The 112448-nt window shown below is 72.4% G+C and carries 109 protein-coding genes, 5 pseudogenes and 1 riboswitch (1 of these 115 running past the window's edge); of the genes and pseudogenes, 50 read left to right on the top strand and 64 right to left on the bottom strand.

The window, feature by feature from the left end; translation table 11 throughout:
• A protein-coding gene (locus tag IF00_RS0126385; RefSeq protein ID WP_078944856.1) for a DUF3027 domain-containing protein crosses the window boundary here: on the bottom strand, window positions 1-649 show its 5' portion. It extends 281 nt beyond the left edge of the window; only the first 649 of its 930 coding nucleotides appear in the window; it begins with the start codon at window positions 647-649; its stop codon lies off the left edge, out of view.
• A gap of 437 nt (window positions 650-1086) precedes the next feature.
• Here IF00_RS0126385 and IF00_RS0126380 point away from each other — a divergent pair, with 437 nt between their 5' ends.
• The 4 genes from IF00_RS0126380 to IF00_RS0126365 all read left to right on the top strand — a co-directional run bounded on the left by IF00_RS0126380 (window position 1087) and on the right by IF00_RS0126365 (window position 4657).
• On the top strand, window positions 1087-2466 hold the full coding sequence (locus tag IF00_RS0126380) for an MFS transporter (RefSeq protein WP_030322128.1): 1380 nt from the start codon (window positions 1087-1089) through the stop codon (window positions 2464-2466).
• 97 nt (window positions 2467-2563) lie between these two features.
• The gene (locus IF00_RS0126375; protein ID WP_030322126.1) at window positions 2564-3043 is read left to right on the top strand and encodes a hypothetical protein; all 480 of its coding nucleotides are present in this window, start codon (window positions 2564-2566) and stop codon (window positions 3041-3043) included.
• Between the two features lie 7 nt (window positions 3044-3050).
• Window positions 3051-3806, top strand: a complete 756-nt coding sequence (locus IF00_RS0126370) for a futalosine hydrolase (protein WP_030322125.1) — start codon at window positions 3051-3053, stop codon at window positions 3804-3806.
• Window positions 3803-4657, top strand: coding sequence for a 1,4-dihydroxy-6-naphtoate synthase (locus IF00_RS0126365; protein ID WP_030322123.1), 855 nt, complete (start codon window positions 3803-3805; stop codon window positions 4655-4657). The genes IF00_RS0126370 and IF00_RS0126365 overlap by 4 nt, the downstream gene beginning before the upstream one ends.
• A 13-nt stretch (window positions 4658-4670) precedes the next feature.
• On the opposite strand, the gene IF00_RS47690 is transcribed toward IF00_RS0126365, so the two are convergent.
• Window positions 4671-5054 carry a cold-shock protein gene (locus IF00_RS47690; RefSeq protein ID WP_030322122.1) on the bottom strand — a complete coding sequence of 128 codons (384 nt, stop codon included), beginning with the start codon at window positions 5052-5054 and terminating at the stop codon, window positions 4671-4673.
• Between the two features lie 138 nt (window positions 5055-5192).
• Between IF00_RS47690 and IF00_RS0126355 the strand changes: the two genes are divergently transcribed.
• A complete protein-coding gene (locus IF00_RS0126355) occupies window positions 5193-5471 on the top strand; it encodes a hypothetical protein (RefSeq protein WP_030322120.1) in 279 nt (92 codons plus the stop codon).
• Between the two features lie 9 nt (window positions 5472-5480).
• Here the strand turns inward: IF00_RS0126355 and IF00_RS0126350 are convergent, their stop codons facing one another.
• Window positions 5481-6131 (bottom strand): HAD family hydrolase, encoded by a 651-nt coding sequence (locus IF00_RS0126350; RefSeq protein WP_030322118.1) that lies wholly within the window; start codon window positions 6129-6131, stop codon window positions 5481-5483.
• 127 nt (window positions 6132-6258) lie between these two features.
• Between IF00_RS0126350 and IF00_RS0126345 the strand changes: the two genes are divergently transcribed.
• Genes IF00_RS0126345 through IF00_RS0126335 form a run of 3 tightly spaced genes read left to right on the top strand, consistent with a single transcriptional unit; the run spans window position 6259 to window position 9166 of the window.
• Window positions 6259-7263: a FecCD family ABC transporter permease gene (locus IF00_RS0126345; RefSeq protein ID WP_030322116.1), complete on the top strand. Its 1005-nt coding sequence runs from the start codon at window positions 6259-6261 to the stop codon at window positions 7261-7263.
• Entirely contained in the window at window positions 7260-8348 is a 1089-nt protein-coding gene (locus IF00_RS0126340) for a FecCD family ABC transporter permease (RefSeq protein WP_030322114.1), read from the top strand. Before IF00_RS0126345 ends, IF00_RS0126340 begins: the two co-directional genes overlap by 4 nt.
• A complete protein-coding gene (locus tag IF00_RS0126335; protein ID WP_030322113.1) occupies window positions 8345-9166 on the top strand; it encodes an ABC transporter ATP-binding protein in 822 nt (273 codons plus the stop codon). The genes IF00_RS0126340 and IF00_RS0126335 overlap by 4 nt, the downstream gene beginning before the upstream one ends.
• A gap of 15 nt (window positions 9167-9181) precedes the next feature.
• Here the strand turns inward: IF00_RS0126335 and IF00_RS0126330 are convergent, their stop codons facing one another.
• Complete coding sequence (locus IF00_RS0126330; protein ID WP_030322111.1) at window positions 9182-10264, bottom strand: hypothetical protein; 1083 nt, start codon at window positions 10262-10264, stop codon at window positions 9182-9184.
• 72 nt (window positions 10265-10336) lie between these two features.
• Here IF00_RS0126330 and IF00_RS0126325 point away from each other — a divergent pair, with 72 nt between their 5' ends.
• The gene (locus tag IF00_RS0126325; protein WP_051820627.1) at window positions 10337-12862 is read left to right on the top strand and encodes a helicase C-terminal domain-containing protein; all 2526 of its coding nucleotides are present in this window, start codon (window positions 10337-10339) and stop codon (window positions 12860-12862) included.
• A gap of 83 nt (window positions 12863-12945) precedes the next feature.
• Window positions 12946-14586 (top strand): DNA repair helicase XPB, encoded by a 1641-nt coding sequence (locus tag IF00_RS0126320; protein WP_030322109.1) that lies wholly within the window; start codon window positions 12946-12948, stop codon window positions 14584-14586.
• Window positions 14587-14593: 7 nt separating this feature from the next.
• On the opposite strand, the gene IF00_RS0126315 is transcribed toward IF00_RS0126320, so the two are convergent.
• A complete protein-coding gene (locus tag IF00_RS0126315; protein ID WP_030322107.1) occupies window positions 14594-14893 on the bottom strand; it encodes a hypothetical protein in 300 nt (99 codons plus the stop codon).
• 48 nt (window positions 14894-14941) lie between these two features.
• The gene (locus IF00_RS0126310; RefSeq protein WP_030322105.1) at window positions 14942-15130 is read right to left on the bottom strand and encodes a hypothetical protein; all 189 of its coding nucleotides are present in this window, start codon (window positions 15128-15130) and stop codon (window positions 14942-14944) included.
• A 249-nt stretch (window positions 15131-15379) separates the two neighbouring features.
• On the opposite strand from IF00_RS0126310, the gene IF00_RS0126305 reads away from it, so the two are divergent.
• The 3 genes from IF00_RS0126305 (at window position 15380) to IF00_RS0126295 (ending at window position 18497) form a co-directional block, all read left to right on the top strand.
• A complete protein-coding gene (locus IF00_RS0126305) occupies window positions 15380-17407 on the top strand; it encodes a HelD family protein (protein WP_030322103.1) in 2028 nt (675 codons plus the stop codon).
• On the top strand, window positions 17404-17835 hold the full coding sequence (locus tag IF00_RS0126300; RefSeq protein WP_030322102.1) for a VOC family protein: 432 nt from the start codon (window positions 17404-17406) through the stop codon (window positions 17833-17835). Before IF00_RS0126305 ends, IF00_RS0126300 begins: the two co-directional genes overlap by 4 nt.
• Before the next feature lie 89 nt (window positions 17836-17924).
• Window positions 17925-18497 carry a dihydrofolate reductase family protein gene (locus tag IF00_RS0126295; protein WP_030322100.1) on the top strand — a complete coding sequence of 191 codons (573 nt, stop codon included), beginning with the start codon at window positions 17925-17927 and terminating at the stop codon, window positions 18495-18497.
• On the opposite strand, the gene IF00_RS0126290 is transcribed toward IF00_RS0126295, so the two are convergent.
• From IF00_RS0126290 to IF00_RS0126280, 3 genes are all read right to left on the bottom strand, one after another.
• Window positions 18494-19408: an aminoglycoside phosphotransferase family protein gene (locus IF00_RS0126290; protein WP_030322098.1), complete on the bottom strand. Its 915-nt coding sequence runs from the start codon at window positions 19406-19408 to the stop codon at window positions 18494-18496. The two genes, IF00_RS0126295 and IF00_RS0126290, sit on opposite strands and share 4 nt — an antisense overlap.
• A gap of 146 nt (window positions 19409-19554) precedes the next feature.
• A complete protein-coding gene (locus tag IF00_RS0126285) occupies window positions 19555-20253 on the bottom strand; it encodes a copper homeostasis protein CutC (RefSeq protein WP_030322096.1) in 699 nt (232 codons plus the stop codon).
• 52 nt (window positions 20254-20305) lie between these two features.
• On the bottom strand, window positions 20306-21316 hold the full coding sequence (locus IF00_RS0126280) for a hypothetical protein (RefSeq protein ID WP_030322094.1): 1011 nt from the start codon (window positions 21314-21316) through the stop codon (window positions 20306-20308).
• A gap of 188 nt (window positions 21317-21504) precedes the next feature.
• Here IF00_RS0126280 and IF00_RS0126275 point away from each other — a divergent pair, with 188 nt between their 5' ends.
• From IF00_RS0126275 to IF00_RS0126265, 3 genes are all read left to right on the top strand, one after another.
• Window positions 21505-21789, top strand: a complete 285-nt coding sequence (locus IF00_RS0126275; protein WP_030322092.1) for a heavy-metal-associated domain-containing protein — start codon at window positions 21505-21507, stop codon at window positions 21787-21789.
• Between the two features lie 88 nt (window positions 21790-21877).
• Window positions 21878-24145, top strand: a complete 2268-nt coding sequence (locus IF00_RS0126270; RefSeq protein ID WP_030322090.1) for a heavy metal translocating P-type ATPase — start codon at window positions 21878-21880, stop codon at window positions 24143-24145.
• A 10-nt stretch (window positions 24146-24155) separates the two neighbouring features.
• On the top strand, window positions 24156-24509 hold the full coding sequence (locus IF00_RS0126265; protein WP_449336563.1) for a metal-sensitive transcriptional regulator: 354 nt from the start codon (window positions 24156-24158) through the stop codon (window positions 24507-24509).
• Between the two features lie 18 nt (window positions 24510-24527).
• Here IF00_RS0126265 and IF00_RS45775 read toward each other — a convergent pair whose 3' ends face one another.
• Window positions 24528-24683 carry a hypothetical protein gene (locus IF00_RS45775; protein WP_158710525.1) on the bottom strand — a complete coding sequence of 52 codons (156 nt, stop codon included), beginning with the start codon at window positions 24681-24683 and terminating at the stop codon, window positions 24528-24530.
• A gap of 83 nt (window positions 24684-24766) precedes the next feature.
• Between IF00_RS45775 and IF00_RS0126255 the strand changes: the two genes are divergently transcribed.
• The 7 genes from IF00_RS0126255 (at window position 24767) to IF00_RS0126225 (ending at window position 30731) form a co-directional block, all read left to right on the top strand.
• Entirely contained in the window at window positions 24767-25159 is a 393-nt protein-coding gene (locus tag IF00_RS0126255; RefSeq protein WP_037639131.1) for a BlaI/MecI/CopY family transcriptional regulator, read from the top strand.
• Window positions 25156-26073: a M56 family metallopeptidase gene (locus IF00_RS0126250; RefSeq protein WP_245234641.1), complete on the top strand. Its 918-nt coding sequence runs from the start codon at window positions 25156-25158 to the stop codon at window positions 26071-26073. The genes IF00_RS0126255 and IF00_RS0126250 overlap by 4 nt, the downstream gene beginning before the upstream one ends.
• A 271-nt stretch (window positions 26074-26344) precedes the next feature.
• Window positions 26345-26713 (top strand): GNAT family N-acetyltransferase, encoded by a 369-nt coding sequence (locus IF00_RS0126245; protein WP_245234640.1) that lies wholly within the window; start codon window positions 26345-26347, stop codon window positions 26711-26713.
• 203 nt (window positions 26714-26916) lie between these two features.
• Window positions 26917-27777 carry an SAM-dependent methyltransferase gene (locus IF00_RS42840; protein ID WP_158710524.1) on the top strand — a complete coding sequence of 287 codons (861 nt, stop codon included), beginning with the start codon at window positions 26917-26919 and terminating at the stop codon, window positions 27775-27777.
• Between the two features lie 132 nt (window positions 27778-27909).
• A complete protein-coding gene (locus tag IF00_RS0126235; RefSeq protein ID WP_030322080.1) occupies window positions 27910-28341 on the top strand; it encodes a Fur family transcriptional regulator in 432 nt (143 codons plus the stop codon).
• A gap of 185 nt (window positions 28342-28526) precedes the next feature.
• A complete protein-coding gene (locus tag IF00_RS0126230; RefSeq protein WP_030322078.1) occupies window positions 28527-29552 on the top strand; it encodes a helix-turn-helix domain-containing protein in 1026 nt (341 codons plus the stop codon).
• A gap of 126 nt (window positions 29553-29678) precedes the next feature.
• Window positions 29679-30731 carry a helix-turn-helix transcriptional regulator gene (locus IF00_RS0126225; RefSeq protein WP_030322076.1) on the top strand — a complete coding sequence of 351 codons (1053 nt, stop codon included), beginning with the start codon at window positions 29679-29681 and terminating at the stop codon, window positions 30729-30731.
• A 166-nt stretch (window positions 30732-30897) separates the two neighbouring features.
• Here the strand turns inward: IF00_RS0126225 and IF00_RS0126220 are convergent, their stop codons facing one another.
• The 6 genes from IF00_RS0126220 to asnB form a co-directional block, all read right to left on the bottom strand.
• Window positions 30898-31101, bottom strand: a complete 204-nt coding sequence (locus IF00_RS0126220; RefSeq protein ID WP_030322074.1) for a hypothetical protein — start codon at window positions 31099-31101, stop codon at window positions 30898-30900.
• A 217-nt stretch (window positions 31102-31318) separates the two neighbouring features.
• Window positions 31319-32632, bottom strand: coding sequence for a D-inositol-3-phosphate glycosyltransferase (gene mshA, locus IF00_RS0126215; protein ID WP_051820633.1), 1314 nt, complete (start codon window positions 32630-32632; stop codon window positions 31319-31321).
• Between the two features lie 198 nt (window positions 32633-32830).
• Window positions 32831-34396, bottom strand: coding sequence for a class I tRNA ligase family protein (locus tag IF00_RS0126210; RefSeq protein ID WP_030322071.1), 1566 nt, complete (start codon window positions 34394-34396; stop codon window positions 32831-32833).
• A 106-nt stretch (window positions 34397-34502) separates the two neighbouring features.
• Window positions 34503-35246, bottom strand: coding sequence for an SDR family oxidoreductase (locus IF00_RS0126205; RefSeq protein WP_030322069.1), 744 nt, complete (start codon window positions 35244-35246; stop codon window positions 34503-34505).
• Window positions 35247-35337: 91 nt separating this feature from the next.
• A complete protein-coding gene (locus IF00_RS42835; RefSeq protein ID WP_051820625.1) occupies window positions 35338-36198 on the bottom strand; it encodes a 2-methylaconitate cis-trans isomerase PrpF family protein in 861 nt (286 codons plus the stop codon).
• Between the two features lie 124 nt (window positions 36199-36322).
• Window positions 36323-38149: an asparagine synthase (glutamine-hydrolyzing) gene (gene asnB / locus IF00_RS0126195; RefSeq protein ID WP_245234639.1), complete on the bottom strand. Its 1827-nt coding sequence runs from the start codon at window positions 38147-38149 to the stop codon at window positions 36323-36325.
• A gap of 137 nt (window positions 38150-38286) precedes the next feature.
• On the opposite strand from asnB, the gene IF00_RS0126190 reads away from it, so the two are divergent.
• From IF00_RS0126190 to IF00_RS0126180, 3 genes are all read left to right on the top strand, one after another.
• Window positions 38287-39030, top strand: a complete 744-nt coding sequence (locus tag IF00_RS0126190) for a PIG-L deacetylase family protein (RefSeq protein ID WP_245234638.1) — start codon at window positions 38287-38289, stop codon at window positions 39028-39030.
• A 121-nt stretch (window positions 39031-39151) separates the two neighbouring features.
• Window positions 39152-40159: a hypothetical protein gene (locus IF00_RS0126185; protein ID WP_030322061.1), complete on the top strand. Its 1008-nt coding sequence runs from the start codon at window positions 39152-39154 to the stop codon at window positions 40157-40159.
• Window positions 40160-40180: 21 nt separating this feature from the next.
• Window positions 40181-40459, top strand: a complete 279-nt coding sequence (locus tag IF00_RS0126180; RefSeq protein ID WP_158710523.1) for a hypothetical protein — start codon at window positions 40181-40183, stop codon at window positions 40457-40459.
• Here IF00_RS0126180 and IF00_RS48080 read toward each other — a convergent pair.
• The 8 genes and pseudogenes from IF00_RS48080 to IF00_RS0126145 all read right to left on the bottom strand — a co-directional run bounded on the left by IF00_RS48080 (window position 40443) and on the right by IF00_RS0126145 (window position 44039).
• Window positions 40443-40721: a hypothetical protein gene (locus tag IF00_RS48080; RefSeq protein WP_030322057.1), complete on the bottom strand. Its 279-nt coding sequence runs from the start codon at window positions 40719-40721 to the stop codon at window positions 40443-40445. The genes IF00_RS0126180 and IF00_RS48080 overlap by 17 nt on opposite strands.
• Before the next feature lie 137 nt (window positions 40722-40858).
• Window positions 40859-41142, bottom strand: a pseudogene (locus IF00_RS44025) (amino acid transporter); the annotation flags it as partial.
• Window positions 41143-41171: 29 nt separating this feature from the next.
• On the bottom strand, window positions 41172-41468 hold the full coding sequence (locus IF00_RS0126165) for an ArsR/SmtB family transcription factor (RefSeq protein ID WP_030322054.1): 297 nt from the start codon (window positions 41466-41468) through the stop codon (window positions 41172-41174).
• 140 nt (window positions 41469-41608) lie between these two features.
• Window positions 41609-42058: an SRPBCC domain-containing protein gene (locus IF00_RS0126160; RefSeq protein WP_030322052.1), complete on the bottom strand. Its 450-nt coding sequence runs from the start codon at window positions 42056-42058 to the stop codon at window positions 41609-41611.
• Between the two features lie 131 nt (window positions 42059-42189).
• Window positions 42190-42471 carry a hypothetical protein gene (locus IF00_RS47125; protein ID WP_245234649.1) on the bottom strand — a complete coding sequence of 94 codons (282 nt, stop codon included), beginning with the start codon at window positions 42469-42471 and terminating at the stop codon, window positions 42190-42192.
• A gap of 349 nt (window positions 42472-42820) precedes the next feature.
• Window positions 42821-42928 (bottom strand): annotated as a pseudogene (locus IF00_RS47120) (MerR family transcriptional regulator); the annotation flags it as partial.
• A gap of 149 nt (window positions 42929-43077) precedes the next feature.
• Window positions 43078-43707: a LysE family transporter gene (locus IF00_RS0126150; RefSeq protein WP_030322051.1), complete on the bottom strand. Its 630-nt coding sequence runs from the start codon at window positions 43705-43707 to the stop codon at window positions 43078-43080.
• Window positions 43704-44039: a DUF2087 domain-containing protein gene (locus IF00_RS0126145; protein WP_030322049.1), complete on the bottom strand. Its 336-nt coding sequence runs from the start codon at window positions 44037-44039 to the stop codon at window positions 43704-43706. The genes IF00_RS0126150 and IF00_RS0126145 overlap by 4 nt, the downstream gene beginning before the upstream one ends.
• A gap of 196 nt (window positions 44040-44235) precedes the next feature.
• On the opposite strand from IF00_RS0126145, the gene IF00_RS42830 reads away from it, so the two are divergent.
• Window positions 44236-45765: an endonuclease/exonuclease/phosphatase family protein gene (locus IF00_RS42830; protein WP_158710522.1), complete on the top strand. Its 1530-nt coding sequence runs from the start codon at window positions 44236-44238 to the stop codon at window positions 45763-45765.
• Between the two features lie 173 nt (window positions 45766-45938).
• Here IF00_RS42830 and IF00_RS0126135 read toward each other — a convergent pair whose 3' ends face one another.
• Window positions 45939-46697, bottom strand: coding sequence for a DeoR/GlpR family DNA-binding transcription regulator (locus IF00_RS0126135; RefSeq protein ID WP_030322043.1), 759 nt, complete (start codon window positions 46695-46697; stop codon window positions 45939-45941).
• A 49-nt stretch (window positions 46698-46746) separates the two neighbouring features.
• Here IF00_RS0126135 and IF00_RS0126130 point away from each other — a divergent pair, with 49 nt between their 5' ends.
• Window positions 46747-47445 carry an NUDIX domain-containing protein gene (locus tag IF00_RS0126130; RefSeq protein ID WP_245234637.1) on the top strand — a complete coding sequence of 233 codons (699 nt, stop codon included), beginning with the start codon at window positions 46747-46749 and terminating at the stop codon, window positions 47443-47445.
• An 84-nt stretch (window positions 47446-47529) separates the two neighbouring features.
• Here IF00_RS0126130 and IF00_RS0126125 read toward each other — a convergent pair whose 3' ends face one another.
• Window positions 47530-49035: a carboxylesterase/lipase family protein gene (locus IF00_RS0126125; RefSeq protein ID WP_030322039.1), complete on the bottom strand. Its 1506-nt coding sequence runs from the start codon at window positions 49033-49035 to the stop codon at window positions 47530-47532.
• 231 nt (window positions 49036-49266) lie between these two features.
• Between IF00_RS0126125 and IF00_RS0126120 the strand changes: the two genes are divergently transcribed.
• Together IF00_RS0126120 and IF00_RS0126115 are read left to right on the top strand one after the other, a co-directional pair.
• On the top strand, window positions 49267-50586 hold the full coding sequence (locus tag IF00_RS0126120) for an NAD(P)/FAD-dependent oxidoreductase (protein WP_078944853.1): 1320 nt from the start codon (window positions 49267-49269) through the stop codon (window positions 50584-50586).
• A 10-nt stretch (window positions 50587-50596) separates the two neighbouring features.
• Complete coding sequence (locus IF00_RS0126115; protein WP_030322035.1) at window positions 50597-51538, top strand: sigma-70 family RNA polymerase sigma factor; 942 nt, start codon at window positions 50597-50599, stop codon at window positions 51536-51538.
• A gap of 144 nt (window positions 51539-51682) precedes the next feature.
• On the opposite strand, the gene IF00_RS0126110 is transcribed toward IF00_RS0126115, so the two are convergent.
• Window positions 51683-52237 carry a GNAT family N-acetyltransferase gene (locus tag IF00_RS0126110; protein ID WP_030322033.1) on the bottom strand — a complete coding sequence of 185 codons (555 nt, stop codon included), beginning with the start codon at window positions 52235-52237 and terminating at the stop codon, window positions 51683-51685.
• Between the two features lie 186 nt (window positions 52238-52423).
• On the opposite strand from IF00_RS0126110, the gene IF00_RS0126105 reads away from it, so the two are divergent.
• Window positions 52424-53179: a dienelactone hydrolase family protein gene (locus tag IF00_RS0126105; RefSeq protein WP_030322031.1), complete on the top strand. Its 756-nt coding sequence runs from the start codon at window positions 52424-52426 to the stop codon at window positions 53177-53179.
• Between the two features lie 90 nt (window positions 53180-53269).
• On the opposite strand, the gene IF00_RS0126100 is transcribed toward IF00_RS0126105, so the two are convergent.
• From IF00_RS0126100 to IF00_RS0126015, 18 genes and pseudogenes are all read right to left on the bottom strand, one after another.
• Window positions 53270-54004, bottom strand: coding sequence for a DUF4232 domain-containing protein (locus tag IF00_RS0126100; protein ID WP_030322029.1), 735 nt, complete (start codon window positions 54002-54004; stop codon window positions 53270-53272).
• Window positions 54005-54200: 196 nt separating this feature from the next.
• The gene (locus IF00_RS47855) at window positions 54201-54395 is read right to left on the bottom strand and encodes a hypothetical protein (RefSeq protein WP_245234636.1); all 195 of its coding nucleotides are present in this window, start codon (window positions 54393-54395) and stop codon (window positions 54201-54203) included.
• A gap of 20 nt (window positions 54396-54415) precedes the next feature.
• Window positions 54416-54841: a thioesterase domain-containing protein gene (locus IF00_RS47850; protein WP_030322025.1), complete on the bottom strand. Its 426-nt coding sequence runs from the start codon at window positions 54839-54841 to the stop codon at window positions 54416-54418.
• Window positions 54842-55413: 572 nt separating this feature from the next.
• The gene (locus IF00_RS0126085) at window positions 55414-56085 is read right to left on the bottom strand and encodes a maleylpyruvate isomerase family mycothiol-dependent enzyme (RefSeq protein ID WP_030322023.1); all 672 of its coding nucleotides are present in this window, start codon (window positions 56083-56085) and stop codon (window positions 55414-55416) included.
• On the bottom strand, window positions 56085-57362 hold the full coding sequence (locus IF00_RS0126080; protein WP_030322019.1) for an adenosylhomocysteinase: 1278 nt from the start codon (window positions 57360-57362) through the stop codon (window positions 56085-56087). Before IF00_RS0126080 ends, IF00_RS0126085 begins: the two co-directional genes overlap by 1 nt.
• Window positions 57355-58200: pseudogene (gene metF / locus IF00_RS0126075) on the bottom strand (methylenetetrahydrofolate reductase [NAD(P)H]); the annotation flags it as partial. The gene IF00_RS0126080 and the pseudogene metF, both read right to left, overlap by 8 nt.
• An 11-nt stretch (window positions 58201-58211) precedes the next feature.
• A pseudogene (locus IF00_RS41580) lies at window positions 58212-61467 on the bottom strand (methionine synthase).
• A 62-nt stretch (window positions 61468-61529) separates the two neighbouring features.
• On the bottom strand, window positions 61530-62513 hold the full coding sequence (locus IF00_RS0126065; RefSeq protein WP_030322014.1) for a carbohydrate kinase family protein: 984 nt from the start codon (window positions 62511-62513) through the stop codon (window positions 61530-61532).
• 5 nt (window positions 62514-62518) lie between these two features.
• Window positions 62519-63739, bottom strand: a complete 1221-nt coding sequence (gene metK / locus IF00_RS0126060; RefSeq protein WP_030322010.1) for a methionine adenosyltransferase — start codon at window positions 63737-63739, stop codon at window positions 62519-62521.
• Entirely contained in the window at window positions 63736-63987 is a 252-nt protein-coding gene (locus IF00_RS0126055) for a phosphopantetheine-binding protein (RefSeq protein ID WP_030322008.1), read from the bottom strand. The genes metK and IF00_RS0126055 overlap by 4 nt, the downstream gene beginning before the upstream one ends.
• A 19-nt stretch (window positions 63988-64006) precedes the next feature.
• Complete coding sequence (gene acpS, locus IF00_RS0126050; RefSeq protein ID WP_051820623.1) at window positions 64007-64444, bottom strand: holo-ACP synthase; 438 nt, start codon at window positions 64442-64444, stop codon at window positions 64007-64009.
• A gap of 1 nt (window position 64445) precedes the next feature.
• A complete protein-coding gene (locus IF00_RS0126045; protein WP_030322004.1) occupies window positions 64446-65345 on the bottom strand; it encodes a class-II aminoacyl-tRNA synthetase family protein in 900 nt (299 codons plus the stop codon).
• 35 nt (window positions 65346-65380) lie between these two features.
• Window positions 65381-66274, bottom strand: a complete 894-nt coding sequence (locus IF00_RS0126040; RefSeq protein WP_030322003.1) for a diiron oxygenase — start codon at window positions 66272-66274, stop codon at window positions 65381-65383.
• Window positions 66275-66299: 25 nt separating this feature from the next.
• Window positions 66300-67343: a class I SAM-dependent methyltransferase gene (locus tag IF00_RS0126035; protein ID WP_030322001.1), complete on the bottom strand. Its 1044-nt coding sequence runs from the start codon at window positions 67341-67343 to the stop codon at window positions 66300-66302.
• Entirely contained in the window at window positions 67340-68188 is an 849-nt protein-coding gene (locus IF00_RS0126030) for a class I SAM-dependent methyltransferase (RefSeq protein WP_030322000.1), read from the bottom strand. Before IF00_RS0126030 ends, IF00_RS0126035 begins: the two co-directional genes overlap by 4 nt.
• Window positions 68189-68336: 148 nt before the next feature.
• Window positions 68337-68876 carry a MaoC family dehydratase gene (locus IF00_RS0126025; RefSeq protein WP_030321999.1) on the bottom strand — a complete coding sequence of 180 codons (540 nt, stop codon included), beginning with the start codon at window positions 68874-68876 and terminating at the stop codon, window positions 68337-68339.
• A 64-nt stretch (window positions 68877-68940) separates the two neighbouring features.
• A complete protein-coding gene (locus IF00_RS0126020) occupies window positions 68941-70146 on the bottom strand; it encodes a trans-sulfuration enzyme family protein (RefSeq protein ID WP_051820622.1) in 1206 nt (401 codons plus the stop codon).
• A gap of 78 nt (window positions 70147-70224) precedes the next feature.
• Window positions 70225-71661, bottom strand: coding sequence for an MFS transporter (locus IF00_RS0126015; protein ID WP_030321997.1), 1437 nt, complete (start codon window positions 71659-71661; stop codon window positions 70225-70227).
• A 186-nt stretch (window positions 71662-71847) separates the two neighbouring features.
• On the opposite strand from IF00_RS0126015, the gene IF00_RS0126010 reads away from it, so the two are divergent.
• The 3 genes from IF00_RS0126010 (at window position 71848) to cpt (ending at window position 74588) form a co-directional block, all read left to right on the top strand.
• Window positions 71848-72540 carry an HD domain-containing protein gene (locus tag IF00_RS0126010; protein WP_051820621.1) on the top strand — a complete coding sequence of 231 codons (693 nt, stop codon included), beginning with the start codon at window positions 71848-71850 and terminating at the stop codon, window positions 72538-72540.
• A 210-nt stretch (window positions 72541-72750) separates the two neighbouring features.
• A complete protein-coding gene (locus IF00_RS0126005) occupies window positions 72751-73959 on the top strand; it encodes a Cmx/CmrA family chloramphenicol efflux MFS transporter (protein WP_078944858.1) in 1209 nt (402 codons plus the stop codon).
• Window positions 73960-74066: 107 nt separating this feature from the next.
• Window positions 74067-74588, top strand: a complete 522-nt coding sequence (gene cpt / locus IF00_RS0126000; RefSeq protein ID WP_051820632.1) for a chloramphenicol phosphotransferase CPT — start codon at window positions 74067-74069, stop codon at window positions 74586-74588.
• A gap of 68 nt (window positions 74589-74656) precedes the next feature.
• On the opposite strand, the gene IF00_RS0125995 is transcribed toward cpt, so the two are convergent.
• Window positions 74657-74926, bottom strand: a complete 270-nt coding sequence (locus tag IF00_RS0125995) for a DUF4031 domain-containing protein (RefSeq protein ID WP_030321989.1) — start codon at window positions 74924-74926, stop codon at window positions 74657-74659.
• 13 nt (window positions 74927-74939) lie between these two features.
• Entirely contained in the window at window positions 74940-75296 is a 357-nt protein-coding gene (locus tag IF00_RS0125990) for a hypothetical protein (RefSeq protein WP_030321988.1), read from the bottom strand.
• A 111-nt stretch (window positions 75297-75407) separates the two neighbouring features.
• Here IF00_RS0125990 and IF00_RS0125985 point away from each other — a divergent pair, with 111 nt between their 5' ends.
• Genes IF00_RS0125985 through IF00_RS0125975 form a run of 3 tightly spaced genes read left to right on the top strand, consistent with a single transcriptional unit; the run spans window position 75408 to window position 78826 of the window.
• Window positions 75408-76325 carry a MurR/RpiR family transcriptional regulator gene (locus tag IF00_RS0125985; protein ID WP_030321987.1) on the top strand — a complete coding sequence of 306 codons (918 nt, stop codon included), beginning with the start codon at window positions 75408-75410 and terminating at the stop codon, window positions 76323-76325.
• Window positions 76326-76351: 26 nt separating this feature from the next.
• Window positions 76352-77287, top strand: coding sequence for an N-acetylmuramic acid 6-phosphate etherase (gene murQ / locus IF00_RS0125980; protein WP_030321986.1), 936 nt, complete (start codon window positions 76352-76354; stop codon window positions 77285-77287).
• Window positions 77288-77335: 48 nt separating this feature from the next.
• Complete coding sequence (locus tag IF00_RS0125975; protein ID WP_030321985.1) at window positions 77336-78826, top strand: PTS transporter subunit EIIC; 1491 nt, start codon at window positions 77336-77338, stop codon at window positions 78824-78826.
• A gap of 65 nt (window positions 78827-78891) precedes the next feature.
• Here IF00_RS0125975 and IF00_RS0125970 read toward each other — a convergent pair whose 3' ends face one another.
• A complete protein-coding gene (locus IF00_RS0125970) occupies window positions 78892-80433 on the bottom strand; it encodes an alpha/beta hydrolase (RefSeq protein WP_030321983.1) in 1542 nt (513 codons plus the stop codon).
• Between the two features lie 178 nt (window positions 80434-80611).
• Between IF00_RS0125970 and IF00_RS0125965 the strand changes: the two genes are divergently transcribed.
• Window positions 80612-81556 (top strand): aldo/keto reductase, encoded by a 945-nt coding sequence (locus IF00_RS0125965; RefSeq protein WP_030321981.1) that lies wholly within the window; start codon window positions 80612-80614, stop codon window positions 81554-81556.
• 11 nt (window positions 81557-81567) lie between these two features.
• Window positions 81568-82296, top strand: a complete 729-nt coding sequence (locus IF00_RS0125960) for a transporter substrate-binding domain-containing protein (protein ID WP_030321979.1) — start codon at window positions 81568-81570, stop codon at window positions 82294-82296.
• Window positions 82297-82320: 24 nt separating this feature from the next.
• On the opposite strand, the gene IF00_RS0125955 is transcribed toward IF00_RS0125960, so the two are convergent.
• Together IF00_RS0125955 and IF00_RS0125950 are read right to left on the bottom strand one after the other, a co-directional pair.
• A complete protein-coding gene (locus IF00_RS0125955; protein ID WP_030321977.1) occupies window positions 82321-83598 on the bottom strand; it encodes a lysine 2,3-aminomutase in 1278 nt (425 codons plus the stop codon).
• A gap of 396 nt (window positions 83599-83994) precedes the next feature.
• Window positions 83995-87195, bottom strand: a complete 3201-nt coding sequence (locus tag IF00_RS0125950; RefSeq protein WP_030321975.1) for an FG-GAP-like repeat-containing protein — start codon at window positions 87193-87195, stop codon at window positions 83995-83997.
• A 379-nt stretch (window positions 87196-87574) separates the two neighbouring features.
• Here IF00_RS0125950 and IF00_RS0125945 point away from each other — a divergent pair, with 379 nt between their 5' ends.
• The gene (locus IF00_RS0125945; protein WP_030321973.1) at window positions 87575-88342 is read left to right on the top strand and encodes a class I SAM-dependent methyltransferase; all 768 of its coding nucleotides are present in this window, start codon (window positions 87575-87577) and stop codon (window positions 88340-88342) included.
• Window positions 88343-88370: 28 nt separating this feature from the next.
• On the opposite strand, the gene IF00_RS0125940 is transcribed toward IF00_RS0125945, so the two are convergent.
• The 5 genes from IF00_RS0125940 to thrC all read right to left on the bottom strand — a co-directional run bounded on the left by IF00_RS0125940 (window position 88371) and on the right by thrC (window position 93231).
• Window positions 88371-88841: an SRPBCC domain-containing protein gene (locus tag IF00_RS0125940; RefSeq protein WP_030321971.1), complete on the bottom strand. Its 471-nt coding sequence runs from the start codon at window positions 88839-88841 to the stop codon at window positions 88371-88373.
• A 192-nt stretch (window positions 88842-89033) separates the two neighbouring features.
• A complete protein-coding gene (gene groL / locus IF00_RS0125935; RefSeq protein WP_030321969.1) occupies window positions 89034-90662 on the bottom strand; it encodes a chaperonin GroEL in 1629 nt (542 codons plus the stop codon).
• A 354-nt stretch (window positions 90663-91016) separates the two neighbouring features.
• Complete coding sequence (locus IF00_RS0125930) at window positions 91017-91220, bottom strand: cold-shock protein (RefSeq protein WP_015035246.1); 204 nt, start codon at window positions 91218-91220, stop codon at window positions 91017-91019.
• Between the two features lie 407 nt (window positions 91221-91627).
• Window positions 91628-91906: a MoaD/ThiS family protein gene (locus tag IF00_RS0125925; RefSeq protein ID WP_030321967.1), complete on the bottom strand. Its 279-nt coding sequence runs from the start codon at window positions 91904-91906 to the stop codon at window positions 91628-91630.
• Between the two features lie 14 nt (window positions 91907-91920).
• On the bottom strand, window positions 91921-93231 hold the full coding sequence (gene thrC / locus IF00_RS0125920; protein WP_078944852.1) for a threonine synthase: 1311 nt from the start codon (window positions 93229-93231) through the stop codon (window positions 91921-91923).
• A riboswitch (SAM riboswitch) is annotated at window positions 93225-93369 on the bottom strand. (Overlaps the previous gene by 7 nt.)
• A gap of 149 nt (window positions 93370-93518) precedes the next feature.
• Here thrC and IF00_RS0125915 point away from each other — a divergent pair.
• The 3 genes from IF00_RS0125915 (at window position 93519) to IF00_RS0125905 (ending at window position 97882) form a co-directional block, all read left to right on the top strand.
• A complete protein-coding gene (locus tag IF00_RS0125915; RefSeq protein WP_030321964.1) occupies window positions 93519-94460 on the top strand; it encodes a glucosyl-3-phosphoglycerate synthase in 942 nt (313 codons plus the stop codon).
• 64 nt (window positions 94461-94524) lie between these two features.
• The gene (locus IF00_RS0125910) at window positions 94525-96339 is read left to right on the top strand and encodes a DUF7927 domain-containing protein (RefSeq protein ID WP_030321962.1); all 1815 of its coding nucleotides are present in this window, start codon (window positions 94525-94527) and stop codon (window positions 96337-96339) included.
• A gap of 94 nt (window positions 96340-96433) precedes the next feature.
• On the top strand, window positions 96434-97882 hold the full coding sequence (locus tag IF00_RS0125905) for an alpha,alpha-trehalose-phosphate synthase (UDP-forming) (protein WP_030321959.1): 1449 nt from the start codon (window positions 96434-96436) through the stop codon (window positions 97880-97882).
• Here the strand turns inward: IF00_RS0125905 and IF00_RS0125900 are convergent.
• Window positions 97879-98217, bottom strand: coding sequence for a winged helix-turn-helix transcriptional regulator (locus IF00_RS0125900; RefSeq protein WP_030321957.1), 339 nt, complete (start codon window positions 98215-98217; stop codon window positions 97879-97881). The two genes, IF00_RS0125905 and IF00_RS0125900, sit on opposite strands and share 4 nt — an antisense overlap.
• Window positions 98218-98315: 98 nt before the next feature.
• Here IF00_RS0125900 and IF00_RS0125895 point away from each other — a divergent pair, with 98 nt between their 5' ends.
• Window positions 98316-99206: an NAD(P)-dependent oxidoreductase gene (locus tag IF00_RS0125895; protein WP_030321950.1), complete on the top strand. Its 891-nt coding sequence runs from the start codon at window positions 98316-98318 to the stop codon at window positions 99204-99206.
• Window positions 99207-99222: 16 nt separating this feature from the next.
• Here the strand turns inward: IF00_RS0125895 and otsB are convergent, their stop codons facing one another.
• The 3 genes from otsB to IF00_RS0125880 all read right to left on the bottom strand — a co-directional run bounded on the left by otsB (window position 99223) and on the right by IF00_RS0125880 (window position 101834).
• Window positions 99223-100062 carry a trehalose-phosphatase gene (gene otsB, locus IF00_RS0125890; RefSeq protein ID WP_030321948.1) on the bottom strand — a complete coding sequence of 280 codons (840 nt, stop codon included), beginning with the start codon at window positions 100060-100062 and terminating at the stop codon, window positions 99223-99225.
• Between the two features lie 165 nt (window positions 100063-100227).
• Complete coding sequence (locus tag IF00_RS0125885; RefSeq protein WP_030321945.1) at window positions 100228-100491, bottom strand: DUF3263 domain-containing protein; 264 nt, start codon at window positions 100489-100491, stop codon at window positions 100228-100230.
• A 59-nt stretch (window positions 100492-100550) separates the two neighbouring features.
• Window positions 100551-101834: an ABC transporter substrate-binding protein gene (locus IF00_RS0125880; protein ID WP_030321943.1), complete on the bottom strand. Its 1284-nt coding sequence runs from the start codon at window positions 101832-101834 to the stop codon at window positions 100551-100553.
• 220 nt (window positions 101835-102054) lie between these two features.
• On the opposite strand from IF00_RS0125880, the gene IF00_RS0125875 reads away from it, so the two are divergent.
• The 3 genes from IF00_RS0125875 to IF00_RS0125865 all read left to right on the top strand — a co-directional run bounded on the left by IF00_RS0125875 (window position 102055) and on the right by IF00_RS0125865 (window position 105220).
• Complete coding sequence (locus tag IF00_RS0125875; protein ID WP_037639086.1) at window positions 102055-103014, top strand: ROK family protein; 960 nt, start codon at window positions 102055-102057, stop codon at window positions 103012-103014.
• On the top strand, window positions 103014-104156 hold the full coding sequence (nagA, locus tag IF00_RS0125870) for an N-acetylglucosamine-6-phosphate deacetylase (RefSeq protein ID WP_030321938.1): 1143 nt from the start codon (window positions 103014-103016) through the stop codon (window positions 104154-104156). The genes IF00_RS0125875 and nagA overlap by 1 nt, the downstream gene beginning before the upstream one ends.
• A gap of 137 nt (window positions 104157-104293) precedes the next feature.
• Entirely contained in the window at window positions 104294-105220 is a 927-nt protein-coding gene (locus IF00_RS0125865; protein WP_030321936.1) for a 1-phosphofructokinase family hexose kinase, read from the top strand.
• A 22-nt stretch (window positions 105221-105242) separates the two neighbouring features.
• Here the strand turns inward: IF00_RS0125865 and IF00_RS0125860 are convergent, their stop codons facing one another.
• On the bottom strand, window positions 105243-106220 hold the full coding sequence (locus IF00_RS0125860) for a CBM35 domain-containing protein (protein ID WP_030321935.1): 978 nt from the start codon (window positions 106218-106220) through the stop codon (window positions 105243-105245).
• A 95-nt stretch (window positions 106221-106315) separates the two neighbouring features.
• Complete coding sequence (gene cdgB, locus IF00_RS0125855; RefSeq protein WP_030321934.1) at window positions 106316-108124, bottom strand: diguanylate cyclase CdgB; 1809 nt, start codon at window positions 108122-108124, stop codon at window positions 106316-106318.
• Window positions 108125-108423: 299 nt separating this feature from the next.
• On the opposite strand from cdgB, the gene IF00_RS0125850 reads away from it, so the two are divergent.
• Window positions 108424-108987: a flavin reductase family protein gene (locus tag IF00_RS0125850; RefSeq protein WP_030321932.1), complete on the top strand. Its 564-nt coding sequence runs from the start codon at window positions 108424-108426 to the stop codon at window positions 108985-108987.
• Between the two features lie 34 nt (window positions 108988-109021).
• On the opposite strand, the gene arfB is transcribed toward IF00_RS0125850, so the two are convergent.
• Window positions 109022-109459 (bottom strand): alternative ribosome rescue aminoacyl-tRNA hydrolase ArfB, encoded by a 438-nt coding sequence (gene arfB, locus IF00_RS0125845; RefSeq protein ID WP_078944851.1) that lies wholly within the window; start codon window positions 109457-109459, stop codon window positions 109022-109024.
• A 115-nt stretch (window positions 109460-109574) separates the two neighbouring features.
• On the opposite strand from arfB, the gene IF00_RS0125840 reads away from it, so the two are divergent.
• The gene (locus IF00_RS0125840) at window positions 109575-110150 is read left to right on the top strand and encodes a TerD family protein (protein ID WP_030321928.1); all 576 of its coding nucleotides are present in this window, start codon (window positions 109575-109577) and stop codon (window positions 110148-110150) included.
• Between the two features lie 66 nt (window positions 110151-110216).
• On the top strand, window positions 110217-110741 hold the full coding sequence (locus tag IF00_RS0125835; RefSeq protein WP_030321926.1) for a GNAT family N-acetyltransferase: 525 nt from the start codon (window positions 110217-110219) through the stop codon (window positions 110739-110741).
• A gap of 87 nt (window positions 110742-110828) precedes the next feature.
• Here IF00_RS0125835 and IF00_RS0125830 read toward each other — a convergent pair whose 3' ends face one another.
• Both IF00_RS0125830 and IF00_RS45770 read right to left on the bottom strand, forming a co-directional pair.
• Window positions 110829-112259, bottom strand: a complete 1431-nt coding sequence (locus tag IF00_RS0125830; RefSeq protein ID WP_030321925.1) for a M1 family metallopeptidase — start codon at window positions 112257-112259, stop codon at window positions 110829-110831.
• Between the two features lie 92 nt (window positions 112260-112351).
• Window positions 112352-112448: pseudogene (locus IF00_RS45770) on the bottom strand (heme-binding protein); the annotation flags it as partial.

The following is a 112448-nucleotide window of genomic DNA, read 5'->3' as shown; positions in this document are numbered from 1 at the left end:
CCGGAGCCGCCTGTGCCATCGGGGTGCGTGCGCCGAAGGACTCCTCCCAGCGATCCGCGGCCAGGTGCAGCCCGTACCGGGAGAGGACCCTGGCCCGGCGCATGCCGAGCTCCTCGGCGACCGCGGCGATCGCGCCCCGCGAAGGGGTACGGGCGACGATCTCGGCGTCCTCGACGTCGAGGTGGTCCGCCAGCTCCTCCGACACCACGGAATTCGGCGGCGGCGCGTCCTCGCCCGAGTAGCCGGGCTCCAGGCGCAGGTCGTCCGCCTCGGTCGGCAGCAGGTCGCCGGGGCCCATGTCGCCGGGGCGGAGCCGCTCGCTCCACGGCACCCACTCGGGGGCGAGGAGCGCGTCGGAGCCGGGCAGCAGGACGGTTTCGTCAAGCGTGACGTTCTTGGCGCGGGAGGCGCGGGTGACGGTCACCGCCCAGCGCCAGCCGCGGTAGCCGGGTTCCTTGGACTCGAAGTAGTGGGTGACGACCCGGTCGCCCTCGGCGATCACTTCGACGTGGGCGCCGACGATTCCGGGGAAGGCCGCCTCCTCGGCGGCCTCCCGCGCAAGGTCTACGGCCTCGGCGCACAGGCGGTCGGGGATACGCGTGGCTCGCGGGGTACGCGGGGTACCGCTTCGCGTCGTCGCAGCACTCACAGGTCTCGCTTCTCTCCTACGCCGTCTCACGGGTGCGCCGGCCGAGGGGCGGGAGCGAAGCCACGGGCGGCGGGCGGAGCGGACCTGTGGGCCGCATCGACGTCCGCGCACCCGACCTGTCTCGCGTGTCTCGGGCACACCTATCGCCATCCATTCTGCGGGATGCCGAAGAGGCGCGCGGCCGAGAGCTTCCGCCGGTGACGCGCTACGCACGCTACCCCGTTCGCGGGCGTCAGCCCACCTGCCCGCCCCAAGTGGCCCGGATCGCGGACGCTCGGGGGGCGGTCGGAGCGCTGTCCCAGGGACGAACGGAAGGGTTCGAAAGCGGCCCACGCACCCCTCCGGCCCCCTGCGATGCGGCCGATGACATCGCCCGAAGTCACCCTCCCCCGCCGCGCCACGGTTCGTCCGGCGCGCCGGTGGGGCACTATGACGGAGTGGCAGCCGCACGGTCCCCCGCACGATCCGAAGATCATGCCGGACCGCTCCGCAGAGCGGGCCGGAAGGTCGGCCGCGCCCTGCACCTGCCGTTCACGGGGACCGCGAAGGGCATCCGCAAGGCCACCCACGCCCATGGCGCGGGCGAGTCGGGGCTCGGGAAGCTGATCGAGCTGCACGCGGTGAACGGCGCCGGTGACGTCATGATCACCGTCGCCCTCGCCTCCACCGTCTTCTTCTCGGTCCCCACCGACGAGGCCCGCGGCCGCGTGGCCCTCTACCTCGCGGTCACCATGGCCCCCTTCACCCTGCTCGCCCCGGTGATCGGTCCGCTCCTCGACCGCATCCCGCACGGACGGCGGGCGGCGATGGCCGGCGCGATGCTGACCCGGGCGGTCCTCGCGATCATGATGTCGGCGGCGGTCGCCACCGGCGGCATCGAGCTGTACCCGGCGGCGCTCGGGGTCCTGGTGGCCTCGAAGGCGTACGGGGTGGTGCGCAGCGCCGTCGTGCCCCGGCTCCTGCCACCGAACTTCTCCCTGGTGAAGGCGAACTCCCGGGTCACCCTGGCCGGGCTGCTCGCGACCGGCATCGCCGCGCCCATCGGCGCGGGGCTCCAGGTGCTCGGGCCCCGCTATCCGCTGTACGGCGCGTGCGCGCTGTTCCTGCTCGGGGCGTTCTGGGCGCTGCGGATGCCACCCAAGGTGGACTCGGCGAAGGGTGAGCGGCGGGCGCATCTGCTGACGCACGGCGAGCGGAAGCCGAGCCTGCGGACGGTGGGGCCGTCGGTCCTGCACGGCCTGGAGGCGAACGCGGCGCAGCGGATGCTGTCGGGTTTCCTGATCTTCTTCCTGGCGTTCCTGCTGCGCGACCATCCGTTGTCGGGGCAGAGCGCCGCCGTGTCGCTGGGGATCGTGGGTGTGGCGGCCGGGGTGGGCAACGCCTGCGGTACGGCGATGGGCTCGCTCCTGCGGGACCGGGGGCACGGGCCCGAGGTGATCATCGCCACGATGATCAGCGTGGTCTGCGCCACGGCGATCTGTACGGCGATCTTCTTCGGCGGGCTGATGGTGGCCGTCCTGGGCGCGGTCGCGGGCCTCACCCAGGCCCTGTCGAAGCTGTCCCTGGACGCGCTGATCCAGCGGGACGTGCCGGAGGTCGTACGGACCTCGGCGTTCGCGCGTTCCGAGACGGCGCTGCAGATGGCGTGGGTGGTGGGCGGCGGGATCGGCATCGCCCTGCCGCTGAACGGGACCCTGGGCATGGCCGTCGCGGCCGGAATCCTGGCCACGGGCGCGCTCCTCTCCGTACGGGGCCTGCTCACGGCGGCCCGGCGGCGACCGGGACCGAAGGGGCGGTCGAAGGCGCGGGTGGCGTAGGAATCCCGCTCACCTGCCGCCCCTCGTTCCGGTACCGGACAGCGGCACGCCGTACCCCCGCGTGGCGCGGACGCGGCGGCCCGATAGCCTTCGGCTCATGACCGTTGCGTTCTTCTCCGGCTCGCGCCGCCGGGCCGCCGTCGCCCTCGGGGCCGTCTCCGCCGGGCTCCTCGTTCTCTCCGCCTGCGACAAGCCGACTCCGATCGCGACCGTGACGGTCGGGACCGACTCGATCCACTCCGAGGCCGCCTGTTACAACGACGGCGAAGCCATCAAGGAGTCGCAGATCCAGCAGTGCCTCAACAAGAAGGCCGAGAAGTCCATCACCGTGGCGATGGACGACAAGATCCGCTTCGGGGTCGACCCCGAGATCGCGGACAACGGCTGGACCATCTTCCTCGGCGGCCAGCAGGCCGAGCCCGAGCCGTACAAGAAGACGTACCGGACCATTCCGGCCAGCGCCTTCTTCTCCAGCCAGACCGGCGAGGCCACCGACAAGACCCAGGTGACCATCGTCGAGAACACCGGCAAGAAGCTGACCGGCATCTGGCACTTCGAGCTGAAGAAGGAATCCTGATCCTCCGGTGGTCCACCGGATCCTGATCGTGACGGCCGTCGCGGCGGAGGCGGACTCCGTCTCCGCCGGCCTCGGCCTCGGCGCCCCCGAGCTGCTCCCGCTGCCGGGGGGCCTCGTCCTGCGCCGGCACACGGAATCGCCGGGTGCTCGCGTACTGATCGACGTCCTCGTCGGCGGGGTCGGCCCCGCCGCCGTCGCCGCCTCGACCGGGACCGCGCTGGCGTACGCGGCGCTCACCGGCACCGAGAACCCCTACGGTCTCGTCGTCTCCGCCGGGATCGCCGGCGGGTTCCAGCCCCTCGCGCCCCTCGGGTCCGTCGTCGTCTCGTCGGCCGTCGTCGCCGCCGACCTCGGCGCACAGACCCCCGACGGGTACCTCACCGTCGACGAGCTCGGTTTCGGGCGGTCCGCCCATCCCGTGCCGAAGGCCCTGACCGACCGGATCGCCGCCGCCCTGACCGCCGCCGGCCTGCCGCACACCGTCGCGCCCGTGCTCACCGTCTCCACCGTCACCGGCACCGCCGGCCGCGCCGCCGAGCTGGCCGGGCGCCATCCCGGAGCCGCCGCGGAGGCCATGGAGGGCTTCGGTGTCGCCGAGGCCGCCGCCGCGTACGGCGTGCCCGTGGTCGAGATCCGGGCCGTGTCGAACGCCGTCGGCCCCCGCGACCGCGCCGCCTGGCGCATCGGCGAGGCCCTGCACGCGCTCCGGCACACTTCCGAGCTGCTCAGCAAGACCGTCTTCATGGAGCTGGAGCCGTCGTGACCAAGCTGAAGATCGCCTACTCGCCCTGCCCGAACGACACCTTCGTCTTCGACGCCTGGGCCCACGGCCGCGTTCCGGACGCCCCGCGGCTCGACGTCACCTTCGCCGACATCGACATCACCAACGGCTGGGCCGAGAGCGGCACCGACGGCCACGACGTCCTCAAGGTGTCGTACGCCGTGCTGCCCTGGATCCTCGACGAGTACGCGCTGCTGCCCTGCGGCGGCGCCCTCGGCCGCGGCTGCGGGCCGCTCGTCCTCACCCGGGAGGAGGCGACCGGCGCCGACCTCGCCGGGAAGACGGTCGCGGTGCCGAGCGAGCGCTCCACCGCGTATCTGCTGTTCCGGCTCTGGGCGGCCGAGAAGGTGCCGGGCGGGGTCGGGAACGTCGTCGTGATGCCGTTCCACGAGATCATGCCCGCGGTGCGCGACGGCAAGGTCGACGCCGGGCTCGTCATCCACGAGGCCCGCTTCACGTACAGGAACTACGGGCTGCACTGCCTCGCCGACATGGGCGAGCACTGGGAGTCCACGACGGGTCTGCCGATCCCGCTCGGCGCGATCGTCGCCCGCCGCTCCCTCGGTGCGGAGACCCTGGGGCGGCTCGCCGCCTCGGCCCGTACGTCGGTGCGGATGGCCTGGGACGACCCGGCGGCCTCCCGCCCGTACGTCATGGAGCACGCGCAGGAGATGGACCCGAAGGTCGCCGACCAGCACATCGGGCTCTACGTCAACGAGTTCACGGCCGACCTCGGCGAGCACGGGTACGCGGCGGTCCGCGGGCTGCTCACCCGCGCCGCGGCCGAGGGACTCGTACCGCCCCTCGGCCCGGACGCGCTCGCTTTCCCGTAGCCGGCCGGAAGAGTCAGACGTCCAGCTGGTCCGCGACCGCGCGCAGCAGTCCCGCGATCTTGGCGCCCTGCGTCTTGTCGGGGTAGCGGCCGCGCTCCAGCATCGGCGTGATGTTCTCCAGGAGCGTCGTCAGGTCCTGCACGATGGACGCCAGTTCGTCGGGCTTACGGCGCTGCGCCGCGGCGACGGACGGTGTCGGGTCGAGGATCGTGACGGACAGCGCCTGGTCGCCGCGCTGGCCTGCGACGACTCCGAACTCGACCCGCTGCCCCGGCTTCAGTGCGTCGACTCCGGCAGGGAGCACCGACGAGTGGACGAAGACGTCGCCGCCGTCGTCGCGGGAGAGAAAGCCGAAGCCCTTCTCGCTGTTGAACCATTTGACCTTGCCGGTAGGCACGTCTGTCCTCGTCCTCGTCCTCGTCGGGGGATAGCAAACAGCGGGTCGACCGACCCGCCGGCACCAGGCTAATGGTCCGGAGGCCGGTGACAAGACGTCGCCGATGTGTTCCTTCGGCCTGGGAACTACCCTGGCCGGATGCGTAGTGAAACCCCTGCCGCACAGGCGAACGACAGCGCTCCGGGTGACGGCCTCGTCAAGGCCGGTGTCATCCTCTTCGCCATCGGCGCGGTGGCGACGCTGGTCACCGTGGCTCCGCTGTTCCTGGGAACGGACCCGTTCCCGACGGTCGCGTACACCGTCTCCATGCTCATGGGTGTCGGATTCGCCGTCGCCGCCGCCGGGGTGCTGCGCTCGATCGCGGCTCAGCGGCGGCAGGCGCGGGAGGGCGCGACCGCGCCGGTTCAGGCCGGGTAGCGCCGCCGTTCAGGCCAGGTACCCCTCCCACCAGGCGCGGAAGTCCGTCAGGTCGGTGAGGACGACGTGGGCGCCTGCCTCCGCCAGTTCCTCGGGGGCGCAGGGGCCGGTGGCGACGGCCACCGAGAGGGCGCCCGCGGTGGCGGCGCCGCGGACGTCGCCGATGTGGTCGCCGACGTACACCTGGGCGCCGTGGGCGCGCAGGGCCTCGGCCTTGCCCTCGGCCCACAGGCCGCCGACGAGCGCGTCCGGCTCGATGCCGAGGTGCGCGAGGTGCAGCTCGGCGTGCGGGCCGTTCTTCGCGGTGACGACGACGGTGCGGCCGCCCGCTTCGCGTACGGCCCGCATCGCGTCCCTCGCGCCCGGCATCGGCGGCGAGGGCTCGATCGCGTACGCCGGGTAGAGCGCACGGTAGCGGGCCACCATCTCGGTGACCTGGTCCGCGGGGACCCAGTGGGCCATCTCGTGCTCCAGGGGCGGGCCGAGGCGGTTGACCACGACGTCCGCGTCGACGGGGACGCCGGATTCGGCCGAGAACGCCTCCCAGGCGGCCTTGATGCCTGGGCGGGTGTCGACGAGCGTCAGGTCGAGGTCGAAGCCGACGGTGAGCGGGGGCGTCGGCTTCGTGGCCGGCGGGGGCGTGGCGGCGGAGGGCGTCATACCGCCATTCTCGGGGACCCTTCCGGGGGACCTACGGCCCGGGTGTTCGAATATGGCTGCTGCTTACACTGAGCCAAGCCTTACCGAACCCGCGCCGCCCGATCCCCGCACCACCCGATGGGTCCTGATGCCAGCCGCTTTCCGTTCCAGACGGGTCCTCGCGACCTCGGCGGCTCTCGTCGCCCTGCTCCTCGCCGTGCTCCTGAGCCTCGCCGTCGGCGCCCGGGCCATCGCCCCGTCCACGGTGTTCGACGCCCTGCTGCACGGCGGTACGAGCCCCGACGCCGAGGTCGTACGACAGCTCCGGGTGCCCAGGACCCTCATCGGACTGATGGTCGGCGCGGCGCTCGCGCTCGCCGGTACCGCCCTCCAGGGCATCACCCGCAACCCGATCGCCGACCCCGGCATCCTCGGCATCAGCCAGGGCTCCTCGGTCGGCGTCGTCCTCGCGATCGCCTTCTTCGGAGTGCACTCGCTGACCGGGTACGTGTGGTTCGCCTTCGTCGGGGCCGCGGTCGCCGCGGTCGCCGTCCACGCCATCGCGTCCAGCGGGCGCGGCGGGGCGACGCCGGTGAAGCTGGCGCTCGGCGGGGCCGCGATCAACGCGCTGCTGCTCTCCGTCACCACCGGCATCCTCACCACCAAGGCCTCCGCGCTCGACGAGTTCCGGTTCTGGCAGATCGGCTCCCTCGACGGGCGCGACGCCCAGATCGTCGGCCAGATCTGGCCCTTCCTGCTGCTCGGCGCGCTTCTCGTCGTCTCCGTCGCGCGGGGGCTCGACGCGCTCGCGCTCGGCGAGGACGTCGCCAAGGGGCTGGGGCAGCGGGTCGCGACGGTGCGGATCGTCGGCGGGATCGGCGCGACCGTCCTGACCGGCGCGGCCGTGGCCGCCGCCGGGCCCGTCGCCTTCGTCGGCCTCGCCGTCCCGCACATCGCGCGGGCCGTCGTCGGCTCCGACCACCGGTGGGTGCTGCCGATGGCCGCGGTCATCGGACCGGTGATGCTCCTCGTGGCGGACGTCGCCGGGCGGATCGTGTTCCCGCCGGGCGAGGTGCCGGCCGGGGTGATGACGGCGCTGATCGGGGTGCCGTTCCTGGTGACGCTCGTACGGCGGAAGGCGGTGGCGGCGTGAGCGCCCTCTCCCCCGTCCGGCCCGCGAAGGGCACGCTGCGGCCCGCGGGGTACGGGCTCGTGCGCGCCGGCGGCGCCTCGTTCCTGGTTCACCGGCGGTCCGCGTTCGTCACCGTGGGCCTGCTGCTGCTCCTGGCCGTTTCCTCCGTCGCGTACCTCTGCGTCGGCGAGCGGTTCGTCGACCCCTCCGAGGTCGTACGCGTCCTCCTCGGGCAGCCGTCGCCGTCGACGTTCGTCGTGGCGGAGCTGCGGGAGCCGCGGCTTGTCGTCGCCCTCGCCGTCGGCGCCGCGTTCGGGGTCGCGGGCGCGCTGATCCAGACCGTGGCCCGCAACCCGCTGGCCAGCCCCGACATCATCGGCATCAGCCAGGGAGCGGGGGCGGTCACCGTCGCCGCGATGACCTTCGGGCTCACCTCGTACACCGTGCTGCCGTACCTCTCGATCGCCGGCGGTGTCGTCGCCGCGGCGCTCGTGTACGTGTTCGCGTGGCGCGGAGGGCTGCACGCGACGCGGTTCGTCCTCATCGGCATCGGGTTCGCGATCGCGCTGCGGTCGCTCACCACGCTCTTCATGACCAAGGGCGACTTCCTCGTCGCCCAGCAGGCCCAGATCTGGATGACCGGCTCGCTCAACGGGCGCGGCTGGGACGAGTCCGCGCCGATCCGCTGGACGCTGCTGCTCATGCTGCCCGCCGTGCTGTGGGCAGCGCGGGCTCAGCGGACCGTCTCCCTCGACGACGACACGGCGACGGCGCTCGGCGTACGGCTGGGGCGGGTCCGGCTCGGGCTCGTGGCGGTAGGGGTCGTGCTCGCGTCCGTCGCGACGGGCGTCGCGGGCCCGGTCGACTTCGTGGCGCTGCTCGCGCCGCAGATCGCCCGCCGGATGACCCGTACCGCGCAGATCCCGCTGCTCGCCTCGGCGCTGACCGGCGCCGCGGTCGTCGTCCTCGCCGACCTGCTCGGCCGGCGGCTCCTGTCGCCCGTCGAACTTCCGGTGGGCGTCCTCACGGCGGCCGTCGGCGCCCCGTACCTGATCTGGCTCATCGTCCGGAGCCGTACCGCAGCATCCGCAGGAGGCAAGGCGTGAGCAGGCTGACCGCGCGCGAGCTGACGCTCGCCTACGAGGACCGCACCGTCGTCCACGAGCTGGACCTGGCGATCCCCGACGGCAAGGTGACCGTGATCGTCGGCCCCAACGCCTGCGGCAAGTCGACCACCCTCCGGGCGCTCGGCCGGCTCCTCAGGCCGGCGGGCGGCGCGGTCCTCCTCGACGGGGAGGAGCTGGCGAAGCTCCCGACGAAGCGGATCGCCCGCTCGATCGGGCTGCTTCCGCAGACGCCGGTCGCTCCGGAGGCGATCACCGTCGCCGACCTGGTCTCGCGCGGCCGCCAGCCGCACCAGGCCTGGTGGAAGCAGTGGTCGGAGGAGGACGAGCGGGCGGTCGTCGAGGCGATGGACCGCACGGACGTGACCGCGCTCGCCGACCGCTCCGTGGACGAGCTGTCGGGCGGGCAGCGGCAGCGGGTGTGGATCGCGATGGCCCTCGCCCAGGAGACGGACCTGCTGCTGCTCGACGAGCCCACCACCTACCTGGACATCTCCCACCAGGTGGAGGTCCTCGACCTGGTCCGCCGCCTCAACCGGCTGCGCGGCCGCACGGTCGTCCTCGTCCTCCACGACCTGAACCAGGCGGCCCGGTACGCCGACCACCTGATCGCCATGAAGGCGGGACGGGTGGTGGCGGAGGGGCCGCCGGGGGAGATCGTGACGGAGGAGCTCGTACGGGACGTCTTCGGGCTGGCGTCGGTCGTGGTGCCGGACCCGGTGACGGGGTCGCCGCTGGTGGTGCCGGGGGCGCCGTGGCATGCGGATCTGGAGGACGCCGCCGAGGTTCCCGCGGGCTGATCCCGGCCCACCCGGTCAGTGCCTCCGGGCCCTCCACAGCAGGAACAGGGCCGACGCGACGGCCGCGCCCCGGAGGACCCAGGGCCAGGTCTCCGAGATCGCCGCGCCCATCGCCTCGCCGCCCGCGGCCACCGGCTCGCCCCAGCGGCCCTCCACACGGCCCCACAGCCAGGCGATGCCGGACGCGGCGGCGAGGCCCGGGATCACCAGGACGGCGCCCTTGACCTCGCCGGGAGTCAGCCGGCGGGAGGCGTACGCGATGAGCCATCCCGCGGCCAGGGCGACGAGCGAGCCGAAGAGCGCGCCGCCGAGCAGGAGGAGCGCGGCGAGCAGGACGAAGGGCCCGGCGACGCGGAGACGGGAGACCGGGGCCGCCACGGGCTCCGTGTCCTCGTCGGCGTCCGGCTCGGCCTCGGGGGCCGTCCGCTCGCGGCGGAGGAGGACACGGGCGAGGCGGCGGCGCTTCCCGGGGGGCGCGTCCGGTGCGTCGTCGGCGCCTTCCCGGTGCGCGTCCTCGTGCGCGTCCTCGTCGTGTTCCGGGACGGGTTCCCTGAAGAGGTCCGGTCGTTCGACGCCGCCCACGAAGCCGGGGAGGCCGTCGGCGGCGTCGACCTGCCACCAGTCCGTGTCGGCACCGGCGTCGGCACCGGCTCCCGCGAGGGCCATGTCGGTGGTCTCTGCGGCCCCGGCGTCCGGGGCCGGCGGCGCCTTCGGCGCCGGAGCCGGAGTCGCTCCCTCCCGGAGCCGGCGGCTGCCCGGCACCCACCCGAGGCGCTTCCCCTCCCGTTGTCCCGTCCGCTGCCCGGCGCGGGGCTTCGGCACGGGCTTCTTCGCCGCGGTCGGTGCCGGCGTCGACGGTGGCGCCGCGCCCGGGCCCTCCGCCCGGTCCACGACCTCGTCCGGTGTTCCCAGCGCGCCGAGGATGCCCCGTATCGCCGCCGGGCTCTCCTCGCCGTGCGTGGCGCGGCGGCGGTCGATCTCGTTGCGGAGGGTGGACACCAGCCGCATCCGGTCGCTCGCCGGCAGCTGCCGCTGCTGAGCCAGATCGCCGACCCGGCTCAGATAGTCGTAGACCAACTGGTCGCTCTCGATCCCCACGGTGCCCCTCCACGGCCGGTTCGCCCGGTACGGCCCGACGTTAGCGCCTGCGCAGCGGCTAACGTGGTCCGGATGGGGATCGGTGAGCTCGACCGGGAGGCGCACGTGCCCGAGGTAACTGGCGCCGCCACGGCGCCCCGCACACTCGCTGAGGCGCTGCGCGCGCGGGGCGACGAGGGGCTCGCCGCGCTGTTGCGGGCCCGGCCCGATCTGTTGAGTCCGGTGCCGAACGATCTGACGCAGCTGGCGACCCGCGCCGGGACGCGGGGTTCGGTGGTGCGGGCCCTTGAGCGGCTCGACCGGTTCGCCCTCCAGACGGCCGAAGCGCTCGCGGTGGCGCAGGACCCGGCGCCGTACCCCGTGCTCCTGGGGCTGCTCACCGGAGACGAGGGTGACGCGGAGATCGAGGCGGCGCTGCCGGCCGCGGTGGAGCTGCTGCGCGAGCAGGCGCTGGTGTGGGGCGAGGACGACCGGCTGCGGCTGGTGCGGACGGCACGGGAGCTGCTCGCGCCGTCGGCGCAGCATCCGTCGCCGACGGGGCTCGGGCCGACGGTGGCCGAGGCGACGTCGGGGATGTCGCCGGGCCGGGTGCAGGAGATCATCGCGGCGGCGGGGCTGCCGACCACGCATGATCCGGTGTCGGCGGTGGCGGCGCTGACGGCGCTGTTCACGGACCGGGACCGGATGGGCTCGCTGCTCGACACGGCGTCGCCGGACGCGTTGTCCGTGCTCGACCGGCTGGTGTGGGGTCCGCCGTACGGCGAGGTGACGGCGAAGCCGGCGGCACCGGTGCAGTGGCTGCGCGACCATGGCCTGCTGCTTCCGGTGTCGCCGCGGACGATGGTGCTGCCGCGCGAGGTGGCGCTGCATCTGCGGGGTGGGCGGGCGCACCGGGCGCCGGAGCCGGTGGCGCCGGTGCCTGGGGTGTTGCGGGAGTACCGCCCCCAGGTGGTGGACAGTGCGGCGGCCGGGCAGGCGCAGCTGGCGCTCGCGACCGTCGAGGAGCTGCTGAAGTCCTGGGACCGGGGCGGGCCGCAGGTGCTGAGGGCGGGCGGGATGTCCGTACGGGATCTCAAGCGGACGGCGTCGGCGCTCGACGTCTCCGAGGAGACGGCGGCGTTCTGGCTGGAGCTCTGTTACGGGGCGGGGCTGCTCGCCTCGGACGGTGAGGCGGACGAGCGGTACGCGCCGACGCCTGCGTACGACGACTGGCTCGATCTCCCGCCGGCGGAACGCTGGGCCCTGCTCGTCACGCCCTGGCTGACGGCGACCCGTACGCCGGGTCTGGTCGGCGGTCAGGACGCGAAGGGCCGGACGCTGTCGGTGCTCGGCCCTGATCTGGACCGGTCGCCCGCGCCGGAGGTGCGGCACCGGGTGCTCGGGCTGCTCGCGACGCTGCCGCCGGGTTCGTCGGCGGAGCCGGAGTCGCTGTTCGCCCGGCTGCGGTGGGAGCGGCCGCTGCGGGGTGCGTCCGCCGCGGAGGAGGGCGGCGACCTGAGGTCGCGGCTGGCCCGCTGGGCGCTGGCGGAGGCGGAACTCCTGGGGCTCACGGGGCGGGGTGCCCTGTCGGGGCCGGCCCGCGCGCTGCTGAACCTTCCGCTGGCGGAGGCGGCGTCCGCCGGGGCGCTGGGCGGGGGCGTGGAACCGTCGGTGGCGGCGGGGCGGGCGGCGACGCTCCTGGCCCCGCTCCTGCCGGAGGCCGTCGACCACGTACTTCTCCAGGCGGACCTGACGGCGGTGGCACCGGGGCCGCTGCGGCGGCCGCTCGCGGACGCGCTCGCGGTGCTCGCGGACGTGGAATCGAAGGGTGGCGCGACGGTCTACCGGTTCACGCCCGGGTCCGTACGGCGCGCGCTCGACTCCGGGCAGACCGCCACCGACCTGCACGCGTTCCTCAAGGCGCACGCGCGGACGCCGGTTCCGCAGCCGCTCGCGTACCTGATCGACGACGTGGCGAGACGCCACGGCCATCTGCGGGTGGGGGCTGCGTCGGCGTACGTGCGCTGCGATGACGACACGGTGCTCGACGAGATCCTGGCGGACCGCCGCTCGTCGTCCCTCGGCCTGCGGCGGCTCGCGCCGACGGTGCTCGCGGCGCAGACGGACCCGTCGGGGCTGCTCGACGGGCTGCGGTCGATGGGGTACGCGCCGGCGGCCGAGTCGACGACGGGCGACGTCCTGATCACGCGGGCGGACGCGTACCGCACGGGCGCGCGTACGGCCCCGGTGCCGGTACCGGACGGCCCGCCGGCCCCCGACACGACGCTGCTCGGCGCGGCGGTCAGGGCCATCCGCGCGGGCGACCGGGCGGCGACCGCGGTCCGCAAGGAACCGGCGGCTGCCCCGACGGCGGCGGGCGCCCTGCCGCGCACGTCGGCGGCGGAGACCCTGGCGACGGTCCAGGCGGCGGCGATGACGGGCTCGGCGGTCTGGATCGGCTACGTGAACGCGGAGGGCGGCGCGAGCCAGCGGGTGATCGCCCCGGTGCGGGTGGAGGGCGGCTTCGTGACGGCCTACGACCACACCGCGGACGAGGTCCGCACCTACCCGCTGCACCGGATCACGGGCGTGGCGGAACTGGCGGACGACCAGGTGTAGCCGACTGCAGCATTCCCCCCGGTCAGGCACACTGGAGGATTGGCCGTTACGGGAACGGCACGGTGTCGGAAGGACCTGATCACGTGAATGGACCTCTTATCGTCCAGAGTGACAAGACGCTGCTCCTGGAGGTCGACCACGAGCTCGCCGACGCCTGTCGGCGAGCCATCGCGCCGTTCGCCGAGCTGGAGCGGGCGCCCGAGCACATTCACACGTACCGGCTGACGCCCCTCGGACTGTGGAACGCGCGGGCCGCCGGCCACGACGCCGAGCAGGTCGTCGACGCGCTCGTCGAGTACTCGCGCTATCCCGTGCCGCACGCGCTGCTCGTCGACATCGCCGAGACCATGGCCCGCTACGGGCGCCTCACGCTGTCCAAGCACCCGACGCACGGGCTCGTGCTGACCAGCACCGACCGGCCCGTGCTGGAGGAGATCCTGCGGTCGCGGAAGGTGCAGCCGCTCGTCGGGGAGCGGATCGACCCCGACACCGTCGTCGTGCACCCCTCCGAGCGCGGGCAGATCAAGCAGACGCTGCTGAAGCTGGGGTGGCCCGCCGAGGACCTCGCCGGGTACGTCGACGGCGAGGCCCACCGGATCGATCTCGCCGAGGACGGATGGGCCCTTCGGCCGTATCAGAAGCAGGCCGTCGAGGGCTTCTGGCACGGTGGGTCCGGCGTCGTCGTCCTGCCCTGCGGCGCCGGAAAGACGCTGGTCGGGGCCGGTGCCATGGCGCAGGCCAAGGCGACCACGCTGATTCTCGTCACCAACACCGTCTCCGCCCGTCAGTGGAAGCACGAGCTGGTCAAGCGGACCTCGCTCACCGAGGACGAGATCGGCGAGTACAGCGGTACGAAGAAGGAGATCCGGCCGGTCACCATCGCCACGTACCAGGTGCTCACCACCAAGCGGAAGGGGATCTACCCCCACCTGGAGCTGTTCGACTCCCGCGACTGGGGGCTCATCGTCTACGACGAGGTGCACCTGCTGCCCGCGCCCGTGTTCAAGTTCACCGCCGATCTGCAGGCCCGGCGCCGTCTCGGGCTCACCGCCACCCTCGTGCGTGAGGACGGCCGCGAGTCCGACGTCTTCTCGCTCATCGGGCCCAAGCGGTTCGACGCGCCCTGGAAGGAGATCGAGGCGCAGGGCTACATCGCGCCCGCCGACTGCGTCGAGGTCCGTGTGAACCTGACCGACTCCGAGCGGCTCGCCTACGCCACCGCCGAGGCCGAGGAGAAGTACCGCTTCTGCGCCACCACCGCGACGAAGCGGAAGGTGACCGAGGCCCTGGTGAAGAAGTTCGAGGGGCAGCAGATCCTCGTCATCGGCCAGTACATCGACCAGCTCGACGAGCTCGGCGAGCACCTGGACGCGCCCGTCATCAAGGGCGAGACCCCGAACGCCCAGCGCGAGAAGCTCTTCGACGCCTTCCGGACCGGCGAGATCAGCGTGCTCGTCGTGTCGAAGGTCGCGAACTTCTCCATCGACCTGCCCGAGGCGACCGTCGCCATCCAGGTGTCCGGCACCTTCGGCTCCCGTCAGGAGGAGGCGCAGCGCCTCGGCCGGGTGCTCCGGCCGAAGTCCGACGGCCACCAGGCGCACTTCTACTCGGTGGTCGCCCGCGACACCATCGACCAGGACTTCGCCGCCCACCGGCAGCGGTTCCTGGCCGAGCAGGGGTACGCGTACCGGATCGTCGACGCGGACGAGCTGCTCGCGCCGTAGGGGTCCTCTAGCCCATCAGCACCAGCAGCGGGGCGGTGGTCGCCAGGGCGTATTCGGCGATCACCGCACCCCTGCGGGGGGCGATCAGGGTGACCACCCCCATGAGGGCTCCGAGGCCCAGGGTCCAGAAGGCCGCGGTGACGAACCCCCCGGCGACGTCGTCCCCTCCGAAGGCACTTACGAGCACCACCACGACGGTGGCCACGAAGCACGCCGCCAGGAAGAGGAAACCGCAACCGGCGATGACCCGCAGGGAGCGGGAACTCGGGGCGTTGCGGTCGGGGAGGGCCGTGGGCGTCGTCGTCATGGGTCGATCACATCAAGGCCGGTCCCACGGCGGCAGACGCTCTCGTACTCAGTCGGGGCCGGGCGCGTACTCAGGGCGGGGGTGCCTGACGCCGGCCTCCGGCGGACCGTAGTCGCCGAGGAGGGCGACGCCGGCCGCGGCGCCGCCGAAGGCGCGTATCGCGCGCAGGGCGGTGTTCAGCGGGTGGACGCGGGGGCGGGTCACGGTGGTCACGAGGGTGAAGGTCGTCGCGGTCATGCATCCATCATGGAATCCGGACATTCCGAACACATCGCTCTCGGGGGTGAACCGGGGGCGCGCCCGGGTCCGACGTGAGACGGACCCCGTCCCCTACGGGGTGGACACCGGGGGAATCCGCTCGCCCCCGCGTCCGCTCAGGAGTTACACTCGCCAGCTTCCCCGCCTCCCTCCGTGGAGAGCCGCCGCCCGGTCGGTAACCGGCGGCCACCTCGACGTGTCCGTGTACTTCTCCCCGGAGGCTCCGCCGTGCCCGTGTCCGACGACCCCCTCGCGCGCGAGCGCGCCCATCTGACCTCCTCCCGCGCCGCCCTGCGCGCGATGCGCGAGGACGTGGAGGCGCTCGACATCAAGGACGTCACCGCGAACTGGGTCAACGCGGTGGTGCTGGGCCGGCAGATCGAGGACCGGATCAAGGCGCTCGCCGACCTGTCCCACACCCCGCTGTTCTTCGGGCGGCTCGACTACCTGCACACCACGCAGGAGGGGCAGCGCTTCTACATCGGGCGGCGGCACGTGCACGACGCCGACGGCGACCCGATGGTGATCGACTGGCGTGCGCCGGTCTCGCAGCCGTACTACCAGGCGTCGAGGAAGGACCCGCAGGACGTCGGGCTGCGCCGGCGCTTCGGCTACACGGGCGGCGAGCTCACCGCGTACGAGGACGAGCACCTCTCCGACCCCGAGGAGCTCGAACGGACCAGCCGGCTCCTCCAGGCCGAGATCGAGCGGCCCCGCGTCGGCCCCATGCGGGACATCGTCGCCACGATCCAGCCCGAGCAGGACGGAATCGTCCGGTCCGACCTCTCCGGGACCGTGTGCGTGCAGGGAGGGCCCGGGACCGGCAAGACCGCCGTCGGTCTGCACCGTGTCGCCTATCTGCTGTACGCGCACCGGGAGCGGCTGGCCCGGACCGGGACGCTGGTCATCGGGCCCAACCGGTCCTTCCTGCACTACATCGAACAAGTCCTACCCGCGCTCGGCGAGCTGGAGGTCAAGCAGGCCACCGTCGACGATCTCGTCGGCGGGCAGGTCGAGGTGCGGGGCACGGACGAGGCCGCCACCGCCGTCGTCAAGGGCGATGCCCGGATGGCGGAGCTGCTGCGGCGGGCGGTGCGTTCGCACGTGACGCTGCCCACGGAGTCCCTCATGGTGGTGCGCGGATCGCGCCGCTGGCGGGTGCCCGCGTACGAACTGGAGGAGATCGTCCAGGAGTTGCTGGACCGCGACATCCGGTACGGGGCCGCCCGCGAGGCGCTGCCGCAGCGCATCGCGCACTCGGTCCTCGTGCGGATGGAGGAGGCCGGGGAGGCGCCCGACGACCGGGTGCAGAACGCCGTCGCGCGCAACACGGCCGTGAAGGCCGTCGTGAAGGAGTGCTGGCCGCTGGTGGAGCCCGCGAAGCTGGTGCTCCGGCTGCTCGGCGACGCGGAGTTCCTGGCGGAGCACGCCGAAGGGCTGTTCACCGAGGACGAGCAGAAGCTGTTGCTCTGGGCGAAGCCCGCCCGGAGCGCGAAGACGGCGAAGTGGTCGGCGGCGGACGCGGTCCTCGTCGACGAGGCGCGGGACCTGGTGGAGCGGACGCACTCGCTCGGCCACGTCGTCCTCGACGAGGCGCAGGACCTGTCCCCGATGCAGTACCGGGCGGTGGGCCGGCGCTGCACGACCGGCTCGGCGACCGTCCTCGGCGACCTCGCGCAGGGTACGACGCCGTGGGCGACGGCGAGCTGGGCCGAGGCGCTCGGACACCTGGGCAAGCCGGAGGCGGTGGTGGAGGAGCTGACCGCCGGCTTCCGTGTGCCGCGCGAGGTCATCGCGTACGCCTCGCGGCTCCTTCCGCACATGTCACCGGGGCTCGCGGCCGTGGAGTCGGTGCGGGAGAACCCGGGCTCCCTGGACGTACGGCACACGGACACGCTCGACCAGGACGTCGTCGCGGCCTGTGTCGAGGCGCTGGCCCACGACGGCTCCATCGGGCTGATCGCCGCCGACGCGCGGATCGCCCCGCTCGCGGAGGCGCTGACGGCCGCAGGCCTCGCGTATCTCGCCCCCGGCGAGGAGACCACGGCCGAGTCCCGGCTGACGCTGGTCCCGGCCTCGCTCGCGAAGGGCCTGGAGTACGACTACGTGGTCCTGGACGAGCCCGCGGCCGTCGTCGACGGCGAGCCGGACGAGCGGACCGGTCTGCGCCGGCTGTACGTGGCGCTGACCCGTGCCGTGTCCGGCCTGACCGTCCTTCACTCCGCCCCGATCCCTTCGCAGTTGGCGCAGGCGTGAGTCGACCCGGTGCGCCGCATCACGTCGAGGTGTGGGTGGGGGATCTCGCGGTGGCCGAAGCCAGTTTCGGCTGGCTCCTCGGCGCCCTCGGGTACGAGCCCTTCCAGCGCTGGGAGGGCGGTCGCAGCTGGGCGCTCGGCTCCTTCCACCTCGTCGTCGAGGAGTCCCCGGCCCGCACGTCGGACCGGCACGACCGGCTCAGGCCCGGCCTGAACCACCTCGCGTTCCACGCCGGCGACCGGGCCGCCGTCGACGCGCTCGTCGGCGCCGCGCCGTCGCACGGCTGGCGGCTGCTGTTCGCCGACCGCCATCCGTACGCGGGCGGCGAAGGCGTCTACGCGGCCTATCTGGAGAACGTCGACGGGTTCGAGGTGGAGCTCGTCGCCGGGCCGGAGAGCGACGCGAACGCATCGGCCGGCGACCGATGAGTTACTTCGGGCGCGCCGGTCTATAGGTTCGTATCCGCTGCTGAGCGCCAGGGCTGAGCAGTCGTCACGAATCCTGCGGGAGAACCCAGATGCGCACTCTGATCAGCTCCGTCTTCGTCTCGCTCGACGGTGTCGTGGAGGCTCCGGGCGGCGAGCCCGGCTACCGGAACTCGGGCTGGACCTTCAAGGAGGTGGAGTTCGTTCCGGAGGCGTACGCGCTCAAGGGCCAGGAGCAGGAGGAGGCCGGCGCGATGCTGCTCGGCCGGGCCAGCTACGAGGCGTTCAGCGCCGTGTGGCCGGACATGGAGGACTTCGCCCGCTACAAGACGCTGCCGAAGTACGTGGTGTCCACGACCCTCACCGAGGACGAGCTGGTCGACAACTGGGGCGAGACCACGATCCTGCGCTCGCTCGACGAGGTCGCCGCGCTGAAGGAGACCGAGGGCGGCCCGATCATCATGCACGGCAGCGCCACGCTGGGCCGTGCGCTGTCGGACGCCGGGCTGATCGACCGGTACCACCTGCTCGTCTTCCCGCTGCTGCTCGGCGCGGGCAAGCGGCTCTTCAGCCAGACGGACAAGGACGCGCAGAAGCTGGAGCTCGTCGAGCACGAGGTGTACTCCAACGGCATCCAGAAGAACGTCTTCGACGTCGTCCGCTAGGGGGTGACCGACGCCGCGTACTCCGCGAGTGCCTCGGTGCGGGTGCGGCGGGCGACCGCCGCGAGCACCGGGTTCGTCTCCCGGTAGTAGTGCTCGGTCACCAGGCCCCAGGCCAGGGCCCAGCCGCGTCCCCGCGCCCAGGTCGCGTCGTCGACGCGGGCCGCCTCGCGGAAGAGCGGGCGGGTGGTGGCGGTGAACAGGGTCCAGGCGGGCATCGTGTCGCAGGCGGGGTCGCCCGTACCGACGCCGCCGAAGTCGATGACGGCGCTGAGGCGGCCCGCGCGGCCGAGCAGGTTGCCCGGCAGCAGGTCGCCGTGGACCCAGACGGGCGGGCCGTCCCACTGCGGGAGCCGCAGGACGGTCTCCCAGGCGGCCGTGGCGAGGTCCGCGTCGATCAGGCCCTCGGCGCCGAAGTCGAGGATCACGCCCGGCAGGTGGCCTTCCTCCCAGTCGGTGACGTGGCCGCCCCGGAAGGACGTGGGCCCGCCGCTCGCGTCGACGGCGCGCAGGGCGGCGCCGAAGCGGCCCAGTGCGACGGCCGCGTGCGCGAGGTCGGTGAGCGGGGTGTCGTACGTGTCGTCGCCGTCGAGCCAGCGGTAGACCGACCAGGGCAGCGGGAACTCGGCGCTCGCCCCGGCCCGCCCCACCGGGACCGGGACGTCGAGCGGCAGGTGCGGGGCGAGCAGGGGCAACCAGCGCTGTTCCTTCTCGACGTGGCGCGCGGCGTACGGGACGCGGGGCAGCCGTACGACGAGGTCGTCGCCGAGGCGGAACATCGCGTTGTCCGTCCCGGCCGAGGTCACGCGCCGTACCGGAAGGCCGGCCCACTCCGGGAACCGCCCGGCGACGAGCCGCGCGACGAGTGACGTGTCGATGTCGAGTTCGCCGGGTTGCATCGGGGTGGCTGCCATACCGGGGAGGCTAACGAGCGTTCGCCGCCACGGGCGAGGCGTTTTCGTGCCCGCCCCGCCCCGCGCCGGTCCCGAGTTCCGAGCCGGACCCGCGCCGGACCCGAGTCCCGAGCCGGACCCGGGCGCCCGCCCCGCCGTCGGAACCCCTACGCGTCCAGGGCCTCGCGCCATGTGCGTACCGCGTTCGCCGAGACCGGGGCCGCCCAGCCCTGGGGGCGGGCCGCGCCGCCGATGTGGAAGGCGTCGAGGCCCGCCGCGCGCAGTTCGGGGAGGTGGTCGAGGCGGAGGCCGCCGCCGACGAGGATCCGGGCCTCGTAGCCGGGCTCGCCCGCGCGGGCGGCCTCGGCCTTGAGGGTCGCCAGGCCGTCGTCGACCCCGGTGGCGGCGCCGGCCGTCAGGTAGGTGTCGAGGCCGGGCAGGTCGGCGAGTCGCTTGCGCAGTCCGTCGCGGTCGGCGGTGCGGTCGATCGCCCGGTGGAAGGTCCAGCGGCAGCCGTCGAGGACGGCGATGAGGCGCTCGACGGCCACGAGGTCGGGTTCGCCGTCGGCGGTGAGGAAGCCGAGGACGAACTCGTCGGCGCCCGCCTCGCGCAGGTCCAGGGCCCGGGTCACCAGGGCGTCGATGCCCTCGGGTCCGCCGGCCGCGAAGCCGTCGGTGAGGCGGAGCATCACGCGCAGCGGGATGTCGACGGCGGCGCGGATGGCGGCGAAGCCGGTCCGGGACGGGGTGAGTCCGTCCGCCGCCATGTCGGTGACGAGTTCGAGCCTGTCGGCTCCACCGGTCTGGGCAGCGACCGCGTCTTCCTCGTCGAGGGCGATCACCTCAAGGACTGCACGGTTGCTCATCGAGCCCATTCCTCCATGAATGCGTCTCTACAGGTCTAGTCCAATGACCAGCCTAGCCGTGTGAGTGGCCTCCCGCATCGTGCGTGGCCTCACCGGCTGCGGGGACGGGCACCTTGTCGCCGGCCGCGGATCCGGTCCCGGCCCCGCCCGCCGTCACCGTGAAGGCCGCCGTCCGCACCTTGCCCTCGTGCTGGAAGTCGAGGAACAGGCGGTACGTGCCCGCGCTGGGCGCCGTCGCCGTGAAGGAGACGTCCGGGCCGGGGCCGCCCTCGTTCGGGTGCACGTGGAGGTAGGCGAGGTCGCCGTCGCGCAGGGCGACGAGATGTCCGTACGCCCCGAGGTACGGCTCCAGGTCGGTGACCGGCTTTCCGGCCTTGGTGACGGTGAGCCGGAGCTCGCCGGCCTTGCCGGGGTTCAGGGTGCCGCCGAGGCGGACCTGGTAGCCGTCGACGGTGGAGGTCGGGGCGACGGCGGGCAGCGGCTTCGGCGCGTACGCCCCCGGTACGGAGAGGTCGACGCCGAGCGTGATGCCCCGGGCGCCGGGCACGGCGGGCTTGAAGTCGGCGAAGGCCTTGTAGCCGCCGGCGCCGGGCAGGTCCGCGGTCACCGACCAGGTGCCGTCGGCCGCCTTCACCGGGTGGAGGTGGCGGAAGGTGTTGAGGTCGCGCGAGGCGACGATGAAGTGCAGTTCCTTGCCGTGCTCGGTGGTGAACGCGGTGACCTTCCTCCCTGCCGAGTCCTTGATGGAGAACTTCAGGGTGCTCCTGCCCTGAGCGGGGACGGGGGTCTCCATGGCCAGGGTGTAGCCGCCCTCGGAGACCTGGAGGCCGCCGGGCGCGTTCGCGGCGGCGGTGCCGGGGGTGTTCGCGGGGGCACCTTCCTCGTGCCCGGCGTGACCGTCCGCCGCCGCGCTCTTCGACGGTGCGGGCGCGGCCGCGTGCTCCCCGTGCCCGGCCTTCTTCGGCTCCTCGACGGGGCCGACACCCGCGCCCACCCCGTAGGCGGCCCCGAAGGTCGCGGCGAGTGCGGCGGCATAGGCAGTGATCTTCGCTCCGGTGTTCATGGCTGCTCTCCCGTACGTGGGCGGTGGCGGCGTCGGTAGCCGTTCGATGCACTTCACCATACCCCTGGGGGGTATCAAGTCAAGCCGGGGAACTGCTTGCGCCAGATACGGGCGGGGGGTATACATGGAATCGAAGCGGATACCCCCCGAGGGTATTCTGCCCCACCGGAACCGACCGAGGAGAAGCCATGGGCTCCTGCTGCACCCCCGACAACAGCTGCTCGACCACCACGGAGGCCACCGCCGTCGCGGTCGCCGACAGCACCGTCACGGTCTACGCCGTCACCGGCATGACCTGCGGCCACTGCAGGACCGCGATCACCAAGTCCGTCAGCGCGCTCGACGGCGTCATCTCCGTCGACGTCGACGTCGACGGCGGCCTCGTCACCGTGACCACGGGCGGCGAGCCCGACGACGCGGCGATCACCGCGGCGGTCGACGACGCGGGCTACGAGCTCACCGGCCGCGCCTGACCGACAGCCCCCTCGGCCGCCGGGGCCCGCCCACCACGCCCGGGCCCCGGCCCCCGACACCCGTACTCACGAGGAGCAGGAAGAGCTAATGACAACGACGACACCGGGCACCGCCCAGGTCGAGCTCGCCATCGGCGGCATGACCTGCGCCTCGTGTGCGGCCCGTATCGAGAAGAAGCTCAACCGGATGGACGGGGTCGAGGCCACCGTCAACTACGCCACCGAGAAGGCGAAGGTCACCTTCGACGCCGACATCGACGTCGCCGACCTCATCGCCACCGTCGAGGCCACCGGCTACACCGCGGCCGAGCCCGCGCCCCCGCGCTCCGAGACCCTCGGCGCCCCCGGCGGCCCCTCCGACGAGGAGAAGGCCGACGAGGAGCTGCGGCCCCTCAAGCAGCGGCTGATCACCGCCGTCGCCCTCGCCGTGCCCGTCATCGCGATGGCGATGGTCCCGGCGCTCCAGATCGAGTACTGGCAGTGGCTGAGCCTCACGCTCGCCGCGCCGGTCGTCGTCTACGCCGCCTGGCCGTTCCACCGCGCCGCCTGGACGAACGCCAGGCACGGCGCCGCCACCATGGACACGCTGATCTCGGTCGGCACGATCGCCGCCTTCCTGTGGTCCCTGTGGGCACTGTTCTTCGGGACCGCCGGGACGCCGGGGATGACCCACCCGTTCGAGTTCACGATCGCCCGCACCGACGGCGCCGGGAACATCTACCTGGAGGCCGCGGCCGGCGTCACCGCCTTCATCCTCGCCGGCCGGTACTTCGAGGCCCGCTCGAAGCGCAAGGCGGGCGCCGCGCTCAAGGCGCTGATGCAGCTGGGCGCCAAGGAGGTCACCGTCCTGCGCGGCGGCCGCGAGGTCACCGTGCCCACCGCCGAACTCCAGGTCGGCGACCGCTTCCTGGTCCGCCCCGGCGAGAAGATCGCCACCGACGGCACGGTCGTCGAGGGCTCCTCCGCCGTCGACGCCTCCATGCTCACCGGCGAGTCCGTCCCGGTCGAGGTCTCCGTAGGCGACTCCGTCACCGGCGCCACCCTGAACGCCGGCGGCCGCCTCGTCGTCGAGGCGACCCGCGTCGGCGCCGACACCCAGCTCGCCCGGATGGCCAAGCTCGTCGAGGACGCGCAGAACGGCAAGGCCGCCGCCCAGCGCCTCGCCGACCGGATCTCGGCCGTCTTCGTCCCCGTCGTCATCGCGCTCGCGCTCGGCACCCTCGGCTTCTGGCTGGGCACGGGTCAGGGGCTGACCGCGGCCTTCACCGCCGCCGTCGCCGTCCTGATCATCGCCTGCCCCTGCGCCCTCGGCCTGGCCACCCCGACCGCCCTCATGGTCGGCACCGGCCGCGGCGCGCAGCTCGGCATCCTCATCAAGGGCCCCGAGGTCCTGGAGACCACCCGCAAGGTCGACACGATCGTCCTCGACAAGACCGGCACCGTCACCACCGGCCGGATGACCCTCATCAAGGTCCACACCGCCGAGGGCACCGACGAGACCGACGTCCTGCGGCTCGCGGGCGCCCTGGAGCACTCCTCCGAGCACCCGATCGCCCAGGCCGTCGCCACCGGTGCCGCCGCCAGGGTGGGGACCCTGCCCGCCCCCGAGGACTTCGCCAACATCCCGGGACTCGGCGTCCAGGGCGTCGTCGACGGCCACGCCGTCCTCGTCGGCCGCGAGAAGCTCCTCGACGAATGGGCCATGGCGCTCCCCGCGGGCCTCAAGTCCGCGAAGGACACCGCCGAGAAGGCCGGCAGGACCGCGATCGCGGTGGCCTGGGACGGCGAGGCCCGCGCGGTCCTGGAGGTCGCCGACGCCGTCAAGGAGACCAGCCCCGAGGCCATCCGGCGGCTGCGGGCCCTCGGCCTCACCCCGATCCTGCTCACCGGTGACAACAAGGCGGTCGCCGAGGCCGTCGCCGCCGAGGTCGGCATCGACGAGGTCATCGCGGAGGTCATGCCGCAGGACAAGGTCGACGTCGTCAAGAAGCTCCAGGCGGAGGGCCGTTCGGTCGCCATGGTCGGGGACGGCGTCAACGACGCCGCCGCGCTCGCCCAGGCCGACCTCGGTCTGGCCATGGGCACCGGCACGGACGCCGCCATCGAGGCCGGCGACCTGACCCTCGTACGGGGAGACCTGCGGGCCGCGGCCGACGCGATCCGGCTCTCCCGCAAGACGCTCGGCACGATCCGCTCGAACCTCTTCTGGGCCTTCGCCTACAACGTGGCGGCCCTGCCGCTCGCCGCGGCCGGACTGCTCAACCCGATGATCGCGGGCGCTGCCATGGCCTTCTCCTCGGTCTTCGTGGTCGGCAACAGCCTCCGTCTGCGGGGCTTCCAGGCAGCCGACCGCTGACGGACATCCACTGATCGACGGGTCCGCCGGTGATTCCACCGGCGGACCCGCCCTTCCCCGCCGAATCTCCGAGGAGCCCGTCGTGGCCGGTTACGGACAGCACAAGGAAGACATCATCAGACGCCTGCGCCGGATCGAGGGGCAGGTCAGGGGGGTGCAGCGGATGGTCGACGAGGACGTCTACTGCATCGACGTCCTCACCCAGGTCTCCGCGATCAACGCGGCCCTCCAGTCCTGCGCGGTGGCGCTGCTCGACGAGCACCTGAGCTGCTGCGTCACGGAGGCCATCGCGCAGGGCGGGGACCAGGCGAAGGTGAAGGTGGGCGAGGCGTCGAAGGCGATCGCCCGGCTGATCCGGACCTGACGAAGTAGCCCGGCGGAATCAACCGCCCTTGTGTGAAGGGCACTCGGCGGACAGCGTGATGCTCAGGCGAAGACAGAGCCCGAGCACCCGCCGGAGGAGCACCAGCTCCGCGGAACCGGGCAGACCGGGGTCGCAGAGCTTCACGCAGGGGCGGTTCCGCAGGGAGGTCGTCATCCCGCCATCGTACCCCTGGGGGGTATACCTGGGCGGGGGAGGCGGCCCGTACCATGAGCCGCCCGTAGGGGGAGGGGATGCACGTGCGCCGGCTGGGAGAGCTGGAGGCCGAGATCATGGACCGGCTGTGGGCCTGGCAGCGGCCCGCCACGGTCCGCGAGATCGTCGACGACATCAACCGCGGCCGACGGGTCGCCTACACGACCGTCATGACCGTCGCGGACATCCTGCACCGCAAGGGCTGGCTCCGCCGCGAGAAGGCCGGCCGGGCCTGGCTGTACGAGCCCGTCCGCAGCCGCGAGGAGTACACCGCCGGACTGATGCGGGACGCCCTCGGCGACAGCCAGGACCGCCCCGCCGCCCTCCTCAGGTTCGTCGAGGTCATCTCGGACGAGGACATGGACGCCCTCGACGCGGCCCTCCGCGCCGCCCGCGGCGACCACGACCCGGACCTCGGCGGCGGGAGCGGCGCGTGAACGTGAACCATCACGTCCTCGTCCCGCTCGGCCTCGTCGTCCTCACCGGTTTCCTCGTCCCCTGGCTGCTCGTCCGGGCACGCTGGGCCCAGCAGGCGCCCCGGCTCGCCCTGGGCGTGTGGGCCGTGTGCGGCGCCGCCTTCGCCGTCGCGACCGCCCTGCTGCCGGCCCAGCTGGTCCTGTCGAGCGCCAGCAGCCACCGCCTCGCGGACATGATGTTCGCGTTCGAACCGCCCACGGTCGAGCAGCTCCTGGGGCTCGACGGGCGCGAACGGTTCGCCTTCGCGCTCTCCCTCACCGTGCTCTCGATGCCCGCCGCCGCGTTCGTCCGCCGGCTGGTCAGGGCCCGCCGGGTGCGGGTGCGGCACGCGGGGGTGCTGCGGCTCGTCGGACGGTACGACCCCGCGCTGCGGGCGACCGTCCTCGACGACGAGCGCCCCGCCGTGTACTGCCTGCCGGGCCGCTCGCGCCGGGTCGTCGTCTCCTCGGGCGCGGTGGACGCCCTCACGCCCGCCCAGCTCGCGGCGGCGCTCGCGCACGAGCGGGCCCACATCGCGGGGCGGCACCATCTCCTCGTCGCCGCGTCGGAGGCCTTCGCGGCCGTGTTCTCCCGCCTGCCGCTCGCCCGGCACGGGGAGGGCTGCGTACCGCTGCTGCTCGAAATGGCGGCGGACGACCGGGCGTTACGCCGGTGCACCCGGGACGCGCTCGCCACGGCGCTGTACGCCCTCGCGTCGGGGCGGGCGCCGCGGTCGGCGTTCGCGGCGGGCGGGCCGTCGGCGGCGCTGCGGATGCGGCGCATCCTCACTCCGCACAGCGCCGGGCATCCCGTCCTGCGCGGCCTGATGACCATCGCGGCCGCGGGTCTCGCGATGGCGCCCTTGATCGTCGCGTGCTGTTCCTTCCCCGGTTAATCGACGCACTTCAGTACGTCCGATCAGTACGCCCGACCTGCCGAACAGCTCTATTTACTAAGCGAATTCGTAGATTTCGCATCGGTCACGGACAACTGAATTCCCCGCTATTGTGGGTATGTTGGGGCTCGGGCTCGGCACGTCGAAGGGTACAGAACCGATGCAGCTGGCTGGCGTTCGGACGGCCGCGGCCGGCGATGCGACGACGATATCCAGGCTGCTTGCCGACGTCATTCGGAGCAGCTACGCGGGAATCCTGGACGAAATCCCGATGCGGCGACTGATCTCCGCACAATGCGCACTCCCCCGCATACGCGCGGAAATTGAAATTCCCGGGGGCGCACCCGGCTGGCTCGGCTGGCTCGTCGCGACCGACACGGAGGGCGCGGTCGTCGGTGTCGCCGCGGGCGGTGTCCCGGTGCCGGGCGAGGGCGAGGTGTACGCCCTCGCGGTGGCGTCCGGCTCCCGCCGCCGGGGGGTGGGTACGGCCCTGCTGGCGGCGGCCACGGACCGGATGCGGAGCTTCGGGGCACGGGACCAGCGGGTGGAACTCCCCGCCGAGGCGGACCCGGCGCTGCCCTTCTACACCCACCTGGGCTTCGCCGCCCTCTCCGCCCGACGCTGGAGCAGAACGCTGTAGCGACAGCCGTACTCCTGGGCGTGGCAGATCCACGCCATCGCGTGTTCACGCAGCCCGATCCGGTGGATCGGGGCTCCTCCCCCAGGTCAGGATGGGTCCAGCGACGCGGGCCCCGGCGGCACGGGTACCTCGTCCGGACGGCATGGACCGAGCGAGCCCCTGGAGGAGCGATGCACACACCGAGCGGCACTTCCCTGCCCGTCGTGCCCGCAGCGTTCGCTCCGGTCCTGCCGTCCCGATACGGCCGGGAGCCGGAGCCCGCCCCCGGGGCCGGCGTCCGGGTCACCTCGGACACCCTGCCCGGGCTCGAATCCGTCTCCCCCGCCGACGAGAACTCCGTCTGGCTGCACGACGCCCTGCTCGGCCCGCACAGCGCGGACATCGTCCGGTATCTCAGCCTCGCCCGCTCCACCGGCGGACCCGTTCTGGACCTCGGCTCCGGCGCCGGACGGCTCGCCGTCCCGTTCGCCCGGCACGGCTTCGCCGTGGAAGCCGTGGACCGGGACGCCTCGGCCCTCGAGCGCCTCGACGGCTGGGCCCGCCGGATCGGTCCGCAGGTGGCCGGGCTCGTCGTCACCCGCCGGACGGACCTCACCGACCTCCGGCTCGACGGCAGCTACCGGCTCGCGCTGCTCGCGGGCGCGATGGTCGCCGCCGTACCCCCGGCACGGCGGCCCGGGCTGCTGCGGGAGGTGGCGTCCCATCTGCAGACGGGCGGGGCGCTCGCCCTCGACTACACGGCGCACCAGCTGCCGGGGCTCATCGCGGAGCCGCAGCGGACCTGGGCGTTCCAGGTGCCCCGATTCGACGGCATCGACGAATGGGTGGTGGCCCGGCAGGTCTTCGACCTGCCGTCGATGAGCGAGCGGATCACGTACTACGCGGCGAGGACCGGGAAGCTGTCCACCGAGCGGGTCGTGCTGACCACCGACAAATGGATCGTCGAGCCCGAGCGGCTCGCGGCGGAACTGCACTCGGCGGGCCTGCACATCGAGGGCCGGCGGCGCCACCGGATCGACGAGCGGACCGAGTCCGTCCTGCTCGTGTGCCGGACGGACGGCTGAACGGCGGACGGCTGTACAGCGGCCGACTGAACGGACGGACGAAGAGCCCTGACGGGGTTGACGAGCAAGAGGTACGATGCCCACAAAAGTTTGAGCCGACCAGATGGCGGGCGGGCGGAGAAGATGGCAGTCGTGGAAGAGCTGACGGGCCGCGAGGCGGTGATCCAGCGCCTGCGCGATGTCGGGCTGCGGGTCACGGGCCCGCGCCTGGAGGTGCTCACGGTGCTCGCCGCCGGCGGCCATCTCGACGTCGAGGCGATCACCACGACCGCCCGCGAGCGACTCGGCACGCTGACCAGCCAGGCCGTGTACGAGATGCTGCGGCACTTCCAGGAGACGGGCCTGGTCAGCAAGTTCGACCGGCCCGGCCTGCCCGCCGTCTTCGAGATCTCGGGACCCGCGCACCAGCACGCGCTGTGCACGGTGTGCGGCCGCGTGGAGAACGTCGCGGCGGCCGCGCCGGCGACGCCCGACGGCGCCCTTCCGGAGTGGCGCGTGGACGACGCGGAGGTCGTCTTCAAGGGCCTGTGCCCCGACTGCCGGGCGAGCGCCCCCGCCGCCTGACCCGCGGCCGGGTGTGCGGGAGCGCCTGTGATCCGTACGCGGATCGCATGGCCGGCGCCGGGCATGTCGTCGGCCGCCGTACGCGCGACGGCGGTCAACTCCGTGCGTGTCGTTCGATTTTGTGGCAGGGTCTAGCGGGGCGATTCAACAGGATCCGCGTGGATCCGAGGGGAGTCTGCTGCGCCGTGTCCAGAAACGCCGCCGTGTCCCGCGCGGGCAGCGAGCAGGCTCTCGCCGTCTACCAGGAGCTCCGCACCCGCCCCGGCACCACCTTCGACCAGGTCGCGGACGGCCTGGACCTCTCCGCCGAGGAGCGGGAGCGGTGTCGCGGGGAACTCGCCTCCTTAGGACTCACCACCTCGGGCCGCTCCGGTGACCGGACCGTCGTCGACCCCGACGTCGCGCTGCTGCGGCTGCTCCGCCGGGAGCGTGACCGGCTCCAGGAGCGCCTCGCCGCGACCAGCCGCGCGCACACCGCCCTCGAATCCCTCGCCGGACCATTCCTGCGCGCCGGGGCAGTGCCCCGCTCCGAGGTCGAGGTGGAGATCGTCACCGACCCGCAGCGGGTGCTGCGCGAGCTGACCGAGCTCACGGAGTCCGTCCGTAGCGCCGTCCACGTCATGCACACCGGGTCCGTGCGCCGTGAGGACATGGACGCCGAGCTGGACCGGGACCGCTGCCGGGCCGCCCGCGGAGTGCGGGTCCGCGCCATGTACAGCCGGCGGGTCGGCACCGTGCCCGAGATGACGCAGCACCTGGCCGACCGGGCCGCGCTCGGCGTCGAGCTGCGGCTCTCCCCCGTCGTCCCGATGAACATGGTCCTCGCCGACGAGAACTTCGCCCTGCTGCCGACGGACCCGCACGACCCGGACTCGCCCACCATCCTGGCCCGCGGCCCCGGCCTCGTCCGCTCCTACCTCGCCCTGTACGAGTACTGCTGGCAGGCGGCCTCCCGGTACGGCGAGGAGCCCGGCAGGAGCGGCGGTGACGGCGACGGACTGTCCGACCAGCAGCGGGCCGCGCTGCACATGCTGGCCTCGGGCATCAAGGACGAGCAGATCGCGCGGAGCCTCGGGGTGTCGCTCCGGACCGTCAGCCGGCTGCTCTCGGAGGTCATGCAGGAGCTGGGCGCGGCGAGCCGCTTCGAGGCGGGGGTGAAGGCGGCGCGGCTCGGACTGCTCGACGGCGAGGGGCCCGAGCAAGTGGCCTAGTACGAGGAGTTCCGGTGCGACACGGTAGGTGCAGGTACGGGTACGGGCATTGCACGACGGACTCCCGCCGAGCCGTATGACAAGGTGAGGGCGGGGCGACTCGGAGGATGAGGGGGTCACTTCGCCATGGTCACTGCGGGCGACGGCATCGGGGACGGCACGACCGAGGTCCTGCTTGCCGTGTACCAGGAGCTGCGCCGCCGGGGCGTCTCGGACTTCGAGGAGGTCCGCAGGGAACTCGGGCTCGCGCCGGAGGAGTACGAGCGATGTCGCGGCGAACTCCTCACCCTGGGACTGATCGTGCCGACGGGCCAGGCGCATGCCACCATCACGGCCGTCCAGGACGGCAGCTGGCGCTCCGAGACGGACACGGTGGCGGCGATCGATCCGGAGATCGCGCTGCTCAGGCTCCTGGAGCGGGAGCGTGAGCGGCTGCGGGAGCACCTGGCGGAGGCGGACGAGGCGTACAGCACGCTGGAGATCCTCGCGGGTTCCTATCTGCGGGCCGAGGCGCTGACGAAGGCGGAGGCGCACGTGGAGGCGCTCACCGACTACCGCAGGATCCAGCAGGCCATCGAGGACATCACCGATGTGATGCAGGAGAGTTCGGCGGCGCTGCATCCGGGGATGCCGGGGCGGCAGAACCCGGACCGGATGCTCGACCGGGACCGGCGGCAGATCGCCAACGGGGTGCGGGTGCGGGCCATCTACGGCCGGCAGGAGGCCACGGACCCGCAGATGGAGAAGTTCCTGGGGCAGCGGGCGGAGCTGGGCGTGGAGATCCGGCTGGCCCCCGTGGTCCCGATGAACCTGATCATCGCCGACCAGCAGTTCGCCCTGGTGCCGATCCGGCCCGAGGAGCCGGGCGAGGGCGCGATCCTGGCGCGGGGCAGCGCGCTGGTGCGGCCGTATCTGAGCCTGTACGAGCACTGCTGGCACACGGCGACGCCGTACGGCAACGAGGCGACCTCCGAGGCGGGGGGCGACGGTCTTTCGGAGCAGCAGCGGGCGGCGCTGCACATGCTCGCCTCGGGGATGAAGGACGAGCGGATCGCGCGCACGCTCGGGGTGTCGCTGCGGACGGTCAGCCGGATGATCTCGGAGCTGATGCAGGAGCTGGGCGCGACGAGCCGTTTCGAGGCGGGGGCGCGTGCCGTGCGGCTCGGCTGGCTGGACTGACGGCCGGAATTCGGGAATTGGCGGAGGCACGGACAGGAGTACGGCGCGGGGCCGCATCCCGGGCGGTCGTGACGGAGGCGGAAATACCGGGGCCCCACAATCGTGGCAGCGATTGAGGGGCCCGGCGGCGCAAGAATATGTCCGGTGAAATTCCGGCGGAATGACGTCAGTTGGTCGGGGAGGGCTTCGGCGGAACGACCGGCCAGCCGTTGTCCTCGGCGACGCCGGCGACGGTCTGCGGGGTGACCGGGTGGTCGCTGTCGGAGCCGACGGCGAAGGTGGCGCCGCCCGCGACGGCGGTACAGGCGGCCACCGCGACCAGGAGCTGACGGACGGTCTTGCGGATTCCGGCGTTCTGCGCAACGGACATGATTCCTCCAGGACTTGGAATGTGAATTCCGCCTTCCGGGGGCCCGTGCCGCCGGGCGTTCCCTGAAGACATCTCCATTCTGTCCCGGCCCCCGAATCGAATCCATAGTTCGTCTCTGCGTGGACTCGCCATGGCGTGGATGCGTCAATCCGCCTTCTCCACAACGGAATTGGCAAATCCGGAGCTCCCCATATCTTTGGTCGAACCAAAAGAGATGCTAGACTTGAGCTACGGCCTTCTCGTTCCTCCAGGAGAGAGGGGCCGTCGGGGCAGGGGCGTGCCGCCGCCCCTGCCCCACCACCCGCTCCCCACCCGGGAACACCGGCCGGCGCGTCTCCGCCAGCGCCCCCCGGTACACCTCGACGGTGCGCGCGGCCGACGCCCGCCAGCTCATCCCGTGCGCATGCCGCACCGCCGCCTCCCCCATCGTCCCCACCAACTCCGGGTGCGCCGCGAGCCGGCCCAGCCGGCGCGCGTACTCCGCCGGGTCGTGACCCCGCACCAGCATCCCCGTCACCCCGTCCCACACCGCCGTCGACAGACCGCCGACCGCCGCCGCGAGCACCGGAGTCCCACAGGCCTGCGCCTCCAGGGCCACCAGGCCGAACGACTCGCTCCGCGAGGGCACCACCAGGACGTCCGCCGCCCGGTACCAGTCCGCGAGCCGCACCTGCGGCACGGGAGGGCATGACCGCAGCACGTCCGTCACCCCCAGATCCGCGGCGAGCTGCCACGCCGACCCCTCGCGGGTCGCGCCCGAATGCCCGCCGACCACCGGCACCAGGAGCCGGCGACGCAGGTCCGGGGACTCCCGAAGCAGCTCCGCGACCGCTCGTACGAGCACGTCCGGGCCCTTCAACGGCTGTATGCGGCCCGCGTACAGCGGTACGAACGCGTCGGCCGGCAGCCCGAGACGGGCCCGCGCCGCCGCCCGCCCGTCGCCCGGGTGGAAGGTCCGCAGATCCACCCCCGGACGCACCACCTCGGTCCGCTCCTCCTCCGCCCCGTACAGCGACCGCAACGCCTCCGCCTCGTCCGCCGTGTTCGCGATCAGCCGGTCCGCGGCGCCCGCCACCTGGTGCTCGCCCCTGACCCGCAGCTCCGGCTCGGGGGTGTCGCCGGCGGCGAGCGCGGCGTTCTTCACCCGGGCCAGGGTGTGGGCGGTGTGCACCAGCGGGATCCGCCAGCCCACCGAGGCGATCCGGCCCGCCTGCCCGGAGAGCCAGTAGTGCGAATGGACCAGGTCGTACCGCCGCTCCTCCTTGAGCAGGGCCAGCGAGAACGGCACCACCAGATCGGGCATGGCCTCCTTGGGCAGCGCCCGGCGCGGCCCCGCGTGCAGATGCCGGACCCTCACCCCGGGGGCGAGCTCGACGAGCGGGGGCATGCCCTCGCCCCGGCAGCGGGTGAACAGATCGACCTCCGCGCCCTGTTCGGCCAGGGCGCGGGAGAGCTCGACCATGTAGACGTTCATGCCGCCGGCGTCCCCCGTCCCGGGCTGGTGGAGCGGGGAGGTGTGGACGCTGAGCATGGCGACGCGCAGGGACACGAGGGGCTCCTGAGGGGAGGGAAGCCACGTGCCCCTGCGCGTCGCTCGCGCGCACGGTCACGCGGCAGGGTGGGGGATCGGACACGGGTTGCCGGATCGCCGGGCTGTCCGGCTCCTGGGCTACGTGCTACTGGGCTACTGGGCTACTTAGTTGCTTAGTAGTAGGAGCCGTCGAGAGGATCAGAATCCGAAGACGGGACCCGACGGGGGTGCCAGACGGGTCCCCGGGAGGGGGGCCGTCAGGGCATGCCAGTCGACCGGGCGTCCAGGCGCCGCCTGGAGCGCCGCCGCCAGCCGGTCCGCACCCTCCGGCATCACCGGCCGAGACCACGCCGACAGAGCCGACGCCACCGCCAACTGGGCGGCCAGCGCCGGGAGATGACGGCAGGAGGTGCTGGGCCGGCAGCGCTCGTGGGCGTTGACATGACCGAAGTCGGCAGCCGAACGGACCATCTCGTCCAGGACGGCGACCGCCCGGCGCGGGTCGAAGGCATCGGGGCCGTACGCCTCACGCAGGTCGTCCACGCCCCGGTGCAGCCGCCGCTCCAGGATCTCCCAGCCGGTGCCGCCGGGCAGCGCCTGCGGGGCGAGGCCGCCGCACTCCTCCCGTACGGCCGCGAAGAGCCGGGACAGCCAGCTGTTCCAGCTCTCGTCCAGCTCGCGGCGGGCGGCGGCGAGCCGCTCCCGCTGGAAGACGGTGCGGCGGCCCAGCGGGCGGGCCTGGAGGACATGGCGGCGCAAGGTGTCGGAGCCGTACTCGGTGAGCAGGTCGAGCGCCCACACGTTGCCCTCCTGGACGCCCTCCTCGATGACGTACGACTCGTTGACGTTGAAGTCCTGCGGCAGCTTGATGTCCTGGGCGAGGAGCAGCACCGGCAGCAGCACGGCGTGGCAGAAGGCGTGCCCGAAACCGCAGAAGTGGATCGCGCGGCGGGGCAGCGGGCCCGTCACGTCGTAGCCGAAGAGGTGCATCGCGGCGGCCTCGAAGCAGCCGTCGATCCGGTGGTCGGGGAAGCCCTCGAGGGGCACCTGGAGACCCCACTCGGCCGGGTGGCCGACCGCGATGTCCGGCAGCCCGTCCTCGACGAGCGACTCGCACAGCGCGGCGAGCCGCGGCGGCAGCCCGGCCGTCGCCCAGTAGTCGGCGAGCGTCTCCCGGAACGGCTCCAGAGGTACGTAGAGCCGGCGGCAGCGGCGGGCCACCGCCGGGGTGTCGCAGAGCGCGCAGCGGGCGCCGATGAGGTCGCCGCCGTCGTTCGGCCGCGCGCACTCGTGGCACATGCCGCCGTCGCTGACCGCACCGCAGTGCGGGCAGGTGCCGGTGGCGTGCGCCCCGTACAGCCAGCGGTCGCACGGCTCGCAGTACGGCAGGAGGCGGGTGCGCGGGGCGATGACGCCCTGCGCGAAGAGCCGCCCGAAGAGGTCCTGCACCCAGCGTCCGTATCCCTTGTCGCGGCGCGGACGCACGATGTGGTCGAACTCCACGCCCGACCGCAGCCAGTCCGCGGTGATCGCGGCCCGGTAGCCCTCCGCGACCTCCTCGGGCTTGCGGTGGTGACGCAGCGCCCGCACCTCGACGGAGCTTGCGTGATCGGCGGTACCGGTGGTGAACCGGACGGCCTCGCCCTCGGCGCGCAGATAGCGGGTGAGGACGTCGGCGGCGACGTACGGCCCGGCGAGGTGGCCGATGTGGAGTTCGCCGTGGGTGGCGGGAGGGGTCGCGGTGATCCAGACAGGGGTGCTCATGGGACCTCCTTGACGCTGTGGTGCGGTGGGCTTCAGCGGTCGCGTACGCGGAGCGCTGTCGGCGCAGGGCGGGTCAGCGGGCTCGGGCTCGAACGGGTGGCGGGGGTCAGCGGGGCTCGAAGTGGAAGGAGCGGATGAAGCAGTCGCGGGGCTGCTCGACCGCGTAGACGATGCATTCGAAGAGCGCCTGCGTCGTCAGCTTCTCGTCGGGTGCGATTCCGTCCGGATTCGAGCCGTCCCATTCCGCGAAGCGCGGGTCGGAGGTCGAGAAGTCGGGCGGGAAGAGAGAGAACACACGGACGCCGGAGGGGCGGAGGCGCCGCGAGAGGATGTCGGCGAATCCCGCCTGGGCGCTCTTCGCCGCCCAGAAGGCCTCGTGGGCGGCGCCGGCGGCCGCGGAGGCGCCCTCGGCGTCGCGGACGGCGACCATGTTGACGATGTCGGGCCGCAGCGAGCCGCGCAGCAGGGGCAGGAAGTGCTTCACCATGAGGACCGTGCCGCCGGCCGTCGACTCGATCGTCTCGACGATCTCGGCGTCGCTGGCCGCCTCCAGGTCCATGCCGTCGAGCCAGCGGGCGCCGTTGTTGACCAACAGGTCGACGCGGTCGGTGTGTTCGCCGACGCAGGCGGCGAACTCCCGGATCTCGGCGGGCCTGCTGAGGTCGCAGCCGAACGCGTGGATACGGTCACGGGCCGAGCCCATGACTTCGGTACGGGTGCGTTCGGCGGCCTCGACGGTCCGCGCCGAGACATAGACCTCGGCCCCGAGATGCGCGAATCCGACGGCGAGCGCGCGACCGAAATAGCGGGACGCTCCGGTCACGACGACACGCAGATTCTCGAATTTCATGTGTGTCTGCTCTCCCCACGGATACCGATGGCCGGTCCATTGCAGCGTGGCAGAGGAAAGGGACTCCGGGCCTGGTGAGAGGGGTGCGCGTTCACGCCGTTGCGTGGACACGCCACGGCAGCACAAGCCTTTCGAGGAGCTCGGCGCGCTTGTGGTGGACGCGGACGCGGTCGGGTCCGGTCGAGACGGTGACGGTACCGCCGGGGGTACGGACCTCGCCGTCCACCGGCGGCACGACGGTCCCGTCGAGCGCACCGGCCGCGGCGAGGGCGGCGGCTCCGGTGAGCGCGAGCCGGGGATGCCAGCCGCCGACCGTGAGCGCCCGGACGTCGATCCCGTCGCGGCCGGCGGCGAAGGCGGCGATCTTGGGCAGCGCGGAGTGCGGCGGATGGCCGAGGAGCCGGGCGGCGTGGGCGCGGAGCCCTTCGAGCCGCCCCCGGAGCCCCTCCTCGGGAAGGTGCCGGGCATCGACGAAGACGTACGGATTGCCGTAGCGGACGAGCGAGACGGGAACCCCGTCGAGGAGGTCGAGGGGGCGGCCGGTGGGAAGGGTGCCGGGGGCCGTGGGGGGACGGAGGAAGCTGAGGGTGTACGCCCCCCGGCCGGGCTCGCGCTCGCACAGAACGGTGTCGCCGGTGGTCACGGAACGGACGGTGACGGGACCGGGGCGGCCGTCCGCGACGACGCAGGCGAGAAGGGAGTGGCCGCAGCCGGCTCGGAAGTCGAAGCCGCCGGAGGGGAGGGCCTGGACGAAGCGGTAGTCGAGGCGGCCGGGACCCGCCGGACCGTACAGCGCGATCTTGCCGATCCCGGCGTGGGCCGTACCGACGAGCGCGTGGCGCAGCCGCGCCAGCTCCCCGCCGAGGGCGAGCGCCCCCTGGGGGAGCTGGTCGAGCCGGAGGACGAGAGTGGGCCCGGGGGCGTCGTCAGCGCGAACGAGACGACCCTCCACCCTCGTCGTGGGCGCACGTTCCGCGGGGGCGGAGCGTGCGCCCACGCGGAGGTGGGGGGGCGCGGGCGGGTCGAGCGCGGGGGCCGCGGCCCGGGCGGGGGCGGGACGAAGGGGTCCCGGGAGGTCAGGCTGCACAGCCGGCTGGGATGCGCATGCCCTGGACCACCTCCGTCCACAGTTCGTGGACCGCCAGGGCCCAGAGCGCCTGGGCGTCGTGGTGCGAGGGACGTTCCCGGTGGCGCGTGAGGAGCTTCTGCACGCGGTCCGCGCGGACCTTGCCGCCCAGGACCAGACGGGCCGGGGACAGGAGTTCCCGGACCGTTTCCAGGAGTGGGCTGCCCGGTGCGAGCATCGCCGACAGCGGCAGGGTGAAGGGCTGCTTGGGGCGGCGCAGGACCGCCGAGGGCAGCAGTTCCGCGCCCGCCCCGTACAGCGCCCGCTTCCCCGTCCGCGCCGCCGTCGGCAGCGCACGCGCGTGCGTCACCACCGCCGGCTGGCAGAACGGCATCCGCGCCTCGACCGCCCACGCCATCGACAGGTGGTCCACGCGCCGCAGGTGGTACGCGGGCAGGCGCCAGCGCGTCTCGAAGGCCGTCATCGCGGTGAGCCGGTCCTCGCCGACCGCCTCCGCCGAGCGCAGCTCCTGCTCGATGCGGTCGGCCGCCGAGCCCTGATCGGCGATGTGGGCACGGTAGTTGGCGGTGTACAGGTGCTCGCGGAGGAGCCGCGGCGCCGCCGAGAGCGCGTCCGCGTACGTTCCCGCCCAGTCCGTGCCCGCCGGTGCCGCGAGCGCGGCGCGCATCCGGTCGTACCCGCCGAAGAGTTCGTCGGCGCCGTCGCCGGTCAATGCGACGGTGAAGCCGCTCTCGCGGACGGCGCGGAACAGGGCGTACGTGGAGAGGGCGATGGGGTCGGCGTTGGGCTGGCCGAGGTGGCGGACGGTCCGGGTGAGGAGGGAGCCGATCTCGTCGGGGTCGACGGCGACCTCGTGGTGCACGGTCCGGGTCCGGCGCGCGACGGAACGGGCGTACGCCGCCTCGGAGTCGGGCCATCGCCCCCGATAGGTGAGGTGGAAGGTGTGCAGCGGCGGCGCATCGGACTCGCGGGCGTGTTCGGCGGCGAGCGCGGTGACGAGCCCGGAGTCGAGGCCGCCGCTGGTGATGGCGCAGACGGGCACCTCGGCCTCGGCGAGCCGCCGCACCTCGTGCCGCAGGACGTCCTGGGTGTCGCCGACGGGTGTGATCCGGTGCGGCCCGCGGCGGCGCACGACGGGTGCGGCGCCGGGCCGGACGAAGGCGGTGGCTCCGGGCGGCAGGACACTGACGCCGTCGAGGGCGGTGTGCGTGGAGAAGGACGTACGGGTGGCGAGGAGCGTGTCGAGGGAGTCCTCGCGCGGGGAGATCCGTACCCCTTCGAAGGCGAGGAGCGCGGGGATCTCGGAGGCGAACCGGGTGGATCCGTCGTACGGGTCGTGGTGGAGATGGATCGGCTTCATGCCCATGTCGTCGACGGCGAGGACGAGTCGGGTGCTGCCGGGGCGCAGGTCGAGGATCGCGACGGCGAACATGCCGTCGAGGTGCTCGGCGAAGGAGGGCCCGTACTCGGCGTAGAGCGCGGGCAGCAGCGTGCCGTCGCAGCGGTCGGGGAAACGGTGGCCGCGGGCGGCGAGGGTGCGGCGCAGCTCGGCGTGGTTGTAGATCTCGCCGTTGAGGACGGCGAGGACGCCGGGGAGGTGCGGCAGCCGGTAGGGCTGCTGCCCGCCGCAGGGGTCGGTGACGGCGAGCCGGTCGCAGCCGAGGGACCAGCCGGGTCCGGTGAGCACGGCGTGCTCGTCGGGTCCGCCGTGACGCTGGCGGGCCGACACGGCGGCGAGTTGCGCCGGGTCGGGGCGGTCGGCGTGGGCCGCCGCTCCGGCGGCGAAGGAGCCGAGAATCCTGCACACAGCGGTCACCCTCCAAGCACATCACTCACCCGTACAACCCAATGATTTGAATCTACCAAGTTTTTGAATGGCGCGTAAGTGCCATGTCCTGTTCACGCCACGGCTTGGCCTTGCGACGCCCTCGTCGCCCCCAACAGGCTGGCCCCATGAGGGACATGGAGGACTACGACCACACCGCCCGCACCGCGCCCGAATCGCTGCTCGTCGTGGCCGCGCACCCCGACGACATCGAGTTCTGCGTCAGCGGCACCGTCATGCAGTGGATCGAACGCGGCACCCGCGTCACGTACTGCATCGTCACGGACGGCGGTGCCGGCGGTTACGACGACAGGCTCCCCCGCCAGGCGATGGCGGATCTGCGCCGCGCCGAACAGGTCCACTCCGCCAAGCTCAGCGGCGTCGCGGACGTCCGCTTCCTCGGCTACCCCGACAGCTTCGTGGAGGCCTCCGTGGAACTCCGCCGCGATCTGTGCCGGGTGATACGGGAGGTACGGCCGCAGCGCGCGATCATCCCCTCCCCCGAGATCAACTGGTCGCGGGTCGCCGACCTCCACCCCGACCACCGCGCCGTCGGCGACGCATGCCTGCGCGCGGTCTACCCCGAGGCCCGCAACCCCTTCGCCCATCCCTCCCTGCTGAAGGAGGAGGGCCTGGAGCCGTGGACCGTCCACGAACTGTGGCTGATGACCGGCCCCACCCCGAACCAGTACGTGGACGTCACCCCGGTCTTCGACCGCAAGGTCGAGGCGCTGCGCATCCACACCTCCCAGACGGCCCACTTCGACGACCTCGCGGGCCTGCTGCGCACCTGGCTCGGCGAACACGCGACGGCGGGCGGGCTGCCTGCGGGGCGGATGGCGGAGGCGTTCCAGATCGTGCACATCGACTGAGCGCGGGCCGCCGCCGGGCGGTACCGGCCGCCTTGTGGCCTCCAGGGACGCGTGAGACCGTGAGCGGCACACGTGGGGGCGCGTGCGACCAACACGCGTGTGACGAGGGGACGTTGACGCCATGGGGATCGAGCTCGACAGCGCAACCCGGCTCATGGTCCAGAAGTACGGCCTGTCCTGGCCGGAGGTCGACGAGGACGGGTACGCCCTCCTGACGGCCGATCTGGACTCCTTCGCCGCGCTCATCGACGAGGACACCGCGGTCGCCGGCAAGCACATGGAGCGCCTGATCTCCTCCGGGAAGGGCGAAGCGATCAACGCTCTGACGGAGCGCTGGGACCGGGTCAGGAGGGACGACATGACGCCCCTCGGCGCCTCGGCCCGGGCGCTGGCACTCAGGGTGAAGGCCCTGCCGCACGCGATAGCCGTCCTCAAGGCGTCCGTCGTGAGCACGGCCGTCGCGCTCGCCTCGGAAGAGGCCAGAGCCGACCTCTCGGTGGGCGCCGATCCGGCAGGCCCGGCCATGACCGCGAGCACGAACGCGGAGAGGGCGCGGCGGGCCAACGCCGACTACCGGTCGGACGTCCAGAGCCTCTGGAAGTCGCTCCAGTCCGTGCTCACGGACCCTGCCGTGATCGCCCTGGAGAAGATCCCCGCCGATCTCGCGGGCACGTCCCGGGACGGCGGGGGCGGGTCCGGCGGGTCCCCCTGGAAAGGTGTCTTCGACGGAGCGGCGAGCGGCGCCGAGAAGGGGATCGGCAGCGGCATCGGTGCCGGCGCCGCGGGCGGCGCGGCTCACGGCCGCGCGATCGGCAGCGTCCTGAAGGTGGACCACGAGGAGCACCGGCTCGCGGCCCGCAAGATCGCCGAGGTCGGCGGCCGGGTCCGCGGCGACACCGGCCCCAAGCTGAACGCGGCCGTCGGAGATCACGGCACCGTCAAGGGCAGCGGCTCCCTCGGTACCGACCTGGCCGAGGCCGTCGATCTGGTCCTCGACCGGCTCGGCGCGGCCATCACCGCTGTCGGCGACCATCTGAGCGGTGCGCTGCCCGACGCGATCCTGCTGGTGTCGAGCAGTCAGCAGGACACGGACGACGGCTACGCGCAGCGCATGGCGCAGCTGGACTGAGGAGGGAACCGGTTCCTCCGCGTGAGCGGTGGGTACGTGGCGCGCATGTCGAAGGGCCGGCGTCGGTTCTTCCTTGCCGTCTTCGTCGTCTGGACGGTCCTCACGCTCCAGTGGACGGACGCCGGCTGCGACTACCCGGAGGCGTACCTCGCCGTGGTGCGCTTCGGAACCCCGGAGGGCCCGGAATTCCTGCCGGCCTGCGCGGGTGAGCGCTGCTCGTACGCGCACGAGCACCGCACGCGCACCGCACACGCGTCGCACGCGCGGACTCCCAGGAACGACCCTACGATCGAGGTATGACCTCTCGCCGCGGTGCGTCGCTGTCGCTCTGGTCGCGGGACTCGTTCCTGTCCGTCGCCTCGGTCGGATCGACGCTCTCGATCGGCTCGGTCGGGTCGTTCCTCTCCGTCGGCTCCGTCGGTTCGGCGATGTCGGCCGGCTCCGTGGGCTCCTGGGCGAGCCTCGGCTCGCTGCTCTCGGCCCAGTCGTGCTGGTCCGTGCTGTCCTGGCGCTCGCGCCGGGGCGTGCTCGCGGCGGGCGCGGTGCTCGCGGCCGCGGTCACGGTCGCGGGAGCCGTGGCGGTGTCGGCCTCGACGTCGGGGTCCGGATCGCTCAGGCCGTCGCGTCGATCTTGTCCTTGAGCGCGGTCAGCAGCCCCTGCACGAGTCCGATCGTCGCCTCGTCGACGCGGTTGCCGTCGGCGTCCGACATCTCGCCGAGCATCCGCGTCACCAGGACGGTCAGGGCGCCGGCGCACACGTACGAGACGAGGATGCCGGGACGGGCCCGGCGGCGGCGATCCCGAACCCCGAACCGACGAAGAGCCCGGCGCCGATCGCACCGCCCAGCGCGATCATGGCCAGATGCCTCTGCCGCAGACCGGCGCCGAGTACCCGCCTTGTCATGTTTCCCCCTGAATTCCGGACGGTCAGCGGAGGAGCTTCGCCGCTGATCCCCGGGAAGGGCAAGCCGGTTCGGGACATGGAGCCGGTTCGGGCCGACTGTTGGGATGTCAGCCGTCTTCCGCGATGCGCTTGATGTCCGCGAGGCGGCGGTCCCAGTCGGCGGCCAGGGCCGACATCCAGCGGGCCGTCGCGTCGAGCGCGGCCGGGCGGACCGCGTAGCGGACCTCCCGGCCGACGCGCGAGGCGGAGACGAGGCCGGCGGCCTCGAGCACGGTGAGGTGCTTGACGATCGCCTGGCGCGAGACGGGGAGGCGGGCGGCGAGCGCGGTCGCGGTGGCCTCCCCCTGCTCGGCGAGCAGGTCGAGCAGCCGACGCCGGGTGGGTTCGGCGAGGGCGCCGATCACGCTGTCGGTGGAGGAAAGGGACGAAGCCGAGGACGCCGGGGAAGCAGAGGGCCCAGAGGGCCCAGAGGACGCGGACGGGCTGGAAGAGGCGGGGGACGACTCGGCCGACTCGTCCCCCGCCCTGTCCGACGGCTCTGGGATCACGACGACGGAGCCTGCTCTGCGCGCTTCTTGAACGCGGCCATCACCTCGGGCCAGCCGCCGGTGTTGTCCCGTACGGCCTTGGCCCGCAGCTCCTCCGACCCCGGCAGCGACGCGAAGCCGCTCTCGACGACGCGGAGGCGCGTACCGCCGCCCTCCTCGGTGAGGGTGAACTCGACGAGGGTGGTGTTGTCGTCGGTCAGCTCCTGCCCGGAGAAGGCACTGGCCCAGCGGTAGGCGACGTAGGTCGGCGGATCGACCTTCTCGACGCGGACGGGGAAGTCGCCGTGGACGGAGTTGACGGCGCGCATCGACTCGCCCTCCTTCGCCACGGTCCCGGCCACGGTTCCTTCGTCGGCCACCCAGAACCCGGGCTGGGCGACGAGGGTCCAGACACGCTCCAGGGGCGCGTCGATCAGGGTTTCGCGCTCGATCCGGTCCTCGCTCATGGGGGACTCCTTCTTCGCGTAGGGAGCGTCACACGGAAGTGACTGCAACCCCAGAGTTGCACACGCCCCCTTCACTCGCAACCGTACGGTTGCGCCTCGGGTGGTCGGTCCGTGCGCGCGGATGCTCGCCCCTACGCGCCCCGGAGCGTCCCGAGCCGTTCCGCACCGGCCTCCGGGGCGGACCGCTCGGCGGACGGGTCCGTCACCGGCCAGGCTGTTTCCAGGCGGTTGTCCGGGTGGTCCGGTGCGCCCGTCCAGCGGAGGAACGTGGTGCGGGCCGGTCCCGCGAAGGTGAAGCCGTGCTCGGCGATCCAGTTCGCCACGGCGTCGTACGCGGTGAGGACCGCGGGAAAGGACCGGACGAACGCCGGCCCGGTGAAGGCGAGCGGCCCCCGTCCCGCGACCGCGTACATCTCCTCGTACGCGGTGCGCAGAAACGGGTCCAGGCCGTGGGTGGTCGACCGTCTCGCCGCGTACGAGGACGCGTTCGGGGGTGCCCTGGCGGAGGGTGACGCGGTGGTTCATCCCGGCTCCTTCGGTCAGTCTCGTCAACAGGCTGTGGACGACGGACCGCTGGACGTCGAGCTTCCGCTCGGCCGCCTCGATCTGCGCGCGCAGGGCCGATGCCAGCTCGGCGGTGGCAGCGGCCCCTTCGGTGCCGCCCTCGGCGCCGTCCGCGCTTGCCGCACCTTCCGCGCCGCCCGCGAGCAGCTCCCGCACCCGCTCGATCGGCATGTCCAGCTGCCGCAGCGCGCGCACGAGCTGCGCGCTGCGGAGCTGGTCGCGCCGGAAGTAGCGGTAGCCGCTGGCCGGATCGACGAAGGCCGGAGTGAGCACACCGCTCGCGTCGTAGTGCCGCAGAGCCGTCACCGAAAGGCCACTGGCCTGCGCGAACTGCCCGATCGGCAGCAGGTTCGTCCTGTCCACGGGAAGAGACTGTGCCGTCTCCGGTCACCCGAGAGTCAAGCCGGGAGTCGAGCCGCGCATCGACCCGTGCACCCGCGCTCGCGTGCGCTCGCTCAGGAGCGCGCCACGAGCCGTACCGCCAGGACGACGATCAGCGTGCTCGACGCGAGCACCGTGGTCAGCCGGCCCCGGGCCCCCGTCAGGGTCCGGCCGAGCAGCGTCCCGCCCAGGGCGAGGAGCAGCTGCCAGCTCGCCGAGGCGACCAGGGCCGCGAGGACGAACGCCGTCCGGTCGGGGAGGGTCGCGGGCGCCGAGGGGCCTGTCGCCAGGATGAGCGCGACGAAGTAGATCACCGTCATCGGGTTGAGGATCGTGATCCCCAGGAAGGTGAGGTACGCGCGTCCCGGGCCGAGGGCCGTCCCGTCGTCCCGGGAGGCGAGCCCGCCCCTCCGGTACGTGGCGACGGCCACGTACGCCGCCCGTGCCGCGAGCACCACGAGCACCACGGCCGAGGCCCATCGCAGCGGGGTCATCACGGGCGTCAGCAGCGGAACGAGCGCGGAGCCGCCGGCCACCGCGAGCACGGCGTACACACCGTCCGCCGTGGCGACCCCGAGCGCCGCGCCCGCGCCCGTACGCCAGCCGGTACGGGCCGTCACGGCCACCAGGTACGCCCCGACCGCGCCGACCGGGATCGCGATGCCGTAGCCGGCGAGCAGGCCGGCCACCACTGCGGCCCTCACGCGACGGCGGGAGCAGCGCCTTCGGGGGAGCAGGGCCGCTGCTGTCGGCGGTACGCCGAGCCGTCCTTGGTCCGGGCGAGGAAGCCGCCGATCACGAGATACCGCCGCAGCGCGGAGAAGTCCTCGTGGACGGTGAGCAGGGCCTGGTTGACCTCGGGCTCGCGGTAGTCCCGGTCGGGAGCGAAGAGGCTCTCCGTGAGGTGCGCGAGGAGGGCCTCACGGCGGGCCGGCCTGCGCGGGATCGCCTTGAGGCGCCCGTCGGCCGAGAACAGGTCCGCGACCGGGCGGGGCGTGCGGACCGCTTCGGCGGGGCGGGAAGGATGACTGGTCATGGCCGAGAAGCCTGACGGCCACCGGCCCGCCCCCGCAAAGGGTTTTCGGCCCTCACGGCGACGGACTCCCGGCCGAGCGGGGCCGGGCACCGCGCAGGTGACGTGACAGATGCCCCGGCCGACCGTTGATCGCGGCCGCGGCGGTGTCGTAGCGTCCGTCGTTTGTCCCTTCACGGCCCTTGATGGGGGTAGGCAGATGAGACAGGCAGCGCGCCGCTTGGCGGTGCTGTGTTCCGCTCTGTTCGCGGTGATCGCCATGACGCCCGTGCAGGCCCAGGCGGTGGAGGTCCGTCCGGTTCCCGTCACCGCGAGCGACAAGTACGCGCTCAAGTCCGTGGGCGCGGGCGGCCTCTACGTGTCGGTGGAAGTCGACACCACCGGCACCGGGCAGGCCATGCTGCGAGCCCGCAAGGCCGCGGCCACGCTCGACGACCTGGGTTCCTGGGAGAAGTTCACGCTGCACACCGACGACAAGGGGTCGAGCACCACCCTTCGCTCGGAGGGCAACGGCAACTACGTCACGACCGAACGCGGCTACACCGGCACCCACCAGAACCTGCTCCGGGCGCGCGGCACCACGGTCGGCGACTGGGAGAAGCTCCGGCTGGAGAAGCAGACCGACGGCACCTACGCCCTGAAGGCCGCCACGAACGACGGCGACAAGTACGTGACCGCCGAGGTACAGGACCCCGGAAACGACGCGGGGCTGCTGCGCGCACGCGGGGACACGGTCGGCTCCTGGCAGAAGTTCCAGCTCGTCCACCTGGGCGAGGAGAACGCCAGCGACGCGGGGGGCCGCCCCGCCCCCGCCTCCCCCGCTCCGGCGGCCGACTTCCGCGTGATGTCGTGGAACGTCTGCGCGAACCACAACTCCGCCTGCGACAACCACCGGGTGGAAGGCCCCTCCCTGGGCAGCCAGATCACCGACCGCATGGGCACCACCGCGGAGGCCCAGCAGTACCGTGCCGTCTTCCTCCAGGAGATGTGCGAGTCGCACGCCAAGGCCATCGAGACCCGGCTGGAGGCGAAGACGGGAACCGGATGGGACGTCCGCTTCGCCCCCATCGACTTCACCGTCGACAATTCCTCCGTGAAGGCCGCCAGGACCTGCGACAACGCCGGTTCCGCGGCCTCCGGTTGGAAGGACCGCGGCTCCTACGGCATCGGCCTCGCGGTGCCGGACTCCAACGTCTGGTACCACTCGTACAACCTGCCGTCGCCGCAGAACAGGACCATCGACGGCAGGTGGGTGCGCATGGAGCAGCGGACCGCGATCTGCGCCGTTCTCCCGGCCCAGGCCCTGCAGTTCTGCACGGCCCACTTCAGCGCCGGCCTGGAGGAGGACGACCTGGACGGCACGAAGCGCCGGGAGCAGGCCGCGGAGCTGCAGAAGATCGTCCGCTCGTACACCATGCCCGGCTACCGGACCGTCTACGGCGGCGACCTCAACGCCACCCCTCCGGACTCCGAGTCGTCGGACGCGCCCAAGGACATCACGGCGTCGGCCTACGCGGCGGACAAGGAGTGCGACGAGGGGCTCTGGAGCGCGCGGCCGCGTGACGGCCGTGCCACGAAGCCGATCCTCAAGGCAGACCCCGACCAGAACCGCTACATCAAGATCGACTACCTGTTCGGCCCGTCCGCAGGGACGGTCGTCTCGTGCGACGTGCCGGCCGACCCGGGCCGGTCGGACCACTACCCGATCAAGGCGCGCTACCGCTTCTGAGCGCGGCGCCCACCCGTCCCGGTCCGGAGCGCCCCGGGGCGCTCCGGACCGGGCCGGTCCACCGGCTCGCTTCACGCTGACCTGCACGACCTCCTGCACTGCGGGCAGGCCGGTGCGGATGCCCCCCCGTCGGAGAACGGCCGGGCCTTCTCCATTGCGCCCGTCCGGGGCCGTCACCCGGCGGGGAGGATCTCGACGCCCTGCGCCGTGAGCTGCTCGATCACCGGCTGGCGGGGGTCCGCGTCGGTGATCAGTCCGCTGATCCCGTCCCACGGCAGGACACGGAATCGCGAGGCGGTGCCGATCTTCTCGGAGGACGCGAGGACGTACGTGTCCGCGGCCCGCGCCGACAGGGCGCGCTTCATCGCGGCCTCCTCGGCGTCGCCGGTGGTCAGTCCGGCATCCGGGTGCACGCCGGTGACACCGAGGAGGCAGAGGTCGGCGGAGACGTTCTGCGCGGCCTCGACGGCGGCGGCGCCACAGGCGACCGCGGAGTGCTTGAAGACGCGGCCGCCGATGAGGAAGATCTCCACCCGCGGGTGGTCGATCAGGGCGGCGGCGATCGTCGGACTGTGGGTGATCACGGTGCACGCCAGGCCCTGCGGGAGGGCGTGGACGACGGCCAGGGCGGTGGTGCCGCCGTCGAGGATCACCGTGCCGCCCAGCCGTACGAGACCGGCGGCCACCGCGGCGACCTTCAGCTTGCCCTCCGGGGCGACGGACCGACGGGACCGGTAGTCCGCCACGGCCGGCGAAACGGGCAGCGCCCCGCCGTACACCCGCTGGCACAGCCCCTCGCCCGCGAGATCGCGCAGGTCGCGACGCACGCTGTCCTCGGAGATCCCCAGTTCGGCGGCGACGTCCTTGGCGACGATCTTGCCCTCGCGGGCGAGCAGTTCCAGCAGGTGGTCGCGCCGTTCGGCAGCCAGCATCCGTATTCTCTCCTGTTCTTGCACGTTTCTGCATGTATCGTAGCGCGCCATGGACGACCAGCGGACGCTCGACGAGCCCATGCCCACGCCCCTGCCCGGCGTCGATGTCCCCGACCACCGGGGCAGGACCCGCCTCGACCGCGCCGGACGCGGCCTCGACCGGAACGCCGGTGTCGTGATCCGCGACGTCGAGCTCACCTCCCGGGGCTGGCACGTCCTGCGGCGCACCACCTTCGACTACCGCCGCCGCGACGGGCGTTGGGTCACCGAGCAGCGCGAGACGTACGACCGGGGGAACGGCGCCGTCGTCCTGCCGTACGACACCGGACGCCGCACCGTCCTGCTCACCCGGCAGTTCCGCTACCCCGCCTACGTCAACGACCATCCCGACGGGATGCTCGTCGAGGCCGCGGCCGGACTGCTCGACGCCGACGACCCGCTGACCGCGGTCCGCCGCGAGAGCGCCGAGGAGCTGGGCGTCACCCTCGGCCCCCTCACCCACGTCCTCGACGCGTACATGAGCCCCGGGTCCGTCACCGAGCGCCTCCACTTCTTCGCCGCCCCCTACACCCCGGCCGACCGCACCGGGAGCGGCGGCGGCATCGAGGAGGACGGCGAGGACATCGAGGTCCTCGAACTGCCCTTCACCGAGGCCCTCGCGATGACCCGCGACGGCCGGATCGCCGACGGCAAGACCATCCTGCTGCTGCAGTGGGCGGCGCTGGACGGCCCGTTCGCCACCGCCTGATTCGTCTGTCAGTCGACGAGCGCCGCGCCGACCACCTGCTGGATGTGCCGGAACCCTGATCACGACGCGGGGAGACACCCCGGGTCACGGACGCAGGACGGGGAAGTCGGCCCCGGCCCACGGAGCACGGAGGGAGACCTGCCGGCCGGCCGGCGCGTCCCCGTCGGCGACCCACGTCCTGGCCGGCGACCCGGAGTTCTCGCCGAGCGACGGCCAGCCGGGGTTCCCGTCGGCGGCGAAGTCGGCCCAGGCACGCACCATGCGGCGCGACAGTTCGTGGTCGGCGGGGGTGGGAGTACCGCCGACGAGGAAGGCCACGGCGTCCTCGTCCAGGGTGCCGAAGGCGAAGGGGACGTCCGCGCAGTGCCAGGCCCGCACGGTCCCGTCGGGCCCGGTGCGCCGACGGTCGAAGCGCGAGAGGAACGCCCGGCCGCCCGCCCCGGCGTGCGCCTCGGCGAGCCGGTTGCCGTACTCGCCGAACAGCAGGTCGCCGAAGACGGCGAGGTAGACGTCGGAGACGGGGGCATCGGGCATCGCGGCGCGATATCCGGCGACGAGACCGCCGGGAAGGCCGAAGTCCGCCGCGAAGAGGGCGAGTCGGTCATCGGTGGTGACCTTCGCGCAGCTGCCGACGGCGTCGAGCAGCCAGTACTCCTCGGTGGTGTGGCAGACCAGCAGGTCCACTCCCGTGGCCGCGCCGGCGGCGATCCCGTCGAGGGGGTCGGTGGAGAGGACGTCGCCGTCGAGCACCGGGGCGTAGAGCGAGGGGTCGTAGTGACGGGAGCCGGAGGCGGGGTCCCGGCGGTAGTCGTCGACCACCTGGTCGGCGGCGGCGACCAGGGCCTGCGGAGTCATGGAGGCCAGCCCCTCGGGCGTGGCGGGGCAGCCCGCCGCCGCGGCGATCTCGCGGGTGGTGGCCTCGGCGATCTCGGGCGTGTAGCAAGGGCTGGCTGGGCTGTGGGCGATGGCGCGGCGGAACAGTCCACGGGCGAGGTCCATCACCATCAGACAGGCGACGGAGGCGGCTCCGGAGGACTGGCCGGCGATCGTGACGTTGCCGGGGTCGCCACCGAAGGCGGCGATGTTCTCCCGCACCCACCGCAGCGCCTCGACCTGGTCGAGCAGACCGCGGTTGTCCGGCGTACCGGACGCCGCACCGCCCGGTACATGGCCGAAGCCCTCGAAGCCGATGCGGTGGTTGAAGGTGACCACCACCAGACCGGCACGGGCGAGCACGGTGCCGTCGAAGTCGGGCTGCGCCGAGGAGCCGAAGGTGTACGCACCGCCGTGGATCCAGACGAGGACGGGGAGCCGGCCGCCGTCGGGCGCGGGGGTCCAGATGTTGAGGGTGAGGATGTCCTCGTCACCGGGAGACCAGACGGGCGCCCCCGGGAGCTCCGCCGACTGCGGCGCGATCGGGCCGAACCTCGTACAGTCCCGCACTCCGCTCCACGCGGGTGCCGGGCGGGGCGCACGGAACCGGCCGGCTCCGAAGGGCGGGGCGGCGTACGGGATTCCGAGCGCGGCGACGACGTCGGCGGAGGCCCGGAAGCCCTGGGCCAGACCCTTGTCCGTCGTGAAGATGTCCATGGCCGGAGCCTTGCATCACGCGGCGGGCAAGGGCCAACACCAGGATCGCGAGGATTGACGCACCGGCGATGTCGATCCGCCGGCGGCCGACGCAGCGCCTTCACGACGGGCCTTCACGACGGGCCTTCACGACGGGCCTTCACGGGCGTGACCGGCGTCACATCCCACTCCTGTCAGCAATCGCCGCCCCGTCTCGTTCAAGGGGCGCCCGAACGAGACAGGAGCATCGCCATGAAGCACCGCATCGTCGTACTCGGCGCCGGATACGCCGGGGCCTACGCCGCCGGAAACCTGGCGCGCCGGCTCTCCCCCGCCGACACCGAGATCACCGTCGTCAACGCCGCCCCCGACTTCGTCGAGCGGATGCGGCTCCACCAGCTCGCGAGCGGCCAGGACCTCACGGTCCGCAAGCTCGCCGACGTCTTCGCGGGCACCGGGGTGCGGGTGCGCCTGGCCCACGTCACCGGCATCGACCCCGAGCGCAGGACCGTCACCGTGACCCCGACGGCCGCCACGACCGGCGGGGACGGCGCCCTCCGCGAAGGCGGCACCCGCGCCGACGAGCTCGCCTACGACACCCTCCTCTACGCCCTCGGCAGCTCCGTGGCCCACCACGGCGTCCCCGGCGCGGCCGAGTACGCCTACGACGTGGCCGGCCGCGCCTCCGCGCTGCGCCTGCGCGAGCGGATCGCCGCACTCGGCGCGGGCGGCACCGTGCTGGTCGTCGGCGAGGGGCTGACCGGCATCGAGACCGCCACCGAGCTCGCCGAGTCCCGGCCCGACCTCACGATCGCCCTCGCCGCCCGCGGCGAGCTGGGCGCCTGGCTCTCCCCGAAGGCCCGCCGGCACCTCCGCCAGGCCTTCGACCGGCTCGGCATCACCGTCCACGAACACACCGCCGTCGAGGCCGTCGAGCCGACCCGGGCGATCGCCGCCGGGGGTACACCCCTCCCGGCCGATGTGACCGTGTGGTCGGCCGGGTTCGCCGTGCACCCCCTCGCGGCCGCCGCCGGTCTGGAGGTCGCCGAGACCGGCCGGATCGTCGTCGACCGCACCATGCGCTCGGTCTCGCACCCGGACGTCTACGCCGCCGGGGACTCCGCCCACGCGATCGGCGACAACGGCCGGCCGCTGCCGATGTCCTGCGCCTCGGCCGGCTTCACGACCATGCAGGCGACCGCCGCGATCATCGCGCGCCTGACGGGCGGCGAGGTCCCGACCGTCGGACTGAAGTACTACGGCAACCACATCAGCCTCGGGCGGCGGGACGCCATCTTCCAGATGGTGGGCGGGGACGTCCGGTCGAAGACCTGGTACCTGGGCGGCCGGACCGCCGCGCGGCTCAAGGCGGGCGTGCTCAAGGGGGCCGGGTGGAACATCGCCCACCCGACCTCCGGCATGCCGAAGCGCAGGCGCCGACTGACCACCGCACCGACGCCCGACCGCACCGACCGCACCGACCGCACCGACCGCACCGACCGCACCGACCGCACCGACCGCACCGACCGCACCGACCGCACCGACCGCACCGATGTGAGGGTCGCCGCCTAGGGTGTTCCGCATGGACAGCACAGCCGTCGATCGCTTCGAGGCCGGCCGTGGCCGGCTGGCCTCGCTCGCGTACCGCCTGCTCGGCTCGGCCGCCGACGCCGAGGACGCCGTACAGGACACGTTCCTGCGGTGGCAGAACGCGGACCGCGAACGGATCGAGGTCCCCGAGGCGTGGCTGACCAAGGTCCTCACCAACCTCTGCCTCGACCGGCTCCGTTCGGCGCACGCGCGCCACGAGCACGCGGCCGGCGCCTGGCTGCCCGAGCCGCTCCTCGAAGGCGACCCGATGCTCGGCCCCGCCGACACCTTCGAGCAGCGCGAATCGGTGTCGCTGGCCGTACTGACCCTCCTGGAGCGCCTCTCACCGGTCGAACGGGCCGTCTACGTCCTGCGTGAGGCCTTCTCGTACGGGCACGCCGAGATCGCCTCGATCCTCGACATCACCGAGTCCGCGAGCCAGCAGCACCTCCACCGGGCCCGGATCCGGATCGCCGCCGAGCGCCGCCGCGGTGGCGTCCAGGCCGACCCCGCGTCCGCGCGCCGGGTCGTCGAGGAGTTCCTGGCCGCCGCGCTGTCGGGGCGCACCGAACGGCTGGTGGCGCTGCTCACCGAGGACGTCACGGCGGTCTCGGACGGTGCCGGACTGGCCAAGCGGCTGCTGCGGGTCACGACCCGCGAGCGGGTCGCCTCCTTCGCGCGGGCCGGCTTCAGGCCCACGCCGGCGAAGCGGCGCCTGGCCGGCGGCACGCCCTCGATGCACATCGCGGTGGTCAACGGCGCCCCGGCCGTGCTCGCCGTGGTCGACGGCCGGGTCGTGGGCGCGGTGGCGTTCGCGGTCAGCGACGGCAGGATCGCGTCCCTGCACGGCATCGCCACCGCGGACCGGCTCGCGCGGCTCAACGAGGCCTGGCGGAAGCACGAGCCGGAGGCGCCGGTGATCGAGGCGTGGTGAACCGACCGACAGGAGCGACGGATCCGCCGACGGGGCAGGAGGGCCGGGCACGCGCCGACGCCGTCGGCCGTTCGCGTGCACGGAGGCGTACGTGATCGGCGCCCCCGGGACCGCCGCCCCCGGACCGCCACTCCGGATCGCCCGCTAGCCCCCCGGCTGCGGCTTCGGCTTCGGCTTCCAGTCCTCGACGAGGAGCCCGAGGATGACCTCGTCCAGGAACTCACCCATCACCCAGGCCGAGGACCGCAGCACGCCCTCGCGGACGAAGCCGTTGCTCTCGGCGGAGCGGAGCATCGCGGTGTTGTCCGCCAGCGTCTCGATCTGCAGCCGCTGGAGGCTGCGTACGACGAAGCCGTAGTGGCAGAGCGTCGCCACCACATCGGTGCCGTAGCCCCTGCCGCGCGCGGACGGCAGCAGTCCCAGACCGATGTGCGCGACCCGGTTGTGGGTGTCGATGCCCCACAGGTTGGCGGTGCCGATCAGCGTGCCGCCCTCCAACTCGACCACGGAGAACGGGACATGACCCTCTGCCGGGTCGTCCACGACGAGCCGCCGGTCCTTCGACCCCGGCGCGACCGGCCGCCAGGGCCCCGCTTCGGCGCGCGAGGCGTTGACCACGTCGTCGTAGAGCTCGGTCCGAAGGATCGGGATGTCTTCCTCGTGCCGAGCCCTGAGCCCGACCTTGCTGCCCCTAAGCATGCGAGCTTCCTATCCGACCCTGCTCGCCGACGGCAAGCCGATTCCTGCGACGCGCTCGTCGCCGGGCTCGACGGGCGAGGGCTGCGCACCCGCGTGGCGGCCGATGTCCCGGAAGGGGTAAGGGGGTTCCTCATGCGCGCGCCATGGGCCCGCCCCCTGGGTGATCATGACTGTTACGGTCGTTCCATGGCCACCACGACACTGCGGATACCCACCCCCGACGGCCAGGCCGACGCCTTCGCCGCCTTCCCCGACGACGGCCGGCAGCACCCCGGCGTGCTCCTCTACATGGACGTGTTCGGCCCGCGGCCGCGGCTGGAGGAGATGGCGAGCGAGCTCGCCGCGCACGGCTACTACGTGCTCGTGCCCAACGTCTACTACCGGGAGGGGCAGGCGCCCCTGATCGAGCTTCCCGGGCACATCGGGGAGGAGGAGCGGCCCGCGCTCTTCGAGCAGCTCATGCCGTTCTACCTCGCGCACACCACCGAGCGCGTCCTGGTCGACGCCGACGCCTATCTCTCGTTCCTCGCGGACCGGCCCGAGGTCGGCGCGGGGCCCGTCGCCGTCGTCGGGTACTGCCTGGGTGGCGTCCTCGCGATGCGTACCGCCGCCGCCCACCCCGACCGGGTCGCCGCCGTCGCCGGTTTCCACCCGGGCGCCCTGATCACGGAGGCGGCCGACAGCCCGCACCTCCTCGCCCCGAAGGTCACCGCCGAGGTGCACTTCGGGATCGCCGAGGGTGACATGACGCCCGAGGAGTTCGGCGGGCTCAACGAGGTACTGGAAGCCGCCGGCGTCCGCCACGGCAACGAGATCTACCCCGGCACCGTCCACGGCTTCACCATGGCCGACACGAGCGCGTACAGCCCGGACGGGACGCAGCGCCACTGGGACCGTCTGCTGTCCCTCCTCACCCGCACCCTCACGGCCGGCGGCGCCTGAGCGGTCCGGGCCACGCCCTTCCGGCCGCTCGCCGGCGAGGCCCTCCGTGGGGAGTGCCCCGCCGCCGGGACGTGACCGGACGGGCCTCCGTCACTGCGGATACAGGGCCGACTGCGCGCTCTCCGAGTCCGGCCGCCAGTACGACACCCGCGCCGTCTTCACGTCCACGTGGATGCCCGGCGCGGGGACGTCGAGGAGGGCTCCCTCGCCCGTGTCCCTGGGCTCGCTCCTGCCCGCGGGGGTGATGATCAGCTCCTTCTCCAGCGGGCTGACCTCCTTGTTGCCCACCCGGGCGAGCAGACCCGCGTACGCCTCCTTGCCGGGCGCCAGGACGATCGGGTTCTGCGGCTTCGAGCTCTTCACCGGCGGCAGGAAACGCTGCTCGTCGCCGAACTTCACCGCCGGGTACCGGTACAGCTTGCACGGCCGCGTCCCCGTGTTGGTGATCACGAGTTCGAGCCGCGAGTCGTCCTTCACCGGAGGCAGCGCCCAGTCCACCTTCACCTCGGTGTTCAGGTCCTGGCAGATGCCGTCCTTCGGCTCCCAGTCCGTCTCGCCCGTCGTGCCCGGGGGCTCACTCGCGGTCACGGAGGGCCCGCCGTCGGTGCTGCCCGAGTCGCCCGGCTGCGTCGACGGCGGGGCGGGAGCGGTGGTGGGCGGCGTCGTGGGGGCGCTCGTGGACGGCGCCGTTCCGCCCGCCTCGTCGTCGGACGGCCCGCAGGCCGTGGCCGAAAGAAGCGCGGCGGCGGTCAGCCCCAGGGCGCCGAGCCTCCCTGTGCGGCGGGTGCGAAGGGTGCGGGTGGTCTTCCTGCGAACGGTGCTCATTTCACGTTCCCCCGTGACTCTCGGCCTGCGTTCCTGCACGCTGCGTCGCTCAGGATGGGGCTCCCCGTCGTCGAGATCACGGCCCGCGGGGGGATCGTTACCGATCGCGGACAGGGAACGGACCCTTCCGGGCCGGTGGCCGGATTCCGTGGGCCCTACTGCCCCAGCCGGTACCTGATCTTCTTGATCAGCTCGTTCAGATCCGGCTGCCGCAGAAGGCTGTAGTGGTCCGCGTCCAGCTCCACCACCGTCGGCGGGCGCGTCGACCAGCCCTCGTGTTCTCCAGGAACGAGTAGTCGTCACCCGCCGCCTCGAAGAGCGTGACCGGGCAGGTCACCTGGCGTTCCGCCAGCTCCCGGAAGGTGTACGTGAACTCGAACGTCTCCTCCACGATCGCCACGATCCGGCCGATCAGATCCGGGTCCAGGGCCGGGAAGTCGGTCGCGCCACCCGCCGCACGAAGTCCTCCCGGTCGTCCGCCCGCACCGTCGGGTCGATCGAGCCCGCGAACACCGAGTACAGGATCGTCACGAACGCCGGGTTCCCGTAGTCCGCTCCCCCCGTCTCCGACGAGCGGACCTTCGGCGAACCCGGCGCGATCAGGAACAGGTTCTCCACCTGCTCCCCCGCCGCCTCGAAGGCGACCCGCGCACCGAACGAGTAGCCCCACAGCGTGTACGGGCCCGCCGGCCGGCGGCGCCGTATCGCCTCCACGTCCGCCGCCGCCATCGCGCGGATCGTCGCGTACGGCTCCTCGCCCCGGTCGATGCCGTACGCCTGCACTCCGTAGAACGGGCGGTCGATGCCGATCTCCTCGGCCAGGTGGCGCAGGTTCATCGTGTAGCCGCCGAGACCCTGCCAGCAGTAGACCGGCGGCCGCGTACACCGCCTGGTTGATCGCGATCACATGCCTCTCCTCGATCAGCGCGGCGGAGATCCGCCGTAGGTCACCGTTCTCGTAGACGTACTGCGCCTCGGGGAGTCCGGTCACCCCGTTCCCGTGCGCCTGGACGTAGACGTCGATCTCCGGGGGCGTACGCGACTCCTCGTCGTACGGGATCACCTCGAAGGTGCCGTCCTCGCGCGGCCTGATGTCCAGGCCGTAGCCCGGCAGGATCTCCTCGAACAGGCCCACCATGTGACCCGTCTCGATCTCCAGGACCTCCTGGATGTTGTTCCTGTAGACCGGTTCGATCGCCGGGCGCCGGGCCCGGAAGACCGGCCTCAGGAAGGAGTCGGGGGCGAAGGCGCCGCACGCGCGGCAGGTGGTGGCGGGCGCCGCACGCGCGGCGGGTGGCGGGGGTAGCGGGCGCGGCCCGCGCAGCCGTAGGCGGCGTACGCGCCCGCGCGGTCGGTGGCGGGCGCGGTCCGGTGGCGGGCGCGGCCCGCTCGGTGGTGGGGGCGCGGCGTCAGCGGTAGATCAGGAGTTCCTGTTCCGTCGCGCCCCTCAGTTCGTAGCGGGTCCTCACCAGGGGGCGGCCCGCGTAGATGCGGATCAGGGTCGACGCGTCGCCCTTGAAGGTGGCCGGCGGGCGGCCCGCGATCGCGTTGCCCAGGGAGACCCGCGGCGTCGTGGCGTCCTCCAGGACGCCCACCAGCCGCGGGGTCTCGCGCTTGCGGCTCGTCACCGTCAGGAGCGGGAGCGCCAGCTCCAGCGCCTTGCCGCAGTACGCGCCGGGTTCGCCGAAGGCCTCCCGTACGTCTCCCGCGTGGACCCATTCGCCGAGCGCCACCGCGTCGAGCCGGCCGTCCTCGCGTTCGGCGATCACCGGGCCCGCCTCCGTCAGGCCGCGTTCGAGTTCGTCGAGGATCCGGTCCAGCGGCCAGTCCTCGCGTTCGGCGACGTCGCAGGCGTTGGCCTCCGGCAGGAAGACGCCCTCCTCCAGGCGGTCCTCGACGATCCTGACCAGGGCCGCGCCGCAGTGGGCGAGGACCTGCCTCGCCGTCCACCCGGGGCACGCGGTGCGGAGCTCGTACGCCTCCTCGGGTGTCCGGCGCAGGAGCGGCATCAGCAGGTCCCGTTCCGTCCTGAGGAGACGGTCCGGGAGCCACGGGTCGCGCCCGTCATCGTTCGTACACATCAGTAGCGGTAGTGGTCCGGCTTGTACGGGCCCTCCACGGGGACCCCGATGTACGACGCCTGCTCGGGGCGGAGGGTCGTCAGCCTGACGCCGAGGGCGTCGAGGTGGAGGCGGGCGACCTTCTCGTCAAGGTGCTTGGGGAGGGTGTAGACGCCGACGGGATAGTCGGAGGTCTTCGTGAAGAGTTCGATCTGCGCGAGGGTCTGGTCGGCGAAGGAGTTCGACATCACGAAGGAGGGGTGTCCGGTCGCGTTGCCGAGGTTCAGCAGACGGCCCAAGTGGCCGATGTTGCCGACGATGGCCTGGTGCTTCATCTTGGCCATGTCCGCGGCCATGATGATGTCCTTGTTGCCGGTCGTGGTGATGAAGATGTCGCCCGTCTCCACGACGTCCTCCAGGGTGGCGACCTGGAAGCCGTCCATCGCCGCCTGGAGCGCGCAGATCGGGTCGATCTCCGTGACGATCACCCGCGCGCCCTGGCCGCGCAGCGACTCCGCCGAGCCCTTGCCGACGTCGCCGTAGCCGCACACGACGGCCGTCTTGCCGCCGATGAGGACGTCGGTGGCACGGTTGATGCCGTCGATGAGGGAGTGCCGGCAGCCGTACTTGTTGTCGAACTTCGACTTCGTCACGGCGTCGTTCACGTTGATCGCCGGGAAGAGCAGCGCGCCCTCGCGGTGCATCTCGTACAGGCGGTGGACGCCCGTCGTGGTCTCCTCCGTCACACCGCGGATGCCGGTGGCGAGGGTCGACCAGTCGAGTGCGCTGTTCTCCAGCAGCGCACGCATGACGCCCAGTTCCTCGTTGGACGCCTCCGGCAGACCGCCGGTCTTGCGGTACTCCACACCCAGGTGGACCAGGACCGTGGCGTCACCGCCGTCGTCCAGGATCATGTTCGGCCCGTCGGCGTCCGGCCAGGTCAGGGCCTGCTCCGTGCACCACCAGTACTCCTCCAGGGTCTCGCCCTTCCAGGCGAAGACCGGGATGCCGGCGGCGGCGACCGCGGCGGCGGCGTGATCCTGCGTCGAGTAGATGTTGCAGGAGACCCAGCGGACCTCGGCGCCGAGCGCGACGAGCGTCTCGATCAGGACGGCCGTCTGTACGGTCATGTGGAGGGAGCCCGTGATCCGCGCCCCCGCCAGGGGCTGCGTCTCGGCGTACTCGCGGCGGATCGACATCAGGCCGGGCATCTCGTGCTCGGCGAGCGTGATCTCCTTGCGACCGAAGGCGGCCAGGGAGATGTCGGCGACCTTGTAGTCCGTGAAGGTGTCAGGCATGGACAACGCTCCTTGCGCTCATGATGGTTCGGTGGATTTCCAGGGCCGCCGTCGACTTGTTCAGCGTGATGTAGTGCAGGCCCGGCGCACCCTCGTCGAGCAGCCGCAGGCCCATCGCGGTCGCGTGCTCGACGCCGATGCGGTACGCCGCCGCCGGGTCGTCCTTGGCCGCCTCCAGGCGGTGCGCCAGGTCTTCGGGGAACGCGGCGTCGCTGAGCTCCGCGAAGCGCCGGATCTGGCGTACGTCGGTGGCCGGCATGATCTCCGGGATGATCGGGGTGTCGCAGCCGGCGGCGGCGACCCGGTCCCGCAGCCGCAGGTAGTCCTCCGGGTCGAAGAACATCTGCGTGATGGCGTAGTCGGCGCCCGCCCGGCACTTGGCGACGAAGTGCGCCAGGTCGCCGGCCGGGCCCGCCGACCTCGGGTGGCCTTCGGGGAAGGCCGCCACGCCGATCCGGAAGTCGCCCAACGACCGCACCAGCTCGACCAGTTCGTACGCGTACGTGAAGCCCTGCGGGTGCGGTGTCCACGCACTGCGCGGGTCACCCGGCGGATCCCCGCGCAGCACGAGCACGTCCCGCACTCCCGCGTCCGCGTAGGCGCCGATGATCGCCCGCAGTTCGGCGACCGAGTGTCCGACGGCCGTCAGATGGGCGACCGGGCGCAGGGTCGTCTCGGTCGCGATCCGTTTGGTCACCTCGATGGTCCGGTCGCGGGACGAGCCGCCCGCGCCGTACGTCACCGAGACGAAGTCCGGGGACAGGGCCTCGACCCGGCGGATCGCCTCCCACAGGGTTCGCTCCCCCTTGTCCGTCTTCGGCGGGAAGAACTCGAACGAGTAGGTGGGGTTCACAGGCGTCGCCCTCCCGCGTTGAAGTAGCTCGCCTCGGGGTGGTGGACGACGATCGCGTCCGTCGACTGTTCGGGGTGCAGCTGGTACTCCTCCGACAGCTCCACCCCGATCCGCTCCGGGCGCAGGAGGGCGGCGATCTTCGCCCGGTCCTCCAGGTCGGGGCAGGCCGGGTAGCCGAGCGAGTAGCGGCAGCCCTGGTACTCGGTGCGGAGCATGCCGTCCAGGGACGCCGGCTCCGAGGAGCCCGCGATGCCCCACTCGGCGCGCACCCGCGCGTGCCAGTACTCGGCCAGGGCCTCCGCCAACTGGACTGACAGGCCGTGGAGTTCGAGGTAGTCCCGGTAGGCGTCGGCGGCGAAGAGCTTCGCCGTCTCCTCGCCGATCCGGGAGCCGACGGTGACCACCTGCATCGCGACGGCGTCGATCTCGCCGGAGTCCTCCGCGCGGTGGAAGTCGGCCAGGCAGAGGCGGCGGCCCCGCTGCTGGCGGGGGAAGGAGAAGCGGGTCCGCTCGCCTCCGTCCTCGTCCAGGACGATCAGGTCGTCGCCCTTGGACACACAGGGGAACCAGCCGTAGACGACGGCTGCTTCGAGGAGGTGGTCCGTCTGGAGGCGGTCGAGCCAGGTGCGCAGCCGCGGCCGGCCCTCCGTCTCGATGGTCTCGGTGTCCTTGAGGCCCCACTGGCCCTTGAAGAGGGCGGTCTCGTCGAGCCAGGAGGCGTATTCGGCGAGCTGGATGCCCTTGACGACCCTGGTGCCGAGGAAGGGGGGCTCGGGTACGGGGTTGTCGGCGGCGACGTCGGAGCGGCCGGCCGGCTCGGGCTCGCGGACCTCCGCGGCGGGCAGCGGGGTCTCGCGTGTCGGCACGGCCCTCGAAGGCGTCGCGGGCGTAGCGGACCTCGCCCTGGTAGATCTCGTGGAGGTCCTGCTCGACGTACGCCCTGGTGAGGGCGGCGCCGCCGAGGATGACGGGGAAGCGCCCGGCCAGACCGCGGCCGTTCAGCTCCTGCAGGTTCTCCTTCATGATCACGGTGGATTTCACGACGTTGTAGCCGTTGTTGGAGAGGATGATGTCGACGAGGTTCTTGCCGATGTCGTGGACGTCGCCGCGGACGGTGGCGAGGACGATCGTGCCCTTGCCGACCTCTCCTTCGCCGTCGGCCGTCCTCTCCATGTGGGGTTCGAGGTAGGCCACCGCGGTCTTCATGACCTCGGCGGACTGGAGCACGAACGGCAGCTGCATCCGGCCCGAGCCGAACAGCTCGCCGACCGTCTTCATGCCGTCGAGCAGGATCTCGTTGACGATCTCCAGAGCGGGGCGGGACGTCAGGGCCTCGTCGAGGTCGGCCTCCAGGCCGTTCTTCTCGCCGTCGACGATCCGGCGCTTGAGGCGCTCCTCCAGGGGCAGGGCGAGGAGTTCCTCGGTCTTGCCGGCCTTCAGGGACTTCGCCGTCGCGCCCTCGAACATCTCCAGGAAGCGCTGGAGCGGGTCGTAGCCGTCCCGGCGGCGGTCGTGGATCAGGTCGAGCGCGACCTCCACCTGCTCCGGCTCCAGGCGGGCGATCGGCAGGATCTTCGACGCGTGGACGATCGCCGAGTCCAGGCCCGCCTTCACGCACTCGTCGAGGAAGACGGAGTTGAGGACGATCCGCGCGGCCGGGTTCAGGCCGAAGGAGATGTTGGAGAGGCCCAGGGTGGTCTGGACATCCGGGTGGAGCCGCTTGAGCTCCCTGATCGCCTCGATCGTGTGGATGCCGTCCCTGCGGGACTCCTCCTGGCCGGTGCAGATGGTGAACGTGAGGGTGTCGATCAGGATGTCCGACTCCCTGATTCCCCAGTTCCCCGTCAGGTCCTCGATGAGCCGCTCGGCGACGGCCACCTTGTGCCCGACGCTGCGGGCCTGGCCCTCCTCGTCGATGGTCAGCGCCATCAGGGCCGCGCCGTGTTCCTTCGCCAGGGCCGTGACCTGCGCGAACCGCGACTCGGGTCCGTCGCCGTCCTCGTAGTTGACGGAGTTGACGACCGCCCGGCCGCCGAGCTTCTCCAGGCCCGCCCGCAGCACCCCGATCTCCGTCGAGTCGAGGACGATCGGCAGCGTCGAGGCCGTCGCGAACCGGCCGGCCAGCTCCGCCATGTCCGCGGTGCCGTCACGGCCCACGTAGTCCACGCACAGGTCGAGCATGTGCGCGCCCTCGCGGATCTGGTCCCGCGCCATCTCGACGCAGTCGTCCCAGCGGCCGTCGAGCATCGCCTCGCGGAACTTCTTCGAACCGTTGGCGTTGGTGCGCTCGCCGATCGCCAGGTACGCGGTGTCCTGACGGAACGGCACATGGCTGTAGAGCGAGGAGGCGCCCGGCTCCGGTTCGGGCCGCCGGTCGAGGACGGCCGCGCCCCGCACCCGCTCCACGATCTCCCGCAGGTGCTCCGGGGTCGTACCGCAGCAGCCGCCGACCAGCGCGGGGCCGTACTCGCGGACGAACGCCTCCTGCGCGTCGGCCAGTTCGGCCGGCGACAGCGGGTAGTGGGCGCCGTCGGAGGTGAGGACGGGCAGGCCGGCGTTGGGCATGACCGAGATCGGGACACGGGCGTGCCGGGACAGGTGCCGCAGGTGCTCGGCCATCTCGGCCGGCCCGGTGGCGCAGTTCAGGCCGATCATGTCGATGCCGAGCGGCTCCAGCGCGGTCAGCGCCGCACCGATCTCGGAGCCGAGCAGCATCGTGCCCGTCGTCTCCACGGTGACCTGCACGATGACCGGCAGGTCCACGCCGACCCAGTCCAGCGCCCGCCGGGCCCCGATGACGGCCGCCTTCGTCTGGAGGAGGTCCTGCGAGGTCTCGATGAGCAGGGCGTCGGCGCCGCCCCGGATCAGGCCCTCCGCGTTCTGCCGGAAGGCCTCGCGCAGCGGCTCGTACGTGACGTGGCCGAGGGTCGGCAGCTTCGTGCCGGGGCCCATGGAGCCGAGGACCCAGCGGGGGCGCCCGTCGGCGGCCGTGTGCGCGTCCGCCGCGGCGCGGGCGATCCGGGCGCCGGCCTCGGACAGCTCGTACACCTGGTGCTCGATGCCGTACTCGGCGAGCGCGGCCAGGTTCGCCCCGAAGGTGTTGGTCTCGACGCAGTCCACGCCCACCGAGAAGTAGGCGTCGTGGACGGAGGCGACGATGTCGGGGCGCGTGAGGTTGAGGATCTCGTTGCAGCCCTCCAGGTTCTGGAAGTCGTCCATCGTCGGGTCGGCGGCCTGGAGCATCGTCCCCATCGCCCCGTCGGCCACCACGACCCGTTTCGCGAACTCCTCCCGAAGGGACCTCCGTACGACGGTCACGTGAGCCCCCTCAGATGCGTGACGAGCGTGGCGGTGCACCCGACGCCGTACGTCGTCCTGATCCGGTCCAGGAGCGAATCCCGGTGCAGGCGGTACTCCTGCGTCCCCACGTAGTCGAGGACGGTCGCGGCCACCGCGCAGCCCAGCTGCGCCGCGCACCGCTCCGGGACTCCCCAGAGCCGGCCGGCCAGGAAACCGGACCGGAAGGCGTCCCCGACCCCGGTCGGGTCGACGACCGCAGCGACCTCCACGGCCGGCACGGCGAGCGGCTCGCGGCCCTCGCCCCGGATGCGGACGCCCGCCTCGCCGTGGGTGGTGACCCAGGTGCCGACCCGGCCCAGCACCTCCGCCTCGGTCCAGCCGGCCTTCTCCAGGAGGAGCGCCGTCTCGTACTCGTTGGTGAACAGGAACCGCGCCCCGTCCACCAGCTCCCGCACCTGCTCGCCGTCGAGCCGCGCCAGCTGCTGCGACGGATCGGCGGCGAAGGGAATCCCCAGGTCACGGCAGGTGCGGGTGTGCCGCAGCATCGCCTCGGGGTCGTCCGGGGAGACCAGGACCAGTTCCAGCCTGCCGGTGCGCGCCACGACCGACCTCAGGTCGATCTCGCGTGCCTCGGCCATCGCCCCCGCGTAGAAGGTGGCGATCTGGTTCTGGGCGCGGTCGGTCGTACAGACGAACCGGGCGGTGTGGAGCGACTCGCTGACGCGCACCGAGTCGGTGTCCACACCGTGGTCCTTCAGCCAGACCCGGTACGGCTCGAAGTCGGCGCCGACCGCGCCCACGAGGGCGGGACGGAGGCCGAGGACACCGAGTCCGAAGGCGATGTTCGCTGCCACTCCGCCACGCCTGACCTCCAGGTTGTCGGCGAGGAACGACAGGGAGACCCGGTCCAGCCGGTCGGCGAGCAGCTGCTCGCCGAACCAGCCGGGGAAGGTCATCAGATGGTCGGTCGCGATGGATCCCGTGACAGCGATACGCATGGCCCTCAGCCCTCCTGTCCCGGATGAGCGGCCTTCTTCAGGGCCTCCACGCGGTCCGTGCGCTCCCAGGTGAACTCGGGGAGCTCACGGCCGAAGTGGCCGTACGCCGCCGTCTTCGCGTAGATCGGCCGCTTGAGGTCCAGGTCGCGGATGATCGCCGCCGGCCGCAGGTCGAAGACCGCGCTGACGGCCTCCTGGATCCGCTCGTCCGGCAGGGTGCCCGTGCCGAAGGTCTCCACGAAGAGACCGACCGGCTCGGCCTTGCCGATGGCGTACGCCACCTGCACCTCGCAGCGGCGGGCGAGGCCGGCCGCGACGACGTTCTTCGCGACCCAGCGCATCGCGTACGCCGCCGAACGGTCGACCTTCGACGGGTCCTTGCCGGAGAACGCGCCGCCGCCGTGCCGGGCCATCCCGCCGTACGTGTCGATGATGATCTTCCGGCCGGTGAGTCCCGCGTCGCCCATCGGGCCGCCGACCTCGAAGCGCCCGGTCGGGTTGACCAGGAGCCGGTAGCCGTCGGACTCCAGGCTGACGCCCTCCTCGACGAGCTCCTTGAGGACGTGCTCGACGACGTACTCGCGCACGTCCGGGGTGAGCAGGCCCTCGACGGAGATGTCCGCCGCGTGCTGCGAGGAGACGACCACCGTGTCGAGGCGGACCGGGCGGTCCCCGTCGTACTCGATGGTGACCTGGGTCTTCCCGTCCGGGCGCAGATACGGCACGGTGCCGTTCTTGCGGACCTCGGTGAGGCGGCGGGAGAGCCGGTGGGCGAGCGCGATCGGCAGCGGCATCAGCTCGGCCGTGTCGTCGCAGGCGTAGCCGAACATCAGGCCCTGGTCGCCGGCGCCCTGTGCGTCGAGCTCGTCGCCCGCGCCCTCCACCCGGGACTCGTACGCCGTGTCCACGCCCTGCGCGATGTCCGGCGACTGGGCGCCGATGGACACCGAGACGCCGCAGGAGGCGCCGTCGAAGCCCTTCGCGGAGGAGTCGTAGCCGATGTCGAGGACGGCCTCGCGCACCAGCTTCGCTATCGGCGCGTACGCCGAGGTGGTCACCTCGCCGGCGATGTGGACGAGACCCGTGGTGATCAGGGTCTCCACCGCGACCCGCGAGGACGGGTCCTCGGCGAGCAGCGCGTCGAGAACGGTGTCGCTGATCCGGTCGGCGATCTTGTCGGGGTGTCCCTCGGTCACCGACTCCGAGGTGAAGAGGCGGCGGCTCATGCCTGGGCCTCCACCGGGGTCTTGAAGAAGTGCTGCTCGATGGCACCGAGGGTGCGGATGGACTCGACCTCGAGGGTCTCCATCTGGATCGCGGTGCCGCTCTCCTGCTCCAACAGGAAGACGAACTCGACGAAGGACAGCGAGTCGATGAGCCGGTTCTCGATCAGGTCCAGGTCGGACGCGATGTCGTCGCGCTCGGGGTGGCGCTCGAGGATCCAGTTCTTCACCGTCTGCAGGCCGTCGGCCATGGTTGCTCTCCTTTAGCTGCTAATGGATGGGTGTGGCGGGCGCGATGATCGGTGCGGCCACCGCCACCGCGTAGTCCACGTCGTGGCTGATGGACACGGTGATCTCGGTGATGCCGGACTCCGCGGCCATCTCGGCGGCCGCCCGGTGCAGTTCCACGAGCGGCCAGCCGCCCTCGGAACGCCGCACCACGATGTCCGGCCAGGGCAGGAACCTGCCCCTGACCCGTAAGGTCTTGAAAGCCGCTTCCTTCGCCGCGATCCGCCCGCACAGGCTCAGTACGTCGAGCCCGGAGGAGGTACGGCAGTCGGCGAGCTCGCCGGGGGTGAGCATCCGCTCGAAGAACCGCTCCCCGTACTGGGCGAGGAGCCTGCGGACACGGTTGACGGACACGATGTCCATGCCGAGGTTCGCCCACCCCAGGCCGCCCGCCGGCGGGGCGGCGGGACGGGCCGGCACGTCAGATCACCGGCCCGGCCGCGCCACTCGCACCGGCCCGCATGCGGGCGTTCGCGTCGAGCACCGCCTCGGTCGCCGCATGCCAGCCGCCGTGGCGGCGGGTCAGCGCGGACAACCAGCGTTCGAGACCGAAGGCGACACAGCTGGTGAAGGCCGGTCCGCCGGTCGATTCCAGGGTGATGTCGCAGCGGTCGCCGAAGAAGTTCCGGTGCGTGTTGACCGAGGCGATCGCCAGGTCCTCGTACAGGAACTCGTACTTCACCGGGGTGAGCCGCTGCAGGAGCGCCTTCGAGCCGCCCTTGTCGAAGAAGGGGTCGCAGGCGGCCTCCCTGCGCAGCGGCAGGTCGAGCGCCGCGGCGAAGGACCGGATGCGGGTGGTGAAGTCGGCGAGGTGCGTCTCGGCGTGCTCGCGCGCGCCGATGGCGACGATCTCCCGCATGCGGAAGCCGAGCTGGCGCCGCATGCCCTCGTAGTGGGTCTCCTTGCGGAAGCACCAGGAGCAGATCGTGACGAGGGTGTCGTCGGCGACCCGGGTGCCCTGGTGGTCGAGGTAGACGGCGTAGCAGGACGCCGAGGGCAGTCCGAGGCCGGCCGGTTCGAGGGCGGCGGCGGGCCACTGCCCGTGCTCGCCGTCGAAGGGGGTGGTGAGACGTCCCTCCAGGTCGAGCGGGGCGGCGAGGACGGCCTGGTGCGGGAAGTTGTCGTAGTAGTCCAGCTTCGCCAGGTCGGCGGCCGGCAGGAGCGGCGGCATGGTCATCGGGCGGGCGCCCGCGGTCACACCCCAGCTCTCGAAGGTGTCGTCGAGGAGCCGCAGCAGGCGGGTCCCCTCCGGTCCGAGCGAGGGAAGGCCCCTCGTCGAGCCCACGGTCTCCCCGGCTTGCGCGGGGGTCGTCACGGTCATGATCTCTTCACCTCTCGGGTGGGAGGTCTCGGGCCTCAGACGACGGGCAGGGTGTCGTCGGAGAAGATCCCGGTCTTCAGGAAGAAGGCGAGCGGCTTGCGGATCGCCTTGCGTTCGTGGGGGCGGCGGCTCTCGTCGGCGACCAGCGCGTTGCGCAGGGCCAGCGGGTCGGGGATGCCTGCGTCGCGGTACACGTGGGGGTTGTAGAGGGAGTTGACGCTGTAGACGACGTACCGCTTGAGGTACGCCTCCACCTCGCGGACCCGCTCGGCACTCACCGCCTGGCACATCCGGCCGTACAGGAGGGAGACCAGCTCGCGCCCGAAGGCGATGTGGCGGGACTCGTCCTGGTGGTGGATGCGGTTGACCTCGCGGATGGTGTGGCAGAGCGAAGCGTCCTTCGCCATCCGGGAGTTGTAGTGGTCGACGAGCTCCTCGAAGAAGAGGATGCGGGTGAAGACGAGGAAGTTCTCGACCTCGGGCTCCCAGGCGGCGTCGGCGCGCATGGCGGTGGATCCGTAGATCTTGTGGCCGTAGCGTCGGCAGAACTCGGAGAAGAACCACATGTGTTCGTTCTCCTCACCGATGAAGTGGTGGAAGAAGTCCGACGGCACTTCGAAGCCGGGCATGTGGATGCGGCCGACGACCTCGATGAGGAGTTCGCGGATGCCGTGCACGTTGAGGCTGTAGAAGTTGATGGACTCCCACTTCGACAGGCGCTGAAGCGTTTCCTCATCGAGGGCGTCGTAGTGCCGGGTGCCGTAGACGGTGAGCAGCTCCGGGGTCATCCAGAAGCGGTTCTCCTCCAGCGTCTCGGGCCACTGGAAGGTCTGGTACGGGTTGTAGTAGTCCTCGACGGAGCGCTCGCTGAGCCGTTCCAGGACCTCCATGAACCGGTCGGTGACGGGCAGGGGGGCGATGGCGCCCATGGTGGTTCCTCCAGGCTTCGGGGGCTCAGGGCCGGACTTCGTAGACCGCGTTCACCGGGGTCTCGGTGGCGCGCCGCCAGCGGGTGAAGCCGGCCTCCTCCGCGATGGCCCGGAAGGCCTTCTCACCGGAGTGGTTGCCGAGCGCGTGCGGGCCGCGCTGGGCGACCGCGACGGGCAGGCACATGACGGCGGACAGGGCCATGAACATGCGGGCGGCGGGGGTCTGCACGTCGATGTCCTGCGGGGAGACGTTCGACTCGACGAGCATCCACGTGCCGTCCGCGTCCAGGGACTTGTGGACGTGCTGGGCGGCGGCGACCGGGTCGCCCATGTCGTGCAGGGCGTTGAAGAAGCAGACCAGGTCGTAGCCGGAGCCCGGGTAGTCGTCGGCCGACGCGACCTCGAAGACGACCCGCTCGGAGAGACCGGCCTCGTCGGCGAGCTCCCGGGCGATCGAGATGGCCTCCTCCGAGTAGTCGAAGCCGTACACGGTCGCGTTCGGGAAGGCCTTCGCGATGAGCAGCGTGGTGTGGCCGACGCCGCAGCCCACGTCGGCGACGGTGCCGCCGGCGGCGAGCTTGTCGGTGACCTGGTGGAGGGCGGGCAGCCAGTCGGCGACGAGCTTGTGCTCGTACGTCGGCTGGAAGAAGGAGCCCATGCCGGTGTCGAGGGCCGCGTCGTGCTCGGCCCAGCCGACACCGTCACCGGTGCGGTACGCCTCCACGAGCAGGTCCTCGGTGGCGTACAGCGCCTTGAGGGCGGTGAAGAACCCGGCGGCGTACGTGACGGCCTTCGGGTCCGCGAGCACCTCGACGTGGTCGGCGGGAAGCGTGTACGTGAGGGAGCTGGGGTGCCGCTCGACGTACCCGGCGGAGAGCTGGGCGTGCAGCCACTCCTCGATGTACCGCTCGTTCGTGCCGGTCGCCTCCGCGAGCGCGGCGGCGGTGAGCGGGCCCCGCTCGGCCAGCGCCCGGTAGAGGCCGAGGCGCTGTCCGAGGGAGACGGTCAGCCCGCGGACGGCCGCTCCGGCGTCGGTGATGACCCTCTGGTGGAAGTCGTGGGCGCTCACGCGGCCGCCTCCTCGTGGCCGTTCGTGCCCGGCAGGTCGCAGGTGAACAGGAAGGAGCGGGGCACCCGCGGGACCGAGCGGGCCGGTACGGGGTAGGGCCAGCGTCCGAAGTCGGCGCCGTCCTCACCGGGCTGCCTGACCTCGCGTACGGCCCAGCCGCAGTCGGCGAGCAGCGCCTCGGGCTCCTCGGTGCCGAAGAGCCACGGGTTGCCGTCCTCGTCCAGGGCCTTCATGAACCCGCGGGCGAGCGGGTTCTCCAGGGCGGCCTGGGAGATGACGTCGCCGAGCAGCACGGAGCCGGGGGCGGCGTGCGCGGAGAGCGTCGAGATGAGGGTCCGTACGGCCTGCTCCGGCAGGAAGAACAGCAGCCCCTCCACCACCCACAGGACGGGCTCCTCGCTCTTCCAGCCCGCCTCCTTGAGGGGGCCGGTCCAGTCCTGGGTGAGGTCGACGGGGACGGTGATCCGGTCGCGGCCGGCCGGCTTCGGCTCCTTCGCCAGCATCTCGGCCTTGGCCTCAAGGAGGGCCGGGCGGTCGAGCTCGTAGACGGTGACGCCGTCGGGCCAGGGCAGCCGGAAGAAACGGGTGTCCATGCCGGCGGCGAGGAAGACGACCTGGCGTATGCCCCGCTCCTCCACTGCCCGGACGATGGCCCGGTCGAGGTAGGTGGTGCGGATGGCGAGGAACGGCACGGTGCCGCCGCCGGCGTAGCGCTCGAGCAGCTCGAAGCCGATCTGGTCGGCGACGGTGCGCGCGTAGGGATCGGCGAACAGCCGGTCCTCGCGCTCGGTCTCCAGGGCGCGCGCGGCGGCGGTCCACTGGGCGGTGCGGGATACGGCCTCCACAGGAGGTCCCCCTTCACTTCGGTGGATGTACGGGGCTTCGGACGGTCCGGGTGCACGGACGGGTCCGGATGTACGGACGGGTCCGGGTGCACGGACGGGTCCGGATGTACGGACGGCCGTGTTCAGGGGCCTGACGAAGGACGGTTCGTCAGGCACTCATGACCGGGACACAGGTCTTGGCCGGTCGCGCACAGGCGACGGGGTCCTCGGCCGCGGGCATCGACGACAGATGGTCGGCCTCGGAGTCGGCGGGGCGCCGGCGGAAGATGCTGTGCAGGATCATGCTGAACACGGCCGTCCCGTCGGAGGCCACCAGGGTGCACCGCGGTTTGACGGTGCCGGTGGCGGGATTGAACGGCGACGGGGTGGAGCCGAGGATCTCGACGCGCGCGGTGAGGACGTCGCCCGGGCGGACGGGCCGCAGGTAGCGGACCTCGTCGATGCCGGGCGAGCCCATGCAGGCGCTGTAGGCGAGCAGTCCGTCGACGTAGCGGCGCATGAACATCGCCTGGGTGTGGAATCCGCTCGCGATCAGGCCGCGGAACTGCGACTGCTCCGCGCGCTCGGGGTCCGTGTGGAAGGGCTGCGGATCGAAGCGCCTGCCGAACTCCAGCACCTCCTCCGCCGTGACGGTGACGGCGCCCAGCTCGTGGACGTCGCCGGGCCGGAAGTCCTCGAAGTAGCGCATCGTGCGCCCCCCTTGACCTAGGAGTGGTCTTTCCCTGGCACCCACCAATCTACGAATCAGTCATTTATTTTGTCAACCCAAAAGAAGCGCGCAAGGGGTGCCGTCCGAGGGCCTGTTCGGCGTCGGCCCACAGGTCTTCGACGTCCTCGATGCCGACAGACATCCGTACGAGCCCCGGGGCTATCCCGGCGGCCTCCAGGGCGGCCCCGTCGAGCTCCCGGTGGGACGTGGACGCCGGGTGGGTCACGAGGGTCTCCACCCCGCCGAGGGAGAGAGCGAGCCGGGCCACCCGTACGCCCTCGATGAAGGCACGGCCGGCCTCCCGGCCCCCCGCGAGCTCGAACGACAGCAGCCCGCCGCCGCCGTCGAGCACCTCGCGGGCGCGCTCGTACGAGGGATGGCCGGCGAGCCACGGGTAGTGGACGGCCGAGACGCCGGGGTGGTCGGCGAACCGCTCGGCGAGTACGGCGGCGTTGGCGCAGTGCTCGCGCATCCGCAGCGGCAGGGTGGGTATCCCGCGCAGGGTCAGCCAGGCGGCGAACGGGTCGGCGCATGCGCCGAGTTCGACCGTGCGCGGCCAGATCCGGCGGCGCAGCGCGTCGTCGGCGAAGACGGCGGCGCCGCCGAGGACGTCCGAGTGCCCGGAGAGGTACTTGGTGGTGGAGTGGACGACGATGTCGGCGCCGTGCTCCAGGGGGCGGCACAGGACGGGCGAGGCGAGGGAGTTGTCGACGAGGCCGACGACCCCGAGGGCGCGGGCGGCGGCGAGCAGCCCCGGCAGGTCGGGGACCTGCCCGGTGGGGTTGGCGATGGTCTCCAGGACGAGCAGCCGGGTCGCGGGGTGCACGGCGGCGGCCTCGAACTCGGCCGGGTCGTCGCCGGATATCCGTAAGACCTCGATCCCGTACCGCTCGGCCAGGTCGGCGAGGACGGCATGGGTCCCGCCGTACAGGCAGCGCTGGGCCACCACCCGGTCGCCGGGCCGCAGGAGAGCGAGAAGGACCCCGCTGACGGCGCCCATCCCGGAGGCGAAGGCGATGGCCCCGGCGCCGCCCTCGAGGCCGGCGAGGGTCTGTTCGAGGGCCCGTACGGTCGGGTTGCCGCGGCGGCTGTAGACGTACGCCCCGTCGGGTCCGGCCATGGCCTCGGCGAGCTCGGCCGCGGACTCGAAGGCGAAGGCGGAGGACTGCACGAGGGGCACGGAGAGCGGCCGGCTGCCGGGCGGGAGCGGCTCGTCGACGACGTGGACGGCGCGGGTGTTCATTTCCATGGCGTTCCTTCCCTGGTACGGAAAAGGGGCCGCCCGACGTCCGGCGGCGGACATCGGGCGGCCCCTTCGGGGCGGGGATCAGGCGGAGACCTTCTCGCCCTGCGGCGCGGGGGCGGCGGCCTCGGCCGCGACCGCCTTGTCGCTCTTCATGACGAGGAGGGTGATCACACCGCCGACGGCGGCGATGATCGCGGCGCCGATGAAGGCGGACGAGAAGCCGTCCGTCAGCTTCGGCAGGTTGCCGAGCTGGTCGGCGCCCTGGGACATGGCGACGGCGGTCAGCGCGGCGAGACCGAGCGCGGAGCCCACGTTGTAGGTGGTGTTGACGATGCCGGAGGCGAGACCGGCCTGCTCCTGCGGGGCGCCGGACATGGCGGTCATCATCGTCGGGATGTAGGCGAGGGACATGCCGAGCGCGGCGACCAGCGAGGCCGGGAGGACGTCGACGAGGAAGGAGCCGGTGGGCGGGACGGCGGCGAGCCAGACCAGACCGGCGGCGAGGACCAGCAGACCGCCGGCGATCAGCGGCTTGGCACCGACCTTCATCATGAGCCGGGCCGTGATGGCCGTCATGAAGATCATGAGGAGCACGGTCATCGGGAGCAGGGCGGCACCGGACTCGAAGGCGCCGAAGCCCAGGACCTGCTGGAGGTACAGGTTGAGGAAGTACCACATCGGGATCCAGGCGGCGCCGAGCAGCGTCATGGCCAGGTTGGCCGAGCCGAGGCGCGGGACGCGCCAGACGCTGAGCGGCATGAGCGGCTCGCTGATGCTCTTCTGGATCACGAAGAAGAGGACCAGGAGGGCGGCGGCGCCGGCCAGCTGGAGGATCGTGCCGGTGGAGCCCCAGCCGACCTCGGGGGCGCGGACCACGGCGAAGACGGCGAGCGCGAGACCGGCGGTGACGGCGACGGCGCCGAGGATGTCGACGGAGCCGCGGCGGGACTCGACGTTCGGGAGGAGCCTGGTGGCGGCGAGGGTCGCGAGGCCGATCGGGATGTAGATGATGAAGACCCACTGCCAGCTCATCCACTCGGTGAAGACACCGCCGAGGAAGACGCCCGCGGTGCCGCCGGCCGGGGCGGCGGCACCGTAGAGGGCCATCGCCTTGCCGAGCTCCTTCGGGTCGTGCATGAAGAGGATCATCAGCAGGGTCATGGCGGAGGGCGCGATGAGCGCACCGCCGACACCCTGGACGGCGCGGCCCGCGATCTCGACCCAGGCGGTCTGCGCGGCGGCGGCCAGCACCGATCCGGCGATCATGACCGCCCAGCCGGCGACAAAGATCTTGCGGGCTCCGACGAGGTCGGAGAGGCGTCCGCCGAGGAGCAGGAGGCCGCCGAAGACGATCACGTAGGCGTTGAAGATCCACTGGAGCTCGCTCTGCGAGAAGCCCAGGTCCTTCTGCATCTCGGGGAGCGCGACCCCGATGATCGACGTGTCCATGATGACCATGAACTGTGCGGCGGCGAGCACGACAAGTGCCCACCAGCGCCGGGGATTGACGGTTGACATTGCCCTGACCCTTCACTCGCTGCGGTCCCCGAGCGGTCCGACCGGAACTCGGGGCATACCCCTAGGGGGTACCTGTGCGGAGCACCGTAGCATACCCATGGGGGGTATGTAAGAGTGAGAGGAAAGCCCTTCCGAGGACACGGGGGAAGCGCGCCTTCCGGCCCGCGCGCCGGGCAGAATGCCTCCATGACCGCCGAGGAACACCCCGAGCTGCTCCAGCGCTGGAACTCCACCCTGCACGCCGCCCGCGCCGGCCGCGAGGGCCCCGACCCCGCCCCGTACGGCCGCAACCTGCTGGCCCGCTGGGCCGAGCCGCAGCGCCGCTACCACACGGTCGACCACCTCCGGGCGGTCCTCACCCGCATCGACGAACTCGCCGACCAGGGCGGTGAGGGCGGGGAGTTGGAGCTCGTGCGGCTCGCGGCCTGGTTCCACGACGCGGTCTACCGCCCCGACCGCTCCGAGAACGAGGAACGCTCGGCGGTCCTCGCCGAGAAGGCGCTCACCGAGGCCGGACTCACCCCGCACGAGGTCGCGGAGGTCGCCCGCCTGGTCCGCCTGACGATCACGCACGACCCCGCCCCCGGCGACCTGAACGGCGAGACGCTCTGCGACGCGGACCTCGCCATCCTGGCGACCGACCCCGATACGTACGGGGGGTATGTGGCCGCGGTCCGCGAGGAGTACGGCTTCGTCCCCGACGGCGCCTTCCGAGAAGGCCGCGCCGCGATCCTCCGCCAGCTCCTCGGACTCCCCCGCCTCTTCCGTACGCCCTACGGGGCGGCGGTCTGGGAGGAGAGGGCGCGGGAGAACCTGGAACGCGAACTCGCCGAACTGACGGACACGCCCGGAACCGCGTGTGCCGAGGCCGCACCGTAACGCGGAATCATGCCGTCACCGGGCGTCACAGCGCCGCCGGGCGGCATCCGTCCGCATACCGAGACCCCCGGCGACCCGGGAATGACAGGCACAAACCCCAGGTTGACCCATGTCATGCCGTCTTCCTCCGCCGAGCCCACGACACCCGCTCCCGAGCCCGCCGCACCGGCCCCCGAGCCCCCCGCGGCGAGCACCGGATCCGCCACCCGCATGCCACTGGCCGTCTACATCCTCGGCCTGTCCGTCTTCGCGCTCGGCACGAGCGAGTTCATGCTCTCCGGACTGCTGCCGGCCATCGCGGAGGACATGAACGTCTCCATCCCCCATGCCGGGCTGCTCATCTCCGCCTTCGCGATCGGCATGGTCGTCGGCGCGCCGCTGCTCGCCGTCGCCACCCTGCGGCTCCCCCGCAAGACCACCCTCATCGCCCTCATCACCGTCTTCGGCCTCGGCCAGATAGCCGGCGCCCTCGCACCCAATTACGCGGTCCTCTTCGCCTCCCGCGTCATCAGCGCCCTCGCCTGCGCCGGATTCTGGGCGGTCGGCGCGGCGGTGGCCATCGCGATGGTCCCGGTCGGCTCACGCGCCCGCGCCATGGCCGTCATGATCGGCGGCCTCTCCATCGCCAACGTCCTCGGCGTCCCGGCCGGCGCGTTCCTCGGCGAGCACCTCGGCTGGCGCTCCGCTTTCTGGGCGGTCGGCCTCGCGTCCGCGATCGCCCTCGTCGGCGTGGTGACCCGCATCCCCCGCATCCCCCTCCCCGAGACGAAGCCCCGCCTCACGAGCGAGGTCGCCATCTACCGCGACCGCCAGGTCCTCCTGTCGATCGTCGTCACCGCCCTCGCGGCGGGTGGCGTCTTCTGCGCCTTCTCCTACCTGGCCCCGCTGCTCACCGACGTGTCCGGCCTCGACAAGGGCTGGGTCTCGGGCGTCCTCGGGCTCTTCGGCATCGGCGCGGTGATCGGTACGACGATCGGCGGCCGGGTCGCCGACGCCCACCTGTTCGGCGTGATGCTGACCGGCATCGCCGCCTCCACGCTCTTCCTGGTCGCCCTGGCCGTCTTCGCGTCCAGCCCGGTCGCCACCATCGCCCTGACCTTCCTCCTCGGCGTCTCCGCCTTCTTCACGGCCCCGGCGCTCAACGCCCGCATGTTCAACGTCGCGGGAGCGGCCCCCACCCTCGCGGGCGCCACCACCACCGCCGCCTTCAACCTCGGCAACACGGGCGGCCCCTGGCTCGGCGGCACGGTCATCGACGCGGGCCTCGGCTTCGCCTCGACGGCCTGGGCGGGCGCGGCGATGACCGTCGTCGGCCTGGCGACGGCCGCGGTGGCCCTGAAGCTCCACAGGTCCCCGTCCCGTGTGGTGGCCTCCGGCACCCCGCAGACCGAGAAGGCCGTGTCGTCCCTGTCCCGCTGACCCCGTCCCGCGATCCCGTCCCGCCGACACCACCCCGTCGGGGCGGCGGCGGAAATCCCCTTCGTACGGCGCCGTCACCGCCGTACGGTGGCGCGGTGACCACACAGATGATCATCCTCAACGGCGGTTCCAGCGCGGGGAAGTCCGGCATCGTGCGATGCCTCCAGGCCGTACTCCCCGACCCCTGGCTCGCGTTCGGAGTCGACTCGCTCATCGACGCGATGCCCCTCAGGATGCAGAGCTCCGACGACGGCATCGAGTTCGACGCCGACGGCGGAGTGAACATCGGCGCCGACTTCCGCGCCCTCGAAGGCGCCTGGGCCCGGGGTGTCGTCACCATGGCCCGCGCCGGCGCCCGCGTCATCATCGACGACGTCTTCCTGAGCGGAGCGGCCGCCCAGGACCGCTGGCGGACCTTCGTCGGCGACCTCGACGTGCTCTGGGTCGGCGTCCGGTGCGACAGCGCGGTCGCCGAGGGCCGCGAGATCGCACGCGGGGACCGGGTCGCCGGAATGGCCGCGAAGCAGGCGGACATCGTGCACCAGGGCGTCGACTACGACGTGGAGGTCGACACCACCCACACCGAATCGCTGGCCTGCGCCCGCGCCATCGCGTCCCACGTCGCCTGACCCGCGGCCCCGCCCGCCGTCCGGCCCGTACGCCTCACGCCGACGTCGGATCCCGCACCTGCGGGCCCTCAGGGCGCCGGTCGGCTCTTCGGCCGACGGAGTCCGGCCGCCGTGAGGCGCCGCAGCAGTTCCTTCGATCCGACCTCGACCGCACCGCCGGCCACGGCGTCCGCGTACCGGTCGGAGGGTATGTCGTAGTGGTCCCGCTCGAAGGCCCGGGCCGGGGCGCCGATCGAGGCGGCGAAGGTGTGCAGTTCCTCGAAGGAGACGTCGCTGACCAGGTGCGACCACATGCGGCCGTGCCCCGGCCAGGTGGGCGGGTCGATGTAGAGGGTCACCGGCCTGCGCTCCTCATTCCAGACCGCCCACCGGCGCGACCACGACACCCTGCTTCCCGCAGACCCAGTGCGGGTCCGGCCCCAGCTCGGGCTCCACGTCCAGGGCGTGCGGGTCACCGGTGGAGCAGACCGGGCAGAGGGGCCAGCGGCCGTACCGTTCGAGCAGGGCGTCCTGGACGTCCTGTGCGACGAGACCGGCGACGAACGTCAGGCCCTCGGGCCACTGCTCGACCCACCAGCGCCGGTGGGTCACCGCGTCCTCCACCATCGACACCACCTCGGCAGCGGCGACCTCGCGGGCCACCAGGTCGGCCAGTACCAGGGCGCGGGCGGCGTGCAGCGCCTGCTCCACGGGGTCGATGTCGTCCATGCACCCATTGTCACCCGTGGCGAGCGCACCTCGCGAAGGGCCGAAGGCCCCGCCCCGATCCGGGACCGACGGGGTCTTGTCGCACCACCCCTCCGAAAGTATCTTTCAGATGTGACCAATGAAGTGAAGGAAAGTTTCACGGGCGACGCGCCCCCCGCCCCCGCCGCGCTCGCGGCCAAGGTACGGACCCTCGCGCCGTCCATGACCCGCTCGATGCAGCGGGTCGCCGAAGCCGTCGCCGGAGACCCCGCCGGCTGCGCCGCGCTCACGGTCACCGGCCTCGCCGAGCTCACCGGCACCAGCGAGGCGACCGTCGTCCGCACCGCCCGCCTCCTCGGCTACCCCGGCTATCGCGACCTCCGGCTCGCCCTCGCCGGGCTCGCCGCCCAGCAGCAGTCCGGCCGCGCACCCGCCGTCACCGCCGACATCGCCGTCGACGACCCGATCGCCGACGTCGTCGCCAAGCTCGCCTACGACGAGCAGCAGACCCTCGCCGACACCGCCGCCGGACTCGACACCGTCCAGCTCGGCGCGGCCGTCGCCGCCCTGGCCACCGCACGCCGCATCGACATCTACGGCATCGGCGCGTCCGGCCTCGTCGCCCAGGACCTCGGCCAGAAACTCCTCCGCATCGGCCTCATCGCGCACGCCCACAGCGACCCGCACCTCGCCGTCACCAACGCCGTGCAGCTCCGCTCCGGCGACGTCGCCATCGCCATCACCCACTCCGGCTCGACCGGCGACGTCATAGAACCGCTCCGGGTCGCCTTCGACCACGGGGCGACGACGGTCGCGATCACCGGCCGCCCGGACGGGCCGGTCACGCAGTACGCCGACCACGTCCTCACCACCTCCACCGCCCGCGAGAGCGAACTGCGCCCCGCGGCCATGTCGTCCCGGACCAGCCAACTCCTGGTCGTGGACTGCCTGTTCACCTGTGTCACACAGCGTACGTACGAGACGGCGGCCCCTGCCCTCGCCGCCTCGTACGAAGCCCTGGCCCACCGCCACTCACCCCGCACCCGCTGACGACCACAGCACCGAAAGAGCCGCACGTGTCTGCTACGTACTCCGAACTCCGCGCCCAGCTGGCCACCCTCACCACCGAAGCGTTCCGTCCGGAACTGGCCGAGATCGACCAGCTCCCCACCGCCGAGATCGCGGCGCTCATGAACGGCGAGGACGCCACCGTCCCCACCGCCGTCGCCCGGCAGCTCCCCGCCATCGCCGCCGCCATCGACGCCACCGCCGAGCGCATGGCCCGCGGCGGCCGCCTCATCTACATGGGCGCCGGCACCGCGGGCCGCCTCGGCGTCCTCGACGCCAGCGAGTGCCCGCCCACCTTCAACACCGACCCGAGCGAGGTCGTCGGCCTCATCGCGGGCGGCCCCTCCGCCATGGTCAAGGCCGTCGAAGGCGCCGAGGACTCCAGGGAACTGGCCGCCGAGGACCTCACCTCGCTCGGCGTCACCGCGGACGACACCGTCGTCGGCATCTCCGCCTCCGGCCGTACCCCGTACGCCATCGGTGCCGTCGAGCACGCCCGCGCACGGGGCGCGCTCACCATCGGCCTCTCCTGCAACGAGGACAGCGCGCTCGCCGCCGCCGCCGAGCACGGCATCGAGGTCGTCCCCGGCCCGGAGCTGCTCACCGGCTCGACCCGGCTCAAGGCGGGCACCGCCCAGAAGCTCGTCCTCAACATGATCTCGACCATCACGATGATCCGGCTCGGCAAGACGTACGGAAACCTGATGGTCGACGTCCGCGCCTCCAACGAGAAGCTCCAGGCCCGCTCGCGGCGGATCGTCGCCCTGGCCACCGGCGCACCGGACGAGCAGATCGAGACCGCCCTCGCCGCCGCCGACGGCGAGGTGAAGAACGCGATCCTCATGATCCTCGCCGACATCGACGCCCCCACGGCCGCCGAGCGGCTGAAGGTCTCCCAGGGCCACCTGCGTGCGGCGCTGCACGCGACCGGCCCCACTCCGTAACCCCCTCACCCCCCAGAGGCACCCCTCACAGCAAGGCACCACCGCACCATGAGCACAGACGACAAGAACCGCGCCATCGCCGCCGCGATCCTCCCCCTCGTCGGCGGCGCCGAGAACATCGGCTCCGTGGCCCACTGCATGACCCGCCTCCGGCTGGGCCTGCGCGACCGCTCGCTCGTCCAGGACGAGGCCCTCAAGGCACTGCCCGCCGTGATGGGTGTGGTGGAGGACGACACGTACCAGATCGTCCTCGGCCCGGGCACCGTCGCCCGCGTGACCCCGGAGATCGAGGCACTGGTGGCGGCGGCCCCGCAGCCCACGCACTCGGCGGAGGACCTCGCCGCGCAGGGCGCGGCCCTGAAGGCGGCGCAGAAGGAGAGGAACGCCACCCCCTTCAAGCTCTTCCTCCGCCGGATCGCGAACATCTTCGTCCCGCTGATCCCCGCGCTCATCGGCTGCGGCATCATCGCCGGCCTCAACGGCCTGCTGATCAACCTCGGCTGGCTGCCCGGCGTCACCCCGGCGCTCGCGGCGATGGCGAGCGGCTTCATGGCCCTCATCGCGGTGTTCGTCGGCTACAACACGGCGAAGGAGTTCGGCGGTACCGCGATCCTCGGCGGCGCGGTCGCGGCGATCATCGTCTTCCCCGGCGTCGCCAAGATCGACGCCTTCGGCCAGACGCTCTCCCCCGGCCAGGGCGGTGTCCTCGGCGCGCTCGGCGCGGCGATCCTCGCGGTGTACGTGGAGAAGTGGTGCCGCCGCTGGGTGCCGGAGTCCCTCGACGTCCTGGTCACCCCGACCCTGACGGTCCTGGTCTCGGGCCTGGTCACGATCTTCGGCCTGATGTTCGTGGCCGGTGAGATCTCCACCGCCATCGGCACGTTCGCCGACTGGCTCCTCGCGAACGCGGGCGCCGGAGCCGGCTTCCTCCTCGGCGGCCTCTTCCTGCCCCTCGTCATGCTGGGCCTGCACCAGGCCCTCATCCCGATCCACACCACGCTCATCGAGCAGCAGGGCTACACGGTCCTCCTCCCCATCCTGGCGATGGCGGGCGCGGGCCAGGTCGGCGCGGCGATGGCCGTCTACCTGAAGCTCCCGCGCAACGGCTCGATCCGCCGCACCATCAAGTCGGCGCTACCGGCCGGCTTCCTGGGCGTCGGCGAGCCCCTCATCTACGGCGTCTCGCTCCCCCTGGGCCGCCCGTTCATCACGGCCTGCGTGGGCGGCGCCTTCGGCGGCGGCTTCATCGGCCTCTTCAGCATGCTGGGCGACACGGTCGGCTCGACGGCGATCGGCCCCTCGGGCTGGGCCCTCTTCCCCCTCCTCGACGGCGACAAGGGGCTGGGCGAGACGATCGCGATCTACGCGGGCGGCCTGCTCGTCGGCTACCTGGCCGGCTTCGTGGCGACGTACTTCTGGGGCTTCAGCAAGGAACTCCTGGAGGAGTTCGACGTGGACACGGAGGCGGCACCGGCCGAGGTGACGGTGGCGACGGGCGGCCCGACGCCGGAACGGGAGCCGGAGCCGGCGAAGGTCTGAGCGAAGGAGAAAGGGAGCCCGGCCGGAAGGTTCCGGCCGGGCTCCCGCACGTGTACGGAGGATGCCTACCGGCAGAGGACGTCCCCGTCCGGCCGGACGCCCCCGGTGAGGAAGCGGGTCACGGCCTGATCCCCACAGGCGTTGCCGTTCCCCAGATAGACGCCGTGCCCGCCGTGGTCGACGGAGACGAGCCGGGCGCGGTCGCCGAGGGCGCGCCGCATCCCCATCCCCTTGGAGTACGGGGTGGCGGGATCCCGCAGGTTCTGGATCATCAGGATGTTGGACGGCCCGCGGTCGGTGATGCGGACGGGCTTCTCCACGGCGCCGCCCTTCCAGAAGGCGCAGGGCGTGATGTTCGCCGGCATCCCGGCGGTCAGCGGGAACCGCTCGCGGTCCTTCGCCACGGCCCGCTCGTACGCCGGTACGGACGCGGGCCAGTTCACGTCGTTGCAGATCACGCCCACGGTGATGGCCGCGGCGTCGTCCGGCATGGCGCCCGCCAGCTCACGCGGCAGCACCGGCTCGCCCTGCGGATCGAGCGCCTCCGTCACCAGCTGCGCTAAGGACGGGAAGAAGCCGTCGGAGTAGAGCGCGAGCTGGAGCGACTGGAGCAGCATCGAGCCCGTGAGCGGGGGGCCCGGGCGCGCGGGCTCGCCCGGCGCGCCCGGCAGCACGGAGGCGTGCGGCTCCCGGTCGAGTCGGCCCGCCAGATCCATGACGACGGCCCGGACGTCCCCGGGCCGCTCCGCGAGCCGCAATCCCTCGTCCGCCCGGTCCGGGTGCGCGGCCCAGTCCGCGAAGTCGGGGAACCGGTCCTCGGCGCCCTGCGCCATGCCCTCCAGCCAGCCCCGGGCGACCCTCTTCGGGTCGGGGTCGTTGCTGCTGTCGAGGACCCAGCGGTCCGTCCGGTGCGGGTACCTCTCCGCGTACGCGGCCGCCACGTACGTCCCGTACGACACGCCCCACGCCGACAGCTTCCGCTCACCGAGCGCCTTCCTCAGCTGCTCCAGGTCCCGGACCTGGTTGGCGGTGGTCAGCCCGCGCAGCATGGCGCCGCCGTTCCGGGCACAGGCCTCGGCGATCCGCTTCGACCGGGCGACGTTCTCGTCGATGCCGCCGCCCGCACCGGGCCACGACCGCAGCGTCATCATCCACCGGTCGCCCTCGTCGAGCCCGCACCGCGCCTTGGCCGAGCCGCCGATCCCGCGCGGGTCGAACGCCACCAGGTCGTAGGCCCCGTCCATCTCCTTCGCCAGGGCGGCCCCCTTCTGCCCCAGCCGCTGCACTCCGGAACTTCCGGGCCCGCCGGGGATCACCATGAGCGTCCCGCGCCGCGCCTCCGGCCGCGTGCTGGGCAGCCGGGAGACGGCGAGCGGGATCCGCTCCCCGTCGGGATCGGCGTAGTCGAGGGGTACGGAGAGCGTGGCGCACTGCTGCCCGGGAAGCGGCCGAACGGCCGGGGCGCAGTCGCCCCACGTCAGCCCGGTCGTGGCTCCGGCCCTGCCGGCGGCGGCAACGGCGGTGCCGCCGCCGGCGAGGGCGGCCCCGGCGACGGTTGCGGCGGAGAGGGCGAGGAGGAGGGCCTTGCGGCCACGGTTCGTTGTCATGCGCACAGCCTCGCGGACGGGGCGCCCGGCCCCCATCCGGCGGGCTGGCGCGTCAGGGGTGGGGCCAACCCCCTTAGGAACGGGGGGCGTTCGGGTCCCGGGCTGTCACGGTCGGACACCTCGCCTTGAACGCTTTATCCGATGGCGGTGCTCCCGTCCCTGGGGGATCATCCCCCGCATGACCACCACCCCCACCCCCACCGCCCCTTCCTCCCCCGCCTCCGCGGCCGGTACCTGGGCCCTCGGGGACCTCACCGTCAACCGCATCGGGTTCGGGGCCATGCGACTGCCCCAGCGCGGTGAGGCACTCGTCGAGCACGCCGCACCCCGCGACCGCGACGAGGCGATCGCCGTGCTGCGCAAGGCCGTCGACCTCGGCGTGAACCACATCGACACCGCCGCCTTCTACTTCTCCCCGCTCCGCTCCGCCAACGAGCTGATCAGCAGCGCCCTCGGCGGGCCCTACCCCGACGACCTGGTCATCGCCACCAAGGTCGGCCCCTGCCGCGACGCCTCCGGCGCCTGGGGCACGCACGCGCGCACCCCCGCCGACCTGCGCGGCCAGGTCGAGGAGAACCTGCGCCAGCTCGGCCGCGACCACCTCGACGTCGTCAACCTCCGTATCGTCGGCACCGATTCGATCGCCGAGCGCTTCGGCGCCCTCGCCGAGCTCCGCGAGGCCGGACTCGTCCGCCATCTCGGCGTCTCCAACATCACCCCCGAACAGCTCGCCGAGGCGCAGGCCATCGCCCCCGTCGTCTGCGTGCAGAACATGTACGGGATCGGGGTCCGCCCCGAGTACGAGGACTTCGTGCGTCGCTGCGGCGAACAGGGCATCGCCTTCGTGCCCTTCTACGCGATCGCCGCCGCGGGCCGTCAGGGCGGAGCCACCGCCCCCGAGAGCCCCGAGGTCCTCGCCGTCGCCGAGGCCCACGGCGCGAGCCCCGCCCAGATCCGGATCGCCTGGACCCTGCACCAGGGCCCCCACCTCCTCGCCATCCCCGGCACCGGCGACCCCGACCACCTCGCCGCCAACATCGACGCAGGCGCGATCCGGCTCACCGAGGAAGACCTGGCCCTCCTCGACGGACTGCACCGCGAGCCCGCCGCCGACGCTTCCTAGACTCCCCTTCCATGACGCACACGCCGAATCCCGCCCTCGCCGCCGACCTCGCCCCCACGGGCACCCTCCGGGCCTCCGTGAACCTCGGGAACCCGGTGCTCGCGCAGGGCACCCCCGAGGCGCCGACCGGGATCACCGTCGATCTGGCGCGGGAGATCGGGTCGCGGCTCGGGCTTCCCGTCGAGCTGCTCTGTTTCGACGCGGCGCGGAAGTCCTTCGAGGCGATGGCCGACGGCCGGGCCGACCTCTGTTTCCTCGCCGTGGATCCGGCGCGGGAGACGGAGGTCGCGTTCACCGCCCCGTACGTCGTCATCGAAGGCGTGTACGCCGTCCCCCTCGACTCCGGCCTCACCACCGTCGAGGAGGTCGACGCGCCCGGCGTTCGGATCGGCGTCAAGCAGGGCTCCGCGTACGACCTCTTCCTCTCCCGTTCTCTCGCGCACGCGACGGTCGTGCGCGGCGCGGAGGGCGTCGACACCTTCCGGGTGGAGGGTCTGGAGGTGGGCGCCGGCATCCGCCAGCCCATGACCTCGTACGTACAGGAGCACCCCGAAGTCCGGCTGATCGAGGACCGGTTCATGGAGATCCGCCAGGCGGTCGGCACGACGGTCGGCCGCGCACCCGAGACCGTGGCCTTCCTCCGTTCCACCGTCGAGGAGCTGAAGGCGAACGGCTTCGTCGCGGACTCGCTCCGTCGCGCAGGGCAGGACGCGGGGCTGCTCGCCCCGCCCGCGGCCTGACGTTCCCGGGAGGTGGTGGGCCCTTCAGCCCACCACGTCCGCCGCCGTCAACGGCTCCCCCGGGATCAGGATCCGGTCCCGGGGCCCGTACGGGGTCAGCTCGTCCCACCACCTCGCCGCCGGGTCGAAGCGGGCGTACGCCACGGCTCCGGCCAGAGCGGGATCGCGGGCCTTGAGCGCACGGAGGACGAAGGCCGGACCCTGCCCGAGCCGGACGACACCGTCCACGGCGAGCGCGCCCAGCTCCGTGGACATCACCGGGCCCCCGACGACGGGCGCGAGCCCCCGGACCCGCTGCCGTACCGCCTCCGCGTGGACGGCCACGACCTCGGCGAGCGGCAGTCCGAAGCAGCGGTGCGCACCCGAACCGCGCTCGACGAGCATGCGGTACGGGACGAGGCCGAGCGCGGTCTGTTCCCGCCACATGCGCGCCCAGACCGCGGCGTCGTCGTTGACGTGCCGGAGGACGGGGGCCTGGGTGCGTATCGCCGCTCCCGTCGCGAGGATGCGGGCGACGGCCCGGCGGGTCGGTGCCGGGTCGAGCTCCCGGGGGTGGGTGAGGTGGACGAGCAGCGAGAGACGGCGGCCCGCCGCGACGACCCGTTCGAGGACGCGGAGGAGGTCATCGGCGTCGGCGGCGCCCCCGGTCGAGGTGAGGAAGCGCTCGGGGGCGTGGATCACGGCCCTCGTCCGGATGCGGATCGTCCGCACCTGGGGAGTGGCCAGGAGCGGTGAGACGTACGCGTCGAGCTCGGCCGCCCGCATGGCGAGCGGGTCCTCGCCGTCGAGGACGACGTCGGTGATCTCCGGGTGCCTGGCCAGGCGGGCCGTCATGGCCTCGGGCCCGCCCCGTGCGGGCCCGAGCGCCGGGTCTCCGGTGTTCGGCGGCCGGCGGGAGCAGGACGCGCAGGGGGCGGGGCAGGTGCGGCGCCGGTCGGGGAGGACGAGCAGGGTGCCCGGGTAGGTGTGCCGGACGGCCTCGGTGTCCCGCCCGGCCGGGTGCGGGTCGAGCCGTTCGCGCAGGCCGTCGACGACGAGGCCCAATCGGCCCCGGTCGCCGCCCCGCAGGGTCTGTTCGACGGCGGCGAAGTCCGCGGGGGCGAGCAGGTCGCGGTGGGGCACGAGGAGCCGGTAGAGGGGGTCGCCGGGGGCGCGCGACCAGTCGATGAGTTCGTCGGCGGCGTGGGAGCCGACCCTGAACGGCAGCACACGGCCGACGACGTCGGCGTCGTGCGCGAGGGCGGGCTGCCCGGTGCGGTCGGCGATGAGCCGGGCGAGGCGGTGACCGGTGAAGACGGTCACCCGTTCCCCACCGCCGGGACGTCGGTCGTCTGCACGGTCGTCGCCTCCCCGAAGGCCTCACCGATGGCGGGTGCGGCGCACCCCGGACGATGATGGGGAGTGAGGGTCCGGGCCGCCAATGGCGCTAGCGGTGGCCCGACGTGTGGGCAACGGAGGAGTCCGGCCAATCGTGCGCGGCACGTACCGGACAGCCCCCCGTGACGCGAACATCCGGTCCACACCGGTACGACCCGATTCGCACCGGAGGGCTTTCGGCCTGGCGTAAGCCCGGGTCATCTGCCAGATTGGCGCCTTTCCTCCGCCCACGATCGCCGCGAGCCCGGCCTGAACGGCACGACACGCCCGAGGGCCCGGCCTCGATGGCCGGGCCCTCGGGGTGGGAAGGGGGTGCGAGGGTCAGTACAGACCCTTGAAGCCGTTCCAGCCGCCCGAACCGATCAGCGCCCGGGTGCCGTACGAGCCCGTCCCGGTGCCGCTGTACCGCCACAGCTTGCCGGCGGCGTCACGGGCGACGAGGTCCGCGCGACCGTCGCCCGAGAGGTCGCCGACGCCGGCCATGGACGTGTAGCCGCCCCAGCCGCCGCCGACCTTCACGCGCGCGGTGCTGCCGCCGGTCGCCGTGCCGTAGTACCGCCAGAGCACGCCCGCCGCGTCCACGGCGAGGAGGTCGCCGCGGCCGTCGCCGTTCAGGTCGCCGGCGCCGACGATCTTCTTGTAGAGCTTCCAGTCGGAGCCGATCTTCACGCGGGTCCCGACCCGGTGGTCGGCCGTGCCGGCGTAGAAGTACATGTCGCCGGTCGACGCCTGGCGCACGACCAGGTCCGCGTACCCGTCGCCGTTCACGTCGCCCGGAGACGTCAGCATGTCGTACTGACCCCAGCCCGAGCCGACCGGCGTGTACGGCGAGGAGGCGGACAGGGTCTTCCCGCACCCGGGACGGTAGGCGCGCAGCTGGTCGCCGACGCGGACGTAGACGTCCGCGCACCGGTCCGCGTTCAGGTCGCCCGTCGGGACGAACACCGACGACGTCGCGAACTTCGCCCCCGTACCGGCGATCCGCGCCGACAGCGCGCCCGTGCCCGTACCCCGGTACATCGACACGAGCCCGGCCGTGTCCATCACCAGCAGATCACCGAACCCGTCGTCCCCGCCGAGGTCGCGCCACACGGCGGCCGCACCGGTCACGTGGACCGCACCGGAGAGGGCGAGGTCCGCGCCCTGTCCGTCGGCGGGCTTCACCGTCAGCGTCCAGGTGTGGGCCCCGTTCGCGACGAACCTCCCGGCCGCGTCCTTGCCGTCCCAGACGGGCGCGACGATGCCTCGCGCCTCGCCGCCGGTCACGGTCCGCACGACCTTGCCGGTCGCCTTGTTCCTGAGGGCCAGAGACCAGGAGGCGGCCGGCTTGGACAGCCACCAGCGGGGCTTCCAGGCAGCGGCGCCGACGTCGGCGGACGCTGCCACGTCCTTGTCGATGACCGCGATCCGGGAGGCCGGGACTCCGGACGGGACGATCCGCACGCGACGGTCGTCACCGGTGTAGGCGACGTGTCCGCCGAAGCGGTCGACGGTCCAGCCGGCGCGGCGGGTGGTGTTCGCGCCGAGCTGGGCGGAGGTCGCCACCACGCGCTGCGGCAGGTCGGCGGCCCTGCCACTGGCGGGAATCCCATGGTGCAGATCGACCAGGGTGAGACCCGCACTGTCCGAGCGGGAGACGAGGTACTCGTCGCCGAGGAGCACGTCGTCCGAACCGATGCTCATGAAGCGCTTGGTGGACCGGTCGTACAGGCCACCGCCGCGGACGTCCCACGACTCGTCCCGGCACTTCCAGTACACCCAGCGGCCCACGGCCTGGAGGTCGGTGGGCTCGCAGCGGTTGGTCGTCGTGAACGACTCGCCCGCGGTTCCCGCCGGAAGGACCTTGGAGGTGACGGTGTTCGAGCCCTGCGTGGCGCTCCAGAGCGTGTCGCCCCAGAGGGCCGACGCCACCGGCTCGCGCTTCTGCAGTACGGCTCCGGAGTCGGTGCCGCGGAACTCGACGATCGCCTGGGATCCGCCCGAGGCCTGGTTCACGACCCCGTACCGGCCGGACAGGTCGACGAGCCACGGGCTGCTGAGCCCCGTCGTCAGCCGCGGGCCCCAGGTGCCGGAGCCGTTCGGGTAGAGCATGGTCAGACCCTGCTCGGTGCCCGCCTTGCGGCCGTGGTGACCGTCGCCGCTCGCGAACAGGGAGACGCAGGAGACGCGCCACGCGGGGCTGCAGTCGTCGTCCCAGCCCGTGACGAAACCGTCGGTGGTCGAGCGCAGCTCGTCGGGGCGCCCCGAGGTCTTCAGCCAGGTGCTCCGGTATCCGCCGATGATGCCGCCCGGCTGGTACAGCTTCGAGTCGTCGCCCGTGGTCAGGATGCCGCTGCCGAGGGAGATGCCCGCGGGCTTGGCCTCCATGTCCTCGATGTCCGCGAGGCGCTTGCGCGTCACGGTGCCGTCGGCGGCCGCCGTGAAGCGGTAGTACCCCCAGTCGAGGGCGCCGTAGTCGGTGCGCTGCTCCGCACCGGCCACCAGGAGCGAGCCGTCGGGCGTACGGCTGAGGGAGGTGGAGGCGACGTCGAGCAGGGGGGTGTCCCTGCCGTCCGGAACGTACAGCGCGAGACGGTTTCCCCGGTACTCGTTGTTGCCCGGGTTGGGCGGGCTCACCGTGACCAGCGCGTCGCCGAGCCTGCGTACGACGTCGTCGTACGAGGCGACCTCCCGCAGGTCGACGGTGGTCGGGGCGGCGTCCGGGTCGTCCCGGCGGTACACCTGGGCCTCGCTGCCGGACGGGGCGCCGACGTGGAGGACCGTGTCCTTGTCGAAGGAGACGCTCTCGCCGTGGGTGGAGAGCGTCTTGAGCTTCCCGCTCGCCAGGTCGACGACCCACCATCCCTGGCTCATCGTGGAGTCCACCCACTTGATGCCCCGGATGGCGATCGACCGCGCGTCGCCCTCGCTGATCGAGAGGTTCCAGCCCTCGGGCAGCCCCTCCAGCTTCTGCTCCCTGACGCCGCCGGCCTCCGGGTGGAGCAGGTGCAGGCTCGTGACGGCGTTCTCGGTGCCGGTCCGGGTGATGACGGTGTCGCCGTACGTGCCGACGTAGGTCTGCCCCTCCGGCATCGCGACGGTGGTCGTCGCGCCGCCGCCGGCCCGCTGCTGGAGCGTCACGTGCGGGGACGGGCTCTCCGAGTGGACGGCGACGGTGTCGGAGCCGTGCCCGAAGTCCGCCGGGTACTCGGTGAAGCGGAACTCGTCGACGTCGTAGGAGAGCGGCTTCGGCAGACGGTGGTCGAGGACGGTGGCGTCACCGGTCGCGTAGTCGATCCAGCGCAGCCGGTCGTCGCCCTCCTGCGCGGTCAGGAAGCCGGTCTCCCCCGCGTTCAGGACGATGGTGGCGCGGGGCACGTAGCGTGCGCCCGGGCTGACGACGACGGCGTCGCCGGTCGCGCCGGGCGTGTCGGCCACCGCCCCCACGGTGGCGCCGACACCGGCCGTCACCGCGAGGCTGACGGTGAGTGCGATGCGGCCGAGCGCACGACGGCGCGGCCGTCGATCCAACGGGCTGATCACGTAGAAGTCCCTCCCCAGGGCATACGGCGCGGGGAAGGGGTCTCATGGTCTCGCCGCTCGTCCCCCGCGCAAGCAGGCCGACAGTAGCAGAGGCGGGCGACGGCGGGACGCCCTTTTCGAACCCGTTCAATCCAGCTCGGCACACGGCTCGCACCGGGCCGGATTCCCTGCGGAAACCCAGCCCGGCGACGCCCCGGAAGGCCCCTTCCCGGGGCTGGGCGGGCACGAGGAGCCCCACGCGGACGGAGCCGCCCCCACGGGGTCACCTCCCGGCCCCCAGCGCCCCTCGACGACCCTCCAGCCCTTCCGGGCACATCCTCTGACCTGGGCTTTTACCTCAACTCCCCGTATTCTTGAGGGACTCGGAGGGGAGATCCGCATGGGTCTGAACGACCGCAACAACGCCGCTGTCCGCCACATCCGCACCATCGACGACGTACTCACCCTGCTCGACGGGCTGTTCGTGCCCGACGCCGACCGGTGGACGGAAGGCGGGGCCGACTGGTGGGACGGGTTCTACGCCGACCGGGACAAGCCCGTGCCGTTCTTCGTCGCCAAGCCCGACGAGAACCTGGTCGCGTACACCGAACGGGGACTGCTCCCGGCCGGTGGCGGACGTGCCCTCGACCTCGGGTGCGGGCCCGGGCGGAACAGCCTGCACCTCGCGTCGCTCGGGTACGAGGTGGACGCCGTCGACCTCTCCGCCACCGCGATCCGCTGGGCGGAGGAACGCGCCGCGGAGACCGGCGCGCAGGGGGTGCGGTTCGTGAGCGGCGACGCCTTCGCGCCCGGAACCGCCCTCGACGGGCCGTACGACCTCGTCTACGACTCCGGCTGCTTCCACCACCTGCCGCCGCACCGCCGCATCAGCTACCTCGCGCTCCTGGACCGCGTCCTCGCGCCCGGCGGACACTTCGCGCTCACCGCGTTCGCCGCCGGAGAGGGCGGCATGGGCTCCGAACTGCCCGACGCCGACTTCTACCGGAAGGGCAGGCTGGACGGCGGACTCGCCTATACGGACGCCTCGTTGCGCGACGTCTTCGCCGGGCTGACCGACATCGAGGTCCGTCGCATGCGCGACGAGGCCGACGACTCCCCCGCCTTCGGCGAAGCCTTCCTCTGGACGGCGCTCTTCCGACGCCCTTGATGCCCTTGACGCGGTGGGCGGCCGGCCCTCACATCGCCTTCAGGTGCTCCGCGAGGCGGTCGTACTGCTCCCGCACCCCCGCCTCCATGCCCGCCGCCAGCGCCTGGTCCCTGATCTCGTTCGACGGCCAGAAGGACGTGCTGGTCAGGGCCGTACCGCCGTCCGGGGTCGCGTCGAAGGTGAGGGTGACGCGGACCGGATCGGCGTCCGGCATCTGCTCGAAGACCTCCGTGTAGTCGAGCCGCTCGACCGGGACGACGTCCTCGTACGTGCCGGAGAAGACGATCTCCTGGCCCTCCGGCGCGGTCTGGCCCCAGCGCCACGCACCGCCCACCCGCAGATCGATGTCGACGACCGTCGTGGTCAGCGCCGACACCCCGTACCACTCCCGGACGTGCCCGGGGACCGTCCACGCCTCCCAGACGCGGGCCGGCGGGGCGTCGAAGGTGCGGGTGATGACCAGCTCACGGTCGGCCGGGGTCGTCAGGAGGATGACCATGGTCCGTTCCCTTCACGAAGGGGCACTTCCAGGATCACCCCGCCGTCCCCACCCAGCACTTCCAGCACTTCCGTGAACCAGGTGAACCTCCGGGAACGCCCGAGGGCGGCACCCCCGGCAGGGGGTGCCGCCCTCGGTCCGTTCGTGCGTCCCGCGTTCCGCGTTCCGCGATGAACCGCCGATCCCGGAGGATCAGAAGTCCATGTCACCGCCCGGCATGCCGCCGCCGGCCGGCGCGGACGCCTTCTCCGGCTTGTCGGCGATGACGGCCTCGGTGGTGAGGAACAGCGCGGCGATCGACGCGGCGTTCTGCAGCGCGGAGCGCGTGACCTTCGCCGGGTCGATGATGCCCTCGGCGATGAGGTCGACGTACTCGTTGGTCGCGGCGTTCAGGCCGTGGCCGACGGGCAGGTTGCGGACCTTCTCCGCCACGACGCCGCCCTCGAGGCCGGCGTTGACCGCGATCTGCTTCAGCGGGGCCTCGAGGGCCAGCTTCACGATGTTCGCGCCCGTGGCCTCGTCACCCGCGAGGTCGGCCTCGAGCTTCTCGAAGACCGAGGAAGCCTGGAGCAGGGCCACGCCACCGCCGGCGACGATGCCCTCCTCGACGGCCGCCTTCGCGTTGCGAACGGCGTCCTCGATGCGGTGCTTGCGCTCCTTGAGCTCGACCTCGGTCGCGGCACCGGCCTTGATGACCGCAACACCGCCGGCGAGCTTCGCCAGGCGCTCCTGCAGCTTCTCGCGGTCGTAGTCCGAGTCGCTGTTCTCGATCTCGGCGCGGATCTGGTTCACGCGACCGGCGACCTGCTCGCTGTCACCGGCACCGTCGACGATGGTGGTCTCGTCCTTGGTGATGACGACCTTGCGGGCGCGGCCCAGCAGGTCGAGGCCCGCGTTCTCCAGCTTCAGGCCGACCTCCTCGGAGATGACCGTGCCGCCGGTGAGGATGGCGATGTCGTTCAGCATGGCCTTGCGACGGTCGCCGAAGCCCGGGGCCTTGACCGCGACGGACTTGAAGGTGCCGCGGATCTTGTTGACGACCAGGGTCGACAGGGCCTCGCCCTCGACGTCCTCGGCGATGATCAGCAGCGGCTTGCCCGACTGCATGACCTTCTCCAGGAGCGGGAGCAGGTCCTTCACCGAAGAGATCTTGGAGTTGACGATCAGGAGGTACGGGTCGTCGAGCGACGCCTCCATACGCTCCATGTCGGTGGCGAAGTACGCCGAGATGTAGCCCTTGTCGAAGCGCATACCCTCGGTGAGCTCCAGCTCCAGACCGAAGGTCTGGGACTCCTCGACGGTGATGACGCCTTCCTTGCCGACCTTGTCCATCGCCTCGGCGATGAGCTCGCCGATCTGGGTGTCGGCGGCGGAGATGGAGGCCGTGGAAGCGATCTGCTCCTTGGTCTCGACATCCTTCGCCTGCTCGAGCAGGGCGCCGGAGACGGCCTCGACGGCCTTCTCGATACCGCGCTTGAGGGCCATCGGGTTGGCACCGGCGGCCACGTTGCGCAGGCCCTCGCGGACGAGCGCCTGGGCGAGAACGGTGGCGGTGGTCGTACCGTCGCCGGCGACGTCGTCCGTCTTCTTGGCGACTTCCTTGACCAGCTCGGCGCCGATCTTCTCGTACGGGTCCTCGAGCTCGATCTCCTTGGCGATGGAGACACCATCGTTGGTGATCGTGGGGGCGCCCCACTTCTTCTCGAGGACGACGTTGCGACCCTTGGGGCCGAGGGTGACCTTGACGGCGTCAGCGAGCTGGTTCATGCCGCGCTCGAGACCGCGCCGGGCCTCCTCGTCGAACGCGATGATCTTGGCCATGTGAAGTGGTCCTCCCGGACATGGGGTGGATAACGCTCCAGGACCGCGCCGACGCCCGCGACGGACGGCCTCCGCAGCTCCGCGTGGTTCCTTGCCCCACCCGGCCGGCGGCCTCGTCTGCCCGATCCTCGTAGCACTCTCACCTTCCGAGTGCTAACGCCAATGATTAGCACTCGCCCTAGGAGAGTGCAAGCGACTCTCGACGATCGGGATGCGGAGCAGGGGGTTGCGGGAGGGGCGCGAGAGGGGCGCGGAACGGGCTCTGAACAGGACCGGGAACGCGTGAGGGGTCCACATCCCCTCAGGGATGCGGACCCCTCGACGGCGTTGCGTCGGTGGCCGATCGCGCCGCGCTCAGACGGCGAGCTTGACCATGTCCGCCTGCGGACCCTTCTGGCCCTGCGAGATCTCGAACTCGACTCGCTGTCCCTCTTCGAGGCTGCGGTAGCCATCCATCTGGATCGCGCTGTAGTGGACGAAAACATCCGCACCACCGTCGACCGCGATGAAGCCGTAGCCCTTCTCCGCGTTGAACCACTTGACGGTGCCCTGAGCCATGCCTAACTCCCCTATTACTGGCCCTTGCGCGGGACCCGCACTTCGCGGAACCCGGGTCAGACCCTGCGCCGGAACGCGTCGACCGCGGCTGAATGTATCTGCCCAACTGCCCTCTGCAACAGGTCAATCGAGCGAGAATTCTGGGCGCCACGGAAAGGCGAATCAGGGAGAATCCCTTGAATTAACGGGCAAGTCGGGCCCGGCAAAGCGTGCAGAAGGTACACAACGCGCACGCACTTTGGCTGCTTCTTGTCGTGCGGGGACGCATTCTCATATGCGCCTGGCATGAGCAGCGGAGGGGACTTCCCCAACTCTACCGCGCTCAACCATGCAGAATTGCCCCTTCCGCTTTATGGCGCGGAAGGGGCAATTCAAGAAAGACGGGACAGGCGAAGAGCCCGAGAGGCTCAGCAGCCTCCGGCGACGGCCGGGATGATCGAGACGCCGGCACCGGCCGGGGTGGCCGTCTCCAGGCCCTGCTCGAAGCGCACGTCGTCGTCGTTCACGTAGACGTTGACGAAGCGGCGCAGCTTGCCCTGGTCGTCCAGGACGCGGGCGGCGATGCCCGTGTGGTTCTTCTCCAGGTCCGCGATGACCTCGGCGAGGGTCGTGCCCTCGGCCTGGACCTCGGACCGACCACCCGTGTAGGTGCGGAGGATGGTGGGGATGCGGACGTTCACGGCCATGTCTTCGTAACCTTTCAGAGGGCCAGGCCGGCGTCGCGGAACGCGTCCAGGCTCGGGCGGATGGTGACGGTCGCCTGAGAGGTGTCGGCCACCGCGTCCAGGGTCTTGAGTCCATCGCCGGTGTTGAGGACGACGGTGGTCAGGTTCGGGTCGATCAGCCCGCTCTCGACGAGCTTCTTCGTGACGCCGACGGTCACGCCGCCCGCGGTCTCGGCGAAGATGCCCTCGGTCTGCGCGAGGAGCTTGATCGCGTCCACGACCTGCGCGTCGTCGACGTCCTCCACGGCGCCGCCGGTGCGGCGGGCGATGTCGAGGACGTACGGGCCGTCGGCCGGGTTGCCGATCGCGAGCGACTTGGCGATCGTGTTCGGCTTCTGGGGCCGTACGACGTCGTGGCCGGCCTTGAACGCCACGGACACCGGGGAGCAGCCCTCGGCCTGGGCGCCGAAGATCTTGTACGGCTTGTCCTCGACGAGGCCCAGCTTGATGAGCTCCTGGAGACCCTTGTCGATCTTCGTGAGCTGGGAGCCGGAGGCGATCGGGATGACGAGCTGGTCGGGGATGACCCAGCCGAGCTGCTCGCAGATCTCGTACGCCAGCGTCTTGGAGCCCTCGCCGTAGTACGGGCGGAGGTTGACGTTGACGAAGCCCCAGCCCTCGCCCAGCGGGTCGCCGATGAGCTCGGAGCAGAAGCGGTTGACGTCGTCGTAGTTGCCCTCGATGGCGACGAGGTCACCGCCGTAGACACCGGCCATGACGACCTTGCCCTGCTCCAGGTCGTGCGGGATGAACACGCAGGAGCGGAAGCCGGCGCGGGCGGCCGCGGCGCCGACGGCGCCGGCCAGGTTGCCCGTGGAGGAGCAGGAGAGGGTGGTGAAGCCGAAGGCGCGGGCGGCCTCGATGGCCTGGGCGACGACCCGGTCCTTGAAGGAGTGGGTCGGGTTGCCGGAGTCGTCCTTGACGAAGAGCTTGCCGGGGGCGACGCCGATCTCGCGGGCGAGGTTGTCGGCCTGGACGAGCTTGGTCCAGCCCGGGTTCAGGTTGGGCTTGTCCGCGACGTCGGCGGGGACGGGAAGCAGCGGGGCGTAGCGCCAGATGTTGGCGGGGCCGGCCTCGATCTGCTTGCGCAGCGCCTCGGGGTCACCGGTGGGGAGGTCGTACGCGACTTCGAGCGGTCCGAAGCAGAGTTCGCAGGCGAAGATCGGGCCGAGCGGGAAGATTTCACCGCATTCGCGACAGGAAAGTCCCGACGCGGGACCGAGGTCGACCGAAGTGGCGGGGGTAACAGTCTGTACAGCCATGGAGGCGAGGCCCTTTCTCCTCATCTTTCCCATGACGAATTTTTCGCCATGAGACGGATTTGGCACCTTCCCTAGCCGGGAGCCTCGCTGGAGGACGAGTAACCGACTGGAGGGTTGCCGGGGCTTCAACGGGCCGTTTCCCTCTGCCCCTCTGGATGAGCGGTATTCGATTGTGAAGCGCGGTGAACTTTCGTTCCTGCGCTCCGGCGCGGGCGGCACCCCGACGTGCATCGGGCATCCGCGTTGTTCAAGACTGTAACCGAAGGCCCGGACGCTTGGACCGGCCGTCCGAACCGCGAGATGGAGATCACGTGCTGGAAGAGGTGGAGCGCTGGCTGGACCGGCGGTCCTGGTCCGTGGCGGACCGGCCGCTGGAGCGGATCCTCGCCGCGAAGCGGAACACGAAGGTCAGCGTCGTCCTGCCGGCGCTGAACGAGGAGGCGACGGTGGGTGACATCGTCGCCGTGATCCGGCGCGAGCTCATGACGGAGGCGGTGCCGCTCGTCGACGAGCTGCTGGTGATCGACTCGGGCTCCACGGACCGTACGGCGGAGGTGGCGGCGGCCGCCGGGGCGCGGGTGGTCGCGCGGGACGCGATACTCCCCCGGATACCGGCCGTGCCGGGCAAGGGCGAGGTCCTGTGGCGGTCGCTGATGGTGACCACCGGGGACGTCGTGTGCTTCATCGACGCGGACCTGCGGGACTTCTCGGCGGACTTCGTGTCGGGGATCGTGGGCCCGCTGCTGACCGACCCGGACGTGGACTTCGTGAAGGCGATGTACGACCGCCCGTTCGGGGACACCCCTGGTCAGGGAGGCCGGGTGACGGAGCTCGTGGCCCGCCCTCTGCTGAATCTGCACTGGCCGCAGCTGGCCGGTTTCGTACAGCCGCTGGGCGGCGAGTACGCGGCGCGCCGGTCCCTGCTCGAACGGCTGCCCTTCCCGGTCGGTTACGGGGTGGAGCTCGGCCTGCTCGTGGACGCGCTGCACACGGTGGGCCTGGACGCGCTCGCTCAGGTGGACGTGGGGGTGCGCAAGCACCGGCACCAGGACGGGCAGGCGCTGGGCCGGATGGCGGCGGCGATCTACCGGACGGCGCAGCTGCGGCTCTCGCGAGGACACCTGGTGCGGCCGCGGCTGACGCAGTTCGAGCGGGGCGAGAGGGGTTTCGAGCCACGGACGTACGCGGTGGACACGGAGGAACGGCCGCCGATGGCCGACATCGTGGAGTACGCACGCCGCCGGGTGGCCTGACCATCCGGCCCGACCGCGTGGCGTAACGTCCGATGATGATCCGTTTTGCATACATTTCCCTTTCATGCGCTGCAGACAACATCACCTGGGCAGGGTGCTCGCGGCCGTCGTGGCCGTCGGACTGGCGGCGGGCTCGCTCGCGTTCACCGCGGCGGGACCCGCCGCGGCGGACGTGGTCGAGCCCTTCGGCAAGCGGTACGACGCATCGCTGTACGGCGACTTCACGACGATCGGCAACACGGTCATGGGCTGTCCGACCGCCCCCGCCGACCTGGCCGCCCGCTGTGCGGCGACGGCGGGCGGCCAGGGCTCGGACAACAACAACGCCTTCGTGATGCGGCGGATCGACGCCGGCGCCCTGGGGAGCGACCACGGCTCCAGCACCGGCCGTGTGCGGATCCCGGCGGGCGCGGAGGTGGCGTACGCCCGGCTCTTCTGGGGCGGCAACGACGGCACGTACAAGGGGCCGAGCGGGGCGCGCCTCGAACGCTGCGACATCTCCGGCGCCGATGCCGAGCGCTCGCCCGGAGACCCCACGACGACCGCCCCGGTGATCAAGGTCGGTGCGGGCGCCGCGACCCCGGTCTCGATCGACAGCATGGTCGCCGACCCTGCCGACACCGACGGCCCGCACTACTACACGGGCGAGTCGGACGTGACGGCCGCCTTCGCGGGCACGTCGGGGACGGACGCGCAGGTGACCGTCGGCAACATCTGGGCGCCCGACGGCAAGGGCTGCGTGGCGGGTTGGTCGCTGACCGTCGTCCACCGGTTCCCGGGCCCGGACCCGGTCCGCGCGCCCGAGCGGCGGAACGTGTACGTCTACGGCGGGCACGTCCTGCAGCGCTCGGCCTCCCCCGCGACCACGATCACCGTGGACGGCTTCCGCCGGAGCGGCGGCACGGCGCGGGCCGGCGTCACCGCGTACGGGGGCGACCGGAACACCCCGGGTGACGCGTTCCTCGTCGACGGCAAGAACGTCACCGAGGCCCACACGGGCAACACCAGCAACTTCTTCATCAGCGAGGTCGACGGCGCCGTCGCCCCCGACCTGGTCGACAACCTGAGCATCGACGCCAAGGCCTTCGACATCCCCGACGGCGCCCTCCCGCAGGGCGCCACCTCGGCCGATCTGACCTTCTCGACGCGCGGCGCCACCTACGTGCCGTCCGCGCTGGCCTTCTCCGTGCCGGTCCCCGACCTGGAGATCACCAAGACGGCGAGCCCGCGCACGGTGAAACCGGGCGACACGCTCACGTACACGATCACCGCGAAGAACATCAGCACGCTCGATTACCCGAACGCCAGGTTCGGCGACGACCTGACCGGGATCCTCGACGACGCCGACTACCGGGGCGACGTGCGGACCGACCTGGGCACGGCGACGTACACGGCACCGAGGATCGGATACGCGGGAACCATCCCGGCCGGGAGGACGGCGACCGTCACCTACTCGGTGAAGATCAAGAAGCCGCCGGCCGGAGACGGGCGGCTCCGCACCGGCGTGAAGGCCGAGACACCCCGCTCCAACTGCGGAGACGGCAGCGAGGACCCTGCCTGCGCGGCGGCCCCGGAGCTCGTGAGGCCGAAGCCGACACCGAAGCCCAGACCGACCCCGGTGGATCCGACCCCGACGCAGGCTGCCCCCACGCCCACCCCCGTGGACCCGACGCCCCCACCGGTCGACCCCACGCCGACACCCGCCGAGTCCACCCCCGCGCCTCCGGCCCCGGGACCGCCCGGGAACGGCGGCGGCGGCTCGATGGCCGAGACCGGCGGCAACGGCGAGCGGCTGTGGCTGCTGGGCGCGCTGGGCCTCGCCCTCGCGGCGACGGGCCTGGTCGCCAAGGCGGCGATGCGCGGCCGGCGCGAGAACTGACGGCCGTCCGGAGGTCCGGCCACCGTCCGTGGCCGGATCCACCCGTCTCGTATACGTACGTTTGAGCGTTTACGAGACGGGCTAGGTTCGCCCCATGGCATCTGTGCTCGTGGCATCGAACCGAGGGCCCGTCTCGTACGCGCGGGGCGAGGACGGTGAGCTCGACGCCCGCAGGGGCGGCGGCGGCCTGGTCTCCGGGCTGAGTGCCGTCTCCTCGCGGGACAGCCTGTGGGTGTGCGCGGCGCTCGGCGAGGGCGACCGGGAGGCCGTCCGGCGCGGAATCGGCGAGCCTGGCGTCCGGATGCTGGACATCGAACCGGAGGTGTACGCCGACGCGTACAACGGCATCGCGAACTCGGTGCTGTGGTTCCTCCACCACCACCTGTACGACACGCCCCGCGAGCCCGTCTTCGACGCCGAGTTCCGGCGCCGCTGGGGGTCGTACCGCGCTTACAACCGCGCCTTCGCCGAGGCCCTGGCCGCCGAGGCGGACGACGGCGCGGCCGTCCTGGTGCAGGACTACCACCTGGCGCTCGTCCCCGGGATGCTGCGGGAGCTCCGCCCCGACCTGCGGATCGGGCACTTCACCCACACGCCGTGGGTGTCCTCCGAGTACCTGCGCATGGTGCCGGACGACATCGTCGAGGAGCTCCTGTGGGGCATGCTCGGCGCCGACGAGCTGGGCTTCCACACCTGGGGATGGGCGTCGACGTTCATCGGCTGCTGCTCCCAGCGCGACGATTCGACCGGTACGGCCCAGGGCGTCTGGCCCAGCGGCGACCCCTGGCGCGGAGTCGAATGGCGCCGCCACGGCGTCGGGAAGGGCCGCACGCGGGTCCGGGCATACCCCCTGGGCGTCGACGGCGACGAGCTGCGGTCCCTGGCCCACCGCCCCGAGGTGGACGAGGCCCTCGCCCGGCTCCGCGCCGAGGTGGGCGAGCGGCGGACCATCGTCCGCGTCGACCGCACGGAGCTGTCGAAGAACATCCTGCGCGGCCTCCTCGCCTACCGGGAGCTCCTCACCGTCCACCCGGAGTGGCGCGACCGGGTGGTCCACCTGGCCTCGGCATACCCCTCGCGGCAGGACCTGGAGTCGTACCGCGCGTACACGGCCTCGGTGACCGAACTGGCCGCCGAGATCAACGCGGAGTTCGGCACGGCGGACTGGCAGCCGGTGATCGTCTCCGTGGAGGACGACTTCACCCGCTCCCTCGCCGCGTACCGCCTGGCGGACGTGGCCCTGGTCAACCCGGTGCGCGACGGCATGAACCTGGTCGCGAAGGAGATACCGGTGGTCTCGGACGCGGGCTGCGCACTCGTCCTGTCGACGGGCGCGGGCGCGTACAACGAGCTGCGGGAGGACGCTCTCGCGGTGAACCCCTTCGACGTCTCGGAGACCGCCGAGGCCCTCCACACCGCCCTGACGATGCCCCGGCCCGAACGCGCCGACCGCACGAAGCGTCTCGCGGCGACGGCGACGGCGCTGCCCCCGCAGCGCTGGTTCCTGAAGCAGCTGGACGCACTGCGGGAGCAGAAGAGCTAGGAGACGGCCCGCTCACGCCCCCAGGTCGCCAGGGGTTCGAGGGCCTCGTTGAGGCGGATGCCGTCCTTCGTGAGGGTGTACTCGACGCGGGGCGGGACCTCCTCGTAGGAGGCGCGGTCCACGATGCCGTCCGCCTCCAGCTCCCGCAGATGGGAGGCGAGGACCTTCTCCGTGATGCCCGGGAGGAGCCGGCGCAGCTCGCCGAAGCGGCAGTGCGGCCGCTCGTGCAGCGCCCACAGGATGAGCACCTTCCACTTGCCGCCGATGACCTCCATCGCGGCGTCGATCCCGCAGACGTGGCCGTCCCCGGTGCCGGGCCGGTTCAGCGTCGCCATGTGCCCCACCCTCCTGACCTGTTCGCTCACCTCAGGGTAACCACCCACTTCCCAGTGGGTACTTGAGCAGGTCAGAGCCCTGGAGCAGCCTTGTGGTCATGACAGCGAACCCGAATCGGAAGACCCCCGTCACCCTCCTCGGCCTCGGTGCGATGGGCACCGCCCTTGCCCGTGCCTGGCTCGCCGCCGGGCATCCGCTCACCGTCTGGAACCGCACCCCGGCCCGCGCGGAGGCGCTGGCCGCCGAGGGCGCGAAGGTCGCGGACAGCGCGGCCGGTGCGGTCGCGGCGAGCACCCTCGTCGTCGTCTGCCTCCTCGACGACGCCTCGGTGGAAACGGCCCTGGACGGTGTCGGCCTGACCGGCAAGGACCTGGTCAACCTGACCACGACGACCCCCGCCCAGGCCCGGGCCCGGGCCACGTGGGCCGAGGAGCGCGGCGCCCGCTACCTGGACGGCGGCATCATGGCCGTCCCTCCGATGGTCGGGATCCCGGAGGCCGGCGGCTATGTGTTCTACAGCGGCTCACGGGAGCTGTTCGAGCTCCACCGGGAGTCCCTCGCCGTGCCGGTCGGCACCGCCTACGTCGGGGAGGACGCGGGTTTCGCGGCCCTCCACGACGTGGCCCTGCTGAGCGCGATGTACGGGATGTTCGCGGGGGCCGCGCACGCCTTCGCCCTGATCCGGCGGGAGGACATCGATCCGGTCGTGTTCGCGCCGCTGCTCGGGAACTGGATCAAGGCGATGGCCGGCTCGTCGATCGAGCAGACCGCGCGGCAGCTGAGGAACGGCGACTACACGACGGACGTGGTCTCCGACCTGGCGATGCAGGTGGCCGGCACCCCCACCTTCCTCTCCACCGCCGAAGAGCAGGGCGTCAGTCCCGAACTGATCGCCCCTTACTTCGCGTTGATGCGACGACGGCTCGACGTCGGCAGTGGCAAGGAGGACCTGACGGGCCTGGTGGACCTGCTCGTACGGAAGGACTGACCGGACCGGACCCGGCTCAGGCCTCCCGTACCGCCTCCGCCAGCGCGCCCAGGAACTCCACCACTCCCGGCGGGCCCGGCACCGCCAGGTCCCCGCGGTCGGCCAGCTCCGGGACCTCCGTCGAGCCGCTGCAGACCAGCAGGCCCGGGGTGCCGTCGGAGCGGAGCTTCTCGACGGCGGCGAAGGCGGGCAGGTCGCCCAGGTCGTCGCCCGCGTAGAGCACGGACCCGGCGCCCACCTCCCGTACGTACTCGGCGAGCGCGACACCCTTGTCCATGCCCGGGGGCCGCAGCTCCAGAACCATGCGGCCGGGCTCCAGGACGAGGCCGTGATGGGTGGCGAGGTCGCCCAGCGGCCCCTTGAGGGCCTCGAAGGCGCCCTCCGGGTCCAGGGCGCGGCGGGTGTGCACGGCGACCGCGCGGCCCTTCTCCTCGATCCAGACGCCCGGCCAGGCACCGGCCCGGTCGAGGAAGCCGGGGAGCTCGGCGCGGACGGAGGCGACGCCCGGGTGCGGGGCGGCGGCCCGGACGGTGCCGCTGACGGCGTCCCAGCGTTCGGCGCCGTAGTGGCCGAGGACGACGAGGTGCTCCAGGCCGGGGACGCCGGCGAAGCCGCCGTACCGGACGGCGACCCCGGCGGGGCGGCCGGTCACGACGGCGACGGAGGCGACCTCGGGGGCGAGGGCCGCGAGCGCCTCGACGGCGCCGGGGTGGGCGCGGGCCCGTTCGGGGTCGGGGACGATCTCGGCGAGGGTGCCGTCGAAGTCGAGGGCGACGACGGCCTTCGCGGGCCGCGCGAGAAGCGCGGCCAGACCGTCGCGGCCGGCGGATGTGGTCGGGTGCGGGAGGCTGACCATGTTCCCGACCCTACCCACGCGCGCCGCCCGCGTCAGGGGCACGGACGAGACGGCGCCCGATGACCGGCGCGACCGGCCTGCACCGGGACGCGACGTCGCCCCGTCCGCTTCGACGACGTCCGGCCCTCCACCGAGGCCGGTGGGGGCGAGGCCGGACGCCCGATCTCACCTCTTGCCCCGCTTCTCCTCCCGCACCCGCCGCAGCCGGTTCACCGTCACCGGGTCGTGGGCGAGGGCCCTGGGGTCGTCCAGGAGGGCGTTGAGCAGCTGGTAGTAGCGGGTCGGGGAGAGTCCGAGGCTCTCGCGGACCGCGCGCTCCTTGGCGCCGGGGCCGGGCCAGGAGCGGCGCTCGACGGAGAGGAGGGCCTGCTCGCGCTCGCCGAGCCCGCCTTCGTCGCCGTTGTCCGCCGCTTCCCGCTCCTCGGTCATACGAACAACCTATTACCCGGCGCTCCTCGGCGCCGTGGCCGCCCGATCGCGCCGCCCTCCTACTCGGCGCTCTCCGCCGCCGTCGCCGCCCGTCCGATCGCTCCGAGGACCTCGGAGGGGACCCCGGCCGGGGTGACGGCCTTGCCGATGTTCTGCTTGACGTTCTCGCTGACCTTGGCCCAGGACGTCTTGCCGACCGGCGGGAGCTGGCTCTCCGGGAGCGTCTTGAGGAAGACGCGCAGGTTGGCGTGCTCGGGCTCGGTCTCCATGCGGGTGGAGGCGGTGACGGTGACCGGCAGGAGGTCGTTGTCGCCGGCGAACTTCAGGACGTTCTCGTCGCTGAAGACGAAGTTGAGGAAGTCGCCGATCTCCTTGCGGTGGCCGTTCTGCTTGAAGCCCATGATCCAGTCGGCCACGCCCATGGCGGCGTCGGCATGGCCGTCGACGCCCGGGAGCGGGACCTGGCCCACCTTGACGCCCTTCCTTGCGGCTTCCTTCAGGAGCGAGGGGTGGCCGTTGAGCATGCCGACCTCGCCGTTCGCGAAGGCGGCGAAGGCGGCCTTGCGGTTGAGCTTGCCGGGGGCGACGGGCCCGGTGAGGCCCTTGCCGACCAGGTTCTTCTTGAGCCAGTCGAAGGTCTTGATGTTGGCGTCGGAGTCGACCGCGTAGTGGTCGGTGCCGTCGGTCCAGCCACCGCCGCCGCTGAGCATCCACATCAGGGCCTCGGCCTGGGCCTCCTCGGGGCCGAGGGGCAGCGCGAAGGGGGTGCGGACACCGTCGTCCTTCAGCTTCTCGGCGGCCTCGGCGAGCTCGGCCCAGGTGGTGGGGGCCTTCGCACCGGCCTTCTCGAAGAGGGACGTGTTGTAGAACAGCGGCCGGGTGGAGGCGACGAAGGGCAGCCCGTACTGGGTCCGCTTGTGCTCCCCGGCCTCGACGAGCGGGGCGAGGAAGTTGGACTGGACGGGTATGGAGAGGAGCTCGTCGGCGGCGTAGAGCTGGCCGGCGGCCGCGTAGTCGGCGTACGCGCCGATCTGCGCGATGTCGGGGGCCTTGTCGGCCTCGACCATCTCGGCGACCTTGCGGTCGACGTCGTCCCAGGACTCGACCTGCACCTCGACCTTGACGCCGGGGTGTCCGGCCTCGAAGGCGGCGACGAGGTCGGCCCAGTACTTCTTGGTGGTGTCGCCGCCGGTGAGGTCGTAGTCGGCCGCGACCAGTCTCAGGGTCACATCACCGGAGTCGCCTCCGAGGGAGCCACAGCCGGCGACCGTGGCGGTCAGTCCGAGTGCGGCGACGGCCGCGGTCAATCCAAGAAATCGTCGCCGCTCCACGGCTTCATCCACCTTTTGCTCGTCGTTGAGCTGCATCGAGCCGCACGTTTGCTCTGCGCAGGGCCGTAAGTCTCTCGCGTGCGCGGGTATGAGGTCTACACCACTCGGGTATCACTTCCGCAACGTCACCGGGACGATGGGCCCCATGACGGGACCCGAATTTGTATCCGTACGCAACAATCCTCGGCAGTGGACTAGACCTTTTGGGTCCCCGAGGGCCAAACTGTCACCCGTGAGACACGTCATCGCCCTGGATGTGGGCGGCACCGGCATGAAGGCCGCCCTTGTCGGGGCGGACGGCACCCTGCTCCACGAGGCCCGCCGCGCCACCGGACGCGACCGCGGCCCCGAGGCCGTCGTGGAGACGATCCTCGGCTTCGCCGCCGAGCTCCGCGCCCTCGGCCAGGAGCGGTACGGCGAGCCCGCGGCGGCCGCCGGAGTCGCCGTCCCCGGCATCGTCGACGCGGAGAACGGCATCGCCGTCTACGCCGCCAACCTCGGCTGGCACGACGTTCCCATGCGCGAACTCCTCAGCGGCAGACTCGACGGCATCCCCGTCGCCCTCGGCCACGACGTCCGCACCGGCGGCCTCGCCGAAGGCCGCATCGGCGCGGGCAACGGCGCCGACCGCTTCCTCTTCGTGCCCCTCGGCACCGGCATCGCCGGCGCCATCGGCATCGGCGACCGCATCGAGGCCGGCGCCCACGGCTACGCCGGCGAGATCGGCCACATCGTCGTCCGCCCCGGCGGCACCGTCTGCGGCTGCGGCCAGCGCGGCTGCCTCGAACGGTACGCCTCCGCCTCCGCGGTCTCCCAGGCCTGGGCCGAGGCGAGCGGCGACCCGAAGGCCGATGCCGCCGACTGCGCCAAGGCCGTCGAGTCCGGCGACGTCGCCGCCCTCCGGATCTGGCAGGACGCCGTCGACGCCCTCGCGGACGGCCTGGTCACGGCCCTCACCCTGCTGGACCCGCGCACGCTCATCATCGGTGGCGGACTCGCCGAGGCCGGGGAAACCTTGTTCACACCACTCCGGGCCGCGGTGGAGGAGCGAGTCACGTTCCAGAAGCTGCCCGCCATCGTCCCGGCGGCCCTCGGGGACACCGCCGGATGCCTGGGCGCGGGCCTCCTCGCCTGGGACCTGCTCGCCGACCAGCGCCCCCAGCGCCCCACCGACTCGGAGGTTTCCGCCTGATGGCCGATCACAAGGTTCTCGCCGGCGCACACGTCGTGCTGCCCACCGGGATCGTCGAGAACGGACGCGTGATCGTCGAAGGCGACCGCATCGCGGGCAGCACGCCCGACGGTGCCCCCACCGTCGACCTGACCGGGCACTGGCTCGTCCCCGGCTTCGTCGACATGCACAACCACGGCGGCGGCGGCGCGTCCTTCACCTCCGGCAGCGTCGACGAGGTCCTCAAGGGCGTCCACACCCACCGGCTGCACGGCACGACCACCGTCGTCGCCTCCTTCGTCACCGGCGAGATGGACTTCCTCACCCAGCGGGCCGGGCTGCTCTCCGAGCTCGCCGAACAGGGGGAGATCGCCGGCCTCCACTTCGAGGGCCCCTTCATCTCCCCCTGCCGCAAGGGCGCCCACGACGAGACGCTGCTCCGCGACCCCGACCCGGCCGACGTCCGCAAGCTGATCGACGCCGCCCGAGGCCGGGCCAAGATGGTCACCCTCGCCACCGAACTGCCCGGCGGCATCGACTCCGTACGTCTGCTCGCCGAGCACGGTGTGATCGCCGCCATCGGCCACACCGACGCCAGCTACGAGCAGACCGTCGAGGCCATCGACGCCGGCGCCACCGTCGCCACCCACCTCTACAACGCGATGCCCGCCCTGGGCCACCGCGCGCCCGGCCCGATCGCCGCCCTCCTGGAGGACGAGCGGATCACCGTCGAGCTCATCAACGACGGCACCCACCTCCACCCCGCCGCCCTGGAGCTCGCCTTCCACCACGCAGGCCCCGAGCGCGTCGCCCTCATCACCGACGCCATGGACGCCGCCGGCTTCGGCGACGGCCGCTACATGCTCGGCCCCCTGGAGGTCGAGGTGAAGGACAGCGTCGCCCGCCTCGTCGAAGGCGGCTCCATCGCCGGGTCCACCCTCACCCTGGACCGCGCCTTCAAGCGCGCCGCCACCATCGACGGCCTCCCCGTCGAGTCGGTCGTCCAGGCGATCTCCGCCAACCCGGCCCGGCTGCTCGGCGTGTACGACCGCGTCGGCTCCCTGGAGCCCGGCAAGGACGCCGACATCGTGGTCCTGGACGCCGAGTTCAACCTCAGGGGCGTCATGCGCAAGGGCGAGTGGATCGTCGACCCGAAGGCCTGAACACGCTTCTGATCAGGAGTCACACGGAAGGGCGGTGGGCCGGGGGTCTGGGCCAACCGCCTTTCGTTTGGCATGATCAGTGCCCGTCGGAGCGCGCGTTCCGCAGGACTTCACACGGAAGTACGGGGGTTGGTCAGGTGATTCTCACGGTCACCCTCAACACGGCGGTGGACCTGACCTACCGGGTCCCCGCCCTCATCCCGCACGCCTCCCACCGGGTCACCCAGGTCATCGAGCGCCCCGGCGGCAAGGGCCTCAACGTCGCCCGGGTGCTCGCCGCGCTCGGCCACGAGACGGTCGCCACCGGCTTCGCGGGCGGCGCCACCGGTGCCGTGCTGCGCGAACAGCTGGCCGCGACCCCGGTCCGCGACGAACTCGTCGAGACCGCGGGCCCCACCCGCCGTACCGTCGCGATCGTCGACACCGCGAGCGGTGACACCACCCAGCTCAACGAACCGGGCCCCACCGTCACCGCCGCCGAGTGGACCGCCTTCCGCACCCGCTTCACCGCGCTCCTCGACGGCGCCGCGGCGGTCGCCCTCTGCGGCAGCCTCCCGCCGGGCATCCACGTCGGCGCGTACGCGGAACTCGTCCGCCTCTCCCGTACGGCCGGAGTCCCCGTTCTCCTCGACACCAGCGGCGAACCCCTCCGGCGCGGCATCGCCGCCCGCCCGGACCTCGTCAAGCCCAACGCGGACGAACTCGCCCAGCTCACCGGCAGCCGCGAACCGCTGCGCGCGACCCGCGAGGCACGGGGCCGCGGCGCCCGGACGGTCGTCTCCTCGCTCGGCCCCGACGGCCTGCTGGCCGCTACCCCGGAGGGACTGTGGCGCGCGGCCCCGCCGGCGGCCGTGAAGGGCAACCCGACGGGCGCGGGCGACTCGGCCGTCGCCGGCCTGCTGTCGGGCCTGGTCGATGCCTCGCCGTGGCCCGAGCGCCTGTCCCGCGCGGTCGCCCTCTCGGCGGCGACGGTGCTCTCCCCGGTGGCCGGCGAGTTCGACCCGACGGCCTACGAGGAACTGCTGCCCCGCGTGAAGGTCACCGAGGAACCGGACCGGCCGTGACGCACGGCCGGTCGAGGGCCGGCTAGGACTTCGGCGGCCCTACTTCGAGCCAGTCCAGCAGCACGTCGCACTGATTGCCCGTCTCGCACGAGATCTTGATCTCGTTCTCGCCCTTCTGGAGTTCGACCGGCGCCCAGGTGGTCTGCCAGTTCTTCTCCAGGTTCGGGTCCGAGGAGTGGATGAAGTTCTTCAGGCCGATCGGCTGCGTGTTCGCCTTGCCGTTGACGGTCAGCGTCGCGTTGGCGTCCACGGCGGGGATGGCGTAGCGCACGGTCAGGGTGTACGAGCCGGCCGCCGGCATCTTCGCCTTCCAGGTCACCGAGGAACCGACCTGGTTGAAGCCCCCGACGTAGGTGCCGTTCGCGCCCTCGGCGCCCTTGACGTCCTTGGCGAGTGCCGCGCTGCCGCCCAGCTTCAGCGTGGCCGCTTCCTGCTTCGGGAGTTCGACCGGGGTCTTGTCCGCGCTCGGCTCGCCGCTGGGCTCGTCGGACGGCTTCACAGGCGCGGTCGCGGTGGTGCCACCGGTGCCGGCCTGGTTGTTCTTGTCGTCGTCGCTGCCCAAGTTCGTGATCACCGCGGCCGCGATACCCACCACGACGACCGCGACGACCGCGACCGCGCCGATGAGGATGCCCCGGGTGTTGGGGCCACGGCCGGAGCCGCCACCGTGATGGTGCTGCGGCGGGGGTCCCTGCCGGGTCGGCGGGCCGCCGTAGGTCTCCGGGGCGGCGTACTGCGCCTGCGGCTGGCCGTACGGGGCCTGCTGCTGCGGCGGTACGTAGGGCTGCGCCTGCTGCTGGCCGCCGTACTGGCGCTCGCCGACCGTTCTGACCTGGTTGTACGAGGTCCGGGGCACGCCGGGCTGAGCCGCTGCGGGGCCGGGATAGCCGTAGCCACCCCCACCCGGGGGCTGGGCGCCCGCGGCCTGACCGTCCTCGTACAGGTAGCCGAACGGGTCGTCGTTCTCGGGCTTGTTCGCGCCGTCGTTACCGGCAGCCATCCGGGTTCCTCTCCATGCTCGCCAGCCGTCGCCGACCGGCCGAGCCTACCCCGAACGGACCAGCCCCCGAAGCGGCCCCGGGCGTGTCAGGAGCCTCAGCCGGCGCGGCGGTGGACCTTGGCGCGGGAGCGTTTCTCCACGTACATCCGCTGGTCGGCGGAGTTCAGGACCTCTTCCACGGTCATCCCGCACTCGGCCCAGCCGATGCCGAAACTCGCCCCGACACGGACCGCCCGACCGTCCACCCGGATCGGCGGAATGATCGCGTTGCGCAGGCGTACGGCCAGGTCGGCCGCGTCGGCCGCGCCGAGACCGTCGGCCAGGACGACGAACTCGTCACCGCCGAGCCGGGCGACCGTGTCACCGTCGCGGACCCCGGTGGTGAGACGGCGCGCGACCTCGATGAGCACCGCGTCACCGGTGTGGTGCCCGAAGCGGTCGTTGATCGACTTGAAGCCGTCGAGGTCGCAGAAGAGGACGGCGAGGCCCTTGGTGCCGTCGTCGATGTCACCACCCGAGGGGGCCACCATGTGGACGTGGTGGTCGTACGGGCCGACGCCCGCGGGCTCGAAACCGAACCCGTGCTCGTGTTCGTGGTCGTACGGCGACTCGTAGCCGGAGTGACCGGGGCCACCGGAGCCGCCGGATTCGTATCCCGTCTGGCCGGGCTGCTCGGCGTGACCCTGGTCGTAGCCCGATTCGTAGCCCGTCCCGTAGCCGCCGTCCCGCCCCGACTCGTACCCCCCGCCGTACCCCGCGGCCTGGTCGGCCGACACGTGCGCCGCCGGGCGCTCGCACAGCCGGGCGGAGAGCCGGGAGCGCAGCTCGGCGCTGTTGGGGAGGCCGGTGAGGGCGTCGTGCGAGGCACGGTGGGCGAGCTGGAGCTCGTGCCGCTTGCGCTCCTCGATGTCCTCGACGTGGGTGAGGAGGAAACGGGGTCCGTCGGCCGCGTCGGCGACGACCGAGTTGCGGAGGGACACCCACACGTACGTGCCGTCGCGCCGCCCGAGCCGCAGCTCGGCCCGGCCGCCCTCGGCGGAGGTCCGCAGCAGCGTCCCTATGTCCTCGGGGTGGACGAGGTCGGCGAAGGAGTAGCGCCGCATGGCGGCGGCGGGCCGGCCGAGGAGCCGGCACAGGGCGTCGTTGGTGCGCAGGAGCCGGCCGTGCTGGTCGCCGCCCATCTCGGCGATGGCCATGCCGGAGGGGGCGTACTCGAAGGCCTGCCGGAAGGACTCCTCGCTGGCGCGGAGCGCCTGCTGCTCCCGCTCCAGGCGGACCAGGGCGCGCTGCATGTTGGACCGGAGCCGGGCGTTGCTGATGGCGATCGCCGACTGGGAGGCGTACATCTGGAGCGCCTCCTGGCCCCAGGGGCCGGGGTGCCGGCCGTTGCGCGGACGGTCGACGGATATGACGCCGAGGAGCTCACGGCCGGAGCCGGGCGGGGGTCCCCCCGGACGGGCGGAGCCGAGCCGGGGCGAGTACATGGGGGCGTAGAGACGGTCGTGCGGGTGCCACTCGTCCTCGAATCGGGGCGCGGGGCCGTCGGTGTGCCACTGGGGGACGTCGTCCTCCATCAGCACCCAGCCCTCGGTGTGCGGGATGAACCGCAGGTCGCCCCAGGCGGTCGCCATGGACAGGCGGCGGTCCCAGGAGGCGCGGGAGCCGACCCGGCCGGTGATCAGGGCCTCGGCGGCGGAGCTTCCGGCGAAGGCGGCGACGACGAGGTCACCGTCGGGACGGACGAGGTTGACGCAGGCAAGCTCGTAGTTGAGACCGGCGACCACACCGTCGGCGACGGTCTGCAGGGTGTCCGCCAGGCTGCGCGCAGTGTTGAGGTCCGCCACGACCTGATGCAGCTGCCGCAGGGTCGAGAGACGGACGTACGGCTCCGACTCGGTCTCCATCGCTCGCTCTCCCCGAGACCTCGACAGCAACTCCAGGGTTCTCATCGGCTTCGTGTTGCACAGTCACCGTTCGTATTGCACTGTCACTGCCACTGAATCACAGCGAGCTGCACACCCGGTACACAGGGTCAGCAAATACTGGTCGCTGTGACTCAAGTCACAGCAGGTCATGGCGGGGTCGGCGCGGGGCGCCGCGGGTCCCGCCCGGCCCGGGGCCCCGGGTCCTAGGACCGGCGGGGGTGGCGGCCTGGTCCCCCGGCCCGATGCGGTCCCCGGAGGGCCGGGACTAGCGTGCTGGTGTGCTGCAGAAGACCCCCGCCTCGCCCCCCGTGTCCGATCTGGCCATCCCTCATGCTGAGGGGGTGAGCAACGACGAGTTCCGGGCGGCGATGTCCCGCCTCGCGGCCGGTGTGGTCCTGGTGACCGCGCACGACCCCGACGACGGCCCGCGCGGCGAGGACGTCGGCATGACCGCCACGGCCTTCGTGTCCGTCTCCCTCGACCCACCCCTGGTCCTGGTCAGCCTGCGCAACGGCTCCCGCATGGACGACCTGCTCACCGACGTGCCCGTCTGGGCGGTGTCGATCCTCGGCGAGAAGCAGCGGCACATCGCCGGGCGCTTCGCCATGAAGAACCGCGTCAGCGACCGCCTCCTCTTCGCCGACCTGCCGTACGCCCGCGGCGAGGAGAGCGGCGCCCCGCTCATGGGCGGCGCGCTGGCGACCCTGGAGTGCCGTACGGAGAGCCGGGTCGTGGCCGGTGACCACACGCTCGTGGTCGGCCGGGTCCTGACGGTGGACGCGGGGGCGGCGGGCGGCGGCCCGCTGACCTACTACCAGGGGAAGTACCGGAACCTGTCCTGACCCGTCCCGAGCCCGGGACACCGTGGAGCGGCCCTCAGCCCCAGTCGCGGGACTGTCGCGTCCGCTTCGTCTCCGAGCGCTGCTTCTTCTCGCGCAGCCGGCGCTCGTTGATTCCGCGGGGGATCTTCGTCGGACGGCGGGGCTTCGGCGGCGGGGCCGTCGCCTCGGCGAGCAGCGCGGCGAGCCGCACCGCCGCCGTCTCGCGGTTGCGCCACTGGGAACGGTGCTCCGAGGCGCGGACCGTCACGACGCCGTTCACCAGACGGCCGGCGAGGCGCTCCAGGGCGCGGGCCTTCCACACCTCGGGCAGCGCGTCGGTGGCCGCGAGGTCGAAGCGCAGCTCGACCTGGGAATCGCTGGTGTTCACATGCTGACCGCCCGGACCCGAGGAACGCGAGAAACGCCACTGGAGCTCGGCCTCGGGGAGCGAGACGGAGCCGCGGATGGGATACGGACCGGACATGCCCCCCATGTTCCCCGCAGTGGGCCATCGGAGTCATCCTGTTTTCGCCGGGAGCACCCCGGGAACCGTCCGGGGGCACCACGCGTTTCTCCAGGCGAAGACACCACGATGAAAGGGACTTTCCATGGCTGTGAGCCTGTCCAAGGGCGGCAACGTCTCTCTGACCAAGGAGGCCCCGGGCCTCGCCGCTGTCACCGTGGGCCTCGGCTGGGACGTCCGCACCACCACCGGCACCGACTTCGACCTCGACGCCTCGGCGATCGGCGTGGACGCCGCCGGCAAGGTCGCCTCCGACGCGCACTTCGTCTTCTTCAACAACAAGTCGACGCCGGACCAGACCATCGTCCACACCGGCGACAACCGCACCGGCGAGGGCGGCGGCGACGACGAGCAGATCAACGTCAACCTCGCGGCCCTCCCGCCGACCGTCGACAAGATCGTCTTCCCGGTCTCCATCTACGACGCGGTCAACCGCTCGCAGAACTTCGGCCAGGTGCGCAACGCCTACATCCGCATCGTGAACCAGGCCGGCGGCGCCGAGCTCGCCCGCTACGACCTCTCCGAGGACGCCGCCGTCGAGACCGCCATGGTCTTCGGCGAGCTGTACCGCAACGGCGCCGAGTGGAAGTTCCGCGCGGTCGGCCAGGGCTACGCCTCGGGCCTGGAGGGCATCGCCCGCGACTTCGGCGTCAACCTCTGACCGACGCCCCCCGCAGCACCCTCGAGCCCCGGCCGGGTCGTCCCGCCGGGGCTCTACCCTTGCCGCGTGATCGTCGAAGCCCTCGCGCCCAAGGCCCTGGAGGACGGTGCGGCCCTCCCCGGCCCGCTGCTCACCGAACTCACCGCGCTGTACGCCTCGAACGAGGAGTTCCAGCAGCTGAGCGGCGACTTCCCGGACCCGTCCGACATCCGGCCCGAGCAGGTCGCGGCCGCCCTCGCCGACGAACTCGCCCAGCCCACCGCCGAGGTGCTCCTGGCCCGCTCCCGGGGCCGGCTCGTCGCCGTCGCCGTCACCCTCGGCCGGCACCCCGACCCGGCGGAGACCGAACCGTGGCTCGGACTCCTCATGGTCCACGGGGACGAACGGCGCGCGGGCCACGGACGCCGGCTCGCCGGGTACGTCGAGGACCGCTTCCGCACCGAGGGCCGTACGGGCCTGCGGCTCGCCGTCCTGGAGAACAACCCGGAGGCCCTCGCCTTCTGGACCTCCCTCGGCTACGCGGAGACCGACCGCCGCCCGGACCTCGCCCACGGCCGCGCGTGCGTGGTCATGCGGAAGACGCTGGCCTGACCCGGGCGGGGAGAGCCCGTCGGCCTCCGGACCCGTGCCCCTCCCGGGAGGTGCCCCGACGAGCCGGCCTGCTCGGCGCAGCGCCCCCTAGGGCTTCGCCGGCTTGCCGTCGCCGTACAGCCACACGTCCCACAGCTCGTCCAGATCGCGCCCCGCCACGCTCTCCGCGTAGCTGGTGAAGTCGTCCGTGGAGGCGTTGGCGTGACGGTACTTCGCGGGCCAGCCACGCAGGATCTCGTCGAAGGTCCTGTCCCCGACCGTCTCGCGGAGCTTGTGCAGGACCATCGCGCCCCGCTGGTACACGGGCGGGTCGAAGAGATTCTCGGCGGTGGGCGGGGCGGCCGGCGGGAAGGCCCAGTTGGTCTCCTGGGCGAAGGCCCGCTCGAAGTGCGTCCGCGCGGGAACGTGCTCGTACTCCTCCGTGTACAGCCACTCGGCGTACGTCGCGAAGCCCTCGTTCAGCCACAGGTCGCGCCAGCTCGCGGGCGAGACCGAGTTCCCGAACCACTGGTGGGCCAGCTCGTGGACCAGGGTCGTCCGGTCGAAGGCGGAGGCCGGGAAGACGGGCCGCGTCTGGGTCTCCAGGGCGTACCCGAGCGCCTCGTTCTCGGTGACGATCGCGCCGGCCGTGGAGAAGGGGTACGGGCCGAAGCGCCGGGCCTGCCGGGCGACGATCTCGGGGATCTCGTCGCGCAGCGGGGCCGTCGCGTCGGCGATCGGGCGCTCGGCGGCCGTGAGCACGGGGACCGTTCCGGAACCAGGTGCGGCGGACGCCGTCTCGTACCGGCCGATCGCGACCGTCGCGAGATAGCTCGCCATCGGCTCGGCCGTGTGCCACTCGGTCGTCACGCGGCCGTCCGCCGCCGTCCGGCGGGCGGTCCTGACCCCGTTGGAGAGACCTTCGAGCCCGGCCGGGACGGTGAGCCTCAGCTCGTACGCGGCCTTGTCGGAGGGATGGTGATTGCCCGGGAACCAGGTCATCGAGCCCGCCGGTTCGCCCACCGCCACGGCCCCGTCGTCGGTGCGCAGCCAGCCCTCCCGGGAGCCGTCCGCGTCCGTGATCGGCTCGGGCACGCCCCCGTACGTGACGGTGGTCCGGAACTCCGCGCCCTCGCGGATCTCCTCGCGCGGCCGGAGCGTCAGCTCGTTCCCGGCCCGGTTGACCGCGGCGGGCGCGTCGTCGACGGACGCCCGGTCGACGGTGAGCCCGGCGAGGTCGAGGTTGAAGGCGCTGAGGTCCTGGGTGGCGCGGGCGGTGATCTCGGCGGTGCCGTCGAGCCGCCCGGTCCCGGGGTCGTACGCGAGGGTGAGGGCGTAGTGGCCGACGTCGTAGCCGCCGTTGCCGAGCTTCGGGAAGTACGGGTCGCGCAGCCCGGCGGCCCCAGGGGTCCCCAGGACCCCGCCGGTGGCCTCCGTACAGCCGCCCGCGAGGAGTGCGAGGGCGGTGAGGGCGGCGGCGAGGCCGCCCGCGGCTGCTCCGGTCCGGTGGTGCCGGTCCGTCCGGTTGCGCTGGGTCACGTATCGATCCTAAGCAGGATCGACACGGAAGAAGGCGAGGGCGCCCGGCGGGGGATCCGGGCGCCATCGCCGACCGTGGACCGCTGACGCGGTTACTTGCCGAGGGAGGCGACGCCGGCCTGGGCGAACTTCTCGTCGAGGTCGCCCGAGGGGGCGCCCGCGACACCGATGCCGGCGATCGGCGCGCCC

Origin of the sequence: Streptomyces flavochromogenes, assembly GCF_000717595.1 — a bacterium.
Lineage (GTDB): Bacteria > Actinomycetota > Actinomycetes > Streptomycetales > Streptomycetaceae > Streptomyces > Streptomyces flavochromogenes.
This window is presented reverse-complemented; position numbering and strand designations above follow the sequence as displayed.

Bases quoted from the DNA above. Each gene is read 5' to 3' on its own strand.
- IF00_RS0126310 (WP_030322105.1), bottom strand. From the start codon at position 15,130: ATGACCGCGACGACCTTCACCCTCGTGACCACCGTGACCCGCCCCCGC.
- nagA (WP_030321938.1), top strand. From the start codon at position 103,014: ATGGCCGATCACAAGGTTCTCGCCGGCGCACACGTCGTGCTGCCCACC.
- IF00_RS0125885 (WP_030321945.1), bottom strand. From the start codon at position 100,491: ATGACCGAGGAGCGGGAAGCGGCGGACAACGGCGACGAAGGCGGGCTC.
- IF00_RS0125945 (WP_030321973.1), top strand. From the start codon at position 87,575: ATGGGTCTGAACGACCGCAACAACGCCGCTGTCCGCCACATCCGCACC.
- thrC (WP_078944852.1), bottom strand. From the start codon at position 93,231: ATGAGGAGAAAGGGCCTCGCCTCCATGGCTGTACAGACTGTTACCCCC.
- IF00_RS0126100 (WP_030322029.1), bottom strand. From the start codon at position 54,004: ATGAGCACCGTTCGCAGGAAGACCACCCGCACCCTTCGCACCCGCCGC.
- mshA (WP_051820633.1), bottom strand. From the start codon at position 32,632: ATGCTCAGCGTCCACACCTCCCCGCTCCACCAGCCCGGGACGGGGGAC.
- IF00_RS0125910 (WP_030321962.1), top strand. From the start codon at position 94,525: ATGCGCTGCAGACAACATCACCTGGGCAGGGTGCTCGCGGCCGTCGTG.
- IF00_RS0126350 (WP_030322118.1), bottom strand. From the start codon at position 6,131: ATGACGCCCTCCGCCGCCACGCCCCCGCCGGCCACGAAGCCGACGCCC.
- IF00_RS0126020 (WP_051820622.1), bottom strand. From the start codon at position 70,146: ATGGAAATGAACACCCGCGCCGTCCACGTCGTCGACGAGCCGCTCCCG.
- IF00_RS0126285 (WP_030322096.1), bottom strand. From the start codon at position 20,253: ATGAGCAACCGTGCAGTCCTTGAGGTGATCGCCCTCGACGAGGAAGAC.
- IF00_RS0126315 (WP_030322107.1), bottom strand. From the start codon at position 14,893: ATGACGACGACGCCCACGGCCCTCCCCGACCGCAACGCCCCGAGTTCC.
- IF00_RS0126290 (WP_030322098.1), bottom strand. From the start codon at position 19,408: ATGGCAGCCACCCCGATGCAACCCGGCGAACTCGACATCGACACGTCA.
- otsB (WP_030321948.1), bottom strand. From the start codon at position 100,062: ATGGTCAGCCTCCCGCACCCGACCACATCCGCCGGCCGCGACGGTCTG.
- IF00_RS0125965 (WP_030321981.1), top strand. From the start codon at position 80,612: ATGACCACCACCCCCACCCCCACCGCCCCTTCCTCCCCCGCCTCCGCG.
- cdgB (WP_030321934.1), bottom strand. From the start codon at position 108,124: ATGGAGACCGAGTCGGAGCCGTACGTCCGTCTCTCGACCCTGCGGCAG.
- IF00_RS0125990 (WP_030321988.1), bottom strand. From the start codon at position 75,296: ATGGACGACATCGACCCCGTGGAGCAGGCGCTGCACGCCGCCCGCGCC.
- IF00_RS45775 (WP_158710525.1), bottom strand. From the start codon at position 24,683: ATGACGACCTCCCTGCGGAACCGCCCCTGCGTGAAGCTCTGCGACCCC.
- IF00_RS0126115 (WP_030322035.1), top strand. From the start codon at position 50,597: ATGGACAGCACAGCCGTCGATCGCTTCGAGGCCGGCCGTGGCCGGCTG.
- IF00_RS0125905 (WP_030321959.1), top strand. From the start codon at position 96,434: ATGGCATCTGTGCTCGTGGCATCGAACCGAGGGCCCGTCTCGTACGCG.
- IF00_RS0126190 (WP_245234638.1), top strand. From the start codon at position 38,287: ATGAGGGACATGGAGGACTACGACCACACCGCCCGCACCGCGCCCGAA.
- IF00_RS0126160 (WP_030322052.1), bottom strand. From the start codon at position 42,058: ATGAGCGAGGACCGGATCGAGCGCGAAACCCTGATCGACGCGCCCCTG.
- IF00_RS0126245 (WP_245234640.1), top strand. From the start codon at position 26,345: ATGCGGCGACTGATCTCCGCACAATGCGCACTCCCCCGCATACGCGCG.
- IF00_RS47850 (WP_030322025.1), bottom strand. From the start codon at position 54,841: ATGAACCTGCGCCACCTGGCCGAGGAGATCGGCATCGACCGCCCGTTC.
- IF00_RS0125895 (WP_030321950.1), top strand. From the start codon at position 98,316: ATGACAGCGAACCCGAATCGGAAGACCCCCGTCACCCTCCTCGGCCTC.
- IF00_RS0126210 (WP_030322071.1), bottom strand. From the start codon at position 34,396: ATGAGCACCCCTGTCTGGATCACCGCGACCCCTCCCGCCACCCACGGC.
- IF00_RS47125 (WP_245234649.1), bottom strand. From the start codon at position 42,471: ATGTACGCGGTCGCGGGACGGGGGCCGCTCGCCTTCACCGGGCCGGCG.
- IF00_RS0126040 (WP_030322003.1), bottom strand. From the start codon at position 66,274: ATGGGCGCCATCGCCCCCCTGCCCGTCACCGACCGGTTCATGGAGGTC.
- IF00_RS0126345 (WP_030322116.1), top strand. From the start codon at position 6,259: ATGCCAGCCGCTTTCCGTTCCAGACGGGTCCTCGCGACCTCGGCGGCT.
- IF00_RS0125900 (WP_030321957.1), bottom strand. From the start codon at position 98,217: ATGGCGACGCTGAACCGGCCCGGCACCGGGGACGGCCACGTCTGCGGG.
- IF00_RS0126125 (WP_030322039.1), bottom strand. From the start codon at position 49,035: ATGGACATCTTCACGACGGACAAGGGTCTGGCCCAGGGCTTCCGGGCC.
- IF00_RS0126135 (WP_030322043.1), bottom strand. From the start codon at position 46,697: ATGCTGGCTGCCGAACGGCGCGACCACCTGCTGGAACTGCTCGCCCGC.
- IF00_RS0125970 (WP_030321983.1), bottom strand. From the start codon at position 80,433: ATGACAACGAACCGTGGCCGCAAGGCCCTCCTCCTCGCCCTCTCCGCC.
- IF00_RS0125840 (WP_030321928.1), top strand. From the start codon at position 109,575: ATGGCTGTGAGCCTGTCCAAGGGCGGCAACGTCTCTCTGACCAAGGAG.
- IF00_RS0125975 (WP_030321985.1), top strand. From the start codon at position 77,336: ATGAGCACAGACGACAAGAACCGCGCCATCGCCGCCGCGATCCTCCCC.
- IF00_RS0126185 (WP_030322061.1), top strand. From the start codon at position 39,152: ATGGGGATCGAGCTCGACAGCGCAACCCGGCTCATGGTCCAGAAGTAC.
- IF00_RS0126220 (WP_030322074.1), bottom strand. From the start codon at position 31,101: ATGTCCGTTGCGCAGAACGCCGGAATCCGCAAGACCGTCCGTCAGCTC.
- IF00_RS42830 (WP_158710522.1), top strand. From the start codon at position 44,236: ATGAGACAGGCAGCGCGCCGCTTGGCGGTGCTGTGTTCCGCTCTGTTC.
- IF00_RS0126105 (WP_030322031.1), top strand. From the start codon at position 52,424: ATGGCCACCACGACACTGCGGATACCCACCCCCGACGGCCAGGCCGAC.
- IF00_RS0126025 (WP_030321999.1), bottom strand. From the start codon at position 68,876: ATGCGCTACTTCGAGGACTTCCGGCCCGGCGACGTCCACGAGCTGGGC.
- IF00_RS0126295 (WP_030322100.1), top strand. From the start codon at position 17,925: ATGCGCACTCTGATCAGCTCCGTCTTCGTCTCGCTCGACGGTGTCGTG.
- IF00_RS0126145 (WP_030322049.1), bottom strand. From the start codon at position 44,039: ATGACCAGTCATCCTTCCCGCCCCGCCGAAGCGGTCCGCACGCCCCGC.
- IF00_RS0126010 (WP_051820621.1), top strand. From the start codon at position 71,848: ATGACCGCCGAGGAACACCCCGAGCTGCTCCAGCGCTGGAACTCCACC.
- IF00_RS0126015 (WP_030321997.1), bottom strand. From the start codon at position 71,661: ATGTCAACCGTCAATCCCCGGCGCTGGTGGGCACTTGTCGTGCTCGCC.
- IF00_RS0126065 (WP_030322014.1), bottom strand. From the start codon at position 62,513: ATGCGTATCGCTGTCACGGGATCCATCGCGACCGACCATCTGATGACC.
- IF00_RS0125860 (WP_030321935.1), bottom strand. From the start codon at position 106,220: ATGGCTGCCGGTAACGACGGCGCGAACAAGCCCGAGAACGACGACCCG.
- IF00_RS0126055 (WP_030322008.1), bottom strand. From the start codon at position 63,987: ATGGCCGACGGCCTGCAGACGGTGAAGAACTGGATCCTCGAGCGCCAC.
- arfB (WP_078944851.1), bottom strand. From the start codon at position 109,459: ATGGGGGGCATGTCCGGTCCGTATCCCATCCGCGGCTCCGTCTCGCTC.
- IF00_RS0126275 (WP_030322092.1), top strand. From the start codon at position 21,505: ATGGGCTCCTGCTGCACCCCCGACAACAGCTGCTCGACCACCACGGAG.
- IF00_RS0126080 (WP_030322019.1), bottom strand. From the start codon at position 57,362: ATGCCTGACACCTTCACGGACTACAAGGTCGCCGACATCTCCCTGGCC.
- IF00_RS0126005 (WP_078944858.1), top strand. From the start codon at position 72,751: ATGCCACTGGCCGTCTACATCCTCGGCCTGTCCGTCTTCGCGCTCGGC.
- IF00_RS0126375 (WP_030322126.1), top strand. From the start codon at position 2,564: ATGACCGTTGCGTTCTTCTCCGGCTCGCGCCGCCGGGCCGCCGTCGCC.
- IF00_RS0126355 (WP_030322120.1), top strand. From the start codon at position 5,193: ATGCGTAGTGAAACCCCTGCCGCACAGGCGAACGACAGCGCTCCGGGT.
- IF00_RS0126085 (WP_030322023.1), bottom strand. From the start codon at position 56,085: ATGTGTACGAACGATGACGGGCGCGACCCGTGGCTCCCGGACCGTCTC.
- groL (WP_030321969.1), bottom strand. From the start codon at position 90,662: ATGGCCAAGATCATCGCGTTCGACGAGGAGGCCCGGCGCGGTCTCGAG.
- IF00_RS0126280 (WP_030322094.1), bottom strand. From the start codon at position 21,316: ATGAACACCGGAGCGAAGATCACTGCCTATGCCGCCGCACTCGCCGCG.
- metK (WP_030322010.1), bottom strand. From the start codon at position 63,739: ATGAGCCGCCGCCTCTTCACCTCGGAGTCGGTGACCGAGGGACACCCC.
- IF00_RS0125940 (WP_030321971.1), bottom strand. From the start codon at position 88,841: ATGGTCATCCTCCTGACGACCCCGGCCGACCGTGAGCTGGTCATCACC.
- IF00_RS0125925 (WP_030321967.1), bottom strand. From the start codon at position 91,906: ATGGCCGTGAACGTCCGCATCCCCACCATCCTCCGCACCTACACGGGT.
- IF00_RS0126225 (WP_030322076.1), top strand. From the start codon at position 29,679: ATGGTCACTGCGGGCGACGGCATCGGGGACGGCACGACCGAGGTCCTG.
- IF00_RS0126130 (WP_245234637.1), top strand. From the start codon at position 46,747: ATGGACGACCAGCGGACGCTCGACGAGCCCATGCCCACGCCCCTGCCC.
- IF00_RS0126325 (WP_051820627.1), top strand. From the start codon at position 10,337: ATGGGGATCGGTGAGCTCGACCGGGAGGCGCACGTGCCCGAGGTAACT.
- IF00_RS0126120 (WP_078944853.1), top strand. From the start codon at position 49,267: ATGAAGCACCGCATCGTCGTACTCGGCGCCGGATACGCCGGGGCCTAC.
- IF00_RS0126045 (WP_030322004.1), bottom strand. From the start codon at position 65,345: ATGACCGTGACGACCCCCGCGCAAGCCGGGGAGACCGTGGGCTCGACG.
- IF00_RS0126270 (WP_030322090.1), top strand. From the start codon at position 21,878: ATGACAACGACGACACCGGGCACCGCCCAGGTCGAGCTCGCCATCGGC.
- cpt (WP_051820632.1), top strand. From the start codon at position 74,067: ATGATCATCCTCAACGGCGGTTCCAGCGCGGGGAAGTCCGGCATCGTG.
- IF00_RS0125960 (WP_030321979.1), top strand. From the start codon at position 81,568: ATGACGCACACGCCGAATCCCGCCCTCGCCGCCGACCTCGCCCCCACG.
- IF00_RS0126110 (WP_030322033.1), bottom strand. From the start codon at position 52,237: ATGCTTAGGGGCAGCAAGGTCGGGCTCAGGGCTCGGCACGAGGAAGAC.
- IF00_RS0125930 (WP_015035246.1), bottom strand. From the start codon at position 91,220: ATGGCTCAGGGCACCGTCAAGTGGTTCAACGCGGAGAAGGGCTACGGC.
- IF00_RS0126205 (WP_030322069.1), bottom strand. From the start codon at position 35,246: ATGAAATTCGAGAATCTGCGTGTCGTCGTGACCGGAGCGTCCCGCTAT.